The organism is Spirillospora albida (assembly GCF_000718255.1).
Taxonomy (GTDB): domain Bacteria; phylum Actinomycetota; class Actinomycetes; order Streptosporangiales; family Streptosporangiaceae; genus Spirillospora; species Spirillospora albida.
The window spans coordinates 111,143-204,005 of record NZ_JOFJ01000009.1 but is presented as its reverse complement, the minus strand read 5'-3'; the positions used below and the strand labels follow the sequence as shown (position 1 = coordinate 204,005).

The following is a 92,863-nucleotide window of genomic DNA, read 5'->3' as shown; positions in this document are numbered from 1 at the left end:
TCCTGGGTGAAATGCCGCCTCTGTCGTGCCAACGACCTTCCCTTCCGGTTCTCCCCAACCCTAGTTGGGGACCTGTCCGGAAGATCCGGGGCGCCTCACTTCTGTGACCGCGTCCCCCGGGCCATAGGCCTGGCCGTCCCGGAGCATCGGGCGATACATCAGGGCCGCAGGCCACCACACCTGCACCTGCGGCCCCCGAAGCCTTGTTAGTCGTCGCCCTGGACGACCGCGAACCGGTCTGCTGGCACCACCTGCACCGCTCCGCTGACGTGCCACAGCACCAGCACCGGCACTCCCAGCGGCAAGCCGTGTTGGTACCGCTCGTCTGCGGTCGGCATCCGCGCTGTGATCTCCGTGCCCTGGACGGCAGGCAAGCGCGTCAGCACGCGCCTTTCCCTGACCTTGGAACCCACCCTTGGCCACGTCTCGATAAGTCCTTCGCGCGCAGACTCGCCAGCGCTTCCCGGACGGTTGCGCGGCTGACCTCGAACCGCTGCATTAGCCGCAGGTCACCGGACTTGATCTGTGTACGCAGACGGTCGGCCACCTGTTTGACGACCGGCCGATCCGCAGCGCGGTTTACTGGCTCATGCTCCATGGCGACGGACGTTACGTCCGCGATCCGGGCCGCTTACTTGTGGGTATGTACGGACAAGGCGAGCGTGCGACAAGGCATGGCCAGACGGCAAACGCAGAAGCGTCCCGCGTCTCGACGAGCGCGGGGCGCCGGTGCATCGCACACAGAGCTATGGCCCCAGCCGGGCAGACGCTCGCCGCTCCCAGCGATACAGCCGGTCGACCCGCACCTGCTCCACCAAGTGCACCTCATTCACACGCATTTGCACCGGCTCAAGCCGCTCAGCCAACGCCTCGACAACCGGAGCCGCTGGGCCGGCGGTGTTGCTGTAGGCGACGGACACGTGCGGCTCCCAGGTCGGCTCAGCCTCCAACTGATGCGCCCGCACGCGCTTTGCGGACGCGCGGACCGCGTCCCGCACCAGATCCAGGGCCCGCGGCGGCCGGATCCCGAGCACCACAGCCTCGCTATGGATCCACAGCCGGCCGAGTTCCACGGTGACCGGCTCCAGGCCGGCGAGGCGCCGCTGCGCGCTCTCCACCATCCCGTCGACCTCACCGCCGCCGATCTCGTCGCGGAACCCGACGATCTGGGTGGTCATGTGCAGCCACTCCGCCGGGATCATGTCCAGGCCACCGATGCCGGCGAGGCGGTCCTGGTACGCCGCGACGAGGTCGCGGACCGCAGGCTGGTCGTCCAGGAGGATGTGCCAGACCAGCAGCCGCCGGTCGGGGCGCACCCCGGGACGCCACCACCAGTGGTCGGACATCGACTCGGGCAGGGTCACGTGGCCTCCGATGCGGTCAGGGCGCGGTGTTCGAGTGATCCGGCCTGGAACGCGCGGATGCGGGTGCGTAGGTCGGAGGCACAAGGATCGGCCCTGTAGCGGCTGTGGCGCAGCCGCCTGTCCACATCGGTCATGCGCCCGCTGATGGTGACGACCCGGTAGTCCGCCTCGATCCCGAAGACGTCCTCCAGTTCGGCGGCCGCGGCGGCGGGTTCACCGGCCATGACGTGGGCGAGGGCGGCACCGATGCGGACCTGTGCCCACGTCCCGTACACCCACTGGTCCCCGTCCGCCCATGCGTCGTCGGCCTCGCGCGCCGACCGTGCCGCCCACATGGGGTCCCGGGCGCCGAGTCCCACTTGGAGGGCGTAGTTCGCTTGACGTGCCCTAGTGCAGCTCCACGCGTCAGCGGCCAGGTCGGTGGCGGGATGGGCGTCCCGTGCGGCCTGCGCGCGGTCCAAGGCGCGGGTCGCCTCGCGGATGTCTCCTTGGTGCTGGAGTGCGGTCGCTTCCGACACCGCCAGCAGCACCCGTCCACGGCTGCAGGGCGGCGCCAGCTCGTAGCCACAGCGCGCGAGTTGCGCCGCGTCGGCGTACCGGGATTCCCAGCGGGCCGTCTTGGACTGGGCGGCCAGGACCAGGGCGCGGGCGGCGTCAGAGGCAGCCTCGTCCGCGCACGTCCACGCCGCGTACCCGTGGGCGTCGGCCATCCGGTATCGGCCGACGTCCCCAGCGAGCAGTGTCGTCAGCGCGAACAGCTCCGCGCCGATCTGCAGAAGTTCGCGGGTCTGTGCGAGCCGCTGTCGGCCGCTCCGCGCGAGCTGCGTGACACGTGCTTGCAGTTGCAGCGCTTCGCCCAGGACGGTCAGGGGTGGTTGGCGGGCGTAGTCGAAAGCGAGGCGGTGCGCGGCGGTGCGCAGGTACCCGATGGTGCCGTCCCCGACGTTCGATCGCTCCAGCCAGGCGGCGAACACGACCGCGTCGTCAGTGGCGCGGTCGAGCCCGAGTACCCGAGCGGATTCCTCGCCGAACAACTCGCCCTCGGTACGGCCTGTGACCTTGGCGTACAGGACGCGGTATCGGGGTTCGGGGACGTAGCGGCCCGCCTCCCACTGTTTGATCATGTCCGCCAGGGATGGGACGTGCGGCATCCCGTCCCGGTCCCGCGGGTCTGCGGCCTCGCGCAGCAGGCGCGCGAGCCCGCTGCGCGACCAGCGCGGCGGGGCTTCCCGGACCGCGCGCAGGCGCGCGCCAATGGCCTGCTTGTCGCCGGTCGGCACTGCGATGCACCTCTCGCCGGATGAGGGGAGGGTGGCGCCCCCTCCCCGGTCCTCCCCTCATCCTCCCCTGCAACTGAGGCACTCGCCACGGATTCACTTGCCGTAGCCGAATCGCCACTAGCCATAGCGCAGGGAGATGGTCACGGTGCAGCTCCGCCCTTTCGCCTCCGACCCCGGTGAGTATCCGCGAGACGTTTCCCCGGACGAGGCGGCCATCCCCGAGTTCACCTTGCGGCAGTTGCACGACCGCCACGCCGCCGCGATCCAGGCACGGTTCCCCCGGCGTCCTGGCCTGGTACGGAAAGGCGACACGCATGTGGTGGGCGATAGTACCCCGCCGCTCCCAACACGGAGGCGTCCTCGTCGAGGCCGCGACCCCGGCGGCGCTGATGGCCGCGATCGACCAGAACATCGGCCGGACGTCATGACGTCCCGCCACCTGGAGCAGCTCGCCAACGCGCTCATCAAAGGCGGATGGCGGACCCGCACCGACCTCGGCCGGATTCCCGCCGTTGTGCGGGTCTGGCATCCGGACGTGCCGCTCATCGGCGACAACGTCAGCGTCCATCCGGGCCCGGACGGGCAGCCGTGGTTCCACTCCTCCACGGGCGTCCCCGTCGCACCCTGCAACGACGTTCGCCGCGCGGCGAGCGAGGTGGCGGCGCTGCTGCGTCCGTACGTGGATATCGCGCGCGCCGCCGAGCAGCCGACCCGGTGGCCGCCTTGAGACGCCGTACGCCCCTTGCCCGAGCAGTGCAAGCGGGAGCCGTACGACCGCTGACGGTAGCCGCCCAGAGACTCGCGGCCCGGGATGACGGCGCGCTCCCGGGCCGCGGCCCCATCCTCACCAAGCGCGCCGAGGAGGTCACGATGACCACCACCACCGAACGGATGACCACCAGCGTCAAGAACCCCCGCGACCTGGTCATGCCCGAGCAGTTCCAGACCATGGTCGACGACGTCATCTACTTCGACAAGGTGACCCGTCCCTACGCCGAGGCCGGCGTCGCGCAGTTCCTCGTTTTCATGAAGGCGTGGGGCGACACCATGGCCGAGGTCGGCGGTGACCCGCGCGCCTGGGTGAAGTTCGCGCCCTCGCCCGCCGTCGACAAGATCTGGCACCGCTCCATGATGCGAACCCGCACCTTCGCCGAGGTCTGCGACAAGGTCGCGGGCCGGTACATGCACCACCTCCCGATCATGGACGAGGACATCCGGTCCGGCGCCGCGTCCGAGCGCGGCCTCGCGGCGATGCGCGCGACCGGCTACCGCGTCGATCTGGAATGGTGGATGGACGGCGAGTCGTGCTGCCCGGAGAACTGCGCGCAGCCGCCGCTCACCTGACCATCGGCAAGGGATGATCTGTGCCCAGCAGTGACCCGCTCCCCGGAGATCTCCGTGCTGCCATCGAGGCCCGCACCGGGCAGATCGTCGCGGTCGCCCCGGCATCGGCCGGCAACCACGCCGACGTCACCGCCACCCTCCACACCGAGAGCGGGCAGGTGTTCGTCAAGGCGGCACGGAAACTGATCGACGCCGACGGACCGGAGGTGAAGTCGCTGCGCTGGGAAGCCGCGATCAACTCCCACGTCACCGAGTTCGCCCCCCGGCTCCTCTGGAAAGTGGAGGCCGGGGGGTGGCTCGCCCTCGGTTTCGAGCACGTCACCGGCCGCCACGCCGACTACACGCCCGGATCGCCGGACCTGGAACTGCTCGCCAAGGTCGTCCACACGCTCCAGAGCACGCCCTGCCCGGACGTCTTGGCGGCCAAGCGCATCGAACGACGCTGGACGAAGGTCGCCGCGGACGTGACACCGTTCGCCGGTGACACCCTGCTCCACGCCGACCTCAACCCGGCCAACCTCCTCATCACCACGGACGGGGCAGTGCGCCTGGTCGACTGGGCGTTCGTGGCACGGGGCGCCGCGTTCCTGGAGATGGCGCTGTTGGTCCCGTGGCTCCTCAAGGCCGGGCACACGCCTGCCGAGGCCGAGAGGTGGGTCGCGCGGTTCCCGGCGTGGGCTGCGGTGCCTCCGGGGAGTGTCGACTCATTCGCGCATGCGTTCGCGGAGAAGTGGGTGTCCAACCTTGCTGCGCATGGGCGTGCTGCTTGGGCTGTGGAGCATTGCGCGGCTGCTCGCCGCTGGGCCGAGTACCGGCATCGCACTTCTCGGTCGTGAACGACCGAGCTTGGATAACCCATGATCGCATCTCGTCACGGCCAGCTGCCGCGCCGGCGGGCGGTGTCGCGCATGGCGACGAATGCCCACGCCGTGCGCGCCCGGTGCGGTGCGGCCTTGGCATACCGGGGCGCCAACAACGCGCCGGGTTGCTCCACCAAGGTCAAGGTGGACGGGGATCCCTCAGCGGTCGTAGTGTCCGGCTCGTACCTGGGCCGTGAAGGTCTTCCATGACTTCACGCCGAACGTGAGGTGGCCGGCGTCCGGAGCCTTGCTATCTCGCACGCCGGCGCTACCGGCGAGATCAGTAACCTCGACGCACTCGCCGTTGGCACTGCTGTGGCTGCTCTTACGCCATTTGGCAGCAGAAACGTCCGTCTTGCGTCCGTCCACGACCCCTCTGCTCTCCTGGATCGGCTGCTATGCAAGGTCTTGGGCCGCCGCGCGGAAGAGTCGCACTGACTCTCTAGGACTCTGTGCCGCCGCCCTCAGATGGTCGAAGACCAGTTTATATCCGGCGACATTAGTCGCATCCTCCACGAAGAGGGCGCCCATGCCCGTGTCAAGGTAGACGACGTCCGGATCGGGAGCATCGAAGCCTAAGAGGACGAACGAGGTTGCCATGGAGGCGTGCGCTCCGGCCCGAAACGGCAGTACTTGAAGCTGTATGCCGGGCTGCTCGGCGAAGCCGGCAAGTTGCTCGAGTTGTGCACGCATGACCTGAGGGCCTCCAACGACCCGCCGGATGGCCGCCTCGTCAATCACAGCCCACAGTCGCATCGGGTGAGGGCCGGCGAGAATCTTCTGCCGGTCGAGACGCACAGCAACACGGCGCTCGACCGTCTCTGCATCGTCGTCCGGGCGCGCGGCCCGGATGACGGCACGTAGGTAATCCGCTGTCTGGAGGATCCCCGGGATCAGTTGCTGTTGATAGGTGTACATCTCGCGGGCTTCTGTCTCGAGCCCGATGTAGGTGCTGTACTCGGTGGGCAGGACGTCGGCGTAGATCTGCCACCACCCGCGCTGACGCGCCTCGCGAGCAAGGGTGATCAGCGCTTCCCGCTGCTCGCCGTGGACGTCATAGACATCCAGCAGATGGCGCAGGTCTACGGGACGAATCCGGCGATCCCCTTTCTCCCATCGTCCGAGCGTGCTGGGGTTCCACTCGCCGCCAGCGAGATCGGCGACCTGTTCGATGGTCAGTCCTCGTTCTTCTCTGAGACGGCGCAGCTCACGCCTGAGCCGCTTACTGCGGACGGTCGGGCTGGGACGACCGGACATCCAAACCTCCTATTGGCATTTCTCCGTTGGAGGGTTGCCAACGTCGTACAGACATCGCATGCTGTAGTCAGGTTGTCACGGAGGAAGCTCGCCTGGTGGCACAACTGGCCAAGAAGCTCAGGCAGGTCTTGTGATCACAGATGCTTCCGGGCGGCGAACGGCCGTTGGTCTGACCAGGCGTCCACGGAGGGCGGCCGAACAGGAGCGGCCCCGGGTCGGTGCTTGCACCACCGGCCCGGGGCCTTGACCCGACTGCAAAGGAGTCGGACCCATGTCGAAACTACCCAAGTGCTCGCCGCCAGGGGAGCGCCAGGACTGGAGATCGCTGCCGCCGGTGACGGCTCAGCGGCTGGAACTGCTGGTCAGGCTGATGGTCGGCCTGCAAAGCCTCGGACGAGGCTCGGTGCTGTATCTGGAGGGGCGGGCCGAGCCGGTGCTGTCGGTTCCAGTGATGTCGCGACGCCGGTCGGTGGCGGTACCCGTCGTCCAGGACGGAGACGGATGGTCCTACGTGTGGGACGCCGTCCACAAGACCCGGCTCATTCGGTGCGGGCGGCGGCCGAGTTCATCGCGGGAGTGTCTCGGTGAGCGTCTGGGACGAGGTGCAGACCGAGCGAGTGTGTTCGGTGGATGCGCTTGACGTCCGAGATGTTCGTGCGCGGGTGCGGCAGGCACTCACCCGACGCACGGACGCCTTCGACCTCGACGATGTCGACCTGCTGGTGTGCGAGATCGCCACCAACGCCGTCCGGCATAGCGCCAGCGGGCGGCCCGGCGGCGGAGTGTGGGTCACCCTGCTGGTGTCCGCCGCGCGGTTGCGGGTGGAGATCCAGGACGACGGCGGCTCGCGGGGGCGTCCGGTGATACCCGCGCAGAGTTCGGCCTGGAACGAGTGTGGACGCGGCCTTCTCATGGTCCGCGAACTGGCCGACCGCTGGGGCACCCTCCGCGGGGTGGACGGACGCCACGTCGTGTGGTTTGAGCTCCAGGCCGACGGAGATCGCGTCATCAGCTGACGCGTCGTCCCGCCGTGACGTGCCCTTACATAGAGCGCGTTGCGGCGGGGCGACCTACCCGGGGAGGGCTGCCTACGCCGCGCGGGCCCTTTGCCCTCAGTGCGTCCGGCGTTCGTAGGTGCCCTTGTGGTGTTCGTAGAGGGGGTCGGGGGTGTTCCACGCCTCTTCGCGGAGGGTGCGCTTGATGACCTTGTTGGTGGGAGTTCGGGGTAGGGCCTCGGAAATGCGGATGTAGCGGGGGGTCCACTTGGTGCCGAGGTCTGGCTGGGCTTTCAGGAACTCGGTGAATGCTGTGGGGTCGAAGGTCTCGTTCGCGGCCACGGTCACTGCGGCCATGACCTGGTCGCCTACGTGTTCGTCTGGGACGGCGTAGACCGCTACGTCCGTAAAGATTTCGTAGCGTGATAGGAGGCGTTCTACCGGGGCCGCCGCGAAGTTCTCGCCGTCCACGCGGAGCCATTCGTCGTTGCGGCCGGCGAAGTACCAGTAGCCGTTCTCGTCGCGGTAGGCGAGGTCTCCGGACCAGGTCCAGCCGTTGCGGACGCGCTTCGCCGTTGCTTCCGGGTTGTTGTAGTAGCCCTCGAACTTGGCGGCGCCCTGAGTGTCCACGATCTCGCCGATGGCCTCGTCGGCGTTGAGGAGCGTGCCGTTCGCGTCGAATTCGGCGCGGGGGCATTCCTGGAGGGTGTCCGCGTTGATGACCACGGTGCCGGGCTCACCGACTCCGAGGGAGCCGGGGGGTGTGCCGGGGACGCGGGTGAGGCGGATCTCGCCCTCGCTGGAGCCGTAGGAATCGATGACGGTGCAGCCGAAGCGGCGGGCGAATTCGGCGATGTCGCGTTCGTTGGCCTCGTTGCCGAAGGCGATGCGGAGGGAGTTATCGGCGTCGTCCGCCTTCTCTGGGACAGCCAGGATGTAGCTGAGGGGCTTGCCGACGTAGTTGAAGAACGTGACGCCGTGGCGGCGGACGTCCGGCAGGAAGTTCGACGCGGAGAACTTGCGGCGCAGGACGATGCGGCCGCCCGTGGCCACGGCGGGGGCGATGCCGGCCATCAGGGCGTTCGAGTGGAACATCGGCATGACGACGTAGAACACGTCGTCGGCGGTGAGCGAGCGGCGGTCGCGTTGCTGGAGGGCTATCCGGCCTAGGCGGCCCTGGGTGGAGATGACCGCTTTGGGGGCCGACGTCGTGCCGGACGTGAAGACCAGCGAGAAGATCGTCTCGGGTGTGACGGGGGTGAGGGGCGCGGGCGCGGCCTTGGCCAGGTCTTCGCGGTAGGTCTCGGTGTCGATGTTCCGCACCGGGACGTCCACCAGACCGTCCAGGTGCGGGGCGCGGGACGCTTCGGTGACCAGCAGCGCGCAGTCGGTGTGGGTGATGTCGCGGGCCAGTTCCGCGCCCCGGCGGGTCGGGTTCAGCTCGACTACTGGAACTCCGGCCAGTGCCATGCCCAGGAGCCAGAACAGGTGCTCGGGGCCGTTCTCCAGGAAGAGGCCGACGTGGCCGTCGATGCCTTGCACCAGGCCCGCGCGGCGGCGGGACTCGGTGATGACCTCGCGCCACGTCCACGACTCGTCCTCGAAGCTCAGGGCGGTGCGGTCGTCGTCGCCGCGGGCCGCGACCAGCTCCGCGAAGGCGGTCTCCCGAGCGGGACGATCGTCGTGCAGCACGGCGGTCACTCCATGGTCCAGCGGCGGACGGGCCTGGTCTCGATGAAGTCGATCCGCACCGAGCGGCGCGCGAAACGCCAGGTGAGGCCGTCGCGGCGGTACAGGTCGGTGTAGCGGAGGTGCCAGACGAGGTCGGTGACCTCGCCGTTCTCGCGCTCGCTCAGGTGGTGCCCGACGCAAGAGATGTTCCCGGTCGCCGTGCCGCCCTCGCGTCCCTGGTCGAAGACCTGGCCCACGATCTGGTGCGAGGTGAGCGGGACGTCCTCCAGGGCGCGGAGGGCTTCGACGATCCCGTCCCGGCCCTTGTAAGTGCGAGTGGGGCCGAGGGAGTTCGGCGGGTCCGGCAGGACGAGGGCGGCGTCCTTCGTGAAGAGGCCCGCCAGGCTCGTGTACTTGCGCAGGTCGGCGTACAGCGCGTACCGGGCCACGAGGTCGGCGAAGTCGGAGCGCTCCCGCCATGCGATCACGGTCATGTGATCTCGAGACGTTCGGCGCACGCGGAAAGTTCGTCCCGCGCCTCGTTCAGGTCGCGCGTCGGGGTGGCGCTCAGGACGAGGCGGTCGGCGCCGAGCCCGGCGAGTTTCTCCGACTTCTCCGGGGTGATCTTGGCGAGGGCGTGCCCGAGGGTCAGTTCGAGCGCGGAGGGGTCGCGGTCGTTCTTCTCCGCCTCCTCGCGCATGAGCGTCACGAGGGCGGCGAGTTCAACGCCGGCGACGCCGAGCGGCTGGAGGCCGTCGCCGTGGCGGCCGGCGCGGCGCGCGGCGGCCTTGCTGTGGCCGCCGATGTGGATCGGCACGCCGCGCGGCTGGACGGGCTTCGGGTAGCTCATCAGGTTCTTGAACCGGAAGAACTCCCCGTCGTGGGACGCGCCCTCAGGGGCCGTGTCGGCCCAGAGCGCGCGGAGCACCTCGATCTGCTCGTCCGCGCGGCGGCCCCGGGAGTCGAAGTCGGTGCCGCACGCCTCGATCTCCTCGCGCATCCAGCCCATGCCGACGGTCAGCCGCAGCCGGCCACCGGACAGGGCGTCGAGGGTCGCCAGCCGCTTGGCCAGCACGACCGGGTGGTGGTTCGGCAGGACGAGCACGCCGGTGGCCAGCCCGATCCGCGACGTCCGGCCCGCGAGGTACGCGAGGAGGTCGAGCGGGTCGGGGATGTCCAGGTCGTCCGCCAGCTCCATCTTCCCGGACGCGTCGTACGGGTACACGCTGTCGTAGCGCGAGGCGACGACGGCGTGCTCGACGGCGACGAGCGACTCGAAGCCGCACGCCTCGGCGTGCTCGGCGTACGCACCGATCCAGGCCGGGTCCGCGGTGACTCCTGCGGCGACCGGCAGCAGGACGGCGTGCTTCATCCGCCCGCCGCCTTGCGGCCGGCGCGGCGGCCGAAGAAGGTGCCGTCGCCGAGCGAGGTGCCGCTGATGTAGCCCTCGCCGTGGATGCCGGACGCCGTGCGGCCCGCCGCGTACAGGCCGGTGATCCGCTCGCCGGAGTTGTTCAGCACCTCTCCGTCGACGGTCGTGTGCAGGCCGCCGAGGGTGAAGCCGCCCGCGCCGGTCCCGGCGCCCATCCTGCCCGCGCCGAAGAAGCCGTCGCGGGGGTCGATCGCCGCGAACGGGCCCTTGAGCGGACGCAGCCATTTGGCGTCCTTGTGGAAATAGGGGTCCTCGCCCTGCTCCGCGTGGCGGTTGTAGGTCTCGATGGTCGCCTCGAGCGCGCCCGGCGGCAGGCCGAGCGACTCCGCCAGCTCGGTGGCGGTCTCCCCCGCGTGGACGGGGCGGACGCCCCACATGTCGGCCTCGTCGATGTCCTCGTACCCGGCCTCGTCGATGATCGCCCAGAACGGGCCGGTCCGGTGCTGGACGGCCTTGTGGCTGAACAGGCCGGGGTAGACGTCCTCGTTGATGAAGCGCTGGCCGAGGCCGTCCACGAGCATGCCCCGGCAGATCACGGCGGGGTTCGCGGTGAGGGCGATCTCGACGGACGCCATCCGGCGGGTCGCGGCGCCGGCCGCGGTCGCGATCTTGATGCCGGAGCCGTCGCTCGTCCCGTCGCTGACCTTGTCGTGGCCGAGCAGGATGGGCGCGTGGTCGGCGAGCATGTCCTCGTTGTCGACGAACCCGCCGGTGGTGAGGACGACGCCGCGCCGCGCCCGGTACACGACCCGGTCGGAGAACTTGCGGGCCACGACACCGACGACGCGGCCGTCCTCGACGACGAGGTTGGTGGCGACGGTGTCCTGATGGGCGACGGCACCGGCTGCGGTGGCCGCGCCGATCAGCTTCTCCATGAGGATGCCGCCCGCGAACATGGTGGTGGCGGGGCGGTGCCCGCGCGGAGCGGGCTTGGCGATCGTGTTGTACGGCCAGGCGTTCTCGCCCAGCCACATCAGGCCGTCCTCGGTGTACGGCATCCAGCCCGGCTTCTCGAACAGCGTGGGCTTGAACGGGACGCCGCACGCGCGGAACCACTCGAAGTGCTCCACGCTGCCGTCGCAGTACAGGCGGAGCTTCTCCTCGTCCGCGTGCGGGCCGAGCGCGGCCTTGAGGAAGGCGAACATGTCGTCGGGGGTGTCGTCGAACCCGCACGCCTTCTGCACCTCGGTGCCGCCGCCGAGGTACAGCTCGCCGCCCGACTGGGCGGACGTACCGCCGGGGCCGCTCGACCGTTCCAGGACGAGCACGTCCGCGCCCGCCGCCGCGGCCTCCTGCGCCGCCGCCGCGCCCGCCGCGCCGAACCCGACCACGAGGACGTCGCACTCGTGGTCGAAGGTGACGTCGGCGGCGCCGACGGGTTCCACCGATGCCATCGGTTCAGCCCTCCTGCGGCGGGGTGAAGGCGGCGAGCGGCTCGGACCCGGACCAGTCGTGGCCCCAGTAGCTGTCCGCGCTGATCTCCTCGGCCGTGTAGTACGCCTCGTCGACGAGCATCCCGTCGGTCCCGTACTCGATGTCCCAGCCGCCGGGGGCCCGCACGTAGAAGGAGATCATCTTGTCGTTGGTGTGGCGGCCGAGCGTGGACGAGATCGAGAAGCCCATCCGGCCCACGTTGTCGAGGGCGCGGCCGACCGCGTCCAGGGTGTCGACCTCCACCATCAGGTGGACGAGGCCGGGCTCACCGTCGTGCGGGGCGGGGCACACGGCGAGGCTGTGGTGCCGCCGGTTGACGCCCATGAACCTGACGCGCATGCCGCCGCCGACGTTGAACGCGCCGCGCGGCACGAACCCGAGGACCCGCTGGTAGAAGTCCACGACCTCCTTGTGCCGGGAGGACGGCAGGACGACGTGGCCCATGCCCTGCTCGCCCGTGACGAACGTCTGGGCGAGCCCGGTCCGGACGGGGCTGTGGTCGAGGGCGGGCCCGAAGAACACCTCGACGGGGGTGCCGCCGGGATCGGTGAACGCGATGACCCGCTCGGCGTACCGCTCCGCCGCCTCGTCCCGCGATAGGAGGGTCACCTCGACGCCGGCCTTCTCGACGGCCTCCTGGACGGCGGCGAGCGCGTACTGGTCGCGGACCTCCCAGCCGACCGCGAGCACCTTGTCGGAGTCGCCCGGCAGGACCGCGAGCCGGTGCTTGCGCTCGTCCATCCGCAGGTACAGGCCGTCCGGGTCGGGTCCGGTGCCCTCGGCGAAGCCGAGCGCGTCGATGGTCAGCTCGCGCCAGCGGTCGAGATGCTGCGTCTGCACCTTCAGGTAGCCGAGCCCGCGGATCTGCGTCATTGCTGCGTCGTCCTTCGTTCGGGAGGTCGTCTCTCAGATCATGGAGCGCATCGGGCCCTGCGGGGGCTCGATGCCGAGGTCGGTGAGCGCGGCCACGTGGTAGAGCGAACCGGGGACGTGGATCGCGTGCGCGAGGCCGACGTGCGCGTCCCGCCAGAACCGCTGGATCGGGTTGTCGACGCGCATCGCGTTGCCGCCGGACCGGACGACGATCTCGGTCATCGCCTGGACGGCCCGCCACGCGGCCCGGGTCTGGGTGCGGCGGCCGGCGGCGCGGTCGGCGAACGAGATCTCCTCGCCCGCGGCGACGCGGTCGTACATGCGGCTGACGTTGTCGAGCAGCGCCGTGCGGGACGCCTTGATCTCCTCGGCCGCCTCACTGATCGCGTACAGCACGTACGGGTCGTCCTTGATCTTCGTGCCGGTGATCTGGACGCGGGTCCGCTGGTAGGCGAGGTGGTGGTGCAGGGCGCCCTCGCAGATCCCGATGACGGCGGCGGTGATGCCGAGCGGGAACGCGCAGGAGAACGGCAGCAGGTAGCCGGGGTCGCCGAGGCCGGCCTCGCGGGCGTAGGAGCCGTCCACGACCTTGCCGTACTGGAGCGTGCGGTACGCGGGGACGAACGCGTCCTTGACGATGATGTCCTTGCTGCCGGTGCCGCGCAGTCCCGCGACGTCCCAGGAGTCCTCGACGATCTCGTAGTCGGAGCGCGGCAGGATCATGTGCAGCGACCGCGGCGGCATCACCATCTTGCCGTCGGCGTCGCCGAGCATCGCACCGAGGAAGATCCAGTCGCAGTGGTCGGTGCCGGACGAGAACTGCCAGCGGCCGTTGAAGACGTAGCCGCCGTCCACGGGACGGGCGATGCCCATCGGCGCGTACGGGGAGGCGATCCACGTGTCGGGGTCCTCGCCCCAGACCTCTTCCTGGACCTTCGGGTCCGCGTACGCCATCTCCCACGGGTGGATGCCGACGATGCCGGCGATCCAGCCGGTGGAGCCGTCCAGGGACGCGACGCCCATCACGGTCTCGGCGAACTCGCGGGGGTGGACCTGGAGGCCGCCGTACTTCTTCGGCTGCAGCATCCGGATCGTGCCGGAGTCGCGGAGGATCTTCGCGGCCTGGTCGTCGAGCCGCCCGAGCCGCTCGTTGGCCGGGCCGAGCGCGCGGATCTCCTCCGCCCGCTCCATGATGGTGTCGAGTACACGGTTCGTCATCGCCTGTCTCCCTGTAGTCGTCGGTCAGCCGTCGTAGCTGATCTTGAGGCGGTCGCTGACCGGTCTCGCCTGGCAGGCGAGGATGAGCCCGTCGGCGAGATCCTGCTCGTCCAGGACGGTGTTGGCGTCCAACGCCACTTCGCCCTCCAGCACCACACAGGCGCAGGCGGAGCAGGAACCCTCCCGGCAGGAGAAGGGGGCGTCCACCCCGGCGCGCAGCAGGGCGTCGAGGAGCACCTCGGACGCCTGCCACGGCAGGGTCGTCGTCGCGCCGTCCAGCTCGGCCTCGACCTCGACCTCGGCGGCGGCCCCGCCCGTGTCCTCCCCCTCGGCGCCGCCGGACGCCTCGGGCTCGGCGAACGGGTCGCCGGTGAGCGAGAAGAACCGCTCGACGTGCACCCGGATGCCGAGGTCGGGCAGGGTCTCCTCGGCCAGCGCCATGAACGGCTCCGGCCCGCAGACGAACGCCTGCCGGCCCCCGTACGGACGGGCCAGCCCGCGCAGCGCGGCGGGCGTCGGCAGCCCCTGCACCGTCTGGAGCCAGTGCACGACCGTGAGCCGGTCCCCGTGCGCGGCGACGAGCTCCCGCAGCTCCTCGGCGAAGATCACCGAGTTCTCGTCGCGGTTCGCGTAGAGCAGCGCGACGGACCCGCGGCCCCCGGCCAGGACCGACTTCAGGATCGACATCACCGGGGTGATGCCGCTGCCGCCCGCCAGCAGCAGGACGTCCTCGTCCAGCGACGCGGGGGTGAACGTCCCGGCCGGGCGCAGCACCTCCAGCACGTCGCCGGCGGTGACGTTGTCGCAGATCCAGTTGGACCCGAGGCCGCCCTCGACCCGCTTCACCGTGACCTTCATCCGGTCCCCGGCGACGGGCGAGCTGCACAGCGAGTAGCACCGGGCCGCGTACCCGTCCCCGCACGGGACCCGGATGGTGAGGAACTGGCCGGGCCGGTAGGTGAACCGCTCGCGGTCACCTTCGGCGGGTTCGAGCACGAGGGAGTTCGCGTCCGCGGTCTCCCTGACGACCTCGACGACCCGGGCCTTGAGCGAGGTGTTCATCAATCGTCCGTGATCAACCCCGCGGCGTGCCTGGCCGCGATGTAACCGAACACGATCGAGGGGCCGATGGTCGCGCCGGGACCGGCGTACTCGTTGCCCATCACCGACGCGGACGTGTTGCCCGTCGCGTACAGGCCGTCGATGACCGACCCGTCGCCGCGCAGCACCCGGGAGTGCTCGTCGCAGACAAGGCCGCCCTTGGTGCCGAGGTCGCCGACCTCCAGCTTGAACGCGTAGTACGGGGCCGAGTCGAGCACGTCCATGCACGGGTTCTTCAGGTTCGGGTCGCCGTAGTAGCGGTCGTAGGCGCTCTCGCCCCGGCCGAACTCCGGGTCCTCGCCCGCGCGGGCGTACCCGTTGAACTTCTCGACGGTGTCCGCCAGCGCGTCGCCCGGGACGCCGATCTGCTCCGCGAGCTGCTCCAGGGTGTCGGCCTTGAACGCGATGCCCTTTTCGTAGAAGCCCTTCGGGATCGGCGCGCCGGGCAGGATCTGCGCGAACGGGTAGCGGGCGCGGCCCTTGGCGTCCATCACGAACCAGGCCGGGACGTGCCCGCCCTCCAGCTGGTCGTGGACGAAGTTGACGTAGGGCGCCGACTCGTTGGTGAACCGGCGGCCGTTCGACGACACGATCACCGAGCGCGGGATGGAGCGCTCCGACACCAGCGGGATGACCGCGCCCATCGGGTGCCGGACGGCCGGCATCCACCACGCGTCGTCCATGAAGTCGAGGGCGGCGCCGAGCCTCTCCCCCACGGCGATGCCGTCGCCGGTGTTCTCCCGGGCGCCCATCGCGTAGTTCTCTTTGCCGCCCTTCGGGAGGTACTGGTCGCGCATCGTCTGGTTGTGGTCGAAACCGCCGGACGCGAGGAGGACGCCGCGACGGCCTCGGATTCGCTGCGTCCGCCCCTCGCGCTCGATCACGACGCCGGTGACGCGGCCGTCCTCGTCGGTGATGAGCTCGGTCATCTTGGTGCGCAGCCAGAGCGGGACGCCGGCGTCCTTGAGCGCCATGCGGAGCCGCGCGGCGAGCGCCCGCCCGCCGGTCGACATGTGCCGGCGCCGGATCACGTTGGACGACACGCGCCACGCCGCGACCAGCGACGCCTTGCGGCCCTGCCACGTCCGCTTCGCCATGGCGAGGTCGTGGTAGTCCTTGCTCGTCACCCAGAGCCCGAGCGGGCCCTTCATGTTGTTCGGGCGCTGGAACTTCTCGTCCTCGCCGAGCTTTCGGGTGTCGAACGGCTTGGCCTCGATCGACCGGCCCAGCGGGCGGCCGCCCTCCAGCTCGGGGTGGTAGTCGGCGTACCCCTTGGTCCAGAAGAACTGGACCCACTTGCTGCGGCACAGCAGCTCCATCGCCGCCGGGCCGTTGTCGACGAACGCGTCCAGCCGCGCCGCCGGGACCTTGCCCTCGGTGAGGAGGTCCAGGTAGCGGCGGATCGACTCGCGGCTGTCGTCGTGGCCCTTCGCCTTCAGCACCGGGTTGTTCGGGATCCAGATCCCGCCGCCGGAGATGCTCGTGGAGCCGCCGAACCGCTTGCCCTTCTCGACGATCAGCGGCTTCAGGCCCGCGTCGGCCGCGGTCAGCGCGGCGGCCATCCCGCCGCCGCCGCTGCCCACGATCACGAGGTCGTACTCGGCGTCCCAGCCGCCCTGCTCGCTCATCAGGTGTCCTTCCTGGTGAGGAACGCGAGGACGGCGGACTCCCACGCGTCCTTCTGCTCGATCATCACCCAGTGCCCGCAATTGGGGAAAATGTTGACCTGCACGTCGGGGATCGTCCGCATTGGGACGAGGCACATGTCGACCGGGCTGACCCGGTCGTCCCGCCCCCACGTGATGAGGGTGCGCGCCTTCAGCCTGTGGAGCATCGCCCAGTACGGCGGGGCGTCGGAGGCGGCCATCGCCTTCGCCCGCATCGCGAACGCCTTCGACCCGTACATGCGCCGCGCGGCGGCGAGCGTGTCGGGGTCGGTCGCCTGCGCCCAGCGCTCCTCGATCATCTCCTCGGTGACGACGGCCGGGTCGTGGACCATGGAGGTCAGCCACCGGACGAGGCCCTCGCGGGTCGGGTCGTCGGTGAACTCCATCAGCAGCCGGATGCCCTCGCCGGGACCCGGGCTGAAGATGTTCGTGCCGATCCCGCCGACCGTGACGAGCCGCCGCACGCGGTCCGGCGCGGCGAGCGCCACCTGCGTGCCGATGATGCCGCCCATCGAGTTGCCGATGACGTCGACCCGGTCGAGGCCCAGCCCGTCCAGGAACCGGGTCACCGCGGGGCCCGCGCCGAGCATCGGGTGCTCGCCGGTGGGATCGCTCACCCCGAAGCCGGGCAGCTCCAGGACGAGGCACCGGAAGTGCTCGGAGAACCGGGCGAGGTTGCCGCCGAAGTTGCGCCAGCCGGTCACGCCGGGGCCGGAGCCGTGCAGCATCAGCAGCGGCGGACCGTCGCCGGCCTCGTGGTACCGCAGGATGCCCTGGTCGGTGGCGAGTTCGCGCGCCGTCGCCTCGTGGGTCAGCTCCGTGGGCATGGTCTCTCATCCTCTAGGGGGCTTGCGGGGAACGTAATCAGCGCGTGGTCATGGTCACGAGGGAGGATCCCGATCAGCGGGACGCGCACCGGCGGAGCGTTCCCGCCGGCCGGCGGGGGGCCTGCTTCCACTCAACGGGATCCCCTTGCGCCGGAGGGGTACCGCATGCCTACCTTCCAGTACCGACCTGATTCGGGAACCGGGCCGCGACGGCCGCCGCCGGCGCCGCCCGCGCCCCCCGACCAGCCCAGAGGTGGAGCGATGACAGCCGAGCCAGTGATCTCCGCGGACCCCGGCCCCGCCGGCTCCCCCGACCCCGCCGAGTTCCGCCGGGCGATGGCCGAGTTCGCGACCGGGGTCACCGTGATCACCGCCGTGGACGACGGCGAGCCCGTCGGCTTCGCCTGCCAGTCGTTCGCGTCGGTGTCCCTCGAACCGCCGCTCATCCTGTTCTGCGCCGACCACCGCGGCCGCTCGTGGCCCCGGATCCGGTCGGCGGGGCGCTTCTGCGTCAACGTCCTCGCCGAGGACCAGCGCGACCTGTGCGGGCGGTTCGGTTCCAGCAAGGGCGCCAAGTTCGAGGGCCTCGACTGGGACCTGTCCGCGTGGGGCACCCCGCAGCTGCGGGACGTTCTGCTGAACGTCCACGCCGAGGTGCACGCCGTCCACCGCGCCGGGGACCACGACGTCGTCATCGGCCGCGTGCTCGGCCTGCACCTCCCGGACCGCGCCGACCGTCCGATGCTCTTCTTCCGGAGCCGCTTCGGGGTGAACGAGCCGGACGCCCCGATCGCCCCCGACCCGTGGGGCCGGGGCGACCGCTGGGGCTGGGGCTGACCTCACCTGCCGGGCTCACATCCAGTCGCCGCGGGAGTCGACGGCCATGAGGCGGTTCATCGTCTCGGGCGACCAGGTCGCGTCCTCCTCCGCCCCGCCCGGCTGCGGGCGGCGGGCGCGCGGCACGGCGGACGCGCGCGGCGGGCGGCGGCGCACGGCCGCCTGGCCCGGGAACAGCACCTGGGACGCCTCGCGCGCGGCGGTGACGACCAGCGGCGCGACGTTCTCCAAGGGGGTGTGGATGTCGCCGACCAGGGAGATGCCGGCGACCGGGCCCTCCGCGCCGCGGATCGCGGCGGCCACGCACGCGATGCCGGGGAACGACTCGCCGCGCTCGAACGCGAGGCCGCGGCGCTGCCGGATCCGGTGCAGCTCCTGGTGCAGGGTGCCGAGCTCGCCGATGGTGCGGCTGGTGAACCGGCTGATCTCGCCGCCGAGCAGGACGTCCACCTGCTCGGGCTCCAGCCAGGCGAGCATGGCCTTGCCGAGCGCGGTGCCGTGCGCGGGCACGCGGCCGCCGACGCGGGACGGCACCGACGTGGCGAGCCGTCCGCCGAGCTTGTCGAGGTAGAAGACCTCGGCGCCGTCGAGGACCGCGAGGTGCGCGACGAGCCCGGTGGTGACCTGGAGCTGGTGCAGCATCGGCGCGGCGGCCTCGCGGATCTTGCCGTGCCCGCCGTCCTGCCCGCCGAGGCCGAGCGCGCGCTGCCCGAGGCCATAGCCGAAGGAGTGGTGCGCGAGCCAGCGCTGCCGGACGAGCTGGTCCAGGATGCGGTGCGCGGTGGAGCGCGGGAGCCCGGTGCGGCGCGCGACGTCCTCCAAGGTGAGCCGGGCCGAGGGGCCGCTGAACGCGTCCAGGATCAGGGTCATCCGCTCGATCATCGATGGCGGCGACTCCCGCCGCGTGGACGTGACCTCGGCCATCACATCTCCAATCGACTGAAATGAATTCTTGTTCTTTGGACTGTAGCAAGCGTGACGACGGAACGAAAGACCTGCAATAGTGGCTGGTCAGGCGAGCCTCACCCGCCCCATGAGCCGTCTGGCGCCGTCGGGCGACCAAGTAGAACGTTTTCCTGTTGAGAGGTGATCAGCGATGCGCGTCGGGATCGTCACGCCCGTAGTGGCCCAGCCGCCGCCCGGCCCCGCGCCCTGGGAACCGGACGCCGGCATCGAGGAGATCGGCGCCGTCGCCGAGGACGCCGACCGGCTCGGCTACCACCACCTGACCTGCAGCGAGCACGTCGCCGTCCCCGAGGAGACCGCCGCCGGGCGCGGCGCCGTCTACTGGGACCCGCTCGCCACCTTCGGCTACCTCGCCGCCCGCACCGCCCGGATCCGGCTCGCCACCCAGGTCCTCGTCCTCGGCTACCACCACCCCCTGGCGATCGCGAAGCGCTACGGCACCCTCGACCGGGTCAGCGGCGGCCGCCTCGTCCTGGGCTTCGGCGTGGGCAGCCTGGAGGAGGAGTTCGACCTGCTCGGCGCGCCCTTCGCGGACCGCGGCGCCATCGCCGACGACGCCCTTGCCGCGCTGCGGGCCTCCCTGGGCGTCCGCGTCCCCTCCTACCAGGGGCCGCACTACTCCTTCTCGGGCATGGTGGTCGAGCCGCACGCCGTCCAGCCCCGCGTCCCGTTCTGGATCGGCGGCCGCACCGCCCGCTCCCTCCGCCGCGCCCTGACCGCCGACGGCTGGGTCCCCTTCGGCCTCCCCCTGGACGCCCTGGCCGCGATGCTCGCGTCGGCCGACGTCCCGCCCGGCTTCGACGTGGTGCTCGCCCCGTCCCGTGCCCTGGACCCCATCGGCGACCCCGACGGTGCGGTCAAGGCACTGACCCGCCTCCGCGACGCCGGCGCGACCATCGCGGGCGTCCGGCTGGAGTCGGCCTCCCCCGCCCATTACCGCGAGCAGCTCGAGGCTCTCCGCGACCTCGACACCGACGTCCTGACCTGGGGAGAGAAGCCGTGAACGACCGCCTGGCGGCGCTGGAGTCCCGCGTCCGCGCCCTGGAGGACGAGCGGGCGATCACCCGCCTGATCCTCTCCTACGGCCCCCTGGTCGACAGCGGCCGCGCCGCCGAGGTGGCCGCGCTCTGGTCCGAGGACGGCGTCTACGACGTGGACGAGATCATGATGACGGGCCGCCCGGAGATCGAGGCGATGGTCCGCTCCACCCCCCACCAGCGCTGGATCGCCGGCGGCTGCGCTCACGTCGTCGGCCCCCCGCACGTCACGGTCACCGGCGACACCGCCACCGCGGTCGGCTACACCATGATGATCGTCAACACTCCGGACGGCTTCACCCTGCGCCGCGCCACCGCCAACCACTGGACCCTGGCCCGCACGGAGTCCGGCTGGACCGCGACGAACCGCACCAACCGCGTCCTGGACGGCCGCGAGGAGTCCCCCGACCTCCTCGCCTCCCACTTCCCCCGGGCCGCCCCCCACGTCCCCTGACCGGACCCGGCCGCCTTCCGACACCCGTCCGCCGGTCGTTGACGGCGGCGGGCGGCCATGGGTGACTCGGTGACCCATGAGACTCGCCGCGGAACTCCGGGCCCTCGGGGTCGACCCGGGCCGGACCCTGCTCGTCCACAGCTCGCTGCGGCGCCTCGGCGCCGGCCCGGACGACCTCCTCCGCGCCCTCCAGGACGCCACCGGCGGCACGGGCACGATCGTGGTACCCGCCCAGACGCCGCTGAGCTCCCCCACGTCCCGGGCGTTCCGGGACGCCACCGCCCACCTCGACGCGGACGGCCGCGCCAGGTTCCGCGCGGCCCTCCCGGGCTTCGAGCCGGCCTCGACCCCCTCGACCGGGATGGGCGCGTTCGCGGAGCACGTCCGGACCCGCCCGGGAGCGACCCGCAGCGCCCACCCCCTGACGTCCTTCGCCGCCCTCGGCCCCCGCGCCGCCGAGCACACGGCCGTCCACGACCTGGACTGCCTGCTCGGCGAGCGCTCCCCCTGGGGGCTCTGTACGGGGCAGAGGCCGCGATCCTGCACCTCGGCGTCGGCTACGCCGCCTGCACAGCCTTCCACCTGGCCGAGTACCGCGTCGCCCGCGCCCTGCGCACCTACCGCTGCCTCCTCTCGGTGGACGGCACGACCAGGGAACGCGAGTTCAAGGACGTGGAACTCGACGACGGCCCCTTCGCGGAGATCGGAGCCGGGCTCGACCGGACGGGCGCCGCCCGCACGGGCCGGGTCGGCGGCACGACCGGCCGCCTCGTGCCGGTGCGCGCGGCGGTCGACCACGCCGCCCGGGCGGCTCGCCTCCCCCGCGTGACCTCGCCATGTGACATCTTCACCGGACTCCCGCGCCGCGTCGCGCGCAGGCTGTAGAGTCGCCGGGCGACACGGCGGGTCCGGCCGGCCCCGCCGCGGTCGGGCCACGCTCGGATCTCGCCAGGAGTTGGTAGGGATGGGTACGACGGCCGGGCACACGGGGCCGGGGGCCGGTCACGCAGGGCCGGGAGCCGGGCGGACGGAGCCGGGGGCCGAGGTCGAATGGCCGCTCGACCTCGACGTCCGCGCGCTCCTCGAAGGCGGTTGGCGGCCCACCCCGTTCCAGCAGTTCGTCCTCAAGATCCACAGCCGCTGCAACCTGTCCTGCGCCTACTGCTACATGTACGAGATGGCCGACCAGGGGTGGCAGCGGCAGCCGCGCCGGATGGCCCGGCCCACGATCGCCAGGGTCGCGCGGCGGATCGCCGAGCACGTGCGGCTCAACCGGCTCAACCGCGTCGAACTGATCCTGCACGGCGGCGAGCCGCTGCTCGCCGGCCCCGACCACCTCCGGTACGCCGTCACCGAGGTCCGCTCGGCGGTCGGCCCGGACGTCACCGTCGACGCGCGGGTGCAGACCAACGGCGTCCTGCTCGCCCAGCCGTTCCTGGAGCTGTTCGACGAGCTGGACGTGCTGGTCAGCGTCAGCCTCGACGGCGACCGCGAGGCGAGCGACAGGCACCGCCGCGGCCCGGCCGGGCAGAGCAGTCACGACCGCGTCCTCGCCGGGCTGGAGCGGCTCACCGCCCCGGGGTTCCGGCACCTGTTCGGCGGGCTGCTGTGCACGATCGACGTGGACAACGACCCGATCCGCACGTACGAGGCGCTGCTCGACTTCGCGCCGCCCACGATCGACATGCTCCTGCCGCACGGCACGTGGGACGCCCCGCCCCCCGGCCGCAAGCCCGACAGCGCCGACACCCCCTACGCCGACTGGCTCATCGCGATCTTCGACCGCTGGTACCGGGCGCCCGTGCAGGAGACCCGGATCCGGCTGTTCACCGAGATCATGCGGCTGCTGCTCGGCCGCCCGTCCAGGACCGAGTCGGTGGGGCTCTCGGCGGTCGCGCTGCTCGTCGTCGAGACCGACGGCGGCATCGAGCAGATCGACAGCCTCAAGTCCGCCTACGACGGCGCGGCGGGGACGTCGCTGCACGTCAGCCGGGACGCGTTCGACGACGCGCAGCTGCTGCCCCCGATCGTGGCGCGCCAGATCGGGGCGCGGGCGCTGGCCCCCACTTGCGCGTCCTGCGATCTCGGGCGCGTCTGCGGTGCGGGCCTGTACCCCCACCGCTACCGTTCGGGGACGGGGTTCCTCAATCCCAGCGTCTACTGCCCCGACCTCTACCGCCTCATCGACCACATCCGGCGCACGCTGAACGACGATGTGGCCGCCGTGCGGGAGCGCGGGCGGCCGGTGGGGAACCCGGACGACTCCTAGAAGGGCGACGACCGGGACATGGCCGCGGACCAGGCTCTGGCACGGCACTCCCTGCCCGCCGACGTCTTCCTCGACCTGGCCCGCGGCGGCGGAGGCGCCGTCGCGGCCGGGCATCTGCACGACGCGCAGTACAGCAGGCGGCTGCTGCTCCTGCAGGGCGTCCCCCGCCTGGCGGAGGAGTGCGGGCACGAGCACGCGGGCCGCATCCGGCGCGCCTACGCGCTCCTCGCCGGCATTCAGCGGGAGGCTCCGGAGGCGGCCGAGGCCGTCGTCCGCTACCCGACCGTCGGTTCCTGGGTCACACGCGCCCTGTACGCGCTGACCGGCCAGCCACCGGTGGGATCCCCGGCCGATCCGGTCGAGCTGGCGGCGGTCGCGGCCGCCGCGGCGGTCCGGAGCCGGCGGTCCGCGACGATCGAGGTGCCGATCGTCGCGGGCGGGGTGACCCTCCCGTCGCTGGGCCGCGCCGCCGTGCCGGGCGCGGACGGGTTCGCGGTCGTCCGGTCCGGGCCGGGCGGGGCCGAGATCACCGCCGGACGGCACCGGATCACCCTGCCCGGAGGGACGGAGCGGGCCGGCCGCGAAAGCGACCCCGGCGAGCCGGGCTGGGAGGCCCTGCGGTGGCTGACCGCCGAGCACCGCGGCGTCCGAGCGGGTTTCGTCCTGGACGACCACGACCCGCACCGGATGCCCGGCGCCCGGTGGTCCGAGCGCCCGCTGACCGGCGCGGAGCCGGCCGAGTGGGGCGCGATGCTCCAGCGGACGTGGCGGGTGCTGGTCGAGCGGCATCCGGCGGTCGTCGCGGACGTCCTCGGCACACTCGCCGTGGTCACGCCGCTGCGGGCGCCAGGCGGCGAGAGCACCAGCGCCACCTCGAAGCTGGCGTTCGGCAACATCGGCATGTCGGCCCCGACCGAACCGTTCTCGTTCGCGGTCACGCTCGCGCACGAGGTGCAGCACGCCAAGCTCAGCGCACTGATCGACCTCATGCCGCTGACCCTGCCGGACGACGGCGGCCTCTACTACGCGCCCTGGCGGGAGGACCCGCGCCCACTGGCCGGCCTGCTGCACGGCGCGTACGCCCACATGGCCATCGCCGCCTTCTGGCGGACGGAGCGCACCCAGGACCACCCCGGGCAACTCGCCCTCCGGGCGGACACCGAGTTCGCCCACTGGCGGGACGGCACACGGGAGGCGATCGGGACGCTGCGGGCGAGCGGCCGGCTCACCCGGGCGGGCGAGCTCTTCACCGCCGAGATGGCCCGCGTCATGGACGCCATGAGCGGCGACGAGATCCCCGCCGCGGCCCGCGACCTCGCCGGGGACAGCGCCGGACGGCATCTGGCGCGCTGGCGCCTCCTACATGGGGCGCGGCCCGGTGGCTCGGAGCCCGCCGGACCGGGCACGGCGGCCCCCGGCTAGATCGGCGGCGGGTCGAAGTCGCAGTCCAGATGGCGTCCCTGCTGGAACACGCGGACGTCCGGATGGTCGGCCGGGAGCCGCCGCGTGTAGCGCTCCGCCGTGTCGTCGTGGAGGCGCGCCGCCTCCTCGCGGGCCTCGTCCGTCCCGAGCCCGGCGAGATCGGCCGACAGGTTGCCGGCGCAGACCAGCGTCATGGGGTGGTCGGGCCCCATGAGGTTCGTGATGCGCGTGAAGGCGTCCCTTCCGATCGCGATCGCCGACTCGAGGTCGCCGAGCGCGGCGAGGTCGCTGGCGAGGTTCGCGGCCACGGTCAGGTAGTAGTGGTGGTCGAGCCCGACCCGCACCCGCAGCTGCTCCAGCGCGGTCTCGTTCACCGCACGGGCCTCGGCGACGTCGCCGGTGACCCGGTGCAGGACCGCCAGGTTGCCCATGCAGGCGAGGTGGTACGGGTGCCTCTCCCCGTAGATGCGCGGGTACCGCCGGACGGTGTCGGCCGCGAGTTCGAGCGCCTCCCGCTCCTGGCCGATGTTGCGCCACAGGTTGGCCAGCGACATCGCGGCGGCGAGGGTGTCCGGATGGTCCAGGTCGTAGAGCTTGACGCAGCGGGCGTGCACGTCGGCGCACATCTCGGTCGCCTGGGTCAGGTCACCGGCCCGCCGCAGGGCGATCGCGAGGTCCTTCGAGGTCTGCAGGACCGCCGGGTGCTCGATGCTGAGATGCGCCTTGCCGTAGGCGAGCGCGTCCTGCCCGACGTCGCACGCCTCGGCGTAGTCGCCGCCGAGCCGCACCGCGCGCGCGAGGCCGTTCCACGCGTTGAGGATGAACGCCGCGCCCACCCCGGCGGGCGCGTCCCGCTGACCGAGCAGGGCGCGCATGTGCGTCTCCCTGGCCCGGGTGAAGTCGCTCGTGAGGCTGTGGTCGAGGGCGAGGTTGTTGGTGGCGCGCAGCGTCCTCGGGTCGTCCGGCCCGAACGCCTCGTGGTGCCGCCGCACGGACTCCTTGTCGTGGGCCAGCGCCTCGGCGAAGTCGCCGCGGGCCCTCAGGTCGGCACCGATGCTGTTGACGACCAGCAGGACGTCGGCGTCCTCCATGCCGGCGGCGTGCATCCTGCTCAGCGTCGCCTGGTTCAGCTCGTAGGCCTCGTTGTACCTGCCCACCATGCGCAGGATGTAGCCCTGCTCCCGGTAGGCCCGCAGGACGTCCGGCTCCTCGGGGCCGGAGTCCTTCTCCCACCGCTCGATCAGGTGCCGGACGAACTCGCTCGCGAAGCCGTCGCCGGAGACGTAGAGGAAGCGGGCCATGTCCAGCGCGAAGGCGCGGACGTCGGGCGCGGTGCTCTTTTGCACCTCGGACGGCACCACGTGCGCGATGTAGTCGCCGTACCGGGGCCAGTTGATCGTCTCCTCGGGGTTCTGGAGCCGCAGGCCGATCAGCAGGCGGTGCACGTCCGTCCGGTACTCGGCCTCGGCGCCGGGCTCCAGCTCGTCCCGGACGAGCGCCTGGATCAGCCGGTGCACCTGGATCGTCCGGCTGACGGAGTCGATCCGGGCGAGCGCGTACCGCCCGAGCTCCCCCACCGCGCGGCTGAGGGCGATCGGGTCCTCAAGGAGCCTGGCGAGCTGCGGGCGCAGCCCGTCGACGCGCTGGCTGAAGACCTCGCGCGGGATCGGCTCGGGCCCGAAGAACGCGCAGCAGCGCAGCAGCTCGACCGCCTCGGGCATGCGGTTGCTGAGGCTGCTGACCGACAGGTCCCAGGCGGCGGTCATCGAGACGGGGTACTCCGAGGGCTTGCCCACGTCGAGCAGCTGGGTGGTGCGGTCCTTCAGGAGGCGCAGGTACTCGTCGACCGCGATACCGGTCTCCGCCTGGAGCGCGGCGGCCTGCTCGAGGGCCAGCGGCAGGTCCCCGAGCGCGTCGGCGAGGCGGTCGGCGTCCCGCGCGGGGATCGACGCCGGGACGCGCTTGCCGAGGAAGGCGACGCTCTCCTCGCGGGTGAAGACGTCGACGGGCAGCGCCTCGACGACCCCCTCCCAGCGGTGGTTCCGGGAGGTGATCAGGACGTCGCCCGGCCCCTGGGAGGGGATCGTCTCCATGATCCCCTCGGGGTCGTCGGCGTTGTCGAAGACCAGCAGCCAGCGGCTGTAGGGCTCGCCTCGCCGTAGCGCGTCCAGGACGGCGCCGGCGGCCTCCTCGACCCCGGTCGCGGTGGCCGGCGGCAGGCCGAGGTGCGGGGCGAGCGCGGCCAGCGCGGACCGGACGAGGACGGGCTGGTCGGCGGAGATCCACCAGACCAGGTCGTACTCGTCGCGGAAGCGGTGCGCGTACTCGATCGCCATCTGGGTCTTCCCGACCCCGCCGAAGCCGTGCAGCGCGTGCGGGAGCACGGCCGTGACCTCGTCGGCGATGCCCGCGCGCAGGAGCCCGAGCAGCTCCTCGCGGCCCGTGAAGTTCTTGTTCCGCGGGGGGACCCGGCCCCAGATCTGGGGCGCCGCGTGCCGCCGCCTCCCGCCCATCGACTGCGCACCGGCCACGAGCCTGCCTCCACGTTCTGGCGACTGCCCCAAAGACTGATCAGCGTGCCGACGCGGGTCAACGGCGCACCCGTATTCGGTCATGCCCTATCTCGGCTCCCGGACGGGAGAAACAAGGACTCGCCGACACCTTGAGCATAGAAGATCCCTCCCGAACCCGAAAGGAGACAAAGGAATTTCCTCTCGAACTCATTACGATTTCGTCCCGCCAGGTCAGACACACCTCCCGCCACTTTGAGCACCGACCGTTCCGCATGTACCATGCGTCCGAATACCCCATGACATACCCCTCGACCCGAGGGCACGGAGCGGAGCGACATGGAACAGCAGACCGAATTGCGCAGCGAGTTGCCTGATGTGTCCGGTCTGTCACTCCGCGATTTAGACGAACTCGACAATTCGGTCTTCTCGCAGGCTCTGCGGTCCCTGCTCGATCCGTCCCGGCGCGACGCCGACGCGACCGCGCGGTTCTCCGCCTACGGGGACCCGCTCGATTTCAGCTAGCATCCGCGACGAACGGCGGCGCCTTTTCCCGGACATCGCCCGCCATTAACGGCATCACGCGTTCGCGAGCCTCTCCGCTTTCCGGCGATGGTGACTGGCGAGGCGTGGATTGCGCGCCGCCAGGGCGTCCGCGGCGAACCTGGCGGCCTCGTCCCGCCGCCCGCGCTGCTCCATGAGCTGCGCGATGCCCAGCAGCGCCAGGCCGTCGTCCGCCGCCTCGGGGAACATCCCGCCGAGGTGCTCCGGCGCCACCCGTCCGCCCTGGTGCGCCTCGAAGGCGCGGGCCCACGCCGCGACCGCCGACGGAGGCGCCGTACGGACGACTTGCGCGAGGTCGGCCAGGGCCCGCGCGGCATGCCGCTGCTCGGCGAGCATCTCGCCGCGCACGCGCAGCGCCTCGTGATGCTCCGGCTCCCGGGACAGCAGCACGTCCAGCTCGCGCAGGCCCTGCTCCAGGCGGCCGACATGCCACTTCGCCTGCCCCATGTCGAGCTTCACGATGCCGTCGTGGACGCCGTGCGTCGCGGCGACGCGCGTGTTCTCCAGAGCGTTCGCGGGCTCGCCGCGAAGGAGCCACAGCCGGCCGACGGCGGCCAGGATGTCTCCCATGCGCGGCACGTGCCCGGCGGCCTCGAGGTACGCCGCGATCGCCGTCTCGTGGTCCGCCCGCGCGAAGGCGATGTCGCCCCGGATCGTGTGGGCGCGCCCGTGCACGGGCCCGGCGGCCCCGCCCGCGCGGACGGCGGCCCGCACGTACTGCTCCGCGCGCTCGAGGCGTCCCGCCGCCAGCGCCTCCTCCGCGGCGTCCAGGAGCGTGTGCGCGTCCGGCTCCGGCATCGCCCTGCGGGCCTGGCCGACCTTCCGGATCGGCGTGACCATGCACGGGTGCTGGAGCTCGTAGAAGAGCGCGCCGTCGCGCACGGTGGTCCTGATGAGATGCCGGTCCTCGACCGCGCGCAGCACGGCGTCGTCGAACTCGCGGAGTGCGGCCTCCCGCGGCACCGGGACCGCGATGCCCTCGGGCGAGACGAACGACCGGCGCAGCCACGTGCCGATCTCGCAGGTCGGCAGCTCGTGGTCGTCGGTCAGCCCGTCCAGGGTGCGCGTGCAGAAGTCGGCGAGCGCGGCGTTGACGTCGGGCACGACCTCCGGCGTGATGGTGGTGCGGACCCCGGTGCCGTCCGTCAGCCGTTCCCACAGCGCGGAGCAGAGCATCTGCAGCAGGACGGGATCGACGCGGGCGTCGTCGTCCTCGGCCGGGATCTCCCCCGGGCGGACGACGCGCAGCGCGTCCACCAGCCGCGCCGCCTCGCCGGCCTCGAAGCCGTGCGGGGCGCCCGCCAGCGGCCTGCTCAGCGCCTCGATCGCCGAGTTCCGGTCCAGCGCGTCGAGGACGAAGCGGGCCGGTGCCCGCGACGGCGCGAGCATCCCGGCGAAGCGGCGCGCGGCCGCCTCCGCGTCGGGCCGCAGCGACAGCAGCAGGCGCACGTGCTCATGCGCGGTGAGCGCGTCCGCCAGTTCCCGGAGCAGGCGCCGGTTCCGCGGGTCGTCCGGTGCGGTCCCGCGCAGGAAGCGGTCGGCGCCGTCGATCGCCACCAGGGTCGGCACGGGCCGCCCGGACGCGTCGCGGCGGACGTGGCCGTCCAGGAACCGCTTGACCGTGAGGCCGATGCAGGCGGCCGGGTTCTCGTCCGGCTGCCAGGAGGTGAGCAGCGCGAAGAGCGTCGGGCTGCGGGCGGGGACGAGCGGGGCCGGCAGGGCGGGGCGGTGGCCGGGGTCGCCGACCGGGAGCACATGGACGCCGGCGGTCTCCAGCCACGGGACGACCCCGGCGCGGAGCAGGGAGGTCTTGCCCACACCGGAGTGGCCCACGAGGAGGGTCAGCCGGTTCCCGCGCCACAGATCGGTGAGGAGGCGGATCTCCATGTTGCGCCCGTAGAACTTGTTCTCGTCCTCCCGGCCGAAGGGGCGCGGCCCCATCCACCATCCCGGCGGTCCCGAACTCATCCGGTCGACTCCGTTCATTCCGTCGATAGTTCACTATCACACTCTCCGCGCACCCCTCCACCGGAGGACCAACGAATTTCCGTGCTTCCCCGGTGCCTTTTCGTCTCCGCCATCCGGTGAATAGGTACCGACCAGAAACCCCGGCCACTTCCGGCTTCACCACCTGCGCCATAGGACACATACGCCATCATTCCCAGCGTCTATCCTTCGGCGTGCGGATCCTGGGAGGGGCGAATGACGGACCAGGCCGACCACCTGCCGAACGGCATGCTGGAGCGGGAGACCCGAGAACTCCTGCGGGACGGTGGCGAACTGGAATGCGACCCCGCGTCCCACGAGGAGATCGTGCGGCAGATCCTGGCGAAGGAGAACACCCTCGCCGCATTGCTGTGGTCCGAGATCACGGCGGCGAACGAGGCCGACCGCGCATTGCGCCGCCCTTGGCCGGCAGTCGTCCTCGCGATCGCGGCGGTGGGCATCGGCGCGGCGGCCCTGTCGTTTTCGGCCGCCGTCGGCGCGCTGGAATTCCCGTCCGGCGACAAGCGATCCCTCGCCCTGCCGGTGGGTCTCCTGCTCGCCCTTGCGGGCGCGGTGATCCAGCGCGATCGCATCCGTCTGCGGCGCCGCCGCGACGCCGCGCGGGCGGAGCTGCGCGGGGCCGTGCTGGCGCCGCTGCGCGCGATGATCCGCACGGAGATCAGCGCCCTCGAAGGGCCCGAGGTGCGCTGGTCCGGCGTCCTGGAGACGACCGAGGCGCCCGCGCTGGTCGAGCTGAACATCAAGGACACCGTCTCGTCCGTCGGCTACCGGCGGCTGCGGGCGTTCATCCAGGGCCACGAGGCGTCGACCATCGGGATATGCGGGCCGCGCGGCGCGGGGAAGACGACGCTGATGCGCCGGCTCCTGCGGGACGACTCGCTCGACATCACCGGCGCGATCGTGAGCACGCCGGTCCACTACTCCCCGGAGGAGTTCACCCGCATCGTCCACGGTGAGCTGGCGCGCGGCGGGCGCCCCTCCGACGACGAGCCGGGCACCGGCCGCCGGCTGACGGACCGGGCGCGGGACCTCGCCGCCGCCGCCGGGCGGCGGGCGATCATCCTGGCGGGCGCGGCGCTCCTGATGGTCCTGTGGCTCTACGAGAAGGACCGGCCGGGGGTGAAGCCCTTCCAGCTGACCCTGTGGCAGTTCATCGTCGTGATCGTCGTTCTGGTCGGGGTCGGTCACGCCTGGAGCCGACTGCAGAACCGCGCGAGGCCGTCTCCGCCGCCGCAGACGGTCGCGGAGCTGTGCCGCCGGCAGTGGGAGGAGCTCCGCTGGTCGGTCGCCACCGAGGCGTCGGCGGTCACCTCGCTGAAGGTCGCCGGGTCCGGAACGGAGGGGACCGACAGGCTGACCCGGACGCAGCGGACGCTCTCCCGCGCCGAATCCGTCCAGGCGCTGCGGGACTTCATCGAGTCCCTGGTCAGGCTCGGCGGAAAGCCGGTCGTCGTGTGCATCGACGAGCTGGACAAGATGGCGCGGCCCGAGGACGCCGTCGACGCCATCAACGGGATCAAGGACCTGTTCCACATACCCGGAGCGCATTTCGTGCTGTCGGTGTCGACGGACGCGATGCACGGCTTCGCGGCCAGGGGCGTGCCGGTGCGGGACGTGTTCGACTCGGCCTTCGACACGATCGTCCCCCTGGGGCCGCTCACCTTCACGGAGTCCCACACCCTCATCACCCGGCGGGCGCGCAACTTCTCCGGAGCCGTCGCACTGTTCTGCCACGCCTGGTCGGGCGGGAACGCGCGCGATCTGATCCGGACGGCGCGGTCGTGCGTGGAGCACCGGGCCCTGCTCGCGGAGGGCGAGGAGGCCACGGTGGGCCGGATCGCCGGGCTCGTCCTTCGCGCCGATCTCCGCGAGGTCGTCGACGCGACCGTCGAGCGGCTGCGCGCCGAGGGCGGCGCGGTCCCGGCCTCGGCGCTCGACGGGATCCTCGCGTTCCGCGAGTCGCTCGAGACGGACGGGCGCGCGCTGCACGCCACGGTCGACGCCGCGCTCCAGGCCGACCTCCTCCCCGCCGGGGACGCGGCGCCCGTGTCGGAGGCGCGGCGGCTGGCCGCCGCGCTGCCGCCCTACGCGCGGCTCGCGGCGCTGTGCGACCGGCTCTTCGAGAGGCCGCGGCCTCCGTCCGAGTGGCAGAGCGCCGCCATGCTCGACGCGGTGGCGGCGCTCGCCGACGTCCGGTGCTCGCTCGGCCGGCATCCCGCGGTCATCGAGGAGAGGCTGCGGCGGGCCGCCGGCGCCTGCGCGGCCGCGACGTGAGGCCGCGGGCACCGGCGGCCCCGCGGGTCACGGCCGGCGGGTGTCGAGGATGTCGAACTCGTTGGGCAGGCCCAGCTTGTAACGGATCTTGTCGTTGGCCTTCAGGAGCGTCCAGATCGGGTTCTCGTAGAGCTCGTGGAGGTCGCAGCGGGACGCGCCGGACCCGGCGGCGTCCAGAAGGGCGTTGACGGCGGCGCGGCCACCCTGGTTCGCGCCCTCCATCGTGGTGACGTTGATGGGGGTCTTCACCCAGTCGCCGGCGAGGAACAGGTTGGGGATCCTCGTCTTGGACGCGGGGCGCAGGTTCCATGAGCCGGGCTGCTGGATGAACAGGGGCGTCTCGTTGGTGACGCCGCCCGCCGGGTCCGGGACGATCGCCGGGTCGAGGAACCAGGAGTGCAGGTCGGAGTCCCGCAGGACGGTGCCGGTGTCGTTGACGTGCGCCTTGATCTGGGCCCAGGTCTCGGCGGCGATCTGGTTCGGCGTGCAGTCCTTCGCGCGCCTGCCGTTGAAGGTGCCGGGGGTGAACCAGTCGGAGATGATCGAGGAGAGGCAGTCCTGGACGGTGCCGTCGCCGTAGGTGGCGAAGTCGCGCTTCCAGAACTGCTCCTGGCTGATGGACGTGACGGCCCACGCGGAGTCGCCGTAGTTCACGTGGCCGGGGGTGAGCGGCAGCTTCTTCTTGAGGAAGAACATGAGGCCGGTCATCCAGTCGGTGCGCAGCCGCCTGATGGTCGCGAGGGACGGGTCGGCGGCGAGGACGGCGGGGCTGAGCAGGTCCGCCGTCCGCTCGCACGGCATCGCGACGACGAACCAGTCCGCCGCGATGGACGCGGTGCCCGACGCGGTCGTGGCGGTCGCGCCGGTGACGCGGCCACCCGACACCTGAAGGGCGTTGACGCTGTAGCCGACGTTGAACCCGACTCCGAGGTCGCGCAGGTGCGCGACCCACGGGTCGAGCCACATCTCGTTGGTGGAGCCGTTGAGGACGCGGTCGACGGACGCGCCGCGCTCGTTGCCGAGGCCGATGATGCTCCACACGGTGGCCTCGCCGACGAGGCCGATCGAGTGGGTGCTCGCGTCCTTGGACTTGGTGGCCGCGAGGTTGCGGATGGTGCCGTCCGCGATGAACTTGTTGTACTCGTCGGAGAACCAGTCGGCGCGGATGTAGTCGGCCCACGTGACGTTGTCCCACTGGCCGAGCTTGCGCTCGTCGGAGCTCGTCACGTAGACGAGCAGCTTCTGCGCGGCGAACGCGGCCTCGTTCAGCGGCAGGTTCAGCAGCGTGATGAGGCCGGACTTGATCGTGGCGAGGAAGCTCGCCGCGTCGTAGATGCTCGGCCTCGGGGGGAGCGGGAACGGGAACGGGAGCGTGAGGTCGGGGCGGCCCTGCCGCGACATCATGTACGCGGTGGCGCGGACGAGGTTGTCCCAGCAGCCGTTGGCGTTGCCGGGGAACGGCGTCCGCCGCATGTTGTCGGTGAGGTTGAAGTAGAACCCGGGGAAGAAGCGGAAGCCGTGCTCGCCGGGCAGGTCGAGCCGTCCACCGGTGCCGGTCCCGGCGGGGAAGATGCTGCGCGCCTTCCCGCCGAGCGCCGTCTTCTCGTAGACCTCGACCTGGAAGCCCCGCTCGATGAGCTCGTGCGCGGCGGTGAGGCCGGCGACCCCGGCCCCCAGCACCGCGACCCTCCCGCCCGCGGCCCTCCCGGCCGCGGCCTCGGCGGGCGCGGTGCCGGCGGCGAGCGCGCCCGTGGTGGCGGCGCCGACGATGCCGGCGTCGCGGATGAACCGTCGTCTCGTCTGGTCACCCATGGGGTACCTCCGTGTTCCAGCCTTCTGGAACGAAGGGTCTCCGCCCCCGACTCGGACACCGAATAAGCGGATCCCTACGTCGTAACACGCCGTTGGCGGCCTGCCAACAAGCTTGTTGGCAGGCGGCCAACAGTGGCCGTGGGACGGCGGAGGCGCACCCATGGGCGAGGCGCGCCCCGGTCCGCGGTACCGGCGCGGGCTAGCGTGCCGGAGTCAGGAGGCCCGCGTCGACCACGGCGCGACCGAACGGGCGGGCCAGGTCGGCCAGTTCCGCGCAGTCGCGCTCGCCCAGGGCGGCGTAGGCGGGTACGGCCAGGGTGTCGGTGCGCTCCTCCAGGTGCTGCCGGAACTCGCGGCCCTCGGGGGTCAGCGTTTCGCCGTCCAGGAGGCCGCGGGCCTGGAGGGCTTCGGCGGCGGCCTGCCATGCCTCCTTGGGCCAGGCCCGGGTGAACTTCAGGAAGCCGGACGCCTTCTGGTCGTCGGCGGCGTGCAGGATGATCGCGTCCAGGCCGGAGACGCCCTCGGCGAGAAGGGTGGCGACGTGGCCGTCGCCCCGGAACTCGCGGAGCAGCGTCTGGGCGTGCCAGAGCTGCAGGATCGGCTCGTCCGGCCACGGCAGGGCCGCGTGGGCGGCGAAGAGGGGGCGGCCGTGCGCGTGGTCGACGGCGGACTCGGCGGCGCGGCGGGCCAGGGCGAGGGTCTCCTCCAGGCGCGGGATGCGGTCGATGCCGGCCCGGCGGAGGGCCGCACCGGCCGCCGCCAGGCGCGCCTCCAAAACCTGTTCCGGCGTCGCCTTCTCCCACGCGGCGGGGAGCGCCATGCGGACGAGGCCGGGGTTGAAGTTGTAGAAGGTCGCGATGACCAGCTCGGCGGAGGCCCGGCCGAACGCCGCCGACCTGGACGCGAAGTAGCCGGCGGCGGCGTCCAGGCCGAGTTCGGCGTAGTGCCGGGGCCCCTCGGGGACGAAGTAGATCATGCTGTGCACCGGCTCCAGCCGCCGCCAGGCCCGACGTGCCGTCTCGCGCATTCCGCCTCCTACATCCCGAATTAGAACGCGACTCTAACTCACGGGCCGCGGAGGTCGGTCGTGAGGATCAGGTGAACGGGCGCCCGCCGGGTCCACCGCATCGGCGGGCCGATGCGGTGGACCCGGCGCGGCCGGACGGCCCGCGGCCGCTCAACGCGGCGCTCGCCGCCCGGCGGACACGGCGTCGATGACCCGGTCGGGCGCCTGCGCGTAGGAGTCGAACCGCATCGTGTACACGGCGCGGCCGGACGTCAGCCCCCGAAGATGCCCGACATAGCCGAACATCTCCGACAGCGGGACCCGCGCCGTCACGGTGTCGGTACCGACCCCCTCGACCCGGCCCCGGCGCGCGTTGAGGTCGCCGATCACCTCGCCGAGGTACTCGGCGGGCGTCGTGACCTCGACCGCCATGACCGGTTCGAGGAGCACCGGCGCGGCCTGGCGCACCGCGGCCCGGAACGCCATGGCGCCCGCGACGGTGAACGCGAGCTCCGACGAGTCGACCGGATGGAAGTCCCCGTCGAGCAGCGTGACCCGCACCCCGGTCAGCTCGTGCCCGGCGAGCACGCCGGACCGCATCGCCTCCTGGCAGCCCGCGTCGACCGAGGGGACGAACTCCTTCGGCACCCGGCCGCCGGTGACCCGGTTGACGAACTCGTACGGGACGTCGCAGGGCTCGACGGTGATCTGCACCTTCGCGTACTGCCCCTTGCCTCCCGTCTGCTTCCGGTGGGTGTGCACGACCTTCTCGACCTTCCGGCGGATCGTCTCGCGGTAGGCGACGCGCGGTCGGCCCACGTTCGCCTCCACGCCGAAGTCGTCCCGCATCCGCTGGACGAGCACCTCGAGATGCAGCTCCCCCATCCCGCCGAGCACCGTCTGCCCGCTCTCCGGGTCGGTGTGGACGTGGAAGGAGGGGTCCTCTTCGGCGAGCCGCTGGATGGCGGCGCCGAGCCTTTCCAGATCGCCGGACGAGCACGGCTCGACGGCGACCTCGATGACCGGCGCCGGGAAGTCCATCGACTCGAGGACGACGGGGTGCGCCTCGTCGCACAGGGTCTCCCCGGTGGTGGTCTGCTTCAGCCCCATCACCGCGACGATGTCGCCCGCGCCCGCCGCGCCGATCTCCTCCCGCCGGTTCGCGTGCATCCGGTAGAGCTTGCCGATGCGCTCCTTGCGCCCCTTGACGCTGTTCAGCACGGTCTGCCCCGGCTCCAGGCGTCCGGAGTAGATCCGGACGAATGTGAGCCGGCCCAGATGCCGGTCGCTCATGACCTTGAAGGCGAGCGCGCCGAGCGGCTCGGCGTCCGTTCCGCCCGGCGACGGCAGGTACCGCACGACCGCGTCCAGCAGCGGCTGCACGCCCTTGTTCTTGAACGCGCTGCCGCACAGGACGGGCGTCGCCACCGCCGCCACGGTGAGCCGCCGGATCGCCGCGTGCAGCTGCTCCGCGGACGGCTCGGCGCCGTCCACGTAGAGCCGCATGAGCTCGTCGTCGCGTTCGGCGACGGCGTCGACCAGCCGGGCGCGCGCCGCGCGGGCCGCCCCGGCCAGGCCGGCCGGCACGTCCGCGTCGGTGTACTCGTCCCCGGACCACACGTGCGCCCGGAGGCCGACGAGGTCGACGACGCCGGTGAAGGCGCCCTCGGCCCCGATCGGCAGCTGGACGAGCAGCGGCACCGCGCCGAGCCGGTCGGCGATCATGGCGACGGTGCGGTGCGGGTCGGCGCCCGCCCTGTCCATCTTGTTGACGAAGCAGACGCGCGGCACCCCGTACCGGTCGGCCTGCCGCCACACCGTCTCCGACTGCGGCTCGACCCCGGCGACGGCGTCGAACACCGCCACCGCGCCGTCGAGGACGCGCAGGCAGCGCTCCACCTCGACGGTGAAGTCGACGTGTCCGGGCGTGTCGATGAGGTTGACGGTATGGCCGCGCCACCGGCAGGTCGTCGCGGCCGACGTGATGGTGATACCGCGCTGCCTCTCCTGTTTCAGGAAGTCGAGGGTCGCGGCGCCGTCGTGCACTTCGCCGATGCGGTGCGAGACGCCCGTGTAGAACAGGACCCGCTCGGCGAGCGTCGTCTTCCCGGCGTCGATGTGGGCCATGATCCCGATGTTGCGGACCTTGGTCAGGTCACGGCGAGTGATGGTGGTCATGGGAAATCGGCCCTCCTCCGGGAATCCGTCTTGTACGGCTCCGCGACTTTAACGGCGCGGCCGGAGGAATGACGACGGGTTTTTCCGCGCGAGAACGTTCACGCGCGGCGGAGAGGGATCAGGACTTCTTCGCGCCGATCGCCCCGGTGATCGCGGGCCAGCTCGCGGTCAGCTCGCGCTTCCAGTACGCCCATTTGTGGGTGCCCGCGCCGTACATGTTCGCGGTGACGTTCACGCCCGCCTTGCGCGCGGCCTCCACGAAGTTGACGTTCATCGTGTGGGCGAGCTGCTCGCCGAACCGGCCGGCGTCCCACGGCTTCATGCCGGGGTTGTCGTACGGGCCGACCTCGCCGTTGCCGCAGGAGACGTAGACACCGACGCCCTTGAGCTTCGCCGCCATGACCGCCGCGTCGTGGGCCTGCCAGTTCGCGCGGTCGCGCGCCGGGTCGCCCCAGATGTCGTCGCCGGCCTTCTGGTTCATCTGCATCAGCATCGACGGCATGCCGGGCGCGGTGATGTTGAGCGCGCCGCTGTAGGACGCGACGTACTTGAACAGCCCCGGGTGCCGCTGCGCGTAGGTGACGGCGCCCTGCCCGCCGGACGACAGGCCGATCGCGGCCCGCGCCGGACCCGCGTGGAAGTTGCGCTCCATCAGCGGGATGACCTCGTTGATGTGGAAGGTCTCCCACATCGGGATGCCGCCCCTGCCGTCGTTCCACCAGTTGGTGTACGACCCGTTCCAGCCGCCCTCCGGCATGACGACCATCGCGTTGTAGCCGGAGGCGACGCTGAGGAGGTTCGAGTCCTTCGTCCAGGACAGGTAGTTGTTGTTGCCGCCGTGGAAGGCGTACACGACCGGGTACGCGGAGCTCGAGTCGAGCTTCCAGCCGGCCGGGATGAGCACCCGCGTCTGCACGGACGCGCCGAGCGCCGGCGAGGCGATCGTCACGTCGAACATGTTCTTGGAGACCTTCTTCAACGCGGTGATCTTCGCGCCGTCGTCGGCCTTCTTGAACTTGGTCGGGAGCTCCGCCTCCTTCGCCGGGAGGTGCGCCTTCTTGCCGCGCTTGTGCGTGTTGAGGTCGGGATTGTCCGACGACGGCCTGCCGGGGCCGGTGCTGAACGGGTTGCTCGTCAGCGGCTTGGCGGGCGGCTTGATCGTCGGCGTGCCGCTCGGCGACGTCGCGGGGACGGGCGCGTTCTGCTGCGCCGGCCCGAAGGTGGGGAGCGGCGCGAGGTTGGACGCGGCGTCCGGCTTCCCGGTGCCGGGAACGCCCACCCCGGCCTGCGCGAGGCCCACCATGACGGCGGGCAGCACGACGGCCGCCGCCACCGACCCGGCGATGGCGATCTTCCTGTCGGTTCGCTTCTTCATGGACTCCCCAGCCGGTCAGGCCGTGCTCGGCCCGGCGCTCCGCTCGCCCAGAGAAAACTACTGCCCCGGCGACAACATCCGCAAGTATTGGCAAAAAGTACAATAAACGCGCTCATCACGCGCAAGCGCCCCTCATTCCACTGCATCCCCCCGACTCCCGCAACCGCGAGGCCGCGATCGGTCACCGACCGAGCGCCGTGGGGCCCCGGACCGCCCGATGCGTCCGGGTCCGGCTTGCGCGATCCGGCCATCACGGGTCGCCCGCCGTCGTCGCGGACGATGAGGGCCGATCGTCGCGCCCGCCGCACGGACGCCGGCGGCCGACGGCGGCCGGGACCGCGGCGCGGGCGCGCGGCCGACTTTTCCAGTTGTCACTGGGATGGACGCTTTGAACTGCTGCGGAGCGGGAACGCATTCCTTAGGAATCCGTTGTTCAGCTGTGACACCGGGCCCGTAGCGACCCGAAGGCGTTCGGCACCATCGGTGCCGGACGGCACCATTCGCCGCACGACGGCGGCCCCTTTTTCAAATGGCCGGCCCCACCCTGTCCGGCTGTTTCCGGAAGGCACCCACCCCTGTGTTCCGTCGTTCCTGCCCTGCACTCCTGCTGGGGGTTCTCAGCCTGCTCCTCCCGCTGCTGCCGGCCGTTCCCGCGGCCGCCGCGCAAGCGCGTGTCGTCGCCGAGACGACCGTGGCGTCCCGCACGCTCGACCTGACCATCGAATCGCCCGCCATGGCCGGCCGCCAGAAGGTGCGGCTGCTGCTGCCGCCCGGCTGGTCCCGTACCGCGTCCCGGACCTGGCCGACGCTGTGGCTGCTGCACGGCGGCGTCGACGACTACACCGCCTGGACGCGCGACACCGACGTCGCGCGGCTCACCGCGGACACCGGCGTCATCGTCGTCATGCCGAACGGCGGGCGCTGCGGCAACTACTCCGACTGGTGGAACCACGGGGACGGCGGCGCGCCGGCCTGGGAGACGTTCCATCTGACCGAGCTCCGGAAGATCCTCGAAGGCGGCTACCGGGCCGGGACGGCGCGCGCCATCGCCGGCAACTCCATGGGCGGGCTCGGCGCCATGCTGTACGCGGCGCGGCACCCGGGGATGTTCCGGGCGGCGGCGGCGTTCAGCGGCTACCTGCACACCCTGTACGGGCACGAGCCGGGCGACGACTCGATCGGCTACGGGCCGTCGCTGTCGTGCCCCGGCACCGACTGGCGGCGGGTGTGGGGCGACCCCGACGACCAGGCCGCGATCTGGCACGCGCACAACCCGTACGACCTGGCGGGACGGCTCGCCGGGGTGCGGCTGTGGGTCGCGAGCGGGAACGGGAAAGCGGGCTCGCTCGGCGGCTGGCCGTTCACCGACCCGGTGGAGGCCGCCGTCGAGGACCACGGCCGCGCGTTCGTGCAGCGGCTGCGGGAGCTCGGGGTGCCGGTGACCGCCCGGTTCTTCGACGGTCAGCACACCTGGCCGTACTGGCAGCGCGATCTGCACGAGGCGTACCCGACGCTGACGGGGGCGCTCGGGCTGTGATTCCGGGCCCCGAGTGAGATCGGCCACACCGGACGGGCGTTCCGCCGCCCGTCCGGTGTGGCCGTCGGCACTGGTCACGGCACGGGCCCCGCATTGGCCGAATAAAGGGTGCCCGAAATTAGGACCGAAATGGAGGTGATGACTGTGCTAGAACCCGTCTGAGGTCGGGGTCGCGAAGGGAACGTGATGCGCGCAGCGGATACCGGAACGGCCGAAGACGCCGGAGAACTCGAACGGTTCGTGGACACGGAGCGGTATCCGCTGCTGGAACCGGACGGTTCCGGCTGGTCCGGCGTCGTCTCCCGGGTGCGGGCGGAGCTCGCCGATACCGGATGCAGCGTCCTGCCGGACTTCATCCGGCCGGAACTCCACGAAGCGCTGCGGGCCGAAGGCGCGGAAGTCGCGCCCCGGGCGCACTATGACGTCGAAACGGTCAACGCATACAACATCGATATTCGGACGCCATTACCGGACGACCATCCCGGGCGCATCACGATCCAGCGCGGCAACGCGTTCGTCGCCCGGGACCTGATCCCGGATCATTTCATCGTCCACCGGCTCTACACGAGCGAGCCGTTCCAGCGATTCGTCGCGAGCTGCTTCGGCCTCCCCCGCGTCCACGAATTGGCCGACCCGCTGTCGGGGTTGTGCCTCAACGTCGTCAAGCCGGGGATGGAGCACCCCTGGCATTTCGACACCAACGAGTTCACGGTGAGCCTGCTGACGCAGGAGGCGGACGCGGGCGGGGTGTTCGAGTACTGCCCGAACATCCGGTCCGCCGAGGCGGAGAACTTCGGCGACGTGCGGGACGTGCTCACCGGGAACGGCGGCCGGCTCGTCCGGGCGCTCACCCTGAACCCCGGCGACCTCCAGTTGTTCAAGGGCCGGTACGCGCTGCACCGGGTCCGCGAGGTGGGCGGCGGGACGGCCAGGCACACCGCGATCCTCGCCTACAGCGAGCGCCCCGGCGTGGTCGGCAGCGTGGAGCGGACACGGCAGCTGTTCGGCCGGGTCCTGCCCGAGCACCTGGCGGCCGCCGAGCGCGCCGTCCGGGTCGACGGGCTCCTCGACTGATGCGGCGCTACTGAGAGGCGGGGCACGAGCATGGACGTCGATCCGACCGGCAAGGTCTCGCTCGACCACATCTACACCGAGCCCGATCCGCGCGCCTATTTCGGCACGCTGCGGGGGCTCGGCTACCGCATCCCCGAGCTGGCGAGGCCGCACTTCGCGGCGCTCGCCGACGAATACCGGGAGGCGCGGGGAACACCCGAGCCGACCGTGCTGGACATCGGCTGCTCGTACGGCATCAACGCGGCGCTGCTGAAGCACGGCGTCACGATGGACGACCTCTACGACCGCTACAGCGGTCCCGGGGCACAGGCCCTGGAAAGGGAGGCGCTGTTATCCCGCGACCGGGAACTCGTCCGTTCCGGGGCGCGCGCGAACCGTCTTCGCTTCATCGGCCTGGACGCGTCCGAGCAGGCCCTTTCCTACGCTCTCGACGCCGGGTTGCTGGACGGCGCCGTCCACGCCGATCTGGAGAGCGGGGACCCCACGGCCGAGCAGGCCGTCCGGCTCGCCGAGGCGGACCTCGTCATCTCCACCGGCTGCCTCGGCTACGTCACCGAGAAGACGCTGTCCAGGATCGTCGCCGCGAACGAGGGGCGCCTGCCGTGGATGGCGCATTTCGTGCTGCGCATGTTCCCTTTCGACTCCGTGGCCGACACCCTGGCCGACGCCGGGTACACCACCGTCCGGCACGAGGGCCTGTTCCGGCAGCGGCGGTTCGCGACGCCCCGGGAACGGGAACTCGTCCTGGACCGGCTCGCCGACATCGGCGTCGATCCCGCCGGCGCCGAGACCGGCGGCTGGCTGTACGCCGAACTCTTCCTTTCCCGACCGACCGACTGAATCCCCGAGGAACCCGTGAACGACGCTCTCTCCGCCCGTACCTTCGGCAACGAGGACACCCTTCCGCGCGTCCCGCTGCCCTCGCTGGACGCGACCGCCGAGCGGTTCCTGGAATGGTGCGGGCCGCTGCTGACCGATGCCGAGCTCGCGGAGACGAGGGAGGCGCTGGAGGCGTTCACCGCCGGCCCCGGCCGGGAGCTGCACGCCGAACTGGAGCGCTATGACGCCGGCGAGGGCGTGCACAGCTGGCTGGACACGTTCTGGCCGTACCGGTACCTCGGCCGCCGCGACCGCATCGCGCTGAACGCCAATTTCTTCTTCCTCTTCCAGGACTCCGGCGAGGCGCAGGCGGAGCGCGCCGCCGGCCTCATCGCCGGCGCGGTGGACTACAAGCTGCGCCTGGACGGGGAGAACGTGGCGCCGGTCCTCCAGCGCGGCGTCCCGCTGTCCATGGATCAGAACAAGTACCTGTTCTCCACGACCCGGATCCCGGGCGCCGAGCAGGACGGCGTGCGGGCGCCGTACTCGGACGAATGGCCCGGCCCGTCCACGGCGCGCCACATCGCGGTGTTCTTCCGCGGCAACATCCTCCGGATGGACGTGATCGGCCCGGACGGACACCCCCACACGCTGGACGAGCTCACCACCGGCATCGAGGCCGTCCTGAAGAGCGAGGCCGCCGACGACGTCTCCCCCGGCCACTTCACGACCATGGCCCGCGCCGAATGGGCCGCCGCCCGCGAGACGCTCCTGGCGCGGGGCAACGGCGACGCGCTCGACACGATCGAGACGGCGCTGTTCTGCGTCTGCCTGGAGGACTTCGTCCCGAAGAGCACCCTGGACGCCTGCGACCACCTCCTCCACGGCGACAGCGCGAACCGCTGGTTCGACAAGGCCGTCTCGTTCATCGTGTTCGCCGACGGCACCGCCGGCATCAACGTCGAGCACTGCGGCCTGGACGGCACCACCATCCTCAGCTTCGTCGACGACGTCCTGGAGACGCCGCCCGCGGAGCACTCCCGGCGGTCGGGCGCCCGCGCGCAGGGCGTCCCGGCGATCGAGCCGGTCCGGTTCGTCCTGGACGGGCCGCTGCGCGCGTCCGCGACGGCCGCCGCGGAGGCGTTCGCCGCGTACGGCGCCGCGACCGCGACGGCCACCGTGTCGTTCGACGACTTCGGCGGGAACCGCGCGAAGGCGCTGAAGACGTCCCCGGACGCGTTCGCGCAGATGGCGTACCAGCTCGCGCACCGGCGGGCCAAGGGCGTCACCGGCGCGACCTACGAGTCGATCGCGACGCGCCGGTACCGGCGCGGACGGACCGAGGCGATGCGGGTCGTGACCCCCGAGGTGGTGCGGTTCGCCGACGTCATGACGGACCCGGGCGCGGACCGGGCCGCCCGCGCGGAGGCGTTCCGCGCCGCCGCCGACGCGCACGTCCGGCGCGCCAGGCAGTGCCAGACGGGCGAGGCGCCCGAGCAGCACCTGTGGGAGCTCCAGCTGATCCACAAGCGGCGCGGGGGCACCGAGCCGCTCCCGTTCTTCGAGTCGCCGGGCTGGCTCACGATGCGGGACGACTACCTCAGCACCAGCTCCGCGCCGTCCGTGAACATCCGGTACTTCGGGTTCGGCTCGACCAGCCCGCAGTGCATCGGCGTCGCCTACGTGCTGCTGCCGGACCGGCTCAACGTCTACCTGAGCACTCCGGAGCCGGTGGCGGACGCCATGCACGCGTTCGCGGCCGAGCTCCGCACCGCGGTACGGGAACTTCAGGAGCTGCTCGCGTAGGCGTCAGCGCCGGTCCGGCCCGCCCGCCTCCGCGGCGCTCCTCAGCGCGGCGATCACGGCGGTCAGCTGGGTGAGGAGCCCCGCGACCGACGTCTGGTCGGCGCCGCCGACGGTGACGGTGCGGAGCTCGTCCGGCTTCGGGAGCCGGGCCATGATCTCGGGCAGGGCGCCGATGAGGCGGGTCTGGACGGCGGCCGGGCTGCGGTCGTTCTCCAGGGCGGCGCGGATCCGGTCGCGGTCCAGGTCGAGGAGGGCGTGCTCGTGCCGGGACCGGGCGCGGGCGTCCGCGAGCGCGAGTTCGCCGTCCAGCTCCAGGCGCTTGAGCTCCTGCTCGCGCTCGATGCGGAGGCGTCCCGTCTCGGCCTCCTCGGCGTGGCGCTCGCGCTCCATGCGGAGGGCGTGCAGCGTCGTCTCGGTCTGCATCTCGGCGACCTCGCGGCTGTCGTCGTGCTCCCGCTTGGTGCGGCGGAGCTTCTCGACGGCCTCGGTGTCGAACAGCTGCGACTCGTTGCGGGCGCGAAGCTCGGCGAGCTCACGCTCGTGCTCCAGGCGCTGCGTCTCCTTGAGGCGGGCGGCGGCCATCTCGCGCCGGGAGATCGCCTCCTCGGCCTCCAGCTCGGCGAGCCGGGCGATCTGCCCCTGCTCGGCGCGGTACGGCTTCTGGAGGTTCTCCCAGAGGCGGGACGAGCTGACCACCGCCTCCTTGATCTGGACGGTGACGATGCGGAGGCCGAGTCCCTGGTCACCGCCCTCGGCGCCCTCGGCGACGGCGCGGAGCCGGGCCGTCAGCTCCTCGATGATGGGCTGCTTGTCCGACAGGACCTCCTGGACGCCCATCGTGGACACCTTGTCCTTGATCGCGGCCTCGGCCTGCTCGCGGAGCTGGAGGTTCACCAGGCGCATCGGGTCGTCGGCGTCGCTGAAGTCGAGCTTGCGGTAGGCGGTGCCGAAGTCCTGGATGATCCACTGGACGTAGCCCTGGACGAGCACGCCCTGCAGCTCCCGGCAGATGCAGTACGCGTTGATCAGGATGGTCTGGGTGGCGCCCGGGACGACGAGGAACGAGTCCGTCGACGGGTTGAACCGGAACGAGACGCCGAGGCCGATGTGGAGCGGCTCGGTGCGGCCGCGCCGCGTGTGGACGACGAACGCGTTCGGCGGGACGAGCACGTTCTTCCACCGCCAGAAGCCGCTGATCCGCACGTCGACGGGGCCGGGGGCCGGGCCTTCGGCGGGCGTCAGCGCGCGGGCGCGCTTGGCGAGGGGGCCGGGCGGCGGCGGCCCGCCGGGAGCGGCCATGGCCGGCGCGGCGGCCCGCCGGGACCGCAGGTCGTCCTCCAGCACGGCCTGCTGCGCGACGACCTTCTCGAGATAGGTGTTGCCCTGGGGGGAATTCGTCATCTCGCTCCTCAACAGAACTCGGCGGTGCACTCGGCGGCGAGGCGGGCGATCGCGGAGGCGACCTCCACCCCCTCCCGCCACCGCGCCGGGAATACGTGGGGGCCGTAGGCGGCGCCGAGGATGCCGCCGGTGATCGCGCCGGTCGAGTCGCTGTCGCCCGCGTGGTTGACGGCGAGGACCAGGCCGTCCCGCCCCGCGCGCTCGCCCGGCGGAACGGTCAGCGCGACGTACACGGCGATCGCGAGCGCCTCCGGCCCGATCCAGCCGGCGCCGAGTGTCGAGAGCCGCTCCGCCGTCGGCGGGCCGCTCTTCCAGGACAGGTCGACGGCCGCGTCCAGCGCCTCGGCCGTCTCCTCGTGCCCGGGACGGCGGACGAGGAGCGTCCGGGCGGTGTCGATGGCGTCCGGGAGGTCCGCGCCGCGCAGCAGCGCCCAGACCACGGTCGCCTGGACGCCCGCCGGCAGGTACCCGCTCGGGTGGCCGTGGGTCAGCGCGGCCATGTCGCAGCCCAGCCGGAACGTGTCGTCGGGGTCGGGCAGCGGGAACCCGCACGGCGCGGCCCGCATCACCCCGCCGCAGCCCTTGGAGTCGTTCACCGGATGCTCGACCGTGCCGAACGGCGCCCCCCGGAACGTCTGCTCGGCGACCCGGTGCAGCGCCGCGATCGTGCTGCGCCCCGGCCCGCGCCGCGTCATCAGCGCGGTCTCCGCCTCCAGCCAGCCGCCCCCGTGCACGTCCATCTCGGGGAACGTCTCGCCCTGGCCGCGCAGCCAGGTGAGGTACGCCAGCTGCAGCAGGACGAGGTGCGAGCCGCCGAACCCCCGGGTGCGCGCCCGCTCCGCCGCCCGGACGAGCGCGTACGCGGTGAACATCGTCAGCTGCGTGTCGTCCGTGATCGCGCCCGCGCCGAACCGTTCGGCGCTGAACCCGGTGAGCCCGGACGGCCCGTGCAGGGCGCGGATCCGGTCGAGGGAGTAGCCCTCGACGGGCGCGCCGAGGGCGTCGCCGATCGCACCGCCGAGCAGGCAGCCGAGCAGCCGGCCGGGGTCGGGACGCGGGGGGAGGTCCGGCATGCGGGATACCCTAGTGCTCGCTGAACCCGGGGCCGCGCCGTTCCCGTATCACGGGCGTGGCCACTCCCGCCCGCCGGGCGCCCCGCACCGACCGGCCCGCCGTCGCGGCGTGCGCGCTGGCCCTCGCCCTGATCGTCCTGATGCTGGTGGTGCGGCTCGGCGGCGCGCTGAGCCCGTCCGCGGTGCCGGGGCTGACGCAGGCGGACGCGGTGACCAAAACCGGCCTCGCGATCGCGCGGCTCGGCGTGCACGTCACGTCCGCCCTCACGGTGGGATGGCTGGCCGCGGCGGCCGTGCTGGTCCCCGGGGCTCCGGCGGCGACCCGCCGCTGCCTGCGGGCCGCGGCGCGCGCCGCGCTCGGCTGGGCGCTGTGCGCGCTGACGCTGATGGCGTTCTCGGTGTCGGACCTGTTCGGCGTCCCCGCCCTCACCGGCGTCACCGGCGGCCTGCTGCGGACGTTCGCCGCCGACCTCCCGCAGGGCCGGGCGCTGGTCCTCGTCATCGCGGTCGCGGCGGCGCTCGCGGTCGCGGCGCGGCTGCCGGCCGCCGAGCACCGCCCGGGGCACCTGCTGCTGTGCGCGCTCGCCGGGCTGCTGCCCCCGCTGTTCACCGGCCACGCCGCCGGGAGCGCGCACCACGCGCTCGCCGTGCACAGCCTCGCCGCGCACGTCGCGGGCGCCGCGCTGTGGGCCGGCGGGCTCGTCGCCCTGGTGCTGCTGGCACCGGACGTCCGGGACCGGCTGCCCGGCGTCGCGGCCCGCTACAGCACCCTCGCGCTGGTCGCGTTCGCCGTCGTCGGGGTGAGCGGCGCCGTGCAGGCGTGGATCCGGCTCGGCGGCGTCCACCTCGATTCCCGGTACGGAGCGCTGGTCGCCGCGAAGGCGGTGGCGTTCGCCGTGCTGGGCGCCATGGGCTGGTGGCACCGGCGCCGGACGATCCCGGCGCTGCCGGGCGGGGGGTTGGCGCGGCTCGCCGCCGCCGAGATCATCGTCATGGCGGCGACGATGGCGCTCGCGACCGGGCTGGCGCGCACCCCGCCGCCCGAGGTCGCGCCCGGCACGCTGGACGCGGTCACGCTGCGGCTCGGCTTCCCGCTGCCCGGCCCGCCCGGCGTCTCGTCCCTGCTGCCGGGCCGGTGGTTCGACCCGCTGTTCGCCGTGCTGGTCGGCGCCGGGGCCGTGCTGTACGGGGTCCGGGCCGTGCGACGCCGCGACCTGCCCTCGCGGCGCGTCCTCGCGTGGACGGCGGGCCTGGCGGTCGTCCTGCTCGCCACGTGCGGCGGCCTCGCCCGGTACAGCATGGTGCTGTTCAGCGCGAACGCCGTCCAGCACGTCATGGTGGGGGTGCTCGGGCCGCTGCTGCTGGTGCGGGGCGCTCCGCCGGAGCCGCCGCGCCGCGCCCCCCGCCCCGCCGTCGCCGTCCCGCTGTTCTTCGCGAGCCTGTACCTCTGGTACCTGACGCCGCTGTTCGGCCCGGCGCTGTCCAACCACGCCCTGCACTCGGTGGCACTGGCGGGCTTCCTCACGATCGGCGTCGCGTTCTTCGCCGCGACGTCCGGGACATGGTGGCCCCTCGCGACACTGCCGGTGCACGTCCTCGGGGGCCTGCTGCTGTCCGGCTCCGGGTCGGTCTTCGGCGGCGGCTGGTACGGCACGCTGGGCCGGGCCTGGGGCGCGCCGCTCCCGGAGGACCAGCGGCTCGGGATCTGGCTGCTCTGCGGGCTCGCCGCCCTCGCCACCCTGCCGGCCTGCGTCGCTACAGTTCGGCGAGGACGCGGGCGGGAGTGATCGGCAGGTCGCGGAACCTGGCGCCGGTCGCGTGGTGGACGGCGTTCGCGATCGCGGCGGCGGCGCCCACGATCCCGATCTCGCCGATGCCCTTCGCTCCCATCGGATTCAGGTGCGGGTCGGCCTCCGGCACCCACACCGCGTCGATCTTCCGGATGTCCGCGCAGGTGGGGACGTGATACTGGGCGAGGTCGCGGTTGACGTGGTCGCCGAACGCCTCGTCCATGATGGACTCCTCCAGCAGCGCCATGCCGATGCCCATCGTCATGCCGCCGACGAACTGGGACCGGGCCGCCTTCGGGTTGATGATGCGGCCCGCGGCGAACACGCCGAGCATGCGCGGCACCCGCACCTCGCCGGTGTCGAGGTCCACCGCGACCTCGGCGAAGTGCGCTCCGAACGCGTGCCGGGCGTACTTCTGCCGGCTGCGCACCTCGTCGGCCGTCGACGCGCGCGCCTCCACGCCCTCCGGCGGGATCTCCCCGTTCAGCCGGACGAGCAGCGCCTCGCACGCCCGGACCACCGCGGTGCCCCAGCTCGACGTCCCCGCCGACCCGCCCGCGACCACCGCGCGCGGCAGCCGGCTGTCGCCGATCTCCATCCGGACCTTGCCCAGGTCCGTCTTGAGGGCGTCCGCGGCGATCACGGCGAGCGCGGTTCGGGCGCCGGTGCCGATGTCGGCGGCGGCGACGCGGACCGTGAACGTGCCGTCCGGCTCGGCGCGGGCGACCGCCTCCCCGGGCCGGGTCGACGCCGGATAGGTCGCGGCGGCGACGCCCGTGCCGAGCAGCGTGCGGCCCTCGCGGCGGACGCCGGGACGCGGGTCCCGGGCGTCCCAGCCGAACCGCGCGGCGCCCTCCCGCAGGCACGCCACGAGGTTGCGGGAACTGAACGGCAGCCCGCTCTCCGGGTCCTCCGGGGCGTCGTTGCGGACGCGCAACTCGACCGGGTCGACGCCGGTCAGGACGGCGAGCTCGTCCATCGCCGACTCCAGCGCGAACATGCCGGGCGTCTCGCCGGGCGCCCGCATCCACGACGGCGACGGCACGTCCAGCCGGACGATCCGGTGCCGCGTGCGGCGATTCGCCGCCCGGTACATCATGCGCGCCGGGACGGCCGCCTGCTCGGCGAACTCCCGGACGGCGGACGTCTGCGCGACCACCTCGTGGATCACCGCGTCGAGCCGCCCGTCGAGGCCGGCGCCGAGCCGGACGCGCTGGATCGTCGGCGTCCGGTACCCGGTCGTCGCCCACATCTGCCGCCGGGGGACCGCGAACTTCACCGGGCGGCCGGTGACGCGCGCCGCCATCGCCGCGAGCACGACGTTCGGCCGGGGGGTGCCCTTCGACCCGAACCCGCCGCCGACATGCTCGGAGATCACCCGCACCTGCGCGGGTTCCAGCCCGAACACCTCGGCCAGGGTGCTCTGGACCGCGGACGGCCCCTGGTTGGAGTCGTAGAGGACGAGCGTCCCGTCGTCCTCCCACAGCGCGACGGTGGTGTGCGGCTCCATCGGGTTGTTGTGCTCGGCGGGCGTCGTGTAGGTCGCGTCCACCCGGACGGCGGAGGCCGCGAACGCCGCGTCGGGATCGCCCGACTCCGTGTCGGCCGGGAACCCGCCGTTGACCTTCTCCGGCGCGTACAGGCCCTCGTGGTCGGCGCGGAGCAGGACATCGGCCGCCTCGGGCGCGTACTCCACGCGCACGTGCCGGGCCGCCTCGGCCGCCGTCTCCGGCGTCTCCGCGATCACCGCGGCGACGAACTGCCCCCGGTACGCCACGCGCCGCGACTGGAGCACCGCCAGCTCACCGTCGTCCACGGGCGCCAGCCGCGGCGCGTTCCCGCCCGACAGGACCGCGAGGACGCCCGGCATCCCCAGCGCCGCCTCCGCGTCCACGGCCAGGATCTCGCCGCGCGCCACCGTCGCCTGCACGGCCGCCAGGTACGCGACGTTCTCCAGGGGGTACTCGTAGGCGTACCGCGCCGCCCCGGTGACCTTCTCCCACCCCTCCAGCCGGTCCGTCAAGGGGCCACCAGCCCCGACAGCGTCCGGACGATCAGGTTGCGGGCCAGGGGCACCTTGTAGCCGTTGTCGCGGAGCGGCTCCGCGGCCTCCAGTTCCGCCTCCGCCGCCCGCAGGAACGCCTCGCCCGACGCGCGGGCGCCGCGCAGCCGCTCCTCGGCGCGGCGGGCGCGCCACGGCCGGTGCGCGACGCCGCCCAGCGCGATCCGGACGTCGGTGACGGTGCCGCCCGGGACGTCCGTGCGGAGCGCCGCCGCGATCGACACCAGCGCGAACGCGAACGAGGCCCGCTCGCGCGCCTTCCGGAAGCGGGACGGCATCCGCAGCGGCGGCACCTCCACCGCCGTGATGAGGTCGCCCGGTTCGAGGCACGTGTCCCGCTCGGGTGCGGTGCCCGGGAGCCGGTGCAGGTCGCCGAACGGGATCGTCCGGGTCCCCTCGCGCCCCCGGACGCGGACCTCCGCGTCCAGCGCGGCGAGCGCGACCGCCATGTCGGACGGGTGGGTCGCCACGCACCCCGCCGAGTGCCCGAGGATCGCGAGGTTGCGGTGCTCGCCCTCGCGGGCCGGGCAGCCGCTGCCCGGTTCGCGCTTGTTGCAGGGCTTCGTGACGTCCTGGAAGTAGGCGCAGCGGGTCCGCTGCAGCAGGTTGCCGCCCACCGTCGCGAGATTGCGGATCTGGCCCGACGCCCCCGCCAGGACGGCCTGCGCCAGCAGCGGGAACTCCGCCCGGACCGTCCGGTCGGCCGCGAGGTCGCCGTTGGTGACGGCCGCGCCGATCCGCAGGCCGCCGTCGGCGCGCCGCTCGATCCGGTCGTGGCCGAGGTGCGCGACGTCCACGAGCCGCGCCGGCTCCGCCACGCCGAGCCGCATCAGGTCGACGAGGTTCGTCCCGCCGCCGAGGTACGCGGCGCCGTCGGTGCAGGCGGCGACCGCCTCGTCCTCGGTGGCCGCGCGCGCGTAGGTGAACGGCCTCATGCGCGGGCCGCCTCCCGGACGGCCGCGACGATCCCGGCGTACGCGCCGCAGCGGCACAGGTTGCCGCTCATCCGCTCCCGGATCTCGGCGTCGTCCGGCACGGGCTCGGCCGCCGGGTCCGGGGTGGCGGCGCTCGGCAGGCCGCGGCCCAGCTCGTCCAGCACGGCGGTCGCGGAGCACAGCTGGCCGGGGGTGCAGTAGCCGCACTGGAGCGCGTCGTGCGCGAGGAACGCCTCCTGCAGCCGGGTCGGCCGCCCGTCCCGCGCCAGCCCCTCCACGGTCACGACGTCCGCGCCGTCGTGCGCGACCGCGAGCGCCAGGCACGCGTTCACCCGCCGGCCGTCCAGCAGGACGGTGCACGCGCCGCACTGCCCGTGGTCGCAGCCCTTCTTGGCGCCGGTCAGCCCGAGGTCCTCCCGGAGGGTGTCGAGCAGGGACGCGCGGGTGTCGATCCCGAGCCGGTGCTCGGAGCCGTTCACGGTCAGGGTGATCTCGGCGCGGACGGGGTCCGGGCCGTCCGCGGGCACGCTGTTCATGGCGGCGGTCTACCCCGATCGTCGCGGTTGAGTCAGCGTCGGCGGGGCCTCAGCCGGTAGAGCCGGTACCAGGCCGCCGCCGCGAACAGCAGCCCCAGGACGGCGAGGATCGCCATGTCCGTGCCCCACGCGACCGCCGTGTTCTTCCACAGCGGGTCGGCGGCGCCCTCGTGCGGGTAGATCGTGTCGAGGTCGACGGTGGCGGCCGCCGCGCCGAACCCCCAGCGGGACGGCGACAGCCACGCGAACTGCTCCAGCCCGACCAGCCCCGCCAGCCGCACCAGCCCACCCGACAGCACGAGCTGCGCCATCGACAGGACGATCAGCAGCGGCAGCGTCTTCTCCGAGCTGTTCACCGACGACGACACGAGCAGGCCCATCGCCATCGACACGACGCCGAGCAGCGCCATCGCCAGGATCAGCTCCACGTGCGGGATCGTGAACGCGCCCCGCTCCGGCAGCGCGACCCCGACCGTCCCGATCGCCACGATCACGACCGCCTGCAGGGCGGTGATCACGCCGAGGACCAGCAGCTTCGACATCAGGTACACGCCCGCCGACAGCCCCGCCGCCCGCTCCCGCGCGTAGATCGTGCGCTCCTTCACGAGCTCCCGGACGGCGTTGCCCGTCCCGGCGAAGCACGCCGCGAACGCCATCACCATCAGCTTCGACGCGGCGTCCACATTGCCGCCGGGCGCCGCCACGAGCCCCTTCGGCGCCGGGATCGCGGCGATCAGCCCGCCCAGGATCAGCGGCATCACGCCGAGCAGCACCAGATAGCTGCGGTCGGACGCGATCACCGACAGGTACCGGCGGCAGAGCGTGCCGAGCTGCGCGAGCCGCGACTGGCGCCGCGGCGGCGGAGCGGGCGGCCGTGCGTCGGTCGGGCCGCCCTCCCCGTACAGGCCGCTCGTGACGTACTTCGCGAACCGCGGCGACGCCCGGAACTCGGCCGCCCAGTCGCGGTCCGGTTCGCGGTCGAACGCCTGGAACACCTCCGCCCACGTCCGCTTCCCGAAGTGCGCCAGGCCCTCGGCGGGCGGGCCGTAGTAGGCCAGCCGCCCGCCCGGCACCAGCACCAGCAGCCGGTCGCAGGTGTCCAGGTTCGCGACGCTGTGCGTGACGACGATGACCGTCCGGCCGTCGTGCGCCAGGTCGCGCAGCATCTCCATGACGGTCTTGTCCAGGCCGGGGTCGAGGCCGGACGTCGGCTCGTCCAGGAACAGCAGCGACGGCTTCGTCAGCAGCTCCAGCGCCACGCTGACCCGCTTGCGCTGCCCGCCCGACAGCCGGTCGATGCGGGTGCGGGCGTGCGGCGTGAGGCCCAGCTCGGCCAGGACCTCGTCGACCCGCTGCTCGCGCTCCTCCCGCCGCGTGTCGCCCGGGAACCTCAGCTCCGCCGCGTACAGCAGCGCCTGCCGCGTCGCGAGCTGCGCGTGCAGGATGTCGTCCTGCGGGACGAGCCCGATCCGGTGCCGCAGCTCGTCGTAGGCGGCGTACAGGTCGCGGCCGTCGTACACGACCGTCCCCTCCGTCGCCGGGCGCATCCCCGTGACGGCCCCGAGCAGCGTGGACTTGCCCGCCCCGCTCGGCCCGATCACCCCGACGAGGGAGCGCTCCGCGATCGGGAAGCCCACCCCGTCCAGGATGACCTTGCCCTCCGGCGTCCGGACGGTCAGCTCCTGCACCTGCACCGACACGTCGCCGGTGTCGACGAACTCGCGGAGCTCGTCGCCCACCAGCCGGAACGTGGCGTTCCCGATGCCGACCAGGTCCGTCTCGGACAGCTCGGCGTGCTGCACGCGGACGCCGTTGACGAACGTCCCGTTGTGGCTGCCGACGTCGACGATGCGGTACCGCCCGGGACCGGCGCCGCGCAGCTCCGCGTGGTGCCGCGACACGGCCAGGTCGGCCACGACCACGTCGTTGTCGGCCGCCCGCCCGATCCGCAGCGTGCGCGGCGCGACCCGGATGATCTGGCTCGGGTTCCGGTCGACCCGCGGCCCCGCGACCCGCCGGGCGCCCACCGCGCCGGCCGGATCCGGCGGCGGAGCGGTCACGGGCGGTCGCGCCCGGGCCGGCGCGGCCGGTTCCGGCCGCGCCGGGGCGCAGGAGAGCGGCTCCCCGGCGGTCGAATGGCCGAGGCTGAACGTGCGCTCGCCGTCGATCGGCATCCGCTCGACGCGGCGGCCCGCGCAGAACGTGCCGTTGCTGCTGCCCGCGTCCTCGAGGACCCAGCCGCCGGGACCGGTCTTCAGCACCGCGTGCCACCAGGACACGCGCGGGTCGGCCAGCACGATGTCGGACGCGGGATCGCGCCCGATCCGGTACGCGCCGCCGGCCCGCAGCCGGTGGACGCCGTTCCGCGTCCGGACGACGAGCACGGGTGCGGCGAGGGATTCGGCTGAAGGCCCGGCCGTCATGGTCCGGAGTGTAAAGGCTGGAAAGCGAATTGTCCCCGGCCCCCGGCGTTGACAGCCGGCTCCGCCCGCAATTGAGTGGGGAGCATGGCGAACCCGCCCGGAGCGGCGACCGTCACACGCGAGGACCGCCTGCCCCGGCGCCGGAGGCCGCGGTGGTCGCTCGTCGTCCTCGCGCTGGTGATCCTGGTGCCGTTGGGGCTGGCGGTACTGGACCGTGCCGCGCTCTCGTACGCTCAGCGCACGATGGCGTCCGAGATCAGGAATCAGGGATTTCCGGCCGAACCGAAGGTGACGATCAAGGGATTCCCCTTTCTCACCCAGGTCGCGTCCCGCCATTTCGGAGATGTCCGGCTCAGTTCGTCCGATATCCGGGTCGGACCCCTGCGCATCAGCAGCCTCGAAGTGCGCGCCCGCGATGTGACCGTCGACGGCTGGACCTTCGAGAGCGGCACCCTCGGCTCCCTGGACGGCAAAGCCTTCGTCAGTTTCAAGGACCTCGCCGCCGCCGGCGGCAACCCGGCCCTGGAGCTGACCGCCGACGGCCCGAACCGCGTCCGAGCCAAGGTCGATCTCGGCATCACGACCGCGAACGCCGTCGCGAGCGTCACCAAGGAGGGGAACAGCATCCGGGTGCGTCCGGTGTCCATCGAGGGATTCGGCCTGGAGGAGCTGACCGACACCCTCGACTTCACCGTCCCGGTGGGGCGCCTCCCCCTGGGCCTCGCGTTCCAGGGCCTGACCGTCTCCAAGGACGGCATCGGCCTCCGCGTCACCGGCCGGAAGGTCAGATTCACCGATCCGAGTCGGTGAGGATCTCCGCGACCTGGCGGGCGGTCCGGGTCGGCAGGGGGGCCGGGAGGCCCTTCCACTTCCGGGACGCCGCCATCGCGGCCGCGCCGGCTCCGCCGCCGTAGGCCATGGCCGCCACGAACGACGCCAGCTCGGGCGGGAGCTTCTTCTCCAGCAGCACGACGTTCATCCGATAGGTCGCCGCCGTCGCCATCGCGCCCAGCGCCCCCGCGACCACGCCCATCCTCAGCGCGGGGACGCGCCGCCTCGCCTTCTCCACCATCTCCTGCTGCGCGGCCTCCACGATCTGCCGGACCAGCAGCAGGTTCTGCTCGACCGGGTCGTCCCGGACCGCCGCCGCCTTCTCACCCATGCCGGTCCTTTACCCGTCCGATGCCGAAGGATTCCCCGCTTCAGAGACGGTCGCGGACGGCCATGAGCGCGAAGCCCAGCAGGTTCTCGCCGCGCCACTCCCGTGGACGCCCGGCGCGCGGATCGTCCGCCGCGAGGCCGATGCCCCAGATACGGTCGAGGGGGCTCGCCTCGACGAGGACGCGTCCGCCGCTGCCCGTCAGATAGGCGCCCATCTCCGGGTTCTGGGAGAACTTTGCGATATTGCCCTCGACGACGATGGACGCGCGGTTCGCCGCCCAGACGTCCTCCTCGAAGCCCCGGACGCGGCGGCCCAGGGCCTTGACCTCGTTCGGATGGGACGCCGCGATGATCTTCTCGGCGGTCTCCCCGTCGCCGAACAGGCGCGCCTTGCCCGCCATCATGTAGTGCTCGGCGGTGGCGTAGGTCACACCGTCCACGGTGAAGGGCGACGGGTACCACTGGCTGAGATAGCCGGGGCCGGGCTTGCGATGCCCCCAGAAGAACAGGAACTTGATGGGTGTGCCCGCGTCCTGCAGGCGGATCAGTTCGGCGACGTCCATGCCCCGACGCTCCCAGACGGCCGCCCGTCCGGCCACCGGATTTCGGGGCGGGGAATGAAGGTGCCGGTGGGGTTGTTGTTCGGTTGCAAGACGGGTGCGGTCTAGACCATTTTGCGGTACCGGTGGGGTCATCGGGGACAATCTGCATCCCCGGCGGACCGGATGCGCAGGAGGCCCGGCGTCCGTCGATCGTGAGTCACAGGAGGAGATCAGCGGACATGGACACTGCCCTGGCGAACCCTCGTCGCACCAAGCTCGACGTCTGGCCCTCGCGGCGGCCGGCGGACACCGAGGCCGAGCAGGCCGCGGGCACCGCCGAGGCGGAGGGGTCCCTGAGCGAGGACGAGCTCGCCACGCGCTGAACGGCGAATCCGCCGAGGGCCCGATCCGGTGAGGATCGGGCCCTCGGCGTTTCACGGGATCCGGTGGAGGCCCTCGTCGGTGGCGACGACCAAGGCGCCGTCGGCGGCGAGCGCGAAGTCGTTGACCCTTCCGGGCACCCGGACGCGGCGCGCCCGGGTCGGGCCGGGAGCACACCAGGTCAGCAGGGTGCCGGGATCGTCGGGAACATCGGCGGCGACAAGGAGGCGGCCTCCGCACCAGACGGCGGCGACCTGCTCGGGCCGCCCGGGGGCGGCGAGCACCGCGGGCGGCCCGCCCGGCGCCCGGACGGACACCTCCCCGTCTGCGGGCTGCACGATGATCGGGCCGTCCGGGCCCGCCGCGATCGCGGGCCGGCCGTCGCCCGCCCCCGGGACCCGGCCGATCTCCTCGCCGCGCTCCACGTCCCAGAGGCCGATGCGGAGGGCGCCGTCGCCGCGGTCGGTGTCGCGGGCCAGGCCGATGAGCGGGCCGGTTCCGGGCGGGGCGTGCAGGATCCAGCCGTCCAGGGCCGTGCGGTCGCCGAGCCACGCCCCGAACGCGGCCAGCCGGTCACCGGACGCGGCGTCCCACACGACCACCTCGGCGTCGCGCGCGGGCCCGAACACGGCGGCGACCGCCCCCCGCCCGCCGTGGACGACCAGGCCGATCAGCTCAGGCGGGGTGGCGCGCTCGGGCTCGAGGACGGTCTCGCCCCCGCCCGCGAGGACGCGGATGCGGTCGCGGTGGCTCCAGGCCAGCGCGGGGCCGTCCGGCAGGAGGCCGAACGCCCGCGGCTCGGGGACGCCGGCGATCGGCGCGCCGATCGCCACGCCGGACGCGGCGTCCCACACCCGGCCGGTGGTGCCGCCGGGATCGGTGCGCACGGCGAACACCAGCGGCCGCCCCGCGGCCGCCGCGGTGACGCCGTCGAAGGGTCCGGGCGCGATCAGCGCCGCGCGCACGCTCTCCGGCACGTGACGGAGCGTAAGGCAGCGACCTCAGATCGTTCCGGAAGTCGGCGAAACCGGTGGGCCGCGTCCCGCCCGCCACCTGCGCGAACCGCCATGAGGAGGGACATATGCGCCCGGCGGCGCGATCCGTCCGGACGCGGGCGGTCAGCCGGCGGCGAGGCGGGCGGCGGTGTCCTCCGGGGGGACGTCGTTGATCCACGCGGCCATGCCCGACTCCGAGCCGGCCAGGTACTTGATCTTGCCGGGGGCGCGGCGGATCGAGAAGAGCTGCAGATGGAGGCGGATCAGGTCGCGGCCCTCGCCCACCGGGGCCTGGTGCCAGGCCGCGACGTACGGCAGCGGGGCGTCGTCCAGGGCGTCGCAGCGCCTCAGGAGGTCGGGGTAGAGGACGGCCAGCTCGTCGCGTTCGGGGGCGGTGAGGGCGGCCATGTCCGGAACGTGGCGGTGCGGCATCAGGTGCACCTCGACGGGCCAGCGGGCGGCGGCCGGGACGTAGGCGGTCCAGTGCTCGCCGTGCAGGACGACACGGCCGCCCGCCCGCTCGGCGGCCAGGACGCCGGCGAACAGGTCGCCGCCGTGCCGCGCGGCCATGTCGAGCATCCGCCCGGTGCGGGGGGTGACGTACGGGTAGGCGTAGATCTGGCCGTGCGGATGGTGCAGGGTCACGCCGATCTCGACGCCCCGGTTCTCGAACGGGTAGACCTGCGCCACGCCGGGGAGCGCGGAGAGCGCGGCGGTGCGGTCGGCCCACGCGTCGATGATCGTCCGGACGCGGCGGGCGGGCAGCCGCGCGACGGACGCCCCGTGCTCGTCGGTGAAGCAGACGACCTCGCAGCAGCCCGGTCCCGCGAAGGACGGGAAGCGGTTCTCGAACACCGCGACGTCGTAGCCGGGGTCGGGGACCTCGGACGCGGGGCCGCCGGGGCACAGCGGGCACCGGTCGGGCGGCGGCAGGAACGTGCGGGCGTTGCGGTGCGCGGTGATCGTGACGGGGTCGCCGGTCAGCGGATCGTGGCGGATCTCACAGCGCGCCGCGGCGGGCGGCAGGCCGCGCGGGTCAGGGACGGGGACCCGGCCGGGCGCCTCGTCGTAGTAGACGATCTCGCGTCCGTCCGACAGGCGCGCGCGCGTGACGTTCACGCGGGCGGCCTAGCGGTCACGCTCGGTGTCGCCCGCGACCACCTCGTCCGGCAGCTCGGGGAGGGTGGTGGTGGGCTGGAGGTCGCCGCCGACGAGCAGCGCGGCCTCCGCCTCGTCGTCGGGGATCGAGACGAGGGCCTGGGTCTCCTGCGCCTCGCGCGTGATGACGCCGCTCAGCAGGACGGTGTTGCGGTGCCGGAGCGCGCCGTTCTCGCGGAGCAGGTCGTCGGCCTCGCGGCGGACGCGGGCGATCCGGCGGCTCATCCGCAGGTGGATGAGGAAGCCGCCGCCGGCGAGGCCGAGGATGAAGGCCGCGACCGGCAGCCCGATCCGGGTGGGCGCGAGCAGCGCGACCACCGCGACGACCGTCAGCATCACGACCACCGCGAGTGCGCCGAAATGCTCCTCTGTCCAGTCCAGGACGGTGTTGACGCGCCTGGGAATCCGCACTCGCCTTCTCCTCCTCCGCTCGGTGGGCCGGGCTCTGACACTACGTGACGGCGGCCGGTCCTTCCGTGCCCGGAATGCGTCTCGGGATGCGAGGACGGGGCGCCGACGAATATCGTCACTGGATATGAGCAATCACTTTGACGTCGTGGTCCTGGGCGCGGGCCCGGGTGGATATGTCGCCGCGATCCGGTCGGCACAGCTCGGGCTGAAAACGGCGATCGTCGAGGAGAAGTACTGGGGCGGCGTATGCCTCAACGTCGGCTGCATCCCGTCGAAGGCGCTGCTGCGCAACGCGGAGCTGGCGCACATCTTCACGCGGGAGCAGAAGACGTACGGCATCAAGGTCGAGGGCACGGTGTCCTTCGACTACGGAGAGGCGTTCCGGCGCAGCCGCCAGGTCTCGGACAAGCTCGTCAAGGGCGTCCAGTTCCTGATGAAGAAGAACAAGATCACCTCGTTCGACGGCCGGGGCACGTTCACCGACCCGAACACGATCCAGGTCGCGAAGGCCGACGGCTCCACCGAGACCGTCACGTTCGACAGCTGCATCATCGCCGCGGGCGCGCGCACGAAGCTGCTGCCCGGCACGTCGCTGTCGGAGCGGGTCGTCACCTACGAGGAGCAGATCCTCAGCGAGGACCTGCCGGAGAGCATCGTCATCGCGGGCGCCGGCGCGATCGGCGTCGAGTTCGCGTACGTCCTGCACAACTACGGCGTGAAGGTCACGATCGTCGAGTTCCTCGACCGGATGGTCCCGAACGAGGACGCCGACATCTCCAAGGAGCTCGCCAAGCGGTACCGCAAGCTCGGCGTCGACGTCCTCACCTCGACACGGGTCGACTCCATCGACGACTCGGGCGACAAGGTGAAGGTGACCGTCACCGGCAAGGACGGCGCGCAGCAGGTCCTGGAGGCGGACAAGGTGCTCCAGGCGATCGGGTTCCAGCCGAACGTCGAGGGCTACGGGCTGGAGAAGACCGGCGTGGCGCTGACCGAGCGCGGCGCGATCGACATCGACGGCCGCTGCCGCACCTCCGTCCCCCACATCTACGCGATCGGCGACGTGACCGCGAAGCTGATGCTCGCGCACGCCGCCGAGGCGATGGGGATCGTCGCCGCCGAGACCATCGCGGACGAGGAGACGATGGAGATCGAGTACGTGATGATCCCGCGCGCCACGTACTGCCAGCCGCAGGTCGCCAGCTTCGGCTGGACGGAGGCGCAGGCGAGGGAGCAGGGCTTCGACGTCAAGGTCGCGAAGTTCCCCTACAGCGCGAACGGCAAGGCGCTGGGCATGGGCGAGGGCGACGGCTTCGTCAAGGTGATCAGCGACGCGAAGTACGGCGAGCTGCTCGGCGCGCACATGATCGGCCCGGAGGTCACCGAGCTGCTGCCGCAGCTGACGCTGGCCCAGCAGTGGGACCTGACCGTCCACGAGGTGGCGCGCAACATCCACGCGCACCCGACGCTGGGCGAGGCCGTCAAGGAGGCCGTGCACGGCCTCGCCGGCCACATGATCAACATGTGATCCGGGCCCGCGGCGCGCCCCGGGGCGGGGCGCGCCACGGCTCTCGGGCGGTGCGCAACGAATCGTCGGCGATCGCTCCGAACGCGCAACGGAACACCTGGTCAGCGCAAGATCGCGTAATGGATCGCGGGCTCGGCCCTTCCTACGATCTCGGGTGTCCCCTCACCGCGTTCTGGAGAACCGTATGTCCGTCATGCCGACGATGGAGTCGAGCACCGCGAGCACCGCGCCCACCGCCCGCACCGGGCTGAAGCGGCACTACCTGATGTGCCGTCCCGAGCATTTCGCCGTGACCTACTCGATCAACCCCTGGATGGACCCGTCGGCCGGCGCCGACCGGGACGAGGCCGTCCGGCAATGGGAGGCCCTGCGGTCCGCGTACGCGGGGCTGGGGCACGAGGTCAGCCTGATCGACCCGATCGCGGGCCTGCCCGACATGGTGTTCGCGGCCAACGGGGCGCTCGTCGTCGGCGGGCGCGTGTACGGGGCGCGGTTCACCCACCCCGAGCGGCACGCCGAGGGCCCCGCGTACGCGGCGTGGCTGCGGGCGAACGGATTCGGCGAGGTGCTCGACGCCGAGCACACCAACGAGGGCGAGGGCGACTTCCTCACCATGGACGAGGTCATCCTCGCCGGGACCGGGTTCCGGACGCGGGTGGCCGCCCACCAGGAGGCGCAGGAGTTCCTCGGCCGCCCGGTCGTGACGCTCCGGCTGGTCGACCCGCGCTTCTACCACCTCGACACGGCGCTGTTCGCGCTCGGCGGCGACAACGTCGCCTACTACCCGGAGGCGTTCTCGCCGGGAAGCCGCGCGGTGCTGGAGCGGCTGTTCCCGGACGCGGTCGTCGCCGGCGAGCGGGACGCGGCCGTCCTCGGGCTGAACGCGGTGTGCGACGGCAGGCACGTCGTCATCAACGCGGAGGCGACGGACCTGATCGCGACCCTCGCCGGGCACGGCTACGAGCCGGTCCCGGTGGACATGTCCGAGCTGCGCAAGGCGGGCGGCGGGCCGAAGTGCTGCACGCTCGAACTCCGATACCCCTGATTCACCCGCATTCGACATCATTGCCCCATGCGGTTCGATGATGAGCACGGCCATATCGCCCTCGACGGCGCCGAGAACGTCCGCGACCTCGGCGCCGTCACGGGTGCGATCGCGCCCGGGAGGCTGCTGCGCGCCGACGCGCTCGGCAGGCTGAGCGACGGCGACCTGGCGCGGCTCGCCGCCGTCCGGACGGTGGTCGACTTCCGGCGCCCGAACGAGATCGAGATGCACGGGCCGTCCCGGCTGCCCGCCGGCGCGGCCCTGGTGTCGCTGCCGGTCGGCGCCGGCAGCCTGCAGGTGTTCTACGACGTCGTCGGGAGCGGCGACCCGGCGCGCCAGCAGGAGGTGTTCGGCGGCGGGCGCATCGAGCGCGCGCTCCTCGACATCAACCGCGACTTCGTGCGGGAGCCGCGGGAGCGGGAGCGGTTCGCGGCGGCGCTCCGGCTGATGGCCGACGCGGACCGGCTGCCGCTGGTGTTCCACTGCACCGCCGGCAAGGACCGGACGGGCTGGATGGCCGCGATCGTCCTCATGCTGGCCGGCGTGTCCCGCGCGGACGTCATGGACGACTACCTCCGGTCGAACCACTACCACCGGGAGGGCTACGGCCGCCTGCTGGACTACCTGAAGGAGTCCGGCCGGATGGAGGACCCGGAGCTTCTGCGGCCGCTGCTGGAGCAGCGTCCCGCCTATCTGGAGGCCGCGTTCGACGAGGCCGAGCGCCGGTACGGAACGTTCGAGGGCTACGTCGAGAAGGGCCTCGACGTGGACGGTCCGACGGTCGAGCGGCTGCTGGCCGCCCTACGCTGAGCCGATGCCCAAAGCCGAGCTCACGCCGAACGCCGAGCCCGCGCCGACCGAGCGGGAGTGGCGGGACGGCCGGGCCGCGCTCGACGCCGACCGGGCCGGGCTCGGCGCGCGGGCGAGCGGCCTGTACCCGGACGTCCCCCGCGTCGCGGGGACGGCGCTGCTGTGCCGCGACGGCTGGATCCCGCCGCGTCCCCTGCCGCTGGAGTCGATCCGGCTGGAATGGGACGCCTCGCCCGTCCCGCCCGCCGTGACCGGCCCGGCCGGGGGCCTCCCGCCCGGGTACCGCACGTACGCGGACGCGATGGCGGCGCTCGCTCCGCCGCGCGTCTTCGAGAACCGCCCCGCCTACCGGCTGCTCGGCGCCGCCCCGCCCGTGCTCCGCTTCGGCCCGGCGCGCTACTTCGACGCGGTGAACGTCGGCGAGGCCGCCGCGCACGAACTCGCCGTCGGCGGCGGCGCCCTGCGCGCGCGGGTGGGCGACCCGTGCGACCCGGCGCGGCGGCCCGCGCTCACCGCCGTGACGACGCTGACGGTCACGACGTCCGGCACGTACGTGCTCCACCACCGGGACGCGGCGAGGGTCGCGCACGGCGGCGGGCTCCGGCACGTGATGCCGGTCGGCGCGTTCCAGCCGGCCGGCGCGTCCGAGCCGCCGGCCGGCGAGCGGGACGACCTCGACCTGTGGCGCTGCATGGTCCGTGAGTACGCCGAGGAGCTTCTCGGCCGGGGCGAGGACTACGGCGAGGGGTTCGTCCAGGACGAGTGGCCGTGGCACCGCGAGCTCACCGCGGCACGAGGGCGCGGTGAGCTGCGCGCCTGGTTCCTCGGCCTGGGCGTCGACCCCCTGTCGTTCGCCGTCGACCTGCTCACGGTCGTCGTCGTCCGGGACGAGGCGTTCGCGCGGCTCTTCGGCGATCTGGTGGCGGTCAACGAGGAGGGCGACGTCGCGCTCGCCCCCTTCGAGGGGACGGTTCCCGAGCGCATGCAGCCGGCCGGTGCCGCCGCGCTGGAGCTGGCGTGGCGGCACCGGCGGGGGCTCGGGATCAGGTCGGCGCGGCGGCCGTCTCGCGGCTGAGCGCGAGCAGCTCGTCCAGCGCGTCGACGAGGTGGTCGATCACCTCGGACGGCTCGGGCACGAGGTCGCGGCAGGCGACGACACCGACGTCCAGCTTGCCGTCGTAGGAGAACACCGTGATGTTGAGGCCGCCGCTCACGTCGGTGATGACCGAGATCGGGTGGTAGGCGAGCAGCCGCGCCCCGCACAGGTAGAGCGGGAACTGCGGGCCCGGCACGTTCGAGACGATCAGGTTGATCGGGCGCAGCGAGAACGAGGGGGCGGCCTGCAGCGCGAACCGGACGACGGCCCCGGCGAGCGGCGCGGGGACCATCGCGCTGATCTCGTGGAGCCACGAGCCGGACGAGGCGACGAACCGGCGCTTCACGGCGTCCATGTCGGCCCGCACGGCGGCGTAGCGCCGCGCGGGGTCGGCCACGTGCACGGCGAGCGGGGCGGTCATCACCGAGACCTGGTTGGCGCCCTCGCCGCTCCCGCCGTCGCGGCGCAGCGAGACGGGCACGCCCGCGACGAGGGGGCCGTCCTCCAGCTCGCCGCGCTTGTCGAGCCACTGCCGCAGCGCGGTCGCGCACAGCGCCATCACGACGTCGTTGACGCTGCCGCCGAGGGCCCCGCGGATCTCCTTGACGGCGTCCAGCGGAAGCTCGCCGCAGGCGACCGCGCGGCGCCGGCCGATCGGCAGGTTGAAGGAGGTCGGCGGGGCGCTCGGGCGGGGCACCGGCGGCAGCTCCGGGCGGCGCAGCGCGCCGTGCATGAACGCCGACATGACCCCGATGCCGGGCAGGGACGCGATGCCCGGGATCTCGTCGAGGTGCGGCGCGGTGCGGGCCATGGACACGGCGGTGCGGACGGGGTGCAGCGCCGCCTTCAGCAGCCCGGTGCCGAGCATCTGGACGGCGCCGGGCGCGCGGGTCTCGGTGCCGTCGTCGTCGGGCACCTCGCGCGGTTCGGGCGAAAGGTCGAGCAGCGCGGCCAGGGTCTCGGCGGCCATCACGCCGTCGATCGCGGCGTGGTGGACCTTCACGTAGACGGCGGTGCGGCCGCCCTCCAGGCCGTGGACGATGACCATCTCCCACAGCGGGCGCGACCGGTCGAGCGGCTGCTCGTGCAGCCTCCCGACGGTGTCGGCGAGCTGCCGCTCCGTGCCCGGCGCGGGCAGCTCGATCTCGCTGATGTGCCGTTCGGGCGCGAAGCCGGGATCGTCCTCCCAGTACGGGTGGTCGAGCCCGAGCGGGACCTGCACCAGCCGCTGCCGCAGCGGCCGGGCGGCGAGGTGCGCGCGGCGGCGGACGAGGTCCGCCACGAGGGCGGGGGTGAGCCGCCCGCCGGGGCAGGAGGAGGCGTCGACGATGCCGAGTCCGGCGATGTGGGCGTGGTTAGCCCCCGTCTCCGCGTTGAGGAAGGTCGCGTCCACGGTGGTCAGCTGGCTCATGTCGGGTCCCGTCAGCTCGTCCTTCACGTGCCGTTCCCTCCTAGGAGTTATGCGGTACTTCGCAGTAGGTCAACGTGAGCTGTCAGGAAGTAACAGGGACTTAACGGGCCGTTGCACCTCCGTCATCTGCAAGATCCGAGAATCGGGAAGAATTTTCGCCCTTCTTCCGTCCTGATGTGGTCAGAAAACTTCACATCGGAGATCAAGGCCGTGAACGTCCGGCGGCGTCGCTAGGGTGGGGCGCCATGACGGCACGACCGCTCCCGGAGATCGTCGAGGCGGGCTGGGCGAAGGCCCTCGAACCGGTGGCCGGGACGATCGCCGCCGCCGGCGACTGGCTGCGCGCCGAGATCGCCGCCGGCCGGCGCTACCTCCCCGCCGGGAAGGACATCCTGCGCGCCTTCCACCAGCCGTTCGACGACGTCCGCGTCCTCGTCGTCGGGCAGGACCCGTACCCGACCCCCGGGCACGCGGTCGGCCTCAGCTTCTCCGTCGCCCCGGACGTCCGGCCCCTGCCCGGCAGCCTCGTCAACATCTTCCGCGAGTACTGCGCCGACCTCGGCCACCCGCAGCCGTCCACCGGCGACCTCACGCCCTGGACGCGGCAGGGCGTCCTGCTGCTGAACCGGGCGCTGACCGTCATGCCCGGCAAACCCGGCTCGCACCGCGGCAAGGGCTGGGAGGAGGTCACCGAGCAGGCCATCCGCGCACTCGCGGCCCGCGGCGGGCCGCTCGTCGCGATCCTGTGGGGCCGGGACGCCCGCGACCTCAAGCCGCTGCTCGGCGGCGTCCCCTGCGTCGAGTCCGCGCACCCGAGCCCCATGTCGGCCGACCGCGGGTTCTTCGGCTCCCGGCCCTTCAGCCGCGCCAACGAGCTGCTGGAGCGGCAGGGCGCGGCCCCGGTCGACTGGAAGCTGCCCTGACCGGCGGCCGGCCGGGCGCTACTCCCGGGGGAGGCGGCGCAGGAGGAGGGCGAACTCGTCCGAGCCGCCCAGCGCCGCGGCCGGGCTCAGCGGGGTGAGCCGCCGCTCGCCGTGGCTCCAGTAGACGCCCGGCGCGCACGGGTCGGCGGCGTCGGCGTGCATCTCGCGGACGACGTCGGCGAACACCGGCAGCACCTCGCGGACGGCCGCGCTCCTGACCGGGTACAGCAGCAGCGTGCTGTGGCACGGGACGCCGACGAGGGCGCCGTGCTCGTTGGGGGCGGGCAGGAACTGGTCGACCTCGCTGAGCAGCGCCGACACGTACCGGCTGCCCGGCTTCGTCACCACCCGGACGTTCCGCCCCGGCAGCAGCGGCTGGTCGCGGACCTCGACGTCGGCGAGCTCACGGTCGTGCGTGTTCGTCATCACATAGCCGAGCTTGTGCAGGCCGAGCAGCCCGGCGCGGGCCTTGGTGAGGGGGCCGCCGTAGCGGGGGTGCTCGATCATCACCATCGCGTCGAAGTGGTCACCGGCCGGGACCACGACGAGGCCCTCCCGGTCGTGCGGCGCGAGCTTCGGCACGATCCGCAGCCGCAGCAGCTCCCGGACGTCGCCGAACAGCTCCATCTCACCGACCGCGAGGAACGCCCGGTCGGTGACCTCGCGGAGCCACGCGTCCACGACCCCGGGCCAGGCGGCGCGCGGCTCGCGCGCGCAGCGCTCCAGCGCGGTCCAGCTGGAGGCGCGCGCCTCCGAGCCGCCGACGGGCAGGACGACCTCGGACGTTCCGGCGTCGAACCAGGCGCTGGGCGCCAGCGCGGGGAGCACGTCGCGGATGAGCGCGTGCACGTCCGCGGCCGCGTCCAACGGTTCCATGCACATCCTCCTTCCTCGGCGGGGAGCTCGCCGATCTCACGCTCCCACCTTCTCAGAGTCCGGACCGGTTGTGCGATCCATCCGGATCCTCCGGGGCGCGCTCGCTGATCACGGCGTCGCTCAAGTACGGTGCTGCCATGTCCGAATACGTGTATCCCCCTGTGATCAAGGCGGCCAAGGGCATGTTCAGGCTCCTGAACATCACGTTCCGTCTGGAGGGGACCGATCGGATCCCCGCCACCGGCGGAGCGGTGCTCGTCAGCAACCACGTCAGCTACCTCGACTTCATCTTCGCGGGCCTCGGCGCCCACCCGGCCGGCCGGCTGGTGCGGTTCATGGCGAAGAAGGAGATCTTCGACAACAAGATCGCCGGGCCGCTGATGCGCGGGATGCACCACATCCCCGTCGACCGCAACGCGGGCGCCTCCTCGTACGCGGCGGCGCTGAAGGCGCTGCGCGGCGGCGAGGTCATCGGGGTCTTCGCCGAGGCGACGATCAGCCGGTCGTTCACGGTGAAGGAGATCAAGAGCGGCGCCGTCCGGATGGCCGTCGCGGCGAACGTGCCGCTCGTCCCGGTCGCGCTGTGGGGGCCGCAGCGGCTGTGGACGAAGGGCCGCAAGCGGCGGCTGCTCCAGCGCGGTGTGCCGGTCACCATCCTCGTCGGCGAGCCCTTGTACCCCAAGCGCGGCGACGACTACGAGGCCGTCACGGCGGAGCTGCACGCCCGGATGTCGGAGCTGCTGGAGAAGGCGCAGCGCGAGTACCCGGACACACCGGCACCGGAGGAGTCCTGGTGGCAGCCCGCCTACCTGGGCGGCTCCGCGCCGACGCCGGAGGAGGCCGCCAAGCTCGACGCCGAGGAGGCGCAGGCCCGCGCGGCCGCCCGCGCCGCCCGCGAGGCCGCCAAGGCCGAGCAGGCCGCGAAGATCCCGCCGACGGCCGCCGTCGAGGACGCCAAGGAGTAAGGCGCCGATCGCACCGGAGCGGGTAAATCGCTGGACGCGCCGGGCCGCCGCCCCTGATCATCGGGAGCATGACCACGCGGCCGGACGTCCTGCACCTCGCCCTGCCCCCCGACGACGACGCGCCGGGGGCCGATGCCGCGCCGCCCGTCGTCCTGAACCTCAGCGACAACAACTCGCCCGCCGACGTGATGGACGTGCTGTCGCTGCGGCCGTTCGCGTCCGGCGAGCAGCCCTGGTCGCGCTCGACGAGGCTGGAGCACGTCAAGCCGGACGCGCCGCTGCGCCCCGATGGCGCCCGGCTGCTGCGGGTGGCCAAGGAGAAGGCGAAGGAGTCGGTCCTCGCCGACGGCGAGGGCTGGACGCTGCTGACGAACCGGTGGAGCAACGGCACCGCGTACGTCGCGGTGTCGGCGGTCTCGGCGGAGCTGGCCGAGTCGGTCCTGCAGGAGTCGGTGAAGGACGCGACGGAGCCGCCGCAGACCGACGAGACGAACGTCGAGATGGGCTTTTGGCACATGGGGTCGCACGGCCCCGTCCGCACCGAGCGCGCGATCTCGGCCGACGCGTGGGCCGACATCCGGCGCAACTACACGGCGCCCGTCGCGGCGGCGCTCGACGACGTGATGAAGCTGACCCGCGAGCAGGTGGCGGGCCGGCTCCTGCTGCTGCACGGCCCGCCCGGCACCGGCAAGACGACCGCGCTGCGGGCGCTCGCCCGCTCCTGGAGCGAGTGGTGCCAGGCCGACTGCGTCCTCGACCCGGAGGCCCTGTTCGGTACGCCGAGCTACCTCATGGAGGTGGCCGTCGGCGACGACGAGGACGAGAACCGGCGCTGGCGGCTGCTCATCCTGGAGGACTGCGACGAACTGATCCGCGGCGAGGCGAAGCAGTCGACCGGGCAGGGCCTGTCGCGGCTGCTGAACCTCACCGACGGGATGCTCGGGCAGGGCCGGGACGTGCTGGTCGCGATCACCACCAACGAGGACCTGACGCGGCTGCACCCGGCGGTGGTCCGGCCGGGCCGCTGCCTCGCGCAGATCGAGGTCGGCCCGCTGACCCGGGACGAGGCGCGCGGCTGGCTGGGCGGGGAGGCCCCGTCCGGCGACATCGGGCCGGAGGGCGCGACCCTCGCCGAACTGGCCGCGCTGCGCAAGGGCGAGAAGCGTCCCGAGACCCGGGACGCCCCCACCTCGGCGACCGGCTTCTACCTCTGATCAGGCGGCCTTCGCGAGGGCACGCTCGATGTCGGCCCACAGGTCGTCGGGGTGCTCCAGGCCGATCGACAGCCGGACGGTCCCCTCTCCGATCCCGGCGGCGGCCAGGGACGCGGCGTCCATCTGCCGGTGCGACGTGCTCGCCGGGTGCATGACGAGGGACGCGGCGGCGCCCAGCGACGGGCCGAGCGACACGAGCTCCAGGGCCTCGGTGAACGCCCGGCCCGCCGCGCGCCCGCCGGTGAGCTCGAACGCGAGGACGCCGCCGTGGCCGTCCGGCATGAGCCGCTTCGCCACGTCGTGCTGGGGGTGGCCGGTGAGCCCCGGGTAGTGGACGCCCTGGACCGAGGGGTGCGCGGCGAGCCGTCCGGCGATGTCGAGGGCGCTCGCGCTCTGCCGCGCGACCCGCATCGGCGCGGTGGCGAGGCCGCGCAGCGCCAGCCAGGCGGCGAACGGGTCGGCGCTCGCGCCGAGTTCGGTGGAGTGCTCCCAGACGCGGCGGTGGACGTCGGGGTCGGCGCATACGACGGCGCCGCCGAGGATGTCGCCGTGCCCGCCGAGGTACTTGGTGGCGGAGTGCAGGACGATGTCGGCGCCGTGGTCGAGCGGGCGGCACAGCAGCGGCGCGAACGTGTTGTCGACGGCGGTGAGCACGCCCGTCCCGCGCACGGCCGCGGCGAACGCGGGGATGTCGGTGACGTGCGTGGTGGGGTTCGCGATCGTCTCCAGGTAGAGGAGGCGGGTGTTCGGGCGGAGCGCGGCGCGGACCTCGTCCGGATCGTCGCCGGGGATGTGGGTGACCTCGACGCCCCACCGGTCGGCGAGGTCGTGGAGCAGCGCGTACGTCCCGCCGTAGAGGGCGGACTGCGCGATCACGTGGTCGCCGGCGCGGAGCAGCGTCATCAGGACGGCGTTGACCGCGCCCATCCCGGACGCGGTGGCGATCGTCCCGGCGCCGCCCTCGATGCCGGTGACCGCGTCCTCGAACGCGCGGACGGTCGGGTTGCCCATCCGGCCGTAGAAGAACGCCTCGCGCGGGCCGCCGAACGCGGCGGCGAGGTCGTCGGCGTCGTCGAAGGCGAACAGGTGGCCCTGGTAGATCGGGACCCCGAGCGGCCGGCTCCCCGCCGGCGCGGGCACGGGCGGATGGACGGCTCGGGTCTGCGGGTCGTATCCGTTCATGCCCCCAGCGTGCCGCCGGTCCGCCGGGCCGGACAGGGCCAATCGCAGCCAGTGGCCGGCCCCGCCCCCCTTCGGGCGTCCCCCGCGTCGTTCCCCGCGGGCCGGACCACGGCCCGGCCGCGGGGCAGCCTCCCTCCGCGTCCGGGACCGGTTCCCGTCTCCGTCTCACCCACCCCGCGAGGGTGAGGCGGAGGCCGGGGCCGATCCCGGTGGTGCGGTGTTCGGTGTCCCACGGCCGGATACTCGAGGATGTCCCGGGACGACCCCCGCGAACATCCGGGCAATCACGGCCAATCGGACGGCATTCGGGTACGGGTCCGGCCCGGGACTACGGGGTCGCATGCGCGAACAGGCGCCGGTACACGCAGCGCAGACCGTGGAGATCCCGCACAGGCTCGGCGAAGGCGACGCGCAGGTCGAACGCGTCGGGCCGGTGCGGCGGGGGCGCGGAGCAGCGCAGCCACAGCCCGTGCCGGTCGAGGGCCAGCGGCCGGACGACCGGGCGCGGCTCGTCCGGCGCGGCCGGACGGCCCGCCACCGGCAGCAGGCCGGCCAGGTCGTCCCGGTGGGCGGAGTCGAGGTGGGTGAGGATGCCTCCCTCGATCGCGACGAACGGGTCGGGCGCGGCGGCCGCGTACTCCTCGGGTTCGAGGGTGGCGCCGCCCCAGGCGTCCTCGATCTCGACCTGGGCGACCTCCAGCGCGAGGATCGTCCAGTCCCGTTCCGCGCCCGGCCTCCCCGCCGCGAGGTCCAGCAGCTCGGGACGCGGGTGGGGCCGCGAGATCCGCAGGGCGGCGTCCCGGATCCCGGTGTCGGGGACCTCGGTGAGCCAGCCGTGCAGCCAGGCCCGGCCGCGGACGCGGTCGGCCAGCGCCACCGGCGCGACGTCCGAGATCCGCAGCGTGGCGGGGACGTCGGGTTCGCGCGTCACCGCGGCGACGATCGGCGCACCGGCACGGACGAGCAGCAGCGGGCGCCCGTCCCGGTCGGTCGCGTGCGCCGTGACGGGCGCGTACGGGATGCCCGGTGCGACGAGCACCCCGTCGGCGACGCCGTAGGCGAGCGTCCGGGCCCGCTCCGCCGGCGCCGGCTCCCCCGGCCGCGTCTCCCCCGGCGCGCCCGGCCGTGTCTCCGCGTGATCCACCCTGGCCTCCTCGACGTTATAGGTTAGGCTTACCTAACTAAGGATTACCTAACCATCAGGGAGCGTCGTGAACAACCCCCGGCCGAAGGTGAAGCTGTCCCGGGCCCTCGGAATCCCCCTGACCCCGAAGAGCGTCAAGTACTTCGAGGCGCGGCCGTACCCGCCCGGCGTCCACGGGCGCGCCCGCAAGCAGGAGTCGGACTACAAGGTGCGGCTGCGCGAGAAGCAGCGGCTGCGGGCGCAGTACAACATCCGGGAGGCCCAGCTCCGCAACGCCTTCGCCAAGGCCGCGAAGGTCGAGGGCAAGACCGGCGAGGTGCTGATCGGCGACCTGGAGCGGCGGCTCGACGCCCTCGTCCTGCGGTCCGGGTTCGCCCGCACCATCTACCAGGCCCGCCAGTTCGTCGTGCACCGCCACATCCTCGTGAACGGCCGCCGGGTCGACCGGCCCTCCTACAAGCTCCGCCCCGGCGACGTCATCACGGTCGCCGAGCGCAGCCGCGCCATCGACGCGTTCCGGATCGCCGCCGCCGGCGGGCACACCGACAGCGTCCCGCCCTACCTGGAGGTCCGCCACGACGCCCTCACCGCCCGGCTGGCCCGCCTGCCCGAGCGCAGCGAGATCCCGGTCGTCTGCGACGAGCAGCTCGTCGTCGAGCACTACTCCCGCTGAGCCGGGGCGGAACGCGCCGCGCCCCGCACTCGGGCCGGAGTGCGAGGCGCGGCGCGGAACGGGCCGGATCAGTCCTTCGGCTTCGCGCTCGTGCTCGGCGCGGGCGTCCCGGACGCGCCGCCGACCGGCAGCTGGCCGAGCTGCTGCTGCTGGTTCTGGTCGTTGACACCCGACGGGTACTGCTTGGTGATCTTCCACGACCCGTCGATCTTGGACAGCGCCAGCCGCAGCAGCGTCGCCGGGCTGGCCTTGCTGCCGCTCTTGGACGACAGCTGCACGTCCACCGAGATGACCGCCATGGCGAACCGGTCGGTCACGTCGCCGACGAAGACCTTGTCGGTCTTCGACGTCAGCGTCACCTCGGGATTGGCCTTGAACGTCTCGGTGAGGCTCTGCCTCGTCGACTGGTTGAACTCGTCGAGCAGGTCGCCCGCCAGCAGCCGCTGCGTCTTCGCCATCTGCGCCTGGTAGTTGGACGCGTTGTAGTTGAACGCGACATCGCCGTACGCGGACGCGACCTTCGCGATCTCCTCCCGCTCCGACTCGTCCGACGCCAGGCCGCTCGCCCGCGTCCACTGCCACACGGCGAGGCTCGCGAGGAGCGCGACCAGGACGACGACCACGATCGCCTGCGTCCGGCCCATGCCGAGGAAGGCCGGCCGGTCGGCGACGGGCTCCGGCGCCCTCTTGCGGGCCGGCTCCTCGTCCTCGTCCTCGTCCTCGTCCTCGTCGGCCTCAACCTCGACCTCGACCGGGGCCTTCTTCGGCTTCGGCTTCGCGACGGCCGCGGGCTTCGCCGCCGGACGGGCCTTCGGCGCCGCGGGCGCCTCGGCCTCGTCCTCCTCGTCCTCCGCGTCGATCGCGTCCAGGACCTCGTCCAGGTCCTCGTCGTCGAGCACCTCGATGACCCGGACCCGCCGCTTGCGCTTCGCCGGACGCGCCTCGGCGCCCTCCTCGGACGGCTCGGTGACGGCGGGGGTCTCGTCGCCCTCGCCGGCCGGCGTCGCGTCCTCGGTGGTCTTCGCTGTCACTTCGGGCACTCCTCGGGGATCGGGTTCAGTCCTCGCCGCGGCGGCGGAGCCGCGGCAGCCGGGACACCACGGGCACGGAGCCCATCATGACCTTGATCAGCACCAGCAGAGCCAGAACCGGGGGGACGTACACTAGCCAAACGGGCGGCCCGGAAGAAGAGTCCTTCGAGGAGTTCGCCGCGTTCTTCAGCTTCGCGCCCTGGTCGTTGACCGACGGGTCGTGGGTCGGGATCGTCGCGCCCGGGTTCTTCGCCTTGTAGGGCTTCTGCTTCACCAGCGCCGGCGTCCGGCCACCCGCGCACGTCGGCACCGTGCTCAGCTTCGGCTGGGCGAGCGGGTACTGGTACTCCAGCGTCGCCGTCTTGGTCACCGTGACCTGGAAGACCACGTTGAGGACGGGCTGCCCCTGGTCGATGCCGATGACGTTGTTCAGCACGGTCCTCAGCTGCGGCGCCTTCGCCAGCGTCGAGTTCAGATCACGCAGCAGCTGCGGGTTGTACCTCTTCAGACCCCAGTCGCCCAGCGCGTCGACGGTGCACTCGAAGTCGGGCGTGGTCTCCGCCAGGAGCCGGTTCACGGTCGCCAGCAGGTCCGGCCCGCGGTCGCGCAGCTCGGCGATCTGCCCGCGCACCTGACTCAGCGACGCGGTCACGGCGGCCAGGTTGTCGACGCCCCCGCCGAGCTGCCCGCGGTTGGCGTTCAGCACGCCGGTGATGCGGCTGAGATCGGACGTCAGCTGATCGAGCATCTCGGTGTTCTCGGCGAACGTGGCGGTCAGCTGGTCGCCGCCGGCGATGATCTGCCGCAGCGAACTCTCCCGGCCCGACCAGCCCTCGGCGAGCTCGTGCGTGACCGTCTTCGCGTCCTCCGGGTTGATCGTCTTCAGCGAGTCGATGACGGCGCCGAACAGGTCGCCGTACTTCGGCGGCACCTTCGTCTGCGACACCGGGATCCGCGCGCCCGGCTTCATCGCCGGCGCGTTCACGGTGCCCGGCCCGGGGGTCAGCTCGACGACCGGCTCGCCGACCGCCGACTTGCGCGCGGCGGCGGCCGTGACCCCCTGCGGGATCTTGACGCCGCTGTCGATGTCGAGCTTGACGACGACCTTGTCCTTCTCCAGCCGCACCGAGTCGATCTTGCCGATGCGCAGGCCGAGGTAGTCGACCTCGAAGTTCGGGTGCAGGCCCGGGGACGACTCGAACTCGACCGTGATGTGGTACGGCCGGTCGATGAAGTCGAACCGGACGACGTTGTTGAACGCCCACACCACCATGAGGACGGCGAGGGCGGCGAACGCCACCAGGTTGATCGTGATGCGCCTGGTCATCGCCGTCCCCCCAGGAGTTTCTCGAGGTCCGGCAGGGCTCCCTTGAGTTCCTTCGGCAACTGCGGATCGCCCTGCCGCTGCCCGGTCTTCTTGGCGCCGGACGAGCCGCCGAGGCCGGGGAAGACGGGCGAGCCGTCCGGCCACACGATGTTCAGCAGCGGGTAGAGCAGGAGCTGGCCGTCATAGGTGGCGCGGGGCAGCTTCTCCTCGAACTGGACGATGCCGTCCACGAGCGCGGTGAGCCGCTTGCGGTTGCCGCCGAGCTGCGCGAGCACGGGGTCGAGGTCGCGCAGCAGCTTGCGGAACCGGAGGATCCGGCCCTCCAGCACCTTGTCGTTCAGCTCCCGGGCCATCCGGGTGAGCCGCTCGACCGTCTTGACGATCTTCTCCTTGTTGTCGTCCAGCAGCCGCGTCGTCCGCTCCAGCTCGGCGGGCGCGTTCGCGAGGGCGTCCTCGCGCGCCGCGAGCGAGCGGCCGAGCCTGGCGAACCGGTCGACGCTCTGGCCGAGTTCGGTGCGCTGCGCGGCGAACATCTTCGTCAGCGCGGCGGCCTTCGCGATCGTCGCGTTCAGCTTCTGCCCGTTGCCGTCGAGGGCGGTCGCCCCCGCGTTCACGACCGTCGCGACGTCGTCCTGGGCCAGCGCCTTGATCAGCGGCCCGGCCTGCCCGACGACCTGCTCGAACGCGGGCTGGACGCTGGTCTTGACGATCGCCGCGTCATCCGCCAGGAACGGCCCGCGGTCCATGCTCCCGCCGGGCGGCAGCCGCAGGTCGACGTAGTTCTCGCCGAGGAGCGACGTCACCTTGATCTCGGCGCTGGTGCCCTGCGGGACGCGGATGCCGTCCTGGATGGACAGCGTCGCCTTGGCCCGGTAGCCGTCCAGCTCCAGCTTGGTGACGGTGCCGACGTTGATGTCGGACATCTTCACGCTGTGCCCCGCGACCAGGCCCTGCGCGTCGTCGAACGTCGCGGTCAGGGTCAGGTCGCCCTTCGGGGCGCCGGCCGTCCGGAACGAGCAGCCCGAGACCGCGACGGCCAGGGCGACGACGAGCAGCAGCGCCCGCGTGCCTTTCACAGGCCGGCTCATCAGTTGCCTCCGTTATCCCAGGGACAGTTGGAGTTCGGTTTCGGCAGCGGGCAGGGCACGTCGTCGGTTCCCATGAGGCCCTTCAGCCAGTACCGCAGGAACGCGTCCGTCGCGAACCGGATCTGCAGCGACTTGTTCTTCGGGTTGTAGCCCCCGATCAGGGCGTCGTTGATGCCGGGCAGCACGTCGACCAGCTGCGCGATCGTCTTGCTGTTGCCCTTCAGCACCAGCGCCGCCCGGGTCAGCACCGCGAGGTCGTACGGCAGCTGCCCCTCGTACTTGTCGATCAGCTTGTCGCCGTTGCGCGACAGCTCGAGCAACCCGGTGATGAGCTGCTGGAGCTCGCCGCGCTCGGCCGACAGGACCCGGCTGGCCTCGCCGAAGTCGCGGATCAGCGTGCCGAGGATCTGCTCGCGGCCCCGCACCACCCCGGCGAGCCGGTTCAGGTTCTGCGCGACCTTGATGAGCTCCTCGTCCTGCCCCGCGATGTTCTCCACGAGACGGGCGCTCTGCTCCAGCGTGGCGTTGAACTGGCGGCCGTTGCCGTTCAGCGTGCGGGCCGTCGTGCCGAGCGCCTTCTGCATCTTCGTCGGGTCGAGCGCCTGCGCCAGGTTGGTGAACGAGCTGAGCGCGTCGTCCACCTCGACCGGCACATGGGTGCGCTCGATCGGGATCCGGTCGCCCGTCTCCTTCGGCTGCCCCGGCTTCCACGCCGGGTGCAGGACGAGGTTGCGCTCGCCGACGAGGTTCAGCGGGACGATCGACGCCTGCACCCCCCGCGGCAGCGGGACCTCCCGCCGGATGTGGAAGGTGATCTTGATCTTGTCGCCCTCGTTCTCGACCTCGTCGACAAGGCCGACGTCCGCGCCCATGACCTTGACCTTCGACTCCGGGTAGAAGGAGCGGGCCTTGGACACGTACACGACCATCGTCCGGTCGCCGCCGGAGGGCGCGAGCGAGCAGCCCCCCAGCGACGCCGTCAGCGCGAGAGAGGCGCCGACGGCCAGCGTTTTCGCGAGCCGGTGCATCAGTTGCCTCCCTGCTGCGCCGGCGGGCGGCGGCTGGAGATCGGGCCGGGCGGCTGGAGCGGGCCGAGTCCGGTGAGCACGCCCTCGATCCACCGGCCCTCGCCCTTGAGGTTCGCGACCTGCTGGAACGTCGGCCCGAGCAGCGAGAAGTCGGCGTTCAGCGCGTCCATGTTCGGTGCCAGCCGGGTCGTCAGCAGGTGCAGGTTGTCCAGCAGCCCGTCCAGCTTCTTCTGGTTGGTGGAGATGACGTTCGACAGCGTCCGGACGGTCCTGCTCCCCGACCCGATCGTCGCCGCCAGCTCGTTGCGGCGCCGCACGAGCGTGTCCAGCAGCACCTGGCTGGCGTTGATGATCTCGCGGAGCTGCTGGTCCTTCGCGGCGAGCGTGCCGCTGATCGTCTTGCTGCTCTCGATGAGCTTCTCGATCTGCGGATAGGAGTCGTTCAGCATCCGGGACAGGTCCTGGACGTTGACGAGGACGCGTCCCAGCTTCTCCGCGCCGGGCGACCTGATCTGGTTGATCTGCGTGAGCAGCCTGTCGATGCTCTTCTGGTCGAGCTTGCCGACGATCCCCTGCGCGCCCTCGAGAGCCTGCGGCACCGTGAACGGGACCGACGTGTTCTTCAGCGCGACCCGGCGCCTGGACTCGGGCAGGTCCGCCAGATAGGGGCGGGCGACCGGGCCGGTCAGCCGCAGGTAGCGGCCGCCGAGCAGGGTCGTCGTCTGGATCTCCGCCCGGGTGTCGCGGCCGAGGTCGACGCCGGCGCGGACATGCCAGCTGATGATCACCTTGCCGGTCCGGAAGTCCGGCTCGACCTCGGTGACCCGGCCGACCTTCACGCCGGCGAGCCGGACGTCGTTGCCCTTCTTCAGGCCCGCGGTGTCCTCGAACTCGCCGCTCATCGTGTAGCCGCGGTCGAACAGGTGGAGCTGCCCGACCGCGAACGCGAACACGCAGGCGGCGCCGAGGGCGCTCAGCGTCACGATCGCGACGAGCCGCTGGTTGACGTCGCGCAGCGACTTCAGCGCCATCAGCCGGCACCTCCGCTCAGCATCGCCTTCAGCTTGGCGAGGTCGGACTTGGACGGCCCGGTCGGGGACCCGCCGCCCGAGCCCTCGGTCCGCGGCACCTTCATCTCGAACGGGCACGGTCCCTGCACGACGTTCAGGCAGAGCGCGTTCGTCCGGAGGTAGTGGCCGCCGTTCGCGGCGGCGAACAGCTGCCGCATGGTCAGCGGGAGGCCCTGCACCATCTTCTCCAACTGGTCGACGTTCAGCCGGAACGTCTCGGCCACCTCGCTGAGGTTGCCGATGATGCGGGCGAGCTGGGCGTCGTTGCCGCCGAGCACGGCGTTCAGGTTCGTGGTGACGCCGCCGAGCTCGACGATCGCGTTCTCCAGCACCTTGTGGTTGTTCGCGAACACCCGGGTCAGCGACTCGAGGTTGTCGACGCTCGCGGCGATCTGGTGGTCGCGCTTCGCGATCACCCCGGCGACCGTCTCGTAGTTGTCGATCATCTGCTTGATCGTCGAGCGGCGGGCCGCGAACGTCTGGAGCAGCAGGTCGAGGTTGTCGGTCAGCTGCGCGATGTTCTGCTCGTTGCCCTCCAGCGCCTGGGAGAACGAGAACAGGATCTTGTTGAGCTGGTTCGGGTCCAGGTTCCGCGTCAGCGGGCCGAGGTTGTTGACGAGCTCGCCGAGGTCGACCGCCGACCGCGTGTGCGGGATGCGGCCGCCGTCGCCGAGCCTGGCCCGCTGCCTGCCCGGCTCCAGGTAGACGACCCGCTGGCCCATCACGTTGCGCCACCGGATCGCGGCGGTCGAGTCGGACGGGATCGCCACGCCCTCGTCGACCTCCAGCCCGACGACCGCCTTGCCGCGGACGATGTCGATGCTCGCGACCTGCCCGACCGGCGCTCCCGCGATCTTGACGGCGTCGCCGGTCAGCAGGCCGGTGACGTCATCGAAGGTCGCGGTCAGCGTGTAGCGGTCCCGGAAGCTCGCGCCGAGGATCTGCTGGCCGATGTAGAAGGTGAGCAGCCCGGTCACCGCCACGAACACGGCGAACTTCGCGATCGTGGAGTACTCGGGGCCGCGCGCCGCCTTCCTCCGCGGGCTCATGGCGTCCTCCCCGCGGTCCGCCGCTTGCCGGCGGCCGGCTTCTTCTTCGCGCCCGGCAGGGTCAGCGTGAACGCCGTCTGCGCCGGCGTCTGCCCGCAGACGTCGATGATGATCTGGCAGAAGTCCAGCGGCAGCGCGTTCTTCGCCTGCGCGATCAGCGTGTTCTCCGGACCCGGGATGCGGATGATCCGCGCGAGCAGGGTGAAGAACCCGTTCAGGCTGTCCAGCAGGACGGGGATGTTGCGGCGCTGGCCGTTCAGCACCGCGGCGAGGTCGCCCGCGCCGTCCACGATGTCACCCAGGTTCGCGCCGTGGTCGCGCAGCGTCGTGCCGAGCCGCGTGCTGAGCTCGCCCGACCGGTCGAGCAACTGGCCGATCTTGTCCGGGTTGCGGCTGACGGTCCCCGACAGCGTCGTGAAGTCGCCCGCCAGCCCGCCGATCGTGTCACCGCGGTCGGCGAACGTCCCGGACAGTCCGTTGATGTTGCGGAGCAGCGCCTGCAGCGCCGCACGGTCGCGGTACGTCGCGTCCACGACCTTCGAGCCGTTGTCGATCGTGCGGCGCAGCGCCGGGCCCTGCCCGGACAGGCCCGAGCCGAACGCGTTGATGATCGCGGCGACCTCGTCGGGGTTGATGGCCTTGGTCAGCCGGTAGGCCGGCCAGGCCGTGTCGGACAGCTCCTCGGGGTCCTCGGTCTTCGCGACCCGCCCGCCGTCCGGCAGGTAGGGGCCGGCCAGCTCGCCGGACCCGAGGTCGAGCACCAGGTCCTTCGGGCCGAACACCGACACCGGCTCGATCGCCGCGGTCGTCGTGGTGGGGACCTTGACGCCCTTGTCGACCCGCAGCCGGACGGTGACCCGCCCGTCCCGGTCGAGCTTGAGGGCGTCGACGGTGCCGACCGCGATGCCGCGGATCTTCACGTCCGACTTGCCCGGGTCGAGGCCCTGGCCCGACCGGCTGAACGTCGCGCTGTAGTAGGTGGAGCCCGCGTGGGACGGCGTCGATCCGATCGCCACGAGCGTCACGGACGCCGCGAGCACGCCGGCGCCGACCAGTCCGAAGACCGTCCGGGAGCGGGAGGAAAGGCTCTCGTCGCTCATCCGGTCAACCTCACCGTGCCGCCGTGGCCCCAGAAGATGTACGACAGGACGAGGTTCATCAGGATCATCAGGATGGTGGACTCCCTGATCGCGCGGCCCGCCGCGACACCGACGCCGACCGGCCCGCCGGCCGCGTAGTAGCCGCGGTAGCAGTGGACGAACATGATGATGAACGCGAACACCGCGACCTTGATCACGCTGTAGAAGACGTCGATCGGCGGCAGGTACAGGTGGAAGTAGTAGTCGTAGATGCCGGGCGACAGACCGAAGTACTCGATCGTGATGAACCGTGTCGCGAAGAACGCCATGAACAGCGACACCAGGTAGAGCGGCACGAGCGCGATGACGCCGGCCGCGACCCTGGTGCACACCAGGTAGGCCAGCGAGTTGATGCCCATGACCTCCAGCGCGTCGATCTCCTCGGAGATCCGCATCGCGCCGATCTCGGCGGTGAAGCCGGTGCCGACCTGCGCGACGAGCGCGACCCCGGCGATGATCGGGGTGACCTCGCGGACGTTGGAGTAGCTCGCGACGAGGCCGGTGAACGCCTCGGCGCCGATCCGCTCCAGGCCCGGATAGCCCTGGAGGCCGACCATCGCGCCGGTGGCGAGCGACATCGTGGCGATCACGAAGATCATGCCGCCGCCGATGACGAGCGCGCCGACGCCGACCGCGATGTCGCTGACCTGCTTGGCGAGCGTCTTGCCGTACTTGCGCTTGATGATGATGTCGACGACCAGGTGGTAGAGCACCCGGCCGAGGAACACCGGCAGGTTGGCGGAGGCGGCGAGCCCGGCCGTCCGGCCCCGGACCGCGCGGCCCAGCTTGCGTACGGGGAAAATGGCGACCATCAGAACCTCGGGGGGACGAGAACCTGGTAGATCATGGTGAGGACGTAGTTCGCCAGGAACACCACGATCGACGTGACCACCACGGCCCGGTTCACGGCGCGGCCCACGCCCACCGGTCCGTAGTCGCAGTTCATGCCCATGTAGCAGGCGACGGCGGCGGCGATGAAGCCGAACACCCACGCCTTGAACAGGGTGATCAACAGGTCCGGAAGCTGCAGCAGGGTCGTCGCGCCGTCGAAGAACGCGCCGGGGCTGACGCCCTGCTGGATGACGTTGAAGTAGTAGCCGCCGAGAATGCCCGCCAGGATCACCACCGAGCACAGCAGGGCGGAGACGGTGCTCGCCGCCCACAGCCGCGGGGTGACCAGGCGGTGGACGGGGTTGATGCCCATGACCTCCATGGCGGAGAGCTCGTCCCGGATGTTGCGGGCGCCCATGTCGGAGGTGATCGCCGACCCGCCCACGCCGGAGACCAGCAGCGCGGCGGCGAGCGGCGCGACCTGCTGGATCATCGCGGCGACCAGCAGCGCGCCGGTGCCCGACTGGGCGCCGAGCTGCCGGGCGATGTCGCCGACCTGGAGGGAGATGGTGGCGCCGAGCGGCACCGCGATGAGCATCACCGGCACGGCGGTCACCCGGGCGAGGAACCAGCACTGCTCGATGAACTCGCCCCACCACTGGCGCAGGTCCCAGGTGCGGCGCAGCCCCTCCAGGAGGGTCACGCACAGCACTCCGGTCTCGTCGAGAGCACTCTCGACGCGCCTGCGCGCCAGGTCAGGGGCCTTGGTCAGGCTCAGGGCCATCAGCCGGAATCCTCCCCCTGGGGGGTGGGGTGAAGGGTCATTCCAGCCTCCTTCGTTCTCGGACGTCGGCGCCCATCCGAAACTCCGGACACGTCCGTCCACGGGCGGCGCACACACGATCTGGGTCTTTCGCGCCTTCCCGCCTCTGGACGAGACCGGGATCACACCCGGGCCGGGAGTGCCATGAGACACTCCACTCCCGTTGTGATCTGGAGCACTCTATTGGAAGATGGTCTAAGAAGCGAGTACTTACGTCCGGATTTGTCGGAAGCTACGATCTTCGGGTGCAAACCCAGGCGCGACACCATCACGACCCGGAGGACGGCGGATCCCGAACCATGGCCGACATGACAGACCCCCTTGTCGTCGGAGTGCGGGACCGCTGGGAAGACCAGGGCCTGCCCGGCGGGCCGTGGGCGTTCCTGGCGGTCTGCTCGGTCGGCCGGATCCACCAGATGTTCACGAAGGCGCTGGAGGCCGAGCTCAAAAGGTTCGACCTCAACCGGACGGGCTACTTCCTCCTGACCACCCTGGCGCTGACGAGCGGCGGCGGGGCCAGGCTGAGCACCCTCGGCAAGATCCTCATGGTGCATCCGACGACGGTGAAGCTCACCGTCGACCAGCTGGAGCGATCCGGCCTGGTGACCCGGACGCCGCACCCCACAGACCGGCGGGCGACCCTGGTCGTCCTCACCCCGGCCGGACGCTCGCTCGCGGGCGAGGCGAACACGGCGCTGGAGGCCACCGGCAGCGCGCTCGGCGAACTCGGCGGGCGGTACCGCGAGATGTTCGAGGCGCTCCAGCCGGCCCGCCTCGCGGCCGGCGACGTGCACCTGCTGTGGGAGCACCGCGCCCTGTGAACCGTTCGTGACCTGGCACTCGTACCTTCACTCCGAGGCCAAGACACCCCCGCGATAAGGCACAGTGTCCCCATGCCACAGAGTCACGGCACGCGCAGACGTCCCCCCGGCGCCCCCGGCCGCACCCCCCGGCGGCGCCGGTTCCGGCGCGTCCTCACCAGCAACATCACCATCACCGCCGTCGCCAGCTGCGGGCTCATCACCGCCCTGGTGATGATCGACCTCGACCGGTTCACCGGCACGGCGTCGCCGCCGCGGGCGGCGGCGGACGGCCTGTCGACCAACGACATGGTCGCGATGCTGACCAACGCGGAGATCGACCCCGTCGCCGCCGACGCGATCGCCGCCGCGAAGAAGCGGGCCTACGAGGAGCACCGGCGCGAGCTGCGGCGTCTCGAGGAGAAGGCCAAGCGCGACGCCGCCGCCCGCGCGGAGCTGAAGGCGCGGCGGGAGCGGGAGCGGCTCGCCCGCTCCAACCCCAGCGCGGCGCAGAACAAGGCGTACGGCAAGAGGATGAACGCCCTCCGGGGCTGGTCGCGGTGCTGGCCGTCGCTGCTGACGCTGTGGGAGCACGAGAGCAACTGGAACGAGCGGGCCGAGAACCCCTCCAGCGGCGCCTACGGCATCCCGCAGGCGCTCCCCGCGTCCAAGCTCGGCAGCGCCGGGGCCGACTGGCGGACGAGCTCCCCCACGCAGATCGCCTGGGGCCTCGGCTACATCAAGGCCCGCTACAAGGACCCGTGCGGCGCGTGGTCGTGGTGGCAGGCGCACAACTGGTATTGACGCGGGAGGCACCGGGAGGGGCGGCCCCCGGTTGGTGGCCGGGCGGCGACACGGCACGATAAGGGGATGCGGACGAGCAAGGCGCACGAGGAGACCGACCCCGCCACCGGCACCGGATCCGACCTGGTGCCCGACCCGGTGCCCGTCACCGGCACGGCGGCGGGCGGGCCCGGCGGCGGGCGGCAGTGGGCGCGCGCCGACGCGACACGGCACGCGCTGCTGGCCGCCGCGCTCCAGGTGTTCGCCGACCGCGGCTACGCCGACGCGGGCATCGCCGAGATCGTCGAGCGGTCCGGGATCAGCGTCGGCAGCCTCTACCACCACTACGGCGGCAAGGCCGGGCTGTACGTCGCCCTGTGGGAGGACCTCACCGCCGAGCAGGAGCGCGCCGCCGGCCGTGCCGTGTCCGCCGCGCGCAAGGACGGCGAGACCGACCCGATCGCGCTGTTCACCGCCGGGGCCCGCGCCTATCTGCGGGTGTGCTGGGAGCGGCGGGAGGCGGCGCGGCTGTTCCACGGCGGCGAGGGGCCGTCCGGCTCGGCACTGATGCGGCGCAGCCGGGCGCAGCACTGGGTCGCGCAGAACACGAAGCTGCTGCGCGGTCCGTCCGGCACGGCCCCGGCGGGGCGCGCCGACCAGGTGCTCGGGCTGGTGCTCACCACCGTGATCGGCGAGGCCGGACGGGAGATCGCGACCGCCGAGAGCGAGCCGGAGGCCGCCGAGATCATCGACGAGGTGTGCCGGATCCTGATCCGGCTTGCGCGCTGAACCGCCCTGCCCGCTGAACCGGCCGGCGCACCCGGACCGCACGGCGGCCGGGCGATGCGCACGGTTCGGAGCCGGTTGACCTGGTTCCGGACACAATATGGTCACACCTGGCGGCTCAGACCGTTAGTCTGACCTCCAGGTCACCGTTTCCTGACGGAAAGTCGAAGGGGTCATGCCGACGTCCACCTGGTTCCGGCTCAATGTCGACAAGCGCGAGCGGGTGCTCGAGGTGGCGATGCGCGAGTTCGGCGAGCACGGGTACTCCACCGGCAGCCTCAACACCATCGCGCGCGAGGCCGGCATCGCCAAGGGGTCGCTCTTCCAGTACTTCAACGACAAGCTTGAGTTCTTCGCGTTCGTGTGCGACGAGGCGTCCCGCCGCACCCGCGAGGAGATGGAACGCCGCATCTCCCGGCTGGAGTTCGACCAGCCCTTCGACGAATGGCTCTTCGACGTCCTGTGCGACTGGACGGAGTTCATGGCGGACCATCCGCTCGAGCGCGCCGTCACCGCCGCGACGAACTTCGAACTCGACAACAACGTCCGGTCCGTCGTCCGCGACACCGCCAACCAGCACTACCTGCGCGTCATCCACCCGACGCTGAAGTACTGGAAGGAGATCGGGCAGATCCGCGAGGACGCCGATCTCGACGTCCTCGCGACGCTGATCCTCACGATCCTGCCGTTCCTGGCGCTCGCCCCGTACTACGACGGGCTCGACCCCGTCTTCGGGCTGCGCGGCCGGACGCCCGCCGAGCAGCGCCCGGTGGTGCGGCAGCTCATCTCGGGCATCCGGCCGATGTTCGCGCCCGGCAAGTAGCCGGCCGGCTCAGGCGAGGACGTACTCGTCCGCCTTCGCCTTGCGGGCACCGGCCCAGAACTCGAAGGTGTGCCCCGGCCAGAGGGTGCGGTTCACGCCCTTGTCGTCCAGGTACCAGCTCTGGCAGCCGCCCTCGCTCCACACCGCGCGGCGCAGCCGCCGGTGGATGCGGTCGTTGAAGGCGCGGCACGCCTCCGGCTTCGGCTCGATCGTGTCGGCGCCCGCCTCCTGCACCATCCGCAGGCAGCTCAGCACGTGCTGGATCTGCGACTCGATCATGAAGACGACCGAGTTGTGGCCGAGGCCGGTGTTGGGGCCGAGCAGCATGAAGAAGTTCGGCAGGCCCGGGACGGTGGTGCCGCGGTGCGCCTCGATGCCGTCCGCCCACAGCTCCTGCAGCTTCACGCCGCCGCGCCCGGTCACCTGGAGCTCCGCGAGCGCGTCGGTCACCTTGAAGCCGGTGCCGTAGATGATGCAGTCGACCTCGTACTCCCGGCCGTCCCGCGTCACGACGGAGTTCTCGCGCACCTCGGCGATCGCGGACGTCTCGACGCGCACGTTCGGCCGGGTGAGCGCCGGATAGTAGTCGTTGGACAGCAGGACGCGCTTGCAGCCGATCGTGTAGTCCGGTGTCACCTTGGCGCGCAGCTCGGGGTCGGGGATCTGCCGCTTGAGGTGCCAGCGGGCGAGCCACTCCTGCGGGGCGGACAGCCGCGGGTCGAGCGTGAAGCCGACCGCGCGGGCCTCGAGCGTCCAGTAGATGGAGTCGCGGAACGCGCGGGCCGCGCCCGGGACCTTCTCGAACACCTTCCGGACGGGCGCCGCGATCGCGTGGTCGGGCTTCGGCTGGATCCACGGCGGCGTCCGCTGGAACAGGACGAGGTCGTCCACCTTCTTGGCGATCTGCGGGACGAACTGGATCGCGGACGCGCCGGTGCCGACGACCGCGACGCGCTTGCCGGCGAGGTCGTAGGAGTGGTCCCACTCGGCGGAGTGGAACGCCGTGCCCTGGAACCGCTCGATGCCGGGCAGGTCGGGGAACGACGGGATGTGCAGGGCGCCGACGCCGGACACGATCGCGCGCGGCGTGAGGACGGTGCCGTCCGCGAGCGTCACGTTCCACCGCTTCGCGGCGTCGTCGAACTCCATGGTCTCGACACGGCTGCCGAAGCGGATGTGCTCGCGCACCCGGTACCGGTCGGCCGTCCGCTCCATGTACGCCTCGATCTCGGGCTGGGGCGCGAACAGGCGCGTCCAGCCCGGGTTGAGGTCGAAGGAGAAGGAGTACATGTGCGAGGGGACGTCGCACGCGCATCCGGGGTAGGTGTTGTCGTGCCACGTCCCGCCGAGCGCGTCGCTCTTCTCCAGGATCGTGAAGTCGTGGAAGCCGGCCTTCTTGAGCCGGATCCCCATGCCCAGCCCGGCGAAGCCTGAGCCGATGATGACGATCGCCGGAGCGCCCTCGGTCATAGTGCATCCTCTCGCGTAATCTACTACGAGTAAGTTACTGCCGGTAGCTTACTGACGGTAGGTCCAACAGATAGGATTCTCCTGTGAGTGACGCCACAGCGCGGCCCCCGGTGCGGCGCCGGCGCATGTCCCGCGCCGAGCGCGAGCGGCAGATGCTGGACGTGGCGGAGACGGTGTTCACCGAGCGCGGCTACAAGGCCACGTCCATGGACGAGATCGCCGAGCGCTGCGGCGTCTCCAAGCCGATGCTCTACGAGTACTTCGGCTCCAAGGACGGCCTGCTCCTCGCCTGCATGAGCCGCGTCAAGGCCGAGCTCCTGGACGTCACCCAGAAGGCCATGGCCGGGGCCGGCAGCCCCCGCGAGGTGCTGCGACGCGGCATGCACGCCTACTTCGGCTTCATCGACTCGCACAGCCGGTCGTTCGCGATGGTGCTGAGCGAGCCGCTCGCCGCGCCGCCGGAGACCGCCGAGACCATCGAGGCCACCCGCCGCCAGCAGAGCACGCTGATCGCCGGGGTGCTCGCCGTGTTCGCGCCGTCCGCGCCGCGGGCCGCGATCGACGCGCACACCGAGATCATCATCGGCGCCTGCGAGCGGCTCGCCCTGTGGCGCACCGGCCGGCCGGACGTCTCGGTGGCGGACGCGGCGCAGTACATGACGGACTTCTGCTGGCACGGCCTCAGCCCCTATCTCGACGACTGACGCCGGTTCGCACCCGTTGACACCGATAAGTGCCCCGTGACACGGTACGTACAGTGTAAGCACGGCATACAACGTACGTACGCCACGGGGAAGAGGTTCCTCCCATGTCGACCCACGAGCTCTACACCGCCCCGGTAAGCCGCGAGACCTGGGGCGTCCCTATGGCCGGCGACGCCCGGTTCACCTGGGAGTACGACGACGGCCGCGACCGCCTGCTCGCCCTGTACCAGAAGGGCAAGGACAAGCAGTGGGACTCGGTCAAGCGCATCGACTGGGACCTGGAGGTGGACCCCTATAACGTCCTGGGCGTCCCGGACCAGTCCCTCGCCATCTACGGCACGAAGTACTGGGACATGCTCACCGAGAAGCAGATCGGCGAGCTGCGGCAGCACAGCGCGTCCTGGCAGTTCTCCCAGTTCGTGCACGGCGAGCAGGGCGCGATGGTCACCGCCGCCCGCATCGTCGAGTCGGTGCCCGACCTCGACGCGAAGTTCTACTCCGCCACCCAGACCATGGACGAGGCCCGGCACGTCGAGCTCTTCTCCCGCTTCCTGCAGGAGAAGATCGGCATGGTCTACCCGATCAACACGAAGCTGCAGGAGCTCCTCGACGAGACGCTCAGCGACTCGCGCTGGGACATGCCCTACCTCGGCATGCAGGTCCTCATCGAGGGCCTCGCGCTCGCCGCGTTCGGCGTCATCCGCGACATCACCACCAAGCCGCTCCCCAAGCAGATCCTCGCCTACGTCATGCAGGACGAGGCCCGCCACGTCGCGTTCGGCCGGCTCGCCCTCCGCGACTACTACCGGCAGCTGTCGCCCGCCGAGCTGCGCGAGCGCGAGGACTTCGTCATCGAGGGCTGCCACCTCATGCGCGACCGCATCCGCGGCCGGGAGATCTGGACGAACTTCGGCATCGACCCCCGCGAGGTCGACGAGATGGTCGAGAACTCCCCCTACATGCGCATGTTCCAGAGCCTGCTGTTCAGCCGCATCGTCCCGTGCGTCAAGGACATCGGCCTGTGGAGCCCGCGCATCCAGCAGGCCTACGACGACATGGGCGTGCTCGACATGTCCAAGGCCGACCTGGAGGCCCTGATGAACCAGGACGAGGAGATCGCCGAGAAGCTCGACGCCGAGCGCTTCGCGGCGGAGGAGGCCGTCCGCAAGGCGGAGGTGGACGCGGTGGTCGCGGCCGAGGCCGCCGCGGAGGGATGAGAGAACGGCAACGGCCGAAAACGACAACGAATTCTAGTTACCGGTCATTATCCGAAACCCATTCGGTCAATGGAGGTTCCAGTCCCTTTGGATTGGTCCTCATACCGGCATGAAAAAGGGCCGTGACGTGTGGTCCACGTCACGGCCCTCCGGGTCACACCCAGGAGACCCCTACCGCTCGCACGGCCAACGTCCTCGACCTCCTCATCCCCGGCGTCACGGCACCGAACGGGCCGCCCGGAGGCGTGATCGGCGCGCCCCCCACCCCTTTACGACACCACTTTAAGAGCCGCTGACGAAGAATATGTCATGATCGGCCGATTGAGGTCAGAAATGGGTCAGCGAAGTGCGGCGAGCACTTCTCGCGCGACCTGTTCGGCGTTCGCGAGGCAGGCTTCGCGGCGCCTCTCGGCGCCGTCACCGGACGCCTGTTCGCTGTAGCTGACCGTCACGACCGCGTTCCGTTCGCGGAAGGTCATCTGGCCGACCACGGTGGGCTGCCCCCGGTCGGCCTTGAACCAGCGGAACGACTCGTCCCCGAGACCCGTGTGGCGGGCGAGGGTGATGGTGCGCTCCAGCGTGCTGCCGCGTGCCTGCGCCCACTGCGCGTCGTAGTACCCCTCGGCGTCCTCGACGGGCGAGGGCGTGTTGGCGGGCGCGTACAGGTGCGCCTCCACGCGGAGCCACCGCCAGGCGGACGCCGTCGACGCGTACGTGCACGTGGTCAGCGTCGAGTTCTGGCTCTGCCGCTCCCGCGCCCCCGGGACGACCCGCCGCGCCGTCCCCTTCCGCACCGCGCCGCAGGGGGCGGGGAGGGCCTGGACGAGCCGCTGCCCGGTCGGCGAGGGCTCCGGGGCGCCGGAGGACGTCTCGGGGGCCGGGGTCGTCTCCAGGGCCCGGCCCGTCTCCGGAGCCCGGCTCGTCCGCGGAGCCGGGGCGTTCCCCCGTCCGGGGGCGATGAGGAAGGCGGCCACCGCCGCGACCGCGAACGCCACGACCGCCACCAGCAGCGCCAGGCGCCTCGGCCGGCGGGCGGCCGCCGGGGGCTCGGGCGCGGAGTACACCCGCTGGAACGGCTCGGACGGACGCGGCACTCCCCGCTCCTTCACTCCGGGAACGTCGTCTCCCTACCCGTTCGCCACCGTAGCCAGGCACCGGCGCCCGGCCAAACCCCCTGGCGGGGGTGGATTGTCCGACCCGCTGGACAGAATGAGGGAGTGCTCATGGTGGAGATCGCCCGGACGTCGGCGGAGGTGGCCGGCACGTCGAAACGCAAGGCGAAGGTGGCGGCGCTGGCCGAGCGGCTGCGCGGCGCCGAGCCGGCGGAGGCGCCGATCGCGGTGGCGTACCTGTCCGGTGAGCTGCCGCAGCGCCAGATCGGCGTGGGGTACGCGGCGCTGCGCGAGGCGCCGCCGCCCGCCGCCGAGCCCTCCCTGACGGTCGCCGAGGTCGACGCGGCGTTCACCGAGATCGGCGCCGTGGCGGGCCAGGGCTCGGTGGCGCGCCGGCGCGCGCTGGTCGCGGCGCTGCTGGGCCGCGCCACCGCGCAGGAGCAGGGCTTCCTCATCCGCCTGCTCTCCGGCGAGCTGCGGCAGGGCGCCCTGGACGGGGTGATGGCCGAGGCGATCGCCGCCGCCGCCGGGGTCCCGGCCGCGGAGGTGCGGCGGGCGGTCATGCTGCGCGGCGCCCTCGGGCCGGTCGCGGCCGCGGCGCTGGCCGGCGGCGGGGCGGCGCTGCGCGGCTTCACGCTGGAGGTCGGGCGGCCGATCAGGCCGATGCTCGCGGCGGCGGCCCCGTCCGTCGACGAGGCGTTCGCCAAACTCGCGGCCGAGGCGGCGGTCGAGTGGAAGCTCGACGGCATCCGCGCGCAGGTCCATGTGCGGGAGGGCGAGGTGCGCGTGTTCACCCGCACGCTCGACGACATCACCGCGCGGCTGCCGGAGGTCGTCACCGCCGTCCGCGGGCTGCCCGTCCGCGACGCGGTCTTCGACGGCGAGGTCATCGCCCTGCGCCCGGACGCGACGCCGTACCCGTTCCAGGTCACGGGCGCCCGCACCGCGACCCGCACGGCCAAGGGGGCGGGAGCGCCGCAGGTGCCGCTCTCGGTCTTCCTCTTCGACGTCCTGCATCTGGACGGCGCCGACCTGCTCGACGCCCCCGGCGCCGAGCGCGACGCGGCTCTGGTCCGGGCCGTCCCGGCGGAGCTGCGGATGCCGCGCCTGGTCACCGGCGACCCGGCGGCCGCGAAGCGGTTCTTCGACGACGCCGTGGCGCGCGGGCACGAGGGCGTCGTGGTGAAGTCCCTCGACACCCCGTACACGGCGGGGCGGCGCGGCGCCGGCTGGATCAAGGTGAAGCCGCGGCACACCCTCGACCTGGTGGTCCTCGCGGCCGAGTGGGGGCACGGCCGCCGGGAGGGCTACCTGTCGAACCTCCATCTGGGCGCCCGCGACCCCGGCACCGGCGGCTTCGTGATGCTCGGCAAGACGTTCAAGGGCATGACCGACGAGCTGCTGGCGTGGCAGACCGAGCGGTTCCGGGAGCTCGCCGTGCGGGAGGACGGCTGGACGGTCCACATCCGGCCCGAGCTGGTCGTCGAGATCGCGTTCGACGGCGTCCAGCACAGCACCCGCTATCCGGGCGGGATCGCGCTGCGGTTCGCCCGCGTGCTGCGGTACCGGCCCGACAAGGCCGCCGGCGAGGCCGACACGATCGACACGGTCCGGGCCGTGGCGCCCGTCCTGGACCACCCCGCACCGGGCTGACCGGCCTCACGGGTCGGGGTTCCGCCGGTTCCGGGACCGCCGGTACCGGACGGGGGTGCGGCGCTGGACGTGGTAGCCGTAGCGGCGCCGGGCCCGCGCCTCCGACCTGCGCCGGACCCGGTTCAGGCGCCTGCGGTGGGCGCGTTCGGCGGCCGTCCGGCGCTGGAGCAGCTCGGGCGGGATCAGGTCGTGGCGGCCCGCGATGAACTCCTGCACCCAGATCTTGCCCCTGATCAGGGGGCGGCGGATCTTCTGCTCGCGGTGGACGGCCCTGCGGTGCTTGCGCGACCCCCGGGCGTACCGCCAGCGCGCCCAGGGAGACCCCGGACGCGCCACCCGGATCGTTCCAACGATGAGCAGCGCCGGGACGAACAGCCCGATCAGGCCCGTCCAGATCTTGCCCTTCAGCAGCGTCACGATGGCCAGCAGAAGGTTCACCGCGAGCGACGCGACGTACAGCTCGGCCAGCGTGGCGAACGTCCCGCCCGGGTCGGGCGCGGCGCCCTCGAAGCCCAGCGGCCGGACGCCGATCAGCAGCAGCCCGGTCACCGCGATCGCGACGAACACCGCGTCGAGGGACGCCCGGCCCTTCTCCGTCCAGTAGACGTCGCTGAGGTGCAGGATCAGCGCGAACTCGTCCAGCACGAGGGCCGAGCCCGCCCCGAACAGCATGCAGGCCGCCAGGTCGAACCGGACATGGCCGTCCGGGATCGCGATGCTCGCCACCCCGCCCGCCAGCATCAGCACGACGCCGAACACCACGTGGTGGATGTGCAGATCACCGGCCGTCACGTTCCGGAACCACCACCGGACGTTCGCCCGGATCAGCCGGACGTTCACCCGCGTGAACACGAACGTGACGATGAACGCCGTGAAGAAGCCGAACAGCGGCAGCCGCCCGGTGGACACGATGCGCTCGTGGAACAGCTCGACCATGGACCCCCCGTGGCCTCCATGATGCCCGGTGACATGCGGATATGGTGGGGGACGCCGGAGATCTGTCAGGGAGGGCCGCCGTGCGCGACATCGTGGACCGCTGCGATCCCGCGAGCCGGACGTGGATCGCCGAGGCGATCCGGACCGTCGAGGCCGACGCGAACCGCAGCGCCGACACCCATCTGCACGTCTTCCCGCTGCCGCCCGAATGGGGCATCGACCTCTACCTGAAGGACGAGTCCGTCCATCCGACGGGGTCGCTGAAGCACCGGCTCGCGCGGTCCCTGTTCCTGTACGGGCTGGCGAACGGCTGGATCGGCCCCGACACCACGATCATCGAGGCGTCCAGCGGGTCCACGGCCGTGTCGGAGGCGTACGTCGCGCGGCTGCTCGGACTGCCGTTCGTCGCGGTGATGCCCGCCTCGACCAGCCCGGAGAAGATCGAGCTGATCGAGTTCTACGGGGGCCGCTGCCATCTCGTGGACGACCCGTCCGCGATCTACGCCGAGTCGCGGCGGCTCGCGGCCGAGTGCGGCGGGCACTTCATGGACCAGTTCACCTACGCCGAGCGGGCCACTGACTGGCGCGGGAACAACAACATCGCCGAGTCGATCTTCGAGCAGCTGCGGCTGGAGCGGTTCCCCGAGCCGGCCTGGATCGTGGTCGGCGCCGGCACCGGCGGTACGTCCGCGACCATCGGCCGCTACGCCCGCTACCGGCGGTTCCAGACCCGCCTGTGCGTCGTCGACCCGGAGGGGTCGGCGTTCTTCGGCGCGTACGCCGACGGCGACCCCGGGCGGACCGCCTCGGGCTCCCGGATCGAGGGGATCGGCCGGCCGCGGGTCGAGCCGTCGTTCCTGCCCTCGGTGATCGACCGGATGATCCGGGTGCCGGACGCGGCGTCCATCGCGGCCATGCGCTGGACGCGGGACGTCACCGGGCGCGGTGTCGGCGGCTCCACCGGCACCAACCTGTGGGGCGCGGCGCTGCTGATCTCGGAGATGCGGGCGCGCGGCGAGCGGGGCAGTGTCGTGACGCTGATCTGCGACGGCGCCGAGCGCTACTCCTGCACCTACGAGTCCGACGCGTGGCTCGCGACGCGGAACCTCGACATCGCCCCGCACCGCGCCGCCCTGGACGGCTTCCTCAAGACCGGCGAGATGCCCGTTTCGTAACCGGCCGCCGGCTAACCGGTGAGGCGGATCGGGTTCACCAGGTCGGCGTAGATCAGCAGGCCGCCCATCACGATCAGGACGATCGCCATCACATAGGTGACGGGCAGCGCCTTCGCGACGTCCACGTAGCCCGGGTCGGGCCGGCGGAAGATCCGCGCGAACCCCTTCTTGACCGCTTCGAGGAGGGCGCCCGCGATGTGGCCGCCGTCCAGCGGAAGCAGCGGGATCAGGTTGAACATGCCGACGGCGAGGTTCAGGGAGCCGAGCAGCATGATGAACCAGGCGAACTTCTCGGTGTTGGTGAGGACGTCGTTGGCGGCGACGTCGCCGCCGATCCGGCTGACGCCGACGACCCCGATCGGGCCGTTCGGGTCGCGCTCCTCACCGCCGAACGCCGCGTGCCAGACCCCGACCATCTTCTGCGGCATGCGCAGCAGCGCGGTGGCCGTCCGGGCGGTCATGTCGGCCATCGTGGTGACGACCGCGCCGGGGCCCTGCCGCTGCACGTCGAACGTGGGCGTGATGCCGAGGAAGCCCACATCGACGATCTTGTCGTCGTCCTCGAGGTCGCGCAGCTGGTTGCGGGCGATGGGGACATTGAGCGCGATCGTCCGGTCGCCGCGCTCGACGGTCATCGGGACGGTCTCGCCGCCCGAGCCGCGGATCAGCTGCTGGAGCTTCTCGTAGTCGTCGATCTTCCGGCCGTCGAACGTCAGGATCCGGTCGCCGGGCCGCAGCCCGACCTGCTTGGCCGGCGTCGGCCGCGCGCCCGCCGGGCAGGACGTGAGGTTCGCCTGGCTCGCCGGGACGACGCACTCGCTGATCTCCTCGATCACCGGCTGCGGGCGGTTGATGCCGATGCCCATCAGCAGGATCGCGAAGAACACCACCGCGAGCAGCAGGTTCATGGCGGGGCCGCCGAACATGATCAGCAGCTTCTGCCACCACTTCTTGGCGTAGAAGACGCGGTCCTCGTCGCCCGGCCGGACCTCCTCCAGCGCCGCGCCGCGGGC

The 92,863-nt window shown here is 72.2% G+C and carries 83 protein-coding genes and 1 pseudogene (1 of these 84 only partly in view); 35 read left to right on the top strand and 49 right to left on the bottom strand.

Translation table 11 applies throughout. From position 1 onward, the window contains the following. Positions 1-206: 206 nt before the first annotated feature. From IE99_RS0114725 to IE99_RS29190, 3 genes are all read right to left on the bottom strand, one after another. The gene (locus IE99_RS0114725; protein ID WP_030169896.1) at positions 207-386 is read right to left on the bottom strand and encodes a hypothetical protein; all 180 of its coding nucleotides are present in this window, start codon (positions 384-386) and stop codon (positions 207-209) included. A gap of 360 nt (positions 387-746) precedes the next feature. Next, entirely contained in the window at positions 747-1,364 is a 618-nt protein-coding gene (locus IE99_RS0114720; protein WP_051712515.1) for a 2'-5' RNA ligase family protein, read from the bottom strand. Beyond that, a complete protein-coding gene (locus tag IE99_RS29190) occupies positions 1,361-2,644 on the bottom strand; it encodes a hypothetical protein (protein ID WP_037559389.1) in 1,284 nt (427 codons plus the stop codon). The genes IE99_RS0114720 and IE99_RS29190 overlap by 4 nt, the downstream gene beginning before the upstream one ends. Before the next feature lie 424 nt (positions 2,645-3,068). Here IE99_RS29190 and IE99_RS0114705 point away from each other — a divergent pair, with 424 nt between their 5' ends. The 3 genes from IE99_RS0114705 (at position 3,069) to IE99_RS0114695 (ending at position 4,824) form a co-directional block, all read left to right on the top strand. Further along, the gene (locus tag IE99_RS0114705) at positions 3,069-3,371 is read left to right on the top strand and encodes a hypothetical protein (RefSeq protein WP_030169886.1); all 303 of its coding nucleotides are present in this window, start codon (positions 3,069-3,071) and stop codon (positions 3,369-3,371) included. Between the two features lie 143 nt (positions 3,372-3,514). Next, positions 3,515-3,988 (top strand): glycine-rich domain-containing protein, encoded by a 474-nt coding sequence (locus IE99_RS0114700; protein WP_030169883.1) that lies wholly within the window; start codon positions 3,515-3,517, stop codon positions 3,986-3,988. Positions 3,989-4,008: 20 nt separating this feature from the next. Beyond that, on the top strand, positions 4,009-4,824 hold the full coding sequence (locus tag IE99_RS0114695) for a protein kinase family protein (RefSeq protein WP_051712514.1): 816 nt from the start codon (positions 4,009-4,011) through the stop codon (positions 4,822-4,824). Positions 4,825-5,007: 183 nt separating this feature from the next. Here IE99_RS0114695 and IE99_RS31165 read toward each other — a convergent pair whose 3' ends face one another. Together IE99_RS31165 and IE99_RS0114690 are read right to left on the bottom strand one after the other, a co-directional pair. Then, positions 5,008-5,217: a DUF397 domain-containing protein gene (locus IE99_RS31165; protein ID WP_084219498.1), complete on the bottom strand. Its 210-nt coding sequence runs from the start codon at positions 5,215-5,217 to the stop codon at positions 5,008-5,010. 27 nt (positions 5,218-5,244) lie between these two features. Further along, on the bottom strand, positions 5,245-6,105 hold the full coding sequence (locus IE99_RS0114690) for a helix-turn-helix domain-containing protein (RefSeq protein ID WP_030169877.1): 861 nt from the start codon (positions 6,103-6,105) through the stop codon (positions 5,245-5,247). 584 nt (positions 6,106-6,689) lie between these two features. Between IE99_RS0114690 and IE99_RS0114685 the strand changes: the two genes are divergently transcribed. Further along, on the top strand, positions 6,690-7,121 hold the full coding sequence (locus IE99_RS0114685; RefSeq protein WP_051712513.1) for an ATP-binding protein: 432 nt from the start codon (positions 6,690-6,692) through the stop codon (positions 7,119-7,121). Between the two features lie 96 nt (positions 7,122-7,217). Here IE99_RS0114685 and IE99_RS0114680 read toward each other — a convergent pair whose 3' ends face one another. The 9 genes from IE99_RS0114680 to IE99_RS0114640 are packed head-to-tail and all read right to left on the bottom strand — an operon-like array spanning position 7,218 to position 17,323. Then, complete coding sequence (locus IE99_RS0114680) at positions 7,218-8,792, bottom strand: AMP-binding protein (protein ID WP_245623207.1); 1,575 nt, start codon at positions 8,790-8,792, stop codon at positions 7,218-7,220. A 5-nt stretch (positions 8,793-8,797) separates the two neighbouring features. After that, positions 8,798-9,265 (bottom strand): nuclear transport factor 2 family protein, encoded by a 468-nt coding sequence (locus tag IE99_RS0114675; RefSeq protein ID WP_030169869.1) that lies wholly within the window; start codon positions 9,263-9,265, stop codon positions 8,798-8,800. Next, on the bottom strand, positions 9,262-10,143 hold the full coding sequence (locus IE99_RS0114670; RefSeq protein ID WP_030169866.1) for an LLM class F420-dependent oxidoreductase: 882 nt from the start codon (positions 10,141-10,143) through the stop codon (positions 9,262-9,264). The genes IE99_RS0114675 and IE99_RS0114670 overlap by 4 nt, the downstream gene beginning before the upstream one ends. After that, positions 10,140-11,597, bottom strand: coding sequence for an FAD-dependent oxidoreductase (locus tag IE99_RS0114665; protein WP_030169863.1), 1,458 nt, complete (start codon positions 11,595-11,597; stop codon positions 10,140-10,142). The genes IE99_RS0114670 and IE99_RS0114665 overlap by 4 nt, the downstream gene beginning before the upstream one ends. Positions 11,598-11,601: 4 nt before the next feature. Continuing rightward, a complete protein-coding gene (locus IE99_RS0114660) occupies positions 11,602-12,510 on the bottom strand; it encodes a VOC family protein (protein ID WP_030169860.1) in 909 nt (302 codons plus the stop codon). Between the two features lie 33 nt (positions 12,511-12,543). Further along, complete coding sequence (locus IE99_RS0114655; protein WP_030169857.1) at positions 12,544-13,728, bottom strand: acyl-CoA dehydrogenase family protein; 1,185 nt, start codon at positions 13,726-13,728, stop codon at positions 12,544-12,546. 24 nt (positions 13,729-13,752) lie between these two features. Continuing rightward, positions 13,753-14,790 (bottom strand): ferredoxin--NADP reductase, encoded by a 1,038-nt coding sequence (locus IE99_RS0114650; RefSeq protein ID WP_030169854.1) that lies wholly within the window; start codon positions 14,788-14,790, stop codon positions 13,753-13,755. Then, entirely contained in the window at positions 14,790-16,457 is a 1,668-nt protein-coding gene (locus IE99_RS0114645) for an FAD-binding protein (RefSeq protein WP_030169852.1), read from the bottom strand. Before IE99_RS0114645 ends, IE99_RS0114650 begins: the two co-directional genes overlap by 1 nt. Continuing rightward, entirely contained in the window at positions 16,457-17,323 is an 867-nt protein-coding gene (locus IE99_RS0114640; protein WP_030169850.1) for an alpha/beta fold hydrolase, read from the bottom strand. Before IE99_RS0114640 ends, IE99_RS0114645 begins: the two co-directional genes overlap by 1 nt. A gap of 261 nt (positions 17,324-17,584) precedes the next feature. On the opposite strand from IE99_RS0114640, the gene IE99_RS0114635 reads away from it, so the two are divergent. Further along, positions 17,585-18,160, top strand: coding sequence for a flavin reductase family protein (locus IE99_RS0114635; RefSeq protein ID WP_030169848.1), 576 nt, complete (start codon positions 17,585-17,587; stop codon positions 18,158-18,160). 15 nt (positions 18,161-18,175) lie between these two features. On the opposite strand, the gene IE99_RS0114630 is transcribed toward IE99_RS0114635, so the two are convergent. Continuing rightward, a complete protein-coding gene (locus tag IE99_RS0114630) occupies positions 18,176-19,084 on the bottom strand; it encodes an IclR family transcriptional regulator (RefSeq protein WP_030169846.1) in 909 nt (302 codons plus the stop codon). Positions 19,085-19,256: 172 nt separating this feature from the next. Between IE99_RS0114630 and IE99_RS0114625 the strand changes: the two genes are divergently transcribed. The 5 genes and pseudogenes from IE99_RS0114625 to IE99_RS0114605 all read left to right on the top strand — a co-directional run bounded on the left by IE99_RS0114625 (position 19,257) and on the right by IE99_RS0114605 (position 24,308). Beyond that, positions 19,257-20,129: a TIGR03619 family F420-dependent LLM class oxidoreductase gene (locus tag IE99_RS0114625; protein WP_030169844.1), complete on the top strand. Its 873-nt coding sequence runs from the start codon at positions 19,257-19,259 to the stop codon at positions 20,127-20,129. Further along, positions 20,126-20,617: a nuclear transport factor 2 family protein gene (locus IE99_RS0114620; protein WP_030169841.1), complete on the top strand. Its 492-nt coding sequence runs from the start codon at positions 20,126-20,128 to the stop codon at positions 20,615-20,617. The genes IE99_RS0114625 and IE99_RS0114620 overlap by 4 nt, the downstream gene beginning before the upstream one ends. Positions 20,618-20,693: 76 nt before the next feature. Further along, positions 20,694-21,502, top strand: a pseudogene (locus tag IE99_RS31160) (AAC(3) family N-acetyltransferase). Positions 21,503-21,581: 79 nt separating this feature from the next. Then, positions 21,582-22,886 carry an FxsB family cyclophane-forming radical SAM/SPASM peptide maturase gene (locus IE99_RS0114610; RefSeq protein ID WP_051712510.1) on the top strand — a complete coding sequence of 435 codons (1,305 nt, stop codon included), beginning with the start codon at positions 21,582-21,584 and terminating at the stop codon, positions 22,884-22,886. An 18-nt stretch (positions 22,887-22,904) separates the two neighbouring features. Continuing rightward, entirely contained in the window at positions 22,905-24,308 is a 1,404-nt protein-coding gene (locus IE99_RS0114605) for an HEXXH motif domain-containing protein (protein ID WP_051712509.1), read from the top strand. Here IE99_RS0114605 and fxsT read toward each other — a convergent pair. Continuing rightward, positions 24,305-26,839: an FxSxx-COOH system tetratricopeptide repeat protein gene (gene fxsT / locus IE99_RS0114600; protein WP_342666222.1), complete on the bottom strand. Its 2,535-nt coding sequence runs from the start codon at positions 26,837-26,839 to the stop codon at positions 24,305-24,307. The genes IE99_RS0114605 and fxsT overlap by 4 nt on opposite strands. Before the next feature lie 318 nt (positions 26,840-27,157). Here fxsT and fxsA point away from each other — a divergent pair, with 318 nt between their 5' ends. After that, positions 27,158-27,343 (top strand): FxSxx-COOH cyclophane-containing RiPP peptide, encoded by a 186-nt coding sequence (fxsA, locus tag IE99_RS0114595; protein ID WP_030169826.1) that lies wholly within the window; start codon positions 27,158-27,160, stop codon positions 27,341-27,343. Positions 27,344-27,397: 54 nt separating this feature from the next. Here fxsA and IE99_RS0114590 read toward each other — a convergent pair whose 3' ends face one another. After that, positions 27,398-29,350, bottom strand: a complete 1,953-nt coding sequence (locus IE99_RS0114590) for a tetratricopeptide repeat protein (RefSeq protein WP_157610300.1) — start codon at positions 29,348-29,350, stop codon at positions 27,398-27,400. Positions 29,351-29,584: 234 nt separating this feature from the next. Between IE99_RS0114590 and IE99_RS29180 the strand changes: the two genes are divergently transcribed. After that, on the top strand, positions 29,585-31,663 hold the full coding sequence (locus IE99_RS29180) for a P-loop NTPase fold protein (RefSeq protein WP_037559387.1): 2,079 nt from the start codon (positions 29,585-29,587) through the stop codon (positions 31,661-31,663). Positions 31,664-31,690: 27 nt separating this feature from the next. Here the strand turns inward: IE99_RS29180 and IE99_RS0114580 are convergent, their stop codons facing one another. The 4 genes from IE99_RS0114580 to IE99_RS0114565 all read right to left on the bottom strand — a co-directional run bounded on the left by IE99_RS0114580 (position 31,691) and on the right by IE99_RS0114565 (position 38,034). Next, positions 31,691-33,475, bottom strand: a complete 1,785-nt coding sequence (locus IE99_RS0114580) for a hydroxysqualene dehydroxylase (RefSeq protein WP_030169820.1) — start codon at positions 33,473-33,475, stop codon at positions 31,691-31,693. Between the two features lie 199 nt (positions 33,476-33,674). Then, complete coding sequence (locus IE99_RS0114575; protein ID WP_030169817.1) at positions 33,675-34,502, bottom strand: SCO6745 family protein; 828 nt, start codon at positions 34,500-34,502, stop codon at positions 33,675-33,677. 150 nt (positions 34,503-34,652) lie between these two features. After that, positions 34,653-36,659, bottom strand: a complete 2,007-nt coding sequence (fusA, locus tag IE99_RS0114570; RefSeq protein WP_030169814.1) for an elongation factor G — start codon at positions 36,657-36,659, stop codon at positions 34,653-34,655. A gap of 118 nt (positions 36,660-36,777) precedes the next feature. After that, positions 36,778-38,034 (bottom strand): alpha/beta hydrolase, encoded by a 1,257-nt coding sequence (locus IE99_RS0114565; RefSeq protein ID WP_051712508.1) that lies wholly within the window; start codon positions 38,032-38,034, stop codon positions 36,778-36,780. Positions 38,035-38,611: 577 nt separating this feature from the next. Between IE99_RS0114565 and IE99_RS0114560 the strand changes: the two genes are divergently transcribed. From IE99_RS0114560 to IE99_RS0114545, 4 genes are all read left to right on the top strand, one after another. Further along, entirely contained in the window at positions 38,612-39,571 is a 960-nt protein-coding gene (locus tag IE99_RS0114560; protein WP_030169808.1) for an alpha/beta hydrolase, read from the top strand. Between the two features lie 186 nt (positions 39,572-39,757). Next, positions 39,758-40,645 carry a HalD/BesD family halogenase gene (locus tag IE99_RS0114555; RefSeq protein WP_030169804.1) on the top strand — a complete coding sequence of 296 codons (888 nt, stop codon included), beginning with the start codon at positions 39,758-39,760 and terminating at the stop codon, positions 40,643-40,645. A 30-nt stretch (positions 40,646-40,675) separates the two neighbouring features. Next, the gene (locus tag IE99_RS0114550; protein WP_030169801.1) at positions 40,676-41,485 is read left to right on the top strand and encodes a class I SAM-dependent methyltransferase; all 810 of its coding nucleotides are present in this window, start codon (positions 40,676-40,678) and stop codon (positions 41,483-41,485) included. Between the two features lie 15 nt (positions 41,486-41,500). Beyond that, positions 41,501-43,270 carry a choline/carnitine O-acyltransferase gene (locus IE99_RS0114545; protein WP_030169798.1) on the top strand — a complete coding sequence of 590 codons (1,770 nt, stop codon included), beginning with the start codon at positions 41,501-41,503 and terminating at the stop codon, positions 43,268-43,270. 3 nt (positions 43,271-43,273) lie between these two features. Here the strand turns inward: IE99_RS0114545 and IE99_RS0114540 are convergent, their stop codons facing one another. Both IE99_RS0114540 and IE99_RS0114535 read right to left on the bottom strand, forming a co-directional pair. Then, positions 43,274-44,671, bottom strand: a complete 1,398-nt coding sequence (locus IE99_RS0114540) for an SPFH domain-containing protein (RefSeq protein WP_037559386.1) — start codon at positions 44,669-44,671, stop codon at positions 43,274-43,276. 8 nt (positions 44,672-44,679) lie between these two features. Next, entirely contained in the window at positions 44,680-45,744 is a 1,065-nt protein-coding gene (locus IE99_RS0114535) for an ADP-ribosylglycohydrolase family protein (protein WP_051712507.1), read from the bottom strand. Between the two features lie 56 nt (positions 45,745-45,800). Here IE99_RS0114535 and IE99_RS0114530 point away from each other — a divergent pair, with 56 nt between their 5' ends. Beyond that, entirely contained in the window at positions 45,801-47,531 is a 1,731-nt protein-coding gene (locus IE99_RS0114530; RefSeq protein WP_051712506.1) for a bifunctional copper resistance protein CopD/cytochrome c oxidase assembly protein, read from the top strand. On the opposite strand, the gene IE99_RS0114525 is transcribed toward IE99_RS0114530, so the two are convergent. The 4 genes from IE99_RS0114525 to IE99_RS0114510 are packed head-to-tail and all read right to left on the bottom strand — an operon-like array spanning position 47,500 to position 53,490. Beyond that, entirely contained in the window at positions 47,500-49,557 is a 2,058-nt protein-coding gene (locus tag IE99_RS0114525) for a xanthine dehydrogenase family protein molybdopterin-binding subunit (RefSeq protein WP_030169790.1), read from the bottom strand. The two genes, IE99_RS0114530 and IE99_RS0114525, sit on opposite strands and share 32 nt — an antisense overlap. Then, complete coding sequence (locus tag IE99_RS0114520; RefSeq protein ID WP_030169787.1) at positions 49,554-50,531, bottom strand: FAD binding domain-containing protein; 978 nt, start codon at positions 50,529-50,531, stop codon at positions 49,554-49,556. Before IE99_RS0114520 ends, IE99_RS0114525 begins: the two co-directional genes overlap by 4 nt. Continuing rightward, positions 50,528-51,067, bottom strand: coding sequence for a (2Fe-2S)-binding protein (locus tag IE99_RS0114515; RefSeq protein ID WP_030169785.1), 540 nt, complete (start codon positions 51,065-51,067; stop codon positions 50,528-50,530). Before IE99_RS0114515 ends, IE99_RS0114520 begins: the two co-directional genes overlap by 4 nt. 32 nt (positions 51,068-51,099) lie before the next feature. Then, entirely contained in the window at positions 51,100-53,490 is a 2,391-nt protein-coding gene (locus IE99_RS0114510) for an FHA domain-containing protein (protein ID WP_051712505.1), read from the bottom strand. Positions 53,491-53,574: 84 nt separating this feature from the next. Here IE99_RS0114510 and IE99_RS0114505 point away from each other — a divergent pair, with 84 nt between their 5' ends. Further along, complete coding sequence (locus IE99_RS0114505) at positions 53,575-54,300, top strand: LmeA family phospholipid-binding protein (protein WP_030169780.1); 726 nt, start codon at positions 53,575-53,577, stop codon at positions 54,298-54,300. On the opposite strand, the gene IE99_RS0114500 is transcribed toward IE99_RS0114505, so the two are convergent. Further along, on the bottom strand, positions 54,281-54,652 hold the full coding sequence (locus tag IE99_RS0114500) for a phage holin family protein (protein WP_030169777.1): 372 nt from the start codon (positions 54,650-54,652) through the stop codon (positions 54,281-54,283). The genes IE99_RS0114505 and IE99_RS0114500 overlap by 20 nt on opposite strands. 40 nt (positions 54,653-54,692) lie before the next feature. Next, positions 54,693-55,214, bottom strand: a complete 522-nt coding sequence (locus IE99_RS0114495; RefSeq protein WP_030169774.1) for a riboflavin biosynthesis intermediates N-glycosidase — start codon at positions 55,212-55,214, stop codon at positions 54,693-54,695. 218 nt (positions 55,215-55,432) lie between these two features. On the opposite strand from IE99_RS0114495, the gene IE99_RS32405 reads away from it, so the two are divergent. After that, on the top strand, positions 55,433-55,576 hold the full coding sequence (locus tag IE99_RS32405) for a hypothetical protein (RefSeq protein ID WP_169744429.1): 144 nt from the start codon (positions 55,433-55,435) through the stop codon (positions 55,574-55,576). A gap of 51 nt (positions 55,577-55,627) precedes the next feature. Here IE99_RS32405 and IE99_RS0114485 read toward each other — a convergent pair whose 3' ends face one another. From IE99_RS0114485 to IE99_RS0114475, 3 genes are all read right to left on the bottom strand, one after another. Beyond that, positions 55,628-56,551: a WD40 repeat domain-containing protein gene (locus tag IE99_RS0114485; RefSeq protein WP_030169771.1), complete on the bottom strand. Its 924-nt coding sequence runs from the start codon at positions 56,549-56,551 to the stop codon at positions 55,628-55,630. Positions 56,552-56,692: 141 nt separating this feature from the next. After that, positions 56,693-57,688 carry a galactose-1-phosphate uridylyltransferase gene (galT, locus tag IE99_RS0114480; RefSeq protein ID WP_030169768.1) on the bottom strand — a complete coding sequence of 332 codons (996 nt, stop codon included), beginning with the start codon at positions 57,686-57,688 and terminating at the stop codon, positions 56,693-56,695. Positions 57,689-57,697: 9 nt separating this feature from the next. Then, positions 57,698-58,138 carry a hypothetical protein gene (locus IE99_RS0114475; protein WP_030169765.1) on the bottom strand — a complete coding sequence of 147 codons (441 nt, stop codon included), beginning with the start codon at positions 58,136-58,138 and terminating at the stop codon, positions 57,698-57,700. A 124-nt stretch (positions 58,139-58,262) separates the two neighbouring features. Between IE99_RS0114475 and lpdA the strand changes: the two genes are divergently transcribed. The 4 genes from lpdA to IE99_RS0114455 all read left to right on the top strand — a co-directional run bounded on the left by lpdA (position 58,263) and on the right by IE99_RS0114455 (position 62,596). After that, positions 58,263-59,666, top strand: coding sequence for a dihydrolipoyl dehydrogenase (lpdA, locus tag IE99_RS0114470; RefSeq protein ID WP_030169762.1), 1,404 nt, complete (start codon positions 58,263-58,265; stop codon positions 59,664-59,666). 193 nt (positions 59,667-59,859) lie between these two features. Next, complete coding sequence (gene ddaH, locus IE99_RS0114465) at positions 59,860-60,711, top strand: dimethylargininase (protein ID WP_245623208.1); 852 nt, start codon at positions 59,860-59,862, stop codon at positions 60,709-60,711. A 27-nt stretch (positions 60,712-60,738) separates the two neighbouring features. Continuing rightward, positions 60,739-61,521 (top strand): tyrosine-protein phosphatase, encoded by a 783-nt coding sequence (locus IE99_RS0114460; protein WP_030169755.1) that lies wholly within the window; start codon positions 60,739-60,741, stop codon positions 61,519-61,521. A 4-nt stretch (positions 61,522-61,525) separates the two neighbouring features. Beyond that, a complete protein-coding gene (locus IE99_RS0114455; RefSeq protein WP_051712504.1) occupies positions 61,526-62,596 on the top strand; it encodes a hypothetical protein in 1,071 nt (356 codons plus the stop codon). On the opposite strand, the gene IE99_RS0114450 is transcribed toward IE99_RS0114455, so the two are convergent. Then, complete coding sequence (locus IE99_RS0114450) at positions 62,565-64,055, bottom strand: WS/DGAT/MGAT family O-acyltransferase (protein ID WP_342666221.1); 1,491 nt, start codon at positions 64,053-64,055, stop codon at positions 62,565-62,567. The genes IE99_RS0114455 and IE99_RS0114450 overlap by 32 nt on opposite strands. Positions 64,056-64,273: 218 nt before the next feature. On the opposite strand from IE99_RS0114450, the gene IE99_RS0114445 reads away from it, so the two are divergent. Beyond that, positions 64,274-64,951 (top strand): uracil-DNA glycosylase, encoded by a 678-nt coding sequence (locus IE99_RS0114445; RefSeq protein ID WP_030169744.1) that lies wholly within the window; start codon positions 64,274-64,276, stop codon positions 64,949-64,951. An 18-nt stretch (positions 64,952-64,969) separates the two neighbouring features. Here the strand turns inward: IE99_RS0114445 and IE99_RS0114440 are convergent, their stop codons facing one another. Next, positions 64,970-65,827: a hypothetical protein gene (locus tag IE99_RS0114440; protein WP_245623205.1), complete on the bottom strand. Its 858-nt coding sequence runs from the start codon at positions 65,825-65,827 to the stop codon at positions 64,970-64,972. 137 nt (positions 65,828-65,964) lie between these two features. Between IE99_RS0114440 and IE99_RS0114435 the strand changes: the two genes are divergently transcribed. Continuing rightward, positions 65,965-66,792 (top strand): lysophospholipid acyltransferase family protein, encoded by an 828-nt coding sequence (locus IE99_RS0114435; RefSeq protein WP_030169738.1) that lies wholly within the window; start codon positions 65,965-65,967, stop codon positions 66,790-66,792. Between the two features lie 68 nt (positions 66,793-66,860). Then, positions 66,861-68,006 (top strand): DUF5925 domain-containing protein, encoded by a 1,146-nt coding sequence (locus tag IE99_RS0114430; RefSeq protein ID WP_030169735.1) that lies wholly within the window; start codon positions 66,861-66,863, stop codon positions 68,004-68,006. On the opposite strand, the gene IE99_RS0114425 is transcribed toward IE99_RS0114430, so the two are convergent. Together IE99_RS0114425 and IE99_RS0114420 are read right to left on the bottom strand one after the other, a co-directional pair. Further along, positions 68,007-69,188 carry a trans-sulfuration enzyme family protein gene (locus IE99_RS0114425; protein ID WP_030169733.1) on the bottom strand — a complete coding sequence of 394 codons (1,182 nt, stop codon included), beginning with the start codon at positions 69,186-69,188 and terminating at the stop codon, positions 68,007-68,009. Positions 69,189-69,516: 328 nt separating this feature from the next. Then, positions 69,517-70,332, bottom strand: coding sequence for a DUF2470 domain-containing protein (locus tag IE99_RS0114420; protein ID WP_051712503.1), 816 nt, complete (start codon positions 70,330-70,332; stop codon positions 69,517-69,519). A gap of 67 nt (positions 70,333-70,399) precedes the next feature. Here IE99_RS0114420 and rpsD point away from each other — a divergent pair, with 67 nt between their 5' ends. After that, complete coding sequence (gene rpsD, locus IE99_RS0114415; protein WP_030169726.1) at positions 70,400-71,005, top strand: 30S ribosomal protein S4; 606 nt, start codon at positions 70,400-70,402, stop codon at positions 71,003-71,005. 68 nt (positions 71,006-71,073) lie between these two features. Here rpsD and IE99_RS0114410 read toward each other — a convergent pair whose 3' ends face one another. Genes IE99_RS0114410 through IE99_RS0114370 form a run of 9 tightly spaced genes read right to left on the bottom strand, consistent with a single transcriptional unit; the run spans position 71,074 to position 80,352 of the window. Continuing rightward, complete coding sequence (locus IE99_RS0114410; RefSeq protein ID WP_030169723.1) at positions 71,074-72,036, bottom strand: hypothetical protein; 963 nt, start codon at positions 72,034-72,036, stop codon at positions 71,074-71,076. A 25-nt stretch (positions 72,037-72,061) separates the two neighbouring features. Further along, positions 72,062-73,363 (bottom strand): MCE family protein, encoded by a 1,302-nt coding sequence (locus tag IE99_RS0114405; RefSeq protein ID WP_030169720.1) that lies wholly within the window; start codon positions 73,361-73,363, stop codon positions 72,062-72,064. Further along, complete coding sequence (locus tag IE99_RS0114400; RefSeq protein WP_030169717.1) at positions 73,360-74,451, bottom strand: MCE family protein; 1,092 nt, start codon at positions 74,449-74,451, stop codon at positions 73,360-73,362. The genes IE99_RS0114405 and IE99_RS0114400 overlap by 4 nt, the downstream gene beginning before the upstream one ends. Then, positions 74,451-75,479: an MCE family protein gene (locus IE99_RS0114395; protein ID WP_030169714.1), complete on the bottom strand. Its 1,029-nt coding sequence runs from the start codon at positions 75,477-75,479 to the stop codon at positions 74,451-74,453. Before IE99_RS0114395 ends, IE99_RS0114400 begins: the two co-directional genes overlap by 1 nt. After that, a complete protein-coding gene (locus tag IE99_RS0114390; protein WP_030169711.1) occupies positions 75,479-76,510 on the bottom strand; it encodes an MlaD family protein in 1,032 nt (343 codons plus the stop codon). The genes IE99_RS0114395 and IE99_RS0114390 overlap by 1 nt, the downstream gene beginning before the upstream one ends. Next, on the bottom strand, positions 76,510-77,598 hold the full coding sequence (locus IE99_RS0114385; RefSeq protein WP_030169709.1) for an MCE family protein: 1,089 nt from the start codon (positions 77,596-77,598) through the stop codon (positions 76,510-76,512). Before IE99_RS0114385 ends, IE99_RS0114390 begins: the two co-directional genes overlap by 1 nt. Beyond that, positions 77,595-78,698 (bottom strand): MCE family protein, encoded by a 1,104-nt coding sequence (locus IE99_RS0114380; RefSeq protein ID WP_084219496.1) that lies wholly within the window; start codon positions 78,696-78,698, stop codon positions 77,595-77,597. The genes IE99_RS0114385 and IE99_RS0114380 overlap by 4 nt, the downstream gene beginning before the upstream one ends. Further along, positions 78,695-79,549 (bottom strand): ABC transporter permease, encoded by an 855-nt coding sequence (locus IE99_RS0114375; protein WP_030169703.1) that lies wholly within the window; start codon positions 79,547-79,549, stop codon positions 78,695-78,697. The genes IE99_RS0114380 and IE99_RS0114375 overlap by 4 nt, the downstream gene beginning before the upstream one ends. Further along, a complete protein-coding gene (locus IE99_RS0114370) occupies positions 79,549-80,352 on the bottom strand; it encodes an MlaE family ABC transporter permease (RefSeq protein ID WP_030169700.1) in 804 nt (267 codons plus the stop codon). The genes IE99_RS0114375 and IE99_RS0114370 overlap by 1 nt, the downstream gene beginning before the upstream one ends. A gap of 347 nt (positions 80,353-80,699) precedes the next feature. Here IE99_RS0114370 and IE99_RS0114365 point away from each other — a divergent pair, with 347 nt between their 5' ends. From IE99_RS0114365 to IE99_RS0114350, 4 genes are all read left to right on the top strand, one after another. Beyond that, positions 80,700-81,212: a MarR family winged helix-turn-helix transcriptional regulator gene (locus tag IE99_RS0114365; protein WP_245623204.1), complete on the top strand. Its 513-nt coding sequence runs from the start codon at positions 80,700-80,702 to the stop codon at positions 81,210-81,212. A gap of 72 nt (positions 81,213-81,284) precedes the next feature. Next, positions 81,285-81,995, top strand: coding sequence for an aggregation-promoting factor C-terminal-like domain-containing protein (locus tag IE99_RS29175; RefSeq protein ID WP_051712502.1), 711 nt, complete (start codon positions 81,285-81,287; stop codon positions 81,993-81,995). Between the two features lie 66 nt (positions 81,996-82,061). After that, positions 82,062-82,763: a TetR/AcrR family transcriptional regulator gene (locus IE99_RS0114355; protein ID WP_084219495.1), complete on the top strand. Its 702-nt coding sequence runs from the start codon at positions 82,062-82,064 to the stop codon at positions 82,761-82,763. 172 nt (positions 82,764-82,935) lie between these two features. Further along, complete coding sequence (locus tag IE99_RS0114350; RefSeq protein ID WP_030169680.1) at positions 82,936-83,583, top strand: TetR/AcrR family transcriptional regulator; 648 nt, start codon at positions 82,936-82,938, stop codon at positions 83,581-83,583. A gap of 9 nt (positions 83,584-83,592) precedes the next feature. Here IE99_RS0114350 and IE99_RS0114345 read toward each other — a convergent pair whose 3' ends face one another. Next, on the bottom strand, positions 83,593-85,053 hold the full coding sequence (locus IE99_RS0114345; RefSeq protein WP_030169678.1) for a flavin-containing monooxygenase: 1,461 nt from the start codon (positions 85,051-85,053) through the stop codon (positions 83,593-83,595). Positions 85,054-85,136: 83 nt separating this feature from the next. On the opposite strand from IE99_RS0114345, the gene IE99_RS0114340 reads away from it, so the two are divergent. Together IE99_RS0114340 and IE99_RS0114335 are read left to right on the top strand one after the other, a co-directional pair. Continuing rightward, positions 85,137-85,757 carry a TetR/AcrR family transcriptional regulator gene (locus tag IE99_RS0114340; RefSeq protein WP_245623203.1) on the top strand — a complete coding sequence of 207 codons (621 nt, stop codon included), beginning with the start codon at positions 85,137-85,139 and terminating at the stop codon, positions 85,755-85,757. Between the two features lie 104 nt (positions 85,758-85,861). After that, the gene (locus IE99_RS0114335) at positions 85,862-86,974 is read left to right on the top strand and encodes a ferritin-like domain-containing protein (protein ID WP_030169673.1); all 1,113 of its coding nucleotides are present in this window, start codon (positions 85,862-85,864) and stop codon (positions 86,972-86,974) included. Between the two features lie 338 nt (positions 86,975-87,312). On the opposite strand, the gene IE99_RS0114330 is transcribed toward IE99_RS0114335, so the two are convergent. Further along, positions 87,313-88,068 carry a hypothetical protein gene (locus tag IE99_RS0114330; protein WP_030169670.1) on the bottom strand — a complete coding sequence of 252 codons (756 nt, stop codon included), beginning with the start codon at positions 88,066-88,068 and terminating at the stop codon, positions 87,313-87,315. A 129-nt stretch (positions 88,069-88,197) separates the two neighbouring features. On the opposite strand from IE99_RS0114330, the gene IE99_RS0114325 reads away from it, so the two are divergent. Beyond that, positions 88,198-89,739: an ATP-dependent DNA ligase gene (locus IE99_RS0114325; RefSeq protein WP_245623202.1), complete on the top strand. Its 1,542-nt coding sequence runs from the start codon at positions 88,198-88,200 to the stop codon at positions 89,737-89,739. Between the two features lie 6 nt (positions 89,740-89,745). Here IE99_RS0114325 and IE99_RS0114320 read toward each other — a convergent pair whose 3' ends face one another. After that, positions 89,746-90,675: a hypothetical protein gene (locus IE99_RS0114320; RefSeq protein ID WP_084219494.1), complete on the bottom strand. Its 930-nt coding sequence runs from the start codon at positions 90,673-90,675 to the stop codon at positions 89,746-89,748. Between the two features lie 41 nt (positions 90,676-90,716). On the opposite strand from IE99_RS0114320, the gene cds1 reads away from it, so the two are divergent. Beyond that, positions 90,717-91,850: an L-cysteine desulfhydrase Cds1 gene (gene cds1, locus IE99_RS0114315; protein WP_051712501.1), complete on the top strand. Its 1,134-nt coding sequence runs from the start codon at positions 90,717-90,719 to the stop codon at positions 91,848-91,850. Between the two features lie 11 nt (positions 91,851-91,861). On the opposite strand, the gene IE99_RS0114310 is transcribed toward cds1, so the two are convergent. Beyond that, positions 91,862-92,863, bottom strand: the 3' portion of a protein-coding gene (locus tag IE99_RS0114310) for a M50 family metallopeptidase (RefSeq protein WP_342666220.1). The gene runs 279 nt beyond the window's last position; the window shows 1,002 of its 1,281 coding nt (coding positions 280-1,281); its start codon lies beyond the right edge, outside the window; it ends in the stop codon at positions 91,862-91,864.

Bases quoted from the DNA above. Each gene is read 5' to 3' on its own strand.
- IE99_RS0114500 (WP_030169777.1), bottom strand. From the start codon at position 54,652: ATGGGTGAGAAGGCGGCGGCGGTCCGGGACGACCCGGTCGAGCAGAAC.
- IE99_RS0114590 (WP_157610300.1), bottom strand. From the start codon at position 29,350: ATGAGTTCGGGACCGCCGGGATGGTGGATGGGGCCGCGCCCCTTCGGC.
- IE99_RS0114665 (WP_030169863.1), bottom strand. From the start codon at position 11,597: ATGGCATCGGTGGAACCCGTCGGCGCCGCCGACGTCACCTTCGACCAC.
- IE99_RS0114515 (WP_030169785.1), bottom strand. From the start codon at position 51,067: ATGAACAGCGTGCCCGCGGACGGCCCGGACCCCGTCCGCGCCGAGATC.
- IE99_RS0114575 (WP_030169817.1), bottom strand. From the start codon at position 34,502: ATGCGCGAGACGGCACGTCGGGCCTGGCGGCGGCTGGAGCCGGTGCAC.
- IE99_RS0114460 (WP_030169755.1), top strand. From the start codon at position 60,739: ATGCGGTTCGATGATGAGCACGGCCATATCGCCCTCGACGGCGCCGAG.
- IE99_RS0114605 (WP_051712509.1), top strand. From the start codon at position 22,905: ATGGCCGCGGACCAGGCTCTGGCACGGCACTCCCTGCCCGCCGACGTC.
- IE99_RS0114325 (WP_245623202.1), top strand. From the start codon at position 88,198: ATGGTGGAGATCGCCCGGACGTCGGCGGAGGTGGCCGGCACGTCGAAA.
- IE99_RS0114660 (WP_030169860.1), bottom strand. From the start codon at position 12,510: ATGACGCAGATCCGCGGGCTCGGCTACCTGAAGGTGCAGACGCAGCAT.
- IE99_RS0114405 (WP_030169720.1), bottom strand. From the start codon at position 73,363: ATGACCAGGCGCATCACGATCAACCTGGTGGCGTTCGCCGCCCTCGCC.
- IE99_RS0114380 (WP_084219496.1), bottom strand. From the start codon at position 78,698: ATGAGCGACGAGAGCCTTTCCTCCCGCTCCCGGACGGTCTTCGGACTG.
- IE99_RS0114675 (WP_030169869.1), bottom strand. From the start codon at position 9,265: ATGACCGTGATCGCATGGCGGGAGCGCTCCGACTTCGCCGACCTCGTG.
- IE99_RS0114655 (WP_030169857.1), bottom strand. From the start codon at position 13,728: ATGACGAACCGTGTACTCGACACCATCATGGAGCGGGCGGAGGAGATC.
- IE99_RS0114390 (WP_030169711.1), bottom strand. From the start codon at position 76,510: ATGGCGCTGAAGTCGCTGCGCGACGTCAACCAGCGGCTCGTCGCGATC.
- IE99_RS0114395 (WP_030169714.1), bottom strand. From the start codon at position 75,479: ATGCACCGGCTCGCGAAAACGCTGGCCGTCGGCGCCTCTCTCGCGCTG.
- IE99_RS0114540 (WP_037559386.1), bottom strand. From the start codon at position 44,671: ATGACGAATTCCCCCCAGGGCAACACCTATCTCGAGAAGGTCGTCGCG.
- IE99_RS0114550 (WP_030169801.1), top strand. From the start codon at position 40,676: ATGGACGTCGATCCGACCGGCAAGGTCTCGCTCGACCACATCTACACC.
- IE99_RS0114610 (WP_051712510.1), top strand. From the start codon at position 21,582: ATGGGTACGACGGCCGGGCACACGGGGCCGGGGGCCGGTCACGCAGGG.
- cds1 (WP_051712501.1), top strand. From the start codon at position 90,717: ATGGTGGGGGACGCCGGAGATCTGTCAGGGAGGGCCGCCGTGCGCGAC.
- IE99_RS0114335 (WP_030169673.1), top strand. From the start codon at position 85,862: ATGTCGACCCACGAGCTCTACACCGCCCCGGTAAGCCGCGAGACCTGG.
- lpdA (WP_030169762.1), top strand. From the start codon at position 58,263: ATGAGCAATCACTTTGACGTCGTGGTCCTGGGCGCGGGCCCGGGTGGA.
- IE99_RS0114365 (WP_245623204.1), top strand. From the start codon at position 80,700: ATGACAGACCCCCTTGTCGTCGGAGTGCGGGACCGCTGGGAAGACCAG.
- IE99_RS0114565 (WP_051712508.1), bottom strand. From the start codon at position 38,034: ATGAAGAAGCGAACCGACAGGAAGATCGCCATCGCCGGGTCGGTGGCG.
- IE99_RS0114455 (WP_051712504.1), top strand. From the start codon at position 61,526: ATGCCCAAAGCCGAGCTCACGCCGAACGCCGAGCCCGCGCCGACCGAG.
- IE99_RS0114700 (WP_030169883.1), top strand. From the start codon at position 3,515: ATGACCACCACCACCGAACGGATGACCACCAGCGTCAAGAACCCCCGC.
- IE99_RS0114670 (WP_030169866.1), bottom strand. From the start codon at position 10,143: ATGAAGCACGCCGTCCTGCTGCCGGTCGCCGCAGGAGTCACCGCGGAC.
- IE99_RS0114425 (WP_030169733.1), bottom strand. From the start codon at position 69,188: ATGAACGGATACGACCCGCAGACCCGAGCCGTCCATCCGCCCGTGCCC.
- IE99_RS0114350 (WP_030169680.1), top strand. From the start codon at position 82,936: ATGCCGACGTCCACCTGGTTCCGGCTCAATGTCGACAAGCGCGAGCGG.
- IE99_RS0114320 (WP_084219494.1), bottom strand. From the start codon at position 90,675: ATGGTCGAGCTGTTCCACGAGCGCATCGTGTCCACCGGGCGGCTGCCG.
- IE99_RS0114435 (WP_030169738.1), top strand. From the start codon at position 65,965: ATGTCCGAATACGTGTATCCCCCTGTGATCAAGGCGGCCAAGGGCATG.
- IE99_RS0114505 (WP_030169780.1), top strand. From the start codon at position 53,575: ATGGCGAACCCGCCCGGAGCGGCGACCGTCACACGCGAGGACCGCCTG.
- IE99_RS0114580 (WP_030169820.1), bottom strand. From the start codon at position 33,475: ATGGGTGACCAGACGAGACGACGGTTCATCCGCGACGCCGGCATCGTC.
- IE99_RS0114520 (WP_030169787.1), bottom strand. From the start codon at position 50,531: ATGAGGCCGTTCACCTACGCGCGCGCGGCCACCGAGGACGAGGCGGTC.
- fxsA (WP_030169826.1), top strand. From the start codon at position 27,158: ATGGAACAGCAGACCGAATTGCGCAGCGAGTTGCCTGATGTGTCCGGT.
- IE99_RS0114555 (WP_030169804.1), top strand. From the start codon at position 39,758: ATGCGCGCAGCGGATACCGGAACGGCCGAAGACGCCGGAGAACTCGAA.
- ddaH (WP_245623208.1), top strand. From the start codon at position 59,860: ATGCCGACGATGGAGTCGAGCACCGCGAGCACCGCGCCCACCGCCCGC.
- IE99_RS0114690 (WP_030169877.1), bottom strand. From the start codon at position 6,105: ATGTCCGGTCGTCCCAGCCCGACCGTCCGCAGTAAGCGGCTCAGGCGT.
- IE99_RS32405 (WP_169744429.1), top strand. From the start codon at position 55,433: ATGGACACTGCCCTGGCGAACCCTCGTCGCACCAAGCTCGACGTCTGG.
- IE99_RS0114370 (WP_030169700.1), bottom strand. From the start codon at position 80,352: ATGGCCCTGAGCCTGACCAAGGCCCCTGACCTGGCGCGCAGGCGCGTC.
- IE99_RS0114345 (WP_030169678.1), bottom strand. From the start codon at position 85,053: ATGACCGAGGGCGCTCCGGCGATCGTCATCATCGGCTCAGGCTTCGCC.
- IE99_RS0114705 (WP_030169886.1), top strand. From the start codon at position 3,069: ATGACGTCCCGCCACCTGGAGCAGCTCGCCAACGCGCTCATCAAAGGC.
- IE99_RS0114645 (WP_030169852.1), bottom strand. From the start codon at position 16,457: ATGAGCGAGCAGGGCGGCTGGGACGCCGAGTACGACCTCGTGATCGTG.
- IE99_RS0114535 (WP_051712507.1), bottom strand. From the start codon at position 45,744: ATGCCGGACCTCCCCCCGCGTCCCGACCCCGGCCGGCTGCTCGGCTGC.
- IE99_RS29180 (WP_037559387.1), top strand. From the start codon at position 29,585: ATGACGGACCAGGCCGACCACCTGCCGAACGGCATGCTGGAGCGGGAG.
- IE99_RS0114630 (WP_030169846.1), bottom strand. From the start codon at position 19,084: ATGGCCGAGGTCACGTCCACGCGGCGGGAGTCGCCGCCATCGATGATC.
- IE99_RS0114495 (WP_030169774.1), bottom strand. From the start codon at position 55,214: ATGGACGTCGCCGAACTGATCCGCCTGCAGGACGCGGGCACACCCATC.
- IE99_RS0114355 (WP_084219495.1), top strand. From the start codon at position 82,062: ATGCGGACGAGCAAGGCGCACGAGGAGACCGACCCCGCCACCGGCACC.
- IE99_RS0114635 (WP_030169848.1), top strand. From the start codon at position 17,585: ATGACAGCCGAGCCAGTGATCTCCGCGGACCCCGGCCCCGCCGGCTCC.
- IE99_RS0114400 (WP_030169717.1), bottom strand. From the start codon at position 74,451: ATGAGCCGGCCTGTGAAAGGCACGCGGGCGCTGCTGCTCGTCGTCGCC.
- IE99_RS0114385 (WP_030169709.1), bottom strand. From the start codon at position 77,598: ATGAGCCCGCGGAGGAAGGCGGCGCGCGGCCCCGAGTACTCCACGATC.
- IE99_RS0114640 (WP_030169850.1), bottom strand. From the start codon at position 17,323: ATGCCCACGGAGCTGACCCACGAGGCGACGGCGCGCGAACTCGCCACC.
- IE99_RS0114650 (WP_030169854.1), bottom strand. From the start codon at position 14,790: ATGAACACCTCGCTCAAGGCCCGGGTCGTCGAGGTCGTCAGGGAGACC.
- IE99_RS0114625 (WP_030169844.1), top strand. From the start codon at position 19,257: ATGCGCGTCGGGATCGTCACGCCCGTAGTGGCCCAGCCGCCGCCCGGC.
- IE99_RS29175 (WP_051712502.1), top strand. From the start codon at position 81,285: ATGCCACAGAGTCACGGCACGCGCAGACGTCCCCCCGGCGCCCCCGGC.
- IE99_RS0114445 (WP_030169744.1), top strand. From the start codon at position 64,274: ATGACGGCACGACCGCTCCCGGAGATCGTCGAGGCGGGCTGGGCGAAG.
- IE99_RS0114440 (WP_245623205.1), bottom strand. From the start codon at position 65,827: ATGGAACCGTTGGACGCGGCCGCGGACGTGCACGCGCTCATCCGCGAC.
- IE99_RS0114375 (WP_030169703.1), bottom strand. From the start codon at position 79,549: ATGGTCGCCATTTTCCCCGTACGCAAGCTGGGCCGCGCGGTCCGGGGC.
- IE99_RS0114430 (WP_030169735.1), top strand. From the start codon at position 66,861: ATGACCACGCGGCCGGACGTCCTGCACCTCGCCCTGCCCCCCGACGAC.
- IE99_RS0114510 (WP_051712505.1), bottom strand. From the start codon at position 53,490: ATGACGGCCGGGCCTTCAGCCGAATCCCTCGCCGCACCCGTGCTCGTC.
- fusA (WP_030169814.1), bottom strand. From the start codon at position 36,659: ATGACCACCATCACTCGCCGTGACCTGACCAAGGTCCGCAACATCGGG.